Source organism: Actinoplanes sp. GCM10030250 (assembly GCF_042666575.1).
Classification (GTDB): Bacteria; Actinomycetota; Actinomycetes; order Mycobacteriales; family Micromonosporaceae; genus Actinoplanes.
The window spans coordinates 1-114455 of sequence record NZ_JBHTDO010000028.1 but is presented as its reverse complement, the minus strand read 5'-3'; the positions used below and the strand labels follow the sequence as shown (position 1 = coordinate 114455).

Sequence of the window (114455 nt, the reverse complement as noted above, 5' to 3'; positions counted from 1 at the left end):
GCGCAGCTGGACCTCGTAGACGGGCTCGGCCGTCCCGGTCTCCTCGCCGCGTCGCCGGAGGTGCAGGACGAACCGGAGATGGGCGGTCGGATCAACTTCCGGGTCCTCGTCGTACCACCGTCGCGGCGGCGGGGCGGCCTGCTCGGTGACCGTATCCAACGGCTCGGTGAACAGGCTGGAGGCGTAGCGGTCGTAGGGGGTGTACTCGACCCTGGGCGGGGCCCACCCGGCGGCGCCGACCAGGGCCCGCACCCTGGCCAGCTTCGCTGTGACGTGCTCAGCCGGGCGGGCCAGCCGTCCGGCGATGTCCTCGACGGACATTCCGTCCTCCGCCCACTGGTACGTCTCGCGTGCCTCGTGCGCGCACCATTCCTCATAGGCCCACGGATACCTGGCGCGCAGTTGGTGCCAGTCGGCGGGAACCGGCCGGATGTCGACCCGGCCCGAACTGACGCCGGCCAGTGGGACGTCGCCGCCCGCAAAGCCGCCCGGTGGCTGCCCGATCGGGGTGACGCCCGATGTCACCCGGGCCGGCTGGATGAACACCGTGCGGGCGCCGACGATGGCCGCCATGGCCGGCTCGTGGATCTGCCCGCCCGGCATCTCCAGGCGCACCAGGTAGGGGACGAACACCGTCGGGTCCGACTCCGGATCGTTGTCGACGAACCGCCACGGGTCCCGGGCGTCCAGCCACGGCCGCAACACCGGCATCGCGTCCCTCCCGCCACCGGCTCGGCCGAAGCGGAGCGTTCGACCGGGTATTCCGATCGTGCCGCAGCAGCCGGGTCACGTCCATCCGGACCGGCCGCGCGGGCGGGCGAGCGGGGAGTGTGGCGCCGGGGTCGTGGCGGCTTCCCGTGGGCAGCGGGTCTGCCCACCGGCGGAGCGGATCGCCCGGCCGACGATCACATTCGAGGTCCTAGTCCGCCGGCGACGACTCGGTGCGGGTGTCGACGGGAGTGCCTAGCTCGATTGTCCGCGAGACGGTGCAGAGCCGGTCATGTGACATCCGTATCGCCCGTGGCAGGACCGCCCGCGCCGCGTCGCCGGCGGCGCCCTCCGGGAACGTGACGCGCAGCTCCACGGCCAGGTTGACCAAGCGGTTACCGCCGGTCTCGTCCCGGACTTTGTCGGCGGTGACGTGGACGGAAAAGTGGTCCGGCTCCGCGCGCTTACTGGTGATGTGGTCAACGTCCGCGCCCGTGCAGCCACCGAGCGCGGCGAGCAGCAGCTCTACCGGGGTGAAGTCGGTGCCGTCCCCGACTCCGACCGTTATTGTGCCGCCCCGGGTGTTGCGTACCTCGTACTGGCCGAGGCTTGTGCGCTGCAGGGTCACGGAGCGCAGGGTTTCGTCCGCCATACCGGTGAACCTAGCCCACCATGATCGCGGCATCTCTCACGCCCTCTTAGGCCGCCGGCATCTCCCGGCGTCCGGCCGTGGCGATCCTTCACGCGCGAGGCACCTCATCGTTGCGTCATTCCTCTCGGGATGGTGGTCACTTTGGCGTCGACCTTCCGGGGCTCAGCGGGCCGTTCAGGCCCGGCCCCGGTGAGGTTCCATCAGCATGGAGCGGCCACCGAGTGCTTCGCCGTGGTGCTGGCCAGCCGGGTTGAGAGGGAAAACCCGCCTGTCATGGCCGGGGAAATCACCGGCAGCGGCGGTCAATCACCGTCCGCGGACACCCGGTGCTGTTGCGCGAACCGGATGATGGCATCGCCCAGTTGTTCGAGGAACCGGCCGGCCACGGCCAGCCGAGCCCCCGCGGCGGTGCCGCCGCCCAGGATGTCGGCGCCGCGCAGCACCGTCGCGGCCAGCCGCTGGTTGGCGCGGACGCTGACGACAGCGGAACGGACACCCGCGTCCTCGTCGAGGAAGTACCGATGGCGCCGGCTCTCGCCGTCGCGGCCGCGGCGGATCAGCCCGTGCTGTTCCAGCAGTCCGACCGCGAGCGAGATCGTCGCCGGGCTGACGCGCAGCTGCCCCGTCAGCTCAGCCGTGGTGGCGCTGCCGGTCTCCGCGGTGAACAGACAGGCCAGCACTCCGGCGGCGGTGCGTGGCATGCCGGTGTCGGTCAGGGCCGCGGTGAGGTCGGCGATCAACGGGATCCGCGCGTCCGGATCGGGGTCGGCGGGTACACCGGGGGCCGGCGGCCGGCGGCGGCCACGGTGGACGGTGGCCAGCTGCGCCAGGTCCGCGCGGTAGCGGCCCGGCCCGCCGTTGCGAGCCACCTCGCGGCTGACCGTGGAGGCCGGGCGGCCGAGATCACCGGCGATCGCGGTGAAATCGCGGCCCTGCGCCAGCCCCGCGGCGATGCGCTGCCGGTCGGCGCTGGTCAGCCTGCGTCCGGGCATTCCGTCCGCCCTTCCCTGCGGTCCACTGGCCCGCAGTATGGGCACCGGTCGCCGTCCGTTGCAATCCGCGTGCTTTCGCCGACACCGTCATTGCAATCGAGAACGTGGCGATGAACTGGGGAGATGCAGATTTTCGACGCGGGCTTGGTGGATCGATTTTCAACCGATGTCTAACGTCGGTTACCTGTTCAGCAACCCTGGAAGGAGCATTCGTGCGTGCCAAGGGCATCACCTACGACACCGGATTCACCCCCGGCGGACGGAGCACCCGGCCCGGCTTCAACCCCGGCGCGGTCAAGCGGGAGATGCAAATCATCGCCGACGAACTGCACTGCGACGCCGTACGGATCTCCGGTGGTGATCCCGAACGTCTGTCGGTCGCGGCCGGGCACGCCGCCGACGCCGGGCTCGAGGTCTGGTTCTCCCCCTTCCCCTGCGAGCGGACCGCCCAGGAACTGCTGCCGTACTTCGCCGACTGCGCCGACCGGGCCGAGGCCGCCGGCGCCGCGGTCTTCGTCGCCGGATGCGAACTGAGCCTTTTCAACGCGGGCTTCCTGCCCGGGGCCGACACCTTCGCCCGCATCACGTCCCTGGCCGGCGGCGACCCCGAGGCGGCGGGCCGGCTCGCGGACGCCTCCACCGCCATGAACACGCTGCTCGCCGACACCGCGGCGACCGTACGCCGAAGGTTCCGCGGCAAGATCACCTACGCCTCCGGAACCTGGGAGGACATCGACTGGGCGCCCTTCGACATCGTGGGCGTCGACGCCTACGTCGATCCCGGCGACCCCGGCTTCCGGCCGGCCGTGCAGCAGTACCTCCGGCACGGCAAACCGCTCGCGGTGACCGAGTTCGGCTGCTGCACGTACCGGGGTGCGGCTGCGCGGGGCGGCATGGGCTGGGACATCGCCGATCACGACGCCGATCCGCCCCGCATTCTCGGCGACCACGTCCGCGACGAGGAGGAACCGGCCCGTTACCTGCGCCGCCTGATCGGCGCCTTCGACCAGGAGGGCGTGGACACCGCGTTCTGGTTCACCTTCGCGAGCTACAACAGCCCGTACCACCCCGATCCGCACCTGGACCTCGACATGGCCGGGTTCGGGGTGTGCAAGGTGATGCCCGACGGCCGTCTCGAACCGAAGCGGGCCTTCCACACCATGGCCGAGCTCTACGGGAGTTGACATCCTCTCCGGCCTAAAGTTATCCACGGTGCTGAGCCACCGGCCGTTACCCTGTCGCAGGTTCGTGGTCAGCGAGCCCTGCCGGCCCGTTCGATCGTCCGGGTGACGGTCCGGGGATCCGAGATCAGACCGAGGTGCCCGGCCGTTGAGGCGTCAGTTCTTACGGCCGACGCCGCCGAAGGCGTCGATGTCCAGTGGGGTGTCGACCCGGTCGTCCGGACGCCACCGCGGGCACGGCACAACGCCGGGCTCGACCACCTCGAGGCCCTCGAAGAACGACCTGATCTCGTCCGGGCTTCGCAGCTTGTACGGCATCGCGCCGGTCTCGTTGTAACCGTCCTGCGCCTGCTGGATCTCGGCGCTGACGACGCTTGTGCCGTCGTTCAGCGACAGGTAGCTGCCGGACGGCAGCGGCTCGAGCAGCGTTCGGACGATCGCCCGAGCCTGGTCGGTGTCATCGATGTGGCCGAGCACGCCGCTGAGGATCAACGCGACCGGCCGATCGAAGTCGAGAATCGTGCGGGCGGCCGCGAAGATGGCCGCCGGATCACGCAGGTTGGCGTCGAGGTAGCGCGTGACGCCTTCAGGCGTGCCGGTGAGCAGCGCACGAGCGTGTGCCAGCACCATCGGATCGTTGTCGACGTAGACCACGCGCGCTTGCGGAGCAACACGCTGGGCGACCTGGTGCGTGTTGTCGGCGGTGGGCAGACCGGTGCCGACGTCGAGGAACTGGCGGACACCCGCCTCACCGGCGAGGAACTCGATGCTGCGGGTGAGGAACTGCCGTGACGCCCGGGCGACATCGACGACGCCGGGGAAGACCTGACGGTACTGCTCCCCCGCTGCCCGGTCGACGGCGAAGTTGTCCTTGCCGCCCAGCCAGTAGTTCCAGATCCGGGCCGAATGCGGCACCGACGTGTCGATCGCGGGATCGAAGTTCGTCTCTTCCACGACGAGGAGTCTGTCGCTATCGCCCGTCCACCGCAACGTCGAGCAGTCGCGTGGCGTCCGGCCAGGCCATGCGGTATTTGCCGGGAGTCCCGTCGAGGAAGGCGGGGTTGCCGCGGGGAGCGGCGGCGACGCCCGTCTCCACCCGCAGGCCGCCACGCGCCAGATAGAACGACTGTGCGCGAGTGTTCTGCTGCAGCACCCACAGGTGGAGCGCCGGAGACCCGGCACCGGCGAGGACCACCCGGCCGGCGTAGGCCAACAGCTCACTACCGATACCGGTGCGGTGTTGCGCGCGGTCGACGTGCAGATTGTCGACGAGGCTTCCCCAGCGCGGATCCGCGTCGAGCACCACGTGGACGAAGCCCACCAGACGGCCGTCACGCTCGGCGACGATCGTGGCGGTGCCGGCCGGGGAGGCGAGTCGCGCCGACCACACCGCGCTGCGTTCGCCGATCAGGTCACCGTCGAGATAGGTGTCGGCGTAGGCGCCCCGATAGTGCCGCCGCCAGCTGTCGGCGTGCAGCTCGGCAATGCGACAGGCATCGGCGGGTCCGGCCGGGCTGAAGACGACGGAGGAAGAAGACACGGTGACAAGCTCCTCGGCTGGCGGCTTGCCGGGCAGACTTTGCACCGGCCAGGTCGTCACCCGGAGCACCCCGCCCGCGAGCGGAGGGTTGCCGGCCAGCAAGCCGGGGCTGCGCGCTGGCACTCATGACCTTCGGCGTGCAATGTAGCACCGGCGGAAGCGCTGACCGGACCTGCCCGGCCACGGCGGATCAGCGCCGCTACCCGCGTACACCTTCGACGCCTTGGCCGAGGCGGTACGCCCGCTGGCCGAGCCGGGCACCATCGTCCTCGGGCACTCCCTCGGTGGCGTGGTCGCCCTCGCCCTGGCCGCCCGATCCGAGGTGGCGGCCGTCGTCGGCCTCGGGATCAAGGTGGTCTGGACCGAGGACGACCTGGAGCGGGCGCGGGGACTGTCCCAGCGCCCGGTGAGCTGGTTCGCCTCCCGGGAGGAGGCGGTCGCCCGGCATCTGCGGGTGTCCGGCCTGGCCGGCCTCGTCGACCCGGACTCCCCCGGTGCCCACCAGGGCGTCCGGGAAGAAGGCGGCAAGTGGCGCCTCGCCCTGGATCCGCGGGCCTTCGGCGTGGGCGCGCCGGACATGACCACCCTGGTCGCACGGCCGACAGCGCCGGTCACGCTGGCGCGGGGCGAGCACGATCCGATGAACACCAGCGAGCAGCTGCACCAGCTGGGCACACCGGTGATCACCCTGGCCGGTCTCGGGCACAACGCCCACGTCGAGAGCCCACGCGACTGCATGGCCCTGCTTCCCCGGTCCGGCCGCTGAGCAGGACCTGTCCGCTTCCCGTCACTGCCACCGCGCTGGCCGCCGGGCAACGGATCGATCGGCGCTGACCAGGGATTTCCCTGCCGCACACGAGGTGAGAAGCTTTCGGGGTGACCCGTACGGCCATCGAAAGCACCCGATGGGCCGATCCCCGGTGGACTCGGCACCTCCACACTGGTCCGGCGCGGCGGGGGCAGGCATCCGCCCCTTGACGGTGGAGTACCGAGCATGAACGGCTGGGAACTGTCCGGCTACACGCCTGTGCGCCCGCTGGGTGCCGGCGCCTCCGGTCATGTCGTGCTCGCCGTTCACAACGAGACGGGTACGCAGGTCGCGATCAAGTATCTGGTGCACAGCCTCGGCGACGACGCCTCGTTCCGGGCGGCCTTCCGCAATGAGGCGCGGCTGCTCGGGGAGGTCGACGACCCGCACGTCTCCCGGCTGTACGAGTACGTCGAGTCCGCCGACGGCGCGGCGATCGTGATGGAGCTGGTCAACGGGGTGTCGCTGCGGCAGATGCTGCGCGAACACGGCCCGACCACCCCCGAGGCGGCGCTGTGTGTGCTGAAGGGGTCGCTCGCCGGGTTGGGCGCGGCGCACCTCCACGGCATCGTGCATCGCGACTACAAGCCGGAGAACGTGCTGGTCACCGGATCCGGATTGAGCAAGCTGGCGGACTTCGGCATCGCGACCCCGGTCGGAGCGGGCGTCGGCACCGTCGTCACCGGCACTCCGCGGTACATGGCACCCGAGCAGTGGACGGGTGTCCCGGTGACACCGGCCTGCGACATCTACGCTGCCACGGCCACGTTCTTCGAATGCCTCACCGGGAATCCGCCGTACGACGGGCAGAACCTGTTCGCCCTGCACGAGCAGCACGCCAACGCGCCCATCCCGACGGATCCGGCCCCGCCCGCGGTGCACGACCTGCTGCGCCGGGGCATGGCCAAACTGCCCGCCGACCGGCCGCAGCACGCGCTCGTCTTTCTCGATGTCCTGGAGCGGGTGGCCGGCTCGGCGTACGGCCCGGAATGGGAGCGGCGCGGCCTGCGCGACCTGGCGCGCCGGGCCGCCCTGCTCGCCGCGCTGTGGCCGTTCCCGGACGGCGCTGACGGCGCGATGAGCCTGGCCTCGACCCAGGTCGGCGACTCCGAACCCGGCCACCGCGACCGTTTCCGCCTGGGCCGTAAGCAGACCGCCCTGGTCGGCAGCGCCCTGCTGGCAGCGCTGTTGATCGGCGGGGCGGGGTATCGCTACGCGTCCGCCGAATCCCCGGCCACCACGGGTGGAGCGGCGGCTCCGGTTGCCGATCCGGTGGTGGCCACCCCGACCGGCGCGGTCTCCCCCACTGTCTCCGCCGGACCGTCGGTTCCAGCGGCCCCCTCGACGGCCGTATCAACGGCTCCGGGCGGTGCGGCCACGACCACCGTTCCCGCGACGCCGGTGGTGCCCGGCAATTCGCCCAGCTCGTCATCGCCGTCACCCGCCGACGAGCCGCCGGCCCCCAGTAGTCCGGCCGCCAGCCCCTCCCCGTCGCCGCCGGGCGACACGGTCGCGCCCGCCGTGGGCGCCGTCAGCGCCAGCCCGCAGACGCTGGAGTCGGAGAACTGCCAGTACGGGATCCGCACCAGCACCGTCACGGCGACCGTCACCGACGACCGCAGTGGGTCAGCCGCGCTCGACGTCAGTTTCACCTACACCGCCGGCGGGGCCACCTCGACCGTCGCGATGGCCCCGGTCCGTAAGGGTGACCTGTTCCAGGGGACGCTCGGCCCGCTGCCGATGCCGAAGACGTCCACCCGCATCGCCGTCTCCGTCGTCGCCGCCGACACTGCCGGGAACTCTGCCCGGTCCAAGCCGGCGTACGTCAGCCTCGTCAACTACTGCACTCCCGGTTAGGAGCACGCCGTGCTTGCTGCAGCATGGGGGCACGCGCAGGCCGTTGGACGGCCGGCGTGACCCGGCCCGAACCCGCCGACGACCGGGCGATGCCGCCGCCCACCGACCCGTGGGCGACCATCAATCGTCCTGTGCCGACCGTGTTCCTCGGCAACACGGACCCCACCGCTGTGGCCGGGCCGCTCGACCGGACCGTGCACCTGTCCGGGGCGAATCCGACCGTACCGGCCGCACACCAGGACGCGTCGGCGCCGACGGTGCGCGCCCCCGGGGAGATACGTTTCGGGCCCGGCGTGCCGGCGCCGGCCACCACCGCCCCGCAGTGGCCGTCCGCTGCTCCGGCCAAGCGTCCCCGGTGGCGCAGGGCGGTGTCAGTTCTGTCCAGCTTGTTGACACTCGCACTGGTTGTGGTCGTCGGGCTCTACGTGTGGCAGCAATTGCGCCCCCTCGTGGTGGAGAGCGCCACCGTGGCCGTGCCCGAGCCGGCCGGGAACCGCTGCGATGTCACCGTCGACGTGGTCGCCACCGTGCAGACCAACGGCCGCGGCGGCACCATCCGCTATCAGTGGTTCCGCTCGGACGCGGCACCCGGCGCCGTGCTGACCGAACAGGTCGGCAGCGGGCAGCGTACCGCCACCCTCACCCTGCGCTGGACCTTCAGCGGCGTCGGCACCACCACCGAGCGAGCCACCGTCAACATCGTCGAACCGTCCCCGGTTCAGGCCACCACCCCGGTCACGTACCGCTGCGAAGGTCGCTGAGCCGCTGTGTGATCCGGGTCGCTGGCGGCGGCCGGCGCGGTGCATAGGGTCACATCCATGGTCACCCTCAACGCCGTGCTTGGCGTCGCCGCGATCGAGCTGGGCATGGTGCTCATCCCCGGGCCGAACATGATCTACCTGGTCTCGCGGTCGGTGACCCAGGGCCGCCGGGCCGGCCTCATCTCGCTCGCCGGAGTGGCCTGCGGCTTCCTCGTCTATCTGCTCACCGCCACGGCCGGCCTGGCGACGGTCTTCGTCCTGGTGCCCGCGCTGTACACGGCACTGAAGCTGGCCGGCGCGGCGTACCTGCTGTGGCTGGCGTTCCAGGCGGTGCGGCCCGGCGGCATCCCGGTGTTCACACCCACGGCACTCCCGAGGGAACGGTCCCGAAAACTGTTCGCGATGGGCCTTCTCACCAACCTTCTCAATCCCAAAATCGCCATCATGTACGTCTCCCTGCTGCCTCAGTTCGTCGACCCGGCCAGGGGCAGCATCGCCGCGCAGATCTTCACGCTCGGCCTGGTTCAGATCACCATCGCGATCACCGTGAACGGACTGATCGCCATGTCCGCCGGGTCGATCTCCCAGTTTCTCGGCGACCGGCCGGGCTGGCTGAAGGCCCAGCGGTACGTGATGGGCACTGCGCTCGGCGTGATGGCCGTGCGAGTCGCCGCGGACCGGTCACGCGCTGTCGTCACGGCAACCCCATGACCTGCCATGGCGCACCTCGACCTGGTGACCATCCACCCCTGGCGAGACGGCAACGGCCGGACCGCGCGCGCCCTGCACACCCTGATCCTGGCCCGCACCGGAGAACTGGCCGCCGAGTTCTCCTCGATCGAGGAGTGGCTGGGCGAGCAGACCAACACCCTGCAGTACTACGACGCGCTCCAGTCGGCCCAGGGCGGCCACTTCCGACCGGAACGCGACGCCCACGCCTGGCTCAAGTTCGTGTTCACCGCACATCACCGCCAGGCACAGCGGGTGCAACGGCGGTACGAGTGGACCGTACGCATGTGGAATGACCTTGCAGGTCTCGCCGAGCAGCACGGCCACGCGACCGGACGGACCTACACGCTGGCCGGCGCCGCCGCCGCGATCGCCGAAACCGCTGCCGCCGCAGTCCGCGGAGCCGGGCGCGATCCCTACGCATAGGCCGGCAGAGGGGTTTGACAGGGGGCCCACCGGCTGGGAGCGTTCCCAAGCATGTCCAGCGTCGCGGTCAATCAGGTGGGTTACCTACCGTCCGGGCCGAAGCGGGCCACCCTGGTCACCGAAGCCACCGAGGCGCTGCCGTGGCAGCTCGCCGACGGCGCGGGCCGGGTCGTCGCGACCGGCACCACCCACCCGTGCGGCACCGACATCTCCTCCCGGCAGAACGTGCACACCATCGACTTCGGCACGTGCCGCCAGACCGGGCCCGGCTTCACGCTGACCGCGGACGGCGCGATCAGCCGACCATTCGCCATCGACGCGGACCTCTATGCCCCGCTGCGCGCCGACGCGCTGAAGTTCTTCTACTGCCAGCGCAGTGGCATCGAGATCCGCGAGGACCTGCGGCCCGGCTACGGCCGCCCGGCCGGGCATCTCAGCGACAGTGACGTCCCCTGCGGCCCGGGCGCCGGTGACTACCGGCTGGACGTGCGTGGCGGCTGGTACGACGCCGGCGACCAGGGCAAGTACGTGGTCAACGGCGGAATCACGGTGTGGCAGCTCCTGCACGCCTTCGAGCACCGGCGCGGCCTCGACGAGCTGGCGCTCGCCCTGCCGGAGAGCGGCAACGGGATTCCCGACCTGCTCAACGAGGTGCGCTGGGAGCTGGACTTCCTGCTCCGCATGCAGGCGCCGAGCGGCCTGGTGCACCACAAGATGCACGACCAGGGGTGGACCGGCCTGCCGACCCTGCCGCACCTCAACCGACAACCGCGCCACCTGCGGCCGGTGTCCACCGCGGCCACGCTGAACCTGGCCGCCGTGGCGGCCCAGGGCGCGCGGATCTACCGCAGGTACGACGCGGACTACGCCGACCGCCTGCTGGCTGCCGCGCGGACCGCCTATGCGGCGGCCGGGGCCAGCCCGATCCGGTACGCGCCGGTCGAGGACGCCGTGGGCGGCGGCCCGTACAACGACGACGACGTGCGCGACGAGTTCTACTGGGCGGCGGCCGAGCTGCTGCTGACCACCGGCGAGCAGATGTACGCCGACGCGGTGCTGGCGTCACCTTTGCACACCGCGGACGTCTTCGGACCGTACGCGTTCGACTGGGCGGCCACCGCAGCCGCCGCCCGCCTGGACCTGGCCCTGGCCCCCGGCGAGTTGCCCGGTCTCGCCGGCGTGCGCGCCTCGGTGGTCGCCGGCGCGGACAGGTACCTCGCCATCCAGCAGGCCCACCCGTACGCCTTGGCGTACGCCCCGCCGGGCAACCAGTGGGACTGGGGCTCCAACAGCATGGTGCTGAACAACCTGGTGGTGCTGGCCGTGGCGTACGACCTGACCGGCGAGACCCGCTATCGGGACGGCGTCCTGGAGGGCCTGGACTACATCCTCGGCCGCAACGCGCTGAACCTGTCCTACGTGACCGGCTACGGCACCGACTACGCCAAGAACCAGCACAGCCGGTGGTACGCCCACCAGCTCGACCCCAGCCTGCCGCACCCGCCGGACGGAACCCTGGCCGGCGGGCCGAACTCGGGCCTGCAGGACGAGGTGGCGCAGGCCCGGCTGACCGGGCGGGCAGGCCAGTTCTGCTACGTCGACGACATCCAGTCCTGGTCGACGAACGAGCTGGCGATCAACTGGAACGCGCCGCTGGCCTGGATCGCCGCCTTCGCCGCCGACCACGGCTAGGGCGTGGTTCACAAGGGGGGTCGGAGGAGGCGAGGTCCAGGTGTCGTCTGGGTGTGCGGCCAGGCGGCGGCTGGGCCTCTCCGCAGCCCGGCCATCCCTTGTGAACCACGCCCTAGGGTTCAGCGGTTCGCCGCGCTGCCGCTGGGAACCGGCTGGACCCGCTCGAACCGCACCCGGCTCAGATAGCCCGGTAGGTCGCTGAGCACATACAGCTCACCGTGCACGTCGGTGCCGATCGCTGTCGGCTGGGTGGGGAAGTTGCCGATGACGGCGGTCTCGTAGCTGCCGTCGCCCTGGGGCCGCACGGCGTACACGCGGGGCGCGCAGTAGTCGCTCGCGATGTAGGTCCCCCACGCCTCGGGTGTCCGGGATCCTCGGTACACCACGCCACCGATCACCGAGCAGCTCTCGGTGAGGAAGTGTTCGTACTCGAAGACCGGGTCGACGTACCGAACGCCCGGTTTGCATTGCTCCGGGTCGAAGACCGGAGTGCCCTCGCGGCAGGACCAGCCGAGGTTCGCCCCGCCCTGCCAGGGGCGGATGTGGTTGATCTCCTCGACCAGGCCCTGGCCGACGTCACCGATCCACAGCGAGTTGTCGATGTCGATGGAGAACCGCCACGGGTTGCGCAGTCCGTAGAGCCAGATCTCCGGCCGCGCGCCCGGCTTGCGGACGAACGGGTTGCCGGAGGGCACGCAGTAGGGTTTCGCCCCGCAGGCGCGGTTGACGTCGATCCGGACGATCTTGCCGAGCAGGGTGCCGAGGTCCTGGCCGGACTTGTACGGATCGTTCGCGTGGCCGCCGTCGCCGGTGGACCAGTAGAGGTAGCCGTCGCGGCCGAACGCCACCTGCCCGCCGTTGTGGTTACCCCACTCGGCGTGCTCCTGGGTGAGCAGCACCTGCAGTCGCTCGGGTGCGCCGATGGGCAGCCGCGCCAGGGTGAGCTCGCCGGCCGGCAGGCTCGTGTAGGCCACGTAGAGCATCCCGGTGCGCGCGAAGTTCGGCGCGGGCGTGATGCCTAGCAGGCCGCGCTCGTTGTCCGAGGTGTCGATCCGCGCGGTCAGGTCGAGTACCGGCTCGGCCGCCAGGCCGGTGTCGGGGTGGTAGGCGCGGACGGTGCCGTCCTTCTCCGCGATCAGCATCCGCCCGTCCGGCAGGCCGGTGATCGCGATCGGTCGCCGCAGGCCGAAGGCCACCTGTTCGGAGACCACTGTCAGGTCGGCGAGTGGCACCGCACGGCTGCGGGATGTGCCGGCCGCGGGGGTGCCGGCCGCCGGCACCGAGGTCGACAGGAGCGCGGACAGGATCAGAACGAGCAGACCGGCCAGCATGGTGGCCGGCCGACAACGCCGTCGCGACATGGTCTTCACCTCGGGCAGAGTGGAGGACACCAGTGGGAGCGCTCCCACCATACATCGATCTCTGACAATATTTAAGTCCTGACTGTCATCCCCGCGGGATGACGCGGCGACAGGCCCCGGGCGCCTAACGTTCAGGGCTCGGCGCCGTCGAAGGAGGACCGATGGGGAACGGCTTGCCGCCTCCACCCTCCGGCGCCGAGGACGATGCGCAAAAGCGAAAGTCCAACGATCCAACTTCATCGCGTACGCAGATCAGCCCGGCCGCCGAGCGAAGCGCGCTGCGCGTCTCGATGGCCGCGACCACCCTGCTCGCTGTTGTCGGCGTCGTCTGGGGTGTGCTGTCCGGGTCCCAGATCGTGCTGTTCGACGGCGTCTACGCGGTGGTCGGCATCGGCCTGACCGGACTGGCGCTGCACGCCTCACGGCTGATCGCCGGCGGTCCGACCGCGCATTACCCGTACGGTAGAGAGGCTCTCAGCCCGCTGGTCATCGCCCTCCAGGGCGTCGCCCTACTGGCCACCTGCGGCTATGGTTCCGTCGACGCCGCCCTGACCATCGCCGGCGGCGGCAGTGACGTCGTCCCCTCCTCAGCCCTCTGGTACGGAATCCTGTCGCTGCTCGCGGCCGGCGCCGGATGGGCGTGGCTGCGACCGCGAGGCAGGCGCTCCGAGCTGCTCGCCGCCGAGGCCCAGACGTGGCTGCTCAGCGCCGGGCTCAGCATCGGCATGGTCGTCGCGTTCGGCCTGGTGCTGCTGATGAACCGGACCGGGTACGCGCAGTGGGGCCGGTTCGCCGACCCGGTGCTCGTCCTCCTCGCCTCGGCCGCACTGGCACCCGCTCCGGTACGAATGATCCGGAACACGCTGACCGAACTCCTCGAAGGCGCCCCGGACGAGCGCATCCACGAGCCGGTGCGCCGCGCGCTGACCGGCGTCTGCGAGAAGTACGGGCTCACCGAGCCGGTATTGCGCCTGGGCAAGGTCGGCCCGAAGCTGTACGTCGAGGTGGACTTCGTGGTCGCCGGCGAACGCTGGCGGGTCGCCGACGCCGACCGGGTCCGCCACGACCTGCTGGAACGACTCTCGGCGGTGCTCCCGTACGACCTGTGGCTCAACGTGGAACTGACCGGCGACCCGGCGTGGGTCCGGTGAACCACAAAAGCGCATCCGCGTCACCGAAGACAGCCAGGTCCTTGGTGGCCCGCCGGGCAGTTCTTGACGACCACAGGTTACAACCCTGGCCGATCAGAGCGTTGCGGCGCTGCGACCGAACTGGACAGAATCGGGACACAGCGCCTCCGGGCGGGCGAGGAGGTGCGGCGTGGAGTTCCGCATCCTCGGCACCTTCGAGTTGTTCCACGACGGTGAGGTGCGGGCGCTGCCCGCGGCCGGCGAGCTGACGGTGCTGGCACTGCTCGTGCTCAACGCCGGCCGGGTGGTGCCGGCCGGCGCGCTCATCGACGCCTCGTGGGGCGAGCGGCCTCCGGCGCATCCCGCCAACGCACTGCAGATCCGGGTGTCGAAACTGCGGCGGGCGCTGGACGCGGCGGGCGTACCGGGGACTGTGGTGGTCACGCGGCGGCCCGGCTACCTCGTCGAGATGGATCCGGACCTGGTGGACGCGCACCGCTTCGTGCGGTTGGCCGTTGACCGGCTCGTCCAGCATCACCACGGCGGGGTCGCCGAGCAGCGCGGCCGCGATGCCCAGCCGCTGGCCCATGCCCTCGAGAAGCCGCGGGTCCGCTTGCCGGCCAACTGGTCGAGGCCGACCATGCCGAGGACCTCCCGGACCCGTTTCTTGCCGAAGCCGCCGGTTGCGGCGAGGGCGAGCAGGTGGTGGTAGGCGCTGCGACCCGGGTGGAACGCCCTGGCCTCCAGCAGTGCGCCCACCTCACGCAGGGGCGCGGTGTGGTCGGCGTAGCGGCGCCCGTTGACGAGCACCTCGCCGCGGGCCGGGTGATCCAGGCCGAGGATCACCCGCATGGTGGTGGACTTGCCGGCCCCGTTCGGGCCGAGGAACCCCGTCACCACACCCGGTCGTACGGTCACGCTCAGATTGTCGACAGCGGTCGTGTCACCGTACGTCTTGGTCAGGTTCTTGATCTCGATCATGGCTTTGTCCTCAGGTCATGACGGCAGGGAGTCGAGCGGTGTGCGGCGCGCCCGGCTCAGCCGCCGCGTCGTGATGGGCGTGTCCGGTCGGGTCGTGCCGGGCAGGCGCAGGGCGAGAGCGGTGGCCACGGCCGCCAGCGCGAAACCGGCGAGTGCCTGAACGGACGGCAGGACGAAGCCCGACAGCGTGAAGACCGCGACGAACGTGGCGTACGCGATCCCGTGCGCTCGCAGCCGCCTGCTGGTCCGGGCGATCGCCGTGCCCAGCACGATCGCGGACACGATGAGGAAGAACGACGCGGTCAGGGCGGTGGCGAAGAACGCCGGTCCGTACGCGGTGTCGGCGTTGATGGCCGGCATACCGCCGGCGCCGTTGAGATGCGCGCGGCCGATGCCGGGTTGTACGAAGGCGGCGCTGCCGAACGTGGCCGCCAGGAACACGTTCGTGACAGTGGTGAGGACCAGGCCCGCCACGGCCGTGCGAGCGGCGCGCCCGCGCACGAGGAAGACGGTCGCCGCGATGGCGCCGAGGATGGCCAGGGCCGCACCGAAGATGCTGGCGGCGAGGTGGCTGATCAGGAAGACGCCGGTCGTGGTGTAGCGGGCGTAGGCGTCGAAGTCGCTGACCGGCGGCTGGTGGGTGACGGTGCTGAGGCCGAGCAGAACGCCGTAGGCGGGCAGCGCCCAGAGGCCGATGCGGGCGGCTCGGGCCGGGAAAATGTCATCGGACATGGCCATCTCCGTGAGCGGGCCGGCGGCGGGATCCGCCGGGTCCACTCACGGTGCGACGATGCGCTGTCGCAGTCCTGTCGATGCGCTGTCGCGTAATCAGCTCCCGGGCCCGGGGTCGGTTTGCGGGTGAGCAGGTGACGGCGGCAGGGACGGCCAAGCGACGGTAGGCACGCACGCAACGCGACCGTGCGCTTCCATACCCCGTCCCCAGCGACAGCCGGCTCGCACACAACCCGACCGTGCGCTTCTACCCACGCCGGAGCAACAACCAGCTCTCACACAACCTCACCGTGTGCGCCTGCCACCCCTTCAGGGTCGGGGTCCTTGGCGGAACGCATGCGGGCCGGCCCGATCCGGCTGGTCGTGAGCCGGGAGCCGGGAGCCGGGAGCCGGGAGCCGGCCACGGTGATCCAGCTGGACGGGCGTGCTGAGATGGAGCGTGGAGTTCGTCTATCAGACCCGGCATCCGCCTGGGCTCGCCCGCTTCGTGGAGTCGATCTGGTACGCCCGCGGCCGGATCGGCTATCGCCGCGAGCGGATCGCCCCCACCGGCTCCACCGTCGCCGTCGTCGTGCTCGGCGACCCGATCCGGCTGGTGGTCGGCGACGGCCCGGCGTTCGTGGCCCACGAGGGTTTTCTGCTCGGCCCGCACGACCGTCCGGTGATCAATGAGCCCCTCGGTGAGACCCACTGCTTCGGGATAGTCACCACCGCGGTCGGGTGCGGGGCCCTTTTCGGCCTGCGACCGGCCACCGTACGCGGAAAGGTCGTCGATCTCCTGAAGGTCTGGCCGGCGGCGGAGACTCTGCGGCGCGCGCTGCTCGATGACGGCACGCTCGACCTGGTCGAGAAGGCGCTGATGCCCGGCGTGGCCGACCCGTCCCTGCTGCGGTGCGAGGCGGCCGTGCACGCGCTCGAAGCTGACCCGGTGCGGCCGATCGGCGGGCTCGCGGCCGAGTTGGGTGTCTCGCACGGGCACCTCGACCGGGAGTTCACCGCGACCGTCGGGCTCAGCCCGCGGCTGGTGTCGCGAATCCTGCGGTTGCGGGCGCTGCTCGCGCAGGTCGACGTCTACTCGCCGGTGGACTGGCCCGCTCTCGCTGCCGCGTACGGCTGGTTCGACCAGAGCCATTTCATCCGGGACTTCCGGCGGCACACCGGCGTGACGCCTTCCGCGTACGTCACTGCTCAGCGGGCCGCGTACACCCCCGAGCAGGCCGCCCCGGGTTTCGTACCGGAGATGGCCGCCGATGTGAAATCCGTCCAAGACACGGATCGACCCGGCCGGCAACGCTGACTGGCGTGACCACTGCCTTCATCGCTACCGCCACCATCGACCGCCCGGCCGCCCAGGTGTGGGCACGGCTGACCGACTGGCCCGCCGCCACCGCCTGGATGCCCGGCGTGCAGAGCATCCGCGTCAACGGCCAGGAACTGATCTTCCACACCCGCGGCCGGGACCGCACGGGCCGGGTCGAGACCGTCGAACCCGGCCGCACGGTTGTCGTGCACTCTGCCCAGGGCGGCGTGTCCGCCGCGTACACCTACACCTGCGCGCCCGACGGCGACCGGACGAAGGTCACCCTGACCGCCGACTGCCGCGTCGCGGGCATCTGGCGCCCGCTCGCCGGCCTGCTGCGCACCGCGATCCGCCGGACCGACGGTGGACAGCTCGCCGCGCTCAAACGGACGATCGAAGCGAGCGGCGCGGATTGACGGAGGCCGTCGATCGATGGCGGTCGTTGTTCAGGATGGGGCGGATCCGCGCAGGATTGAACGCCAGGCGCGTGACGGTCGCGTGATGACCCACGACACCGCTGACCTGATCACCCCACTTGCGAGCCGTTCACCAGGACTGCTTGTCGTTCGGAGCCTCTGCGCGGCGTGGGCAGCCACCGGACGAGTTCCGCGGTGCGCTTGTTGGAGCCGTACACGAGCAGGGTGAGGAAGACGCCGTAGACGGGCAGGTGGCCGAGCAGTTCGGTCTGGCCGAAGAGCAGCAGCGTCGCGTTGAACGGGATACCGGCGACGAGGACCGCGACCTGGGGCAGGGCTCCGGAGATGACCAGCAGCCCGAACAGCAGCTCGGTGGCGCCGGCGACGCCGATGAACGTGTCGGCCGGCAGGTGGATGCCGGCCAGCCGGAACACGTCGAGTTCGGGGAACAGCCGGATCGTCTCGCGGGCCAGCGCGGGGTTGGCGAGTTTCTCGGCGAAGGCCAGGGTGATCAGCGCCCCGCCCGTGCCCAGGCGCAGGGCCAGCAGGCCGCGACGCAGCGCCGTCCCGGTCGGCTGGACCCGGCCGAAGGTGCCGTCGGACGGGGGCACGAAGGCCAGGAACACGGCGACACCGAGCAGGTCCATCGCGGAGAGCAGGCCGGTCGGGCCGGTGACCAGCATGGCCAGGGGGCCGACCAGGGTCAGCAGGATGGCGGCCGCCTGCAGGCGGATGCCGGTGATGAACCAGACGCCGAGGGCGCCCTCGATCAGGAGTACGACCGGACCGACCCCGAGGTGGGAGACGTCGAGGTCATGGGTGAGGAAATGACCGGACACGGATGCCGCCAGAAGCGAGATGCCCAGGTGGATGGCGAGCAACCGCGGTACGTACGGTACGAGGTCGCCCACTCGGGCCAGGAACGGCAGTTCGGGCGTGGGCAGGAACCGTACGGCGACCACGCGCCAGACGACGGTGGCGGCCACGACCGCGAGGATGAGGGCGAGAGTGATCGGGCGCAACGCGAAGGCCCAGTCGGTGGGGTACGCCTCGGGGCCCGGTACGAACCACTTCTCGTGCGCGTACGCCGGTTGCGGCGCGGCGGCCAGGACACCGGCCACCCCCAGGGGCACCGCGCACCACCTGATCTTTTCCATCGGGGATCACTTCCTCGCGTCGAACCGGCGATCCCGAAGCGGCAAGCGGCTGAGATCTCTTGATCACGACCGTAAGCGGGGCACGGATCACGGTCCCAGTGCTGGACGGGCCCAGCCGGCGGGACCTTCGGCCCGTCCGGCGCGGACCAACGTCACCCGGCCCGGCGGTGCGGCGAATGCGGCAGGGTGCGGCGGGGCGGCGGCGGGGCGGGGCGGAAACGCGTCGGGGCGACGGCAATGCCGTCGCCCCGATCAGTGGTTGCTACAGGTCAGCCCTGCCGCCACAGCTGGGCGGCCGTGCCGTTGCAGGTGTAGAGGGACAGGCGGGCGCCGTTGGCGGCGTTCCACTCGTAGTTGTCCAGGCACATGTTGCCGGCGATGTTGCGCAGGGAGAGCCAGCCGTTGCCGCGGTCCTGGACGGTCCACTGCTGGGCGGTGGAGCCGTTGCAGGGGTTGAGGCCGACGTCGGCGTTCAGCGCGGTGCCGCCGAGGTTGTTCAGGCAGGTGCCGGTGTTGCGGTTGCGGATCTCGTAGTGGGTGGGTGCCTTGTAGTTCAGCTCCCATTGCTGGGCGGTGCCGCCGTTGCAGTCGTAGAGGCGGACCAGGGCGCCCGGTGTGGTGTCGCGGTTGTAGTTGTCGATGCAGCGGTTGCTGTGCTGGCCCCGGATGCCGGGGTTGGTGACGGTGCTGGGGATGGGCTGGCCGAAGAACGGGTCGCCGTTCTCGCGCCAGAGCAGCTGCTGCATGCGGGTGTGCCGGTTCGGGTCGGTCAGGGCGTCCGGGGTGGGGGTGGCGTAGTCGCGGGCGTGGTAGACGAGCATGTCGGTGGTGTTGTCCTCGGCGACGGTGAAGCTGCCGTGGCCGGGGCCGTAGACGCCGTTGGCGGTCTGGAAGACCGGGTTGGGGTGCTTGTACCAGGAGGCGGTGTTGAGCAGGTCGACGTTGTCCCAGGAGGACAGCAGGCCCAGCTTGTAGCGGGAGTCGGTGGCGGAGGCCGAGTAGGCGATGTAGACGCGGCCGTTCTTCACCAGCGGTGACGGGCCCTCCACGACGCCGGCGACGCCCTCCTTCTCCCAGTTGACGGTGGGCCGCGCGATCTCCACGGCGGAGCCGGTGATGGCGGTCGGGCCGCTCATCCGGGCGATGTACATGTGGCTGTTGAAGTTCGTCGACGGGCTGTCCTGGGCCCACACGAAGTAGCGGACGCCCCGGTTGACGAACGACGCCGCGTCGAGCTGGAACGACTCCCAGCCGGTGTTGAACCGCTGCGGCGCGCTCCACGAGCAGGTCATCGGGTTCGCGCAGGTGTTGCGGATCCAATAGAGCCGCTGGTCGAACCGGGCGGTGCCGGGCGAGGCGGAGAAGTACATGTACCAGGCGCCGTCGATGTACTGGATGTCGGGCGCCCAGATCCAGCCGCTGAGGGCGCCGCTGGACGGCGCGACGAAGGCGTTGGCCGTCGCGGCGGTGCCCAGGCCCTGAAGGGTGGTCGCGCGGCGCAGCTCGACGCGCTTGTAATCGGGTACCGAGGCGGTCATGTAGTAATAGCCGTCGGTGTGTTTGTAGATCGCGGTGTCGGCGCGCTGGGAGACGACGGGGTTGCGCACCGAGATGTACTGGGCGGATGCCGGTGCGGCGAACCCGGTCAGCAGCATGACCACGAAGGCCAGCGCGACCGCGAGTTGACGGCGCATGCGATCACTTCCTTGGGGTGGGGACGGGGGTGGGGGTGGGTAGCGGTGTGATCGTTAACATGCACGTCGATGCACCGTCACGTCAAGGACATCGATGGACACGGGCACCCCGGCGCTCCCCGTGCGCGCCGCCCGCGTCGGCCCGGCGCAACCGCATCAGCGCATGTCAACAAAGAATTCAGGCTGCCGGTCCTCATTCGGCGATCACAAATGTTTCCGTTACGACGTATCGGAGCGCCGGTAAACCGCGAGCCGAATAGTCCACACAAGATCCGCGTGAACGAACACACCGGCTCCTTGCCACGCACGCCCATTCCGCATACTTTGCTGCTCATTTATCCGACGTACCGGACACTTCACGCGATCAACGCAAAGTGTGAGCGCTCACAAGCGAACCGGTCGAAGATGTTGACTTGCGTCAATCAGACTCGTAGTTTACGTACCGTTGACACGGCCGAAATTCACTCCGCGGTCACGGGGGACCTATGCGGGTATTCATTGCCGCCACCACATTTTTGATCATTGGCGTGGTCGCCGTTTCCCTGATGACGAAGGTGCGCAGCCGCGTTGCCTACGACGGCTTCGCCGGCGCCGTCGCCGAGTTCGGGCGGCTGCCCGCACGATGGGCCCGGCCGGGGGCAGCCCTCTGCATCGCGGCCGAGTTCGCCGTCCTCACCGCCCTGGCATGGCCCGCCGCTGCCGCACCAGGACTGGCCGCGGCGTCCGTGCTCTTCGCGTGCTTCACCATCGCGCTCACCGCCGGCGTCCGTCGCGGTTCGCGCGCCGGATGCCACTGCTTCGGAGCGTCGAGCACACCCGTCGCATGGCGCCACGTCATGCGCGCCGGAAGCCTGTGCGCCGTCGCCGCCGCAGCTGCCGGATGCGCCCTCGTCTCCCCCTCGGCACCGCTCACCGCCCTCGGCGCGCAACAGGCGCTGATCGCCTCGGTGGTTGCGCTCGCCGGGGCGGCGGCACTGGTCTGGCTCGACGATCTCATCTGGCTCTTCCGGGGAACGACCTCCACCTGACGGCGACGCGACGAAACCAAACAATCGGCGAAAGAGGATTCACCATGGCCTTTCTATCCGTTGCGGTCGCCATCCTGACCGCCCTGGTCCTCGTCGACCTGGTCCTGACCGGGGCGGTGATCCGGCGGCTGCGGGACACCGAGAAACAGATCGTCGAGATGAACACTCCCCCGGACACCGGAATGACCCCCGGTGAACGGCTTCCCGCCTTCGCCTCGCCGGACGGCGAGCTCACCGGCGCCGATCTGGCCGGCAAACGGTCCCTGGTCACGTTCTTCTCCGCCGGCTGCCGGCACTGCCCGGCGCAGGCCGAACGCCTGGCCGAGATGGCCGACGACATCGCCGGCCGTGGCTTCACGGTGGTCAGTGTCCTGGGTGTCGCCGAGGGAGAGGACGAGCAACTCTCGCCGTTGCTGCGCAAGGCCGGGCCGCTCATCGTCGAGAACAACTTCGGCGAGGTGGCGGGGGCGTTCCGGGTCACCTCCACACCGACGGTGCTGGTGTTCGGTGAGGACGGCGTGCTGGTGGCCAACGGGCACGACCTCGACGAGGTTCTGGGCGGAAGATGAGTTCGGGGCGGAAGACGAGCCCGCCGAGCCGCCTCCCCGGCCTCCGCCGTTCCGCGACGCTGATCCGGCGAGCGTTCGGGATCTACGTGGGAGCGGCACCGTGGGCGGCCGTGAGCAGCGTGTTCGTGATGATCGAGGGCGGCCTGGCGCCGGTCGCGGCCGCCTGGTTCACCAGGGCCATCATCGGTGGCCTCAGCGACCGCGACAGCACGGAGATCGTCACCGGCGTGATCGGCTTCGGCGTGCTGGGGATCCTGTCGCCGGTGGTGTCGCACCTCTCGCAGTACCTGCAACGGGAGATCGACCGGCGGGTGATCGCGCGGACCCAGGTCGAACTGTTCACCGCGGTGTCCCTGCGCCCGGGGCTCGCCGAACTCGAGGACAGCACGTTCCACGACCGGCTCCGGCTCGCCGGCGAGGCGAGCCGGTACGCGCCGGCCCAGCTCAGCACCATGCTGATCGGCGTCGGCCAGGAACTGATCACCATCAGCACGTTCGCCGTCACGCTGCTGCTGTGGTCGGGCCCGGTCGCCGCGCTGGTGTTCCTGGCCGCCGTGCCCACCCTGGTGGCGCAGATCCGGCTGGCCCGCCTGCGCGGCGAGATGATGATGACGACCGCACCGATGCTGCGCCGCCAGGCGTTCTACGCGGCGCTGCTGCTCGACATGCGCGCCGCCAAGGAGATCCGGCTGTTCGGCCTCGGTGACTTCTTCCGGACCCGGATGATGCGCGAACTCCGCGCGGCCCAGAAAGGGGAACGCCGGCAGGACCGGCTGGCCCTGTGGGTCGATGGTTCGCTCGCAGTGCTGACCGGTGTGGTCTCGCTGATCGCGCTGGCCGTGTTCGTACGCCAGGTCTTCGACGGCCACGGGACAGTCGCCGACCTCATCGTGGTGATCGCGGCGCTGGCAGCCGTACAGATGTCGGTCTCCGGCCTGGTCCAGCAGATCGCCTCGGCCGGCGAGACGCTGCTGATGTTCGCCCACTACGTGGAGGTGACCGCGGTGATCCGGCCCGGGCGGGCGAAGCCGCTGCCGGCGGCGCCGCCGCTGCGCGAAGGCCTGGAACTCGACGACGTCTGGTTCCGCTACGCACCGGAGCACGACTGGGTCCTCAAAGGCGTGACGCTGCGCATCCCGCACGGCACGTCCCTGGCGCTGGTCGGCGACAACGGCGCGGGCAAGTCGACACTGGTCAAGCTGATCTGCGGGTTCTACCCGCCGACCCGGGGCGTGATCCGCTGGGACGGTGCCGACATCACCGGCTACGACCCGGTGTCACTTCGGGCCCGGCTCGCGGCGACGTTCCAGGACTTCATGGCCTACGAGCTCTCGGCACACGACAACATCGCCGTGGGTGACGTCAGCGCCGTGGACGACTCCGGCCGGATCGCGCGTGCGGCCGCGGACGCCGGTATGGACACCGCCCTGCGTGACCTCCCCCGCGGCTACGGCACGCTGCTGACCCGCTCCTTCCACGACGAGACGTCCGGCTCCCCCGGCGTCGTGCTCTCCGGCGGGCAGTGGCAGCGCCTGGCACTGGCCCGCGCGTGCCTGCGGGACAGTACCGACCTGCTGATCCTGGACGAGCCGTCGTCAGGCCTCGACGTGGAGGCCGAACACGAGATCCACCGCCGGCTGTCGTCACTGCGGCAGGACCGCACCAGCCTGCTCATCTCGCACCGCCTCAACACGGTCCGCGACGCCGACCTGATAGTGATCCTGCAGAACGGCACCGTCCTGGAGCGGGGCACGCACACCGAGCTGATGGCGGCGGACGGCCGGTATGCCCAGCTGTTCCGGTTACAGGCCTCCGGGTACGACGACGCACTGGTCACCGGGACGACGTCATGACCGCCGTGCCGCCCCAGGTCAGGGTGTCCCTGCTCGGACCGCTCGAGGTCACCGTGGCGGGCAGCCCGATGGCGGTCGGCGGGCCCGGGCGGCGGGCCCTGCTCGCCGCGCTCGGCCTCAGCGCCGGCACCACGCTCAGTGTCCCGGAGTTGCTCGAGGCGATCTGGGACGACCGCCCGCCGATGACGGCGACCACCAAACTGCAGGGTCACGTCTGCGCGCTGCGGCAGAGCATGATCCGGCTCGGCGGCCCGGAGGCCGGGCACACCATTCAGACCAAACCTCCGGGGTACGTGCTGTGCCGGCACCGGGCCGACACCGACCTCGCCCGATTCGGCGACCTCGTCCGGCAGGCCCACGAGACCCGGCTGCCCGGACAGGCCGCCCATCGGGCCGCGCTGCTGACCGCCGCGCTCGGCGTGTGGCGGGGACCGTCCGCCTGCTCCGACATCCGTTCGTCGTGGATGACCCGGATGGCCGACGCGCTCGACGAGCGTCGCTGGCGCGCCATGGAGGACCTGGCCGAGGCGGAACTGCTGCTCGGCGAGCATCACTCCGTCATCGACGCCATGGAGGCCATGGTGCGCCGGGCGCCGTACCGGGAACGCGCCTGGGAACACCTGATGGTGGCGCACCGCAACCGCGGTGATGTCGCCGCGGCCGTGGCCGTGCACCACCGCCTGTCCCGGACCCTGATCCGCGGCCTCGGCGTCACGCCCGGCCCGCGGATCGCCCGGCTGCTCGACGAGATCCTCGGCGGGCGACCGGTAGCACGTCGTTAGCGGTTCGTAAGCCGTCCCCGGCACGCTGCGGATATCGAGTCCGATGAGTTCGAAGAGAGGACCGTCATGACGAAGACGATCGCCCGCATGGGCGACCGGATGCTGACCGCCATCCTGCCGAAGGCCAAGGCGTCCGCCTGCTCGAACTGCCAGTACGCCTACAAGGGGTGCGGCGGCCCGTTCTGTTACTACTACTACTCCCGGTACGTCAGCGGCCAGTGGCGCTGCTACGCCATGGAGACGCAGAACTGCACCCAGCACCCCCTCAGCTACCGCTCGGGTTGCTGCTGATCCCGATCACCCATGGCCGGCCCTGACGGGCCGGCCATGACGTCTGCCCGGCCATGACGTCTGCCCGGCCATGACGTCTGCCCGGCCGAGAACGAGGAAACCGAACGACGATGCTGCGAATGGTCACCGCACAGTGGCGGGTACGCGGGCGCCGGTCACTGGCCCTGCTGGCGATGATCGCGACCGCGGTCACCGCCTTCACCCTGCTGACCGGTGCTGCGGTGACCACCCGCCTGGACGCGGTGGGCACGGTGACGGCCAACTTCCGGCCCGCCTACGACCTTCTGGTACGCCCCAGGGGCTCGGTGCTGCCGCTGGAGCAACAGCGCAACCTGGTGCAGTCGGGTCAGCTGGCCGGCATGCGCGGTGGCATCACCACCGGCCAGTGGCGGCAGATCCAGGACCAGGCCGGCGTGGCGGTGGCCGCACCGGTGTCGATGATCGGCTACCTGATGCGCACCGTGCCGATCACCGTCGACCTCTCCGGCCTGGTCGATCCCGCGGCGGAGCGCCAGATGCTGCGGGTGTCACCGACCTGGCGGACCGACAGCGGACTCAGCAGCATCCCGGACGGCGCCCGATATCTGTACGCCACCCGCAACCGGATCGACAGCCCGCGCACGGATGTCGACGGCAGCGCCGGCCGCGAGCTGATCCCGGTGGAGATCGACGGTGACGGCGGCCGTACCAGGGTCTGCCCGGGGGTGCCGGTCATCCGCGACGGCGAGCAGATCGATCCCACCGACCTGCGCGGGCGCACGTCCGTGACCTGCACCGGAGGCCCCGGGTCGACAGACGGTTCGGGCCGGCCCACCAAACCCGAGGTCACCCTGGTGTGGTCCATCCCGTTCCTGTTCGCGGCCGTCGACCCGGAGTCCGAGGCGGCCCTCGCCGGGCTCGACACGGCGGTCAGTGCCGGGCGCTACTTCCGGGCCGGGGAACAACCGGTGTCCGCCCGCCTGGACCAGATGGCCTATCCGTACGCGAAGCTGCCGGTCCTGCTGGCCGACCGGGCGCAGACCGACGCCACGCTCGAACTCGACATCCAGCGGATGGACCCGGCGGCCGTGGACGCCCTGCGCGGGCTGCGGCCCGGCAACGACGACCGGCCGCTGCGTACCGAGCTGAACAGCAGGACCGGGCAGTCGATCGACCGGCGCACGGTACGGATCGACGTGCCCTACCGTGATCTGGTCAGCCGGATGCGCAACCCGGCGACCGCCGGCCGCGGCTTCGACGGCTCCGACGGCTGGGCGAACACGCTGTGGCTCGACCAGTTCTGGACCGTCGGACCGGTGCACTCGGTTCCCGACGGCGAGGGCCGCAGAGCCGAGCCGGTCACCTACGACCGCAAGATCTGGGGCGCCGGCGACGAGGGCGGCACCGCGATCGCCGTGCCGCGGGAGTTCGCCGACACCTCGGTCCGCGACAACATCGGCGCCCACGGCAACGACACCCGGGAACACGACCTGGGAGACGGCGTCAACCTGCCGGACGTCGCCCTCGACGCGATCGGCACGTTCGACCCGGCGAAGGTGCGGCTGGGCAGCACCCTGTCGGCGGTGCCGATGGACACCTACTACCAGCCGGGTGCGGCCGGTGCCGACGAGGCGTCCCGCGCGGCGCTGCGCGGCGGCAAGCTCGAGCCGAACGCCAACGTGATGGGCCTGCTCTCCCAGCCACCGCTGATGCTGACCACGATGGAGGCCGCGCGGCAGATCTTCGGCCCGGCCGGTTACCGCACCGATCCCCCGTACCCCGAACTGGACCTCAACCGGGACGCGCCGATCAGCATGGTGCGCGTACGGCTGGACGGCACGGTCGGCATCGACGGCACCTCCCGGGAACGGGTGCGGGTGATCGCCGAGCAGATCGCCGAGCGCACCGGACTGCAGGTCGACGTCACGCTCGGTTCCTCACCCACGGCGGTGCCGATGCGGTACCCGGCGGGCAGGTTCGGCCGGCCCGAGCTCGTCCTCGGCGAACCGTGGGTCAAGAAGGGCGTCGCCGCGGTCCTGGTACAGGCCGCCGACCGCAAGAGCGTGGTGCTGTCCGGGCTGGTGCTGGCGGTGTGCGCACTGGCCGTGCTGAACGCCAACCGGGCCGCGGTACGGTCGCGCCGCACCGAACTCGGTGTGCTCGCGTGTCTGGGGTGGAGGCGACGACATCTTGTCGCTCTGCTGGCCGGGGAGATGGCCACCATCGGACTTGCCGCCGGCGTGATCGGGACGCTTTCAGCCGTACCCCTTGCTTGGCTCTTTGATCTGACCCTGAGCACGGCGCACCTGGTGCTGACGATCCCAGCCGCCGTCCTGCTCGCCCTGATCGCCGGTGGGTGGCCGGCGTGGCGCGCGGCCCGCCCGGATCCCGCCGCAGCGGTCCGCCCGGCGGTGTCGGCACGTGCCGCCCGGATGCGAGCCCCGCGTGGGGTGACCGGCCTGGCGCTGGCCAATCTGGTGCGCACACCCGGCCGGACGCTGCTGGGCGCGGCGAGCCTGCTGATCGGCGTCGCCGCGCTGACGATGCTGCTGGCGATCACCTTCGCGTTCCGGGGCGCGGCCACCGGCACCCTCCTCGGCGAGGCGATCACCCTGCAGGCGCGCACCGTCGACTACATGGCAGTAACGGTCACGATCGTGCTCGGCATCGCCTCGGTGGCCGACGTGCTCTACCTCAACATCGCCGAACGGGCGCCGCAGCTGGCGCTGTTCACGGCCGTGGGATGGACCGACCGGATCCTCAACCGCCTCGTCACGGCCGAGGCGCTGGGGATGGGGATCCTCGGCGGGACACTCGGCGCGGGAACCGGCCTGGCCGGCGTGTCACTGTTCGCCGGGCGGATCACCGCGCCGCTGCTGTGGTGCGCGGCCGCCGCCCTGACCGCCGGGATCGCCATCGCTGTACTCGCCGTGCTGGTACCGATCGCGATGCTGCGCCAACTGCCCACCGCCCAGTTGCTCGCCCAGGAATGACAGGACTGATGGTGACTGATCCGATCGTGCGCGTTGCCGAGGCGTGCAAGACCTTTCCACTGCCCGACGGCGGCCGGCTCGCCGCTGTCGACGGGGTCAGCCTCGACATCGCGGCGGGGACGGCGGTGTCGCTGACCGGGCCGAGCGGATCCGGCAAGTCGACGCTGCTGCACCTGATCGGCGCCATCGAACGACTCGACTCCGGATCCATCCTGGCCCTCGGCCAGGAACTGGGGAAACTGTCGCGCAACGGGCTCGCCGACTACCGGCGCACGGTCGGGTTCGTGTTCCAGCGGTTCCACCTGCTGCCGGCGCTGACCGCGCTGGACAATGTGATCGCGCCGGTCCTGCCGTTCCGGACCGGCTTCGACAAACGGCAACGGGCGCTGGACCTGCTGAAGGTGGTCGGGCTGGAGGACCGCGCCGGCGCCCTCCCCTCGCAGTTGTCCGGCGGCCAGCAGCAGCGCGTCGCGATCGCCCGCGCCCTGATCAACCGGCCGCGGCTGCTGCTGGCCGACGAACCGACCGGCAACCTCGACTCCCGCAACGGCGCCGCCATCGTGGACCTGCTGCTGACCCTGCGCGACGAGCACGACGCCACCGTCGTCATCGCCACCCACGACCCCGGCATCGCCGAACGCTGCGACACCGCCCTGCACATGCGCGACGGCCGGCTGGCGTGAACGCGTACGCCATGATCGGCGCCGCCGGCCTCGCCGCCGGTGCGGTGCTCGCCGTACGCCGCCGGCTGCTGGTGATCGAGGTCGTCGGCGACAGCATGAACCCGGCCTACCACCACGGCGACCGGCTCCTGGTGCGGCGGACCCGGCGTGTCGAACGCGGGCAGGTCGTCATCGCCCACCATCAGGAGGGCGGGCGCCGGGAGGGACCGGTGGCGCCGTACATGACGACCTGGCTTGTCAAACGCCTGGTGGCGCTGCCCGGCGATGCTGTTCCCGATGCGGTCCGGGACGCCGTCGGCGACGACGACGTGGTGGTGCCGGCCGGCATGACCGTGCTGCTCGGCGACCATCCGGGCAGTGCCGACTCCCGCAGCTGGGGATTCATCCCCCTGGCCGACATCACGGGTGTCGTCGTGTCCCGGCTCGCGGGCCACGGATGGTGACTGGAGAGAAGCGCGGTGAGCGAGAGGTCATCGTTGGTCACGCCGCGGCCGATCAGCGCCCAGACCACCGTCCCCATCTGCTGCGACTGCCCCACCCCGGAGCCCGCCCGCACCGGCGAATCCGCCCACTCGCGGCTACCGGGCCCGTCAGGGGCGGGGTAGCACGCCCAGCAGGGTGGCGGTCAGGGCCAGCTTCAGGGAGTAATTCAGCTCCAGGTGGAAGCGGGCCAGATCGGGCTCGGCCTGGTAGGCCGCCTGCAGGCTGGGCGGAGGTGTGCTGTACGCCGACAGCGCACCCGCCATGACCATGGTCTGCAGGCTGAACAGCGTCGCGTTCTCTCCCAGCTCCGGCAGGTACTTCTGGATCAGGGCGGTCATGGTGCTCAGGCGTTCCAGGGAGGCGCGCTTGTAACGTGCGACCACCTCGACGGAGACGTTGTGTTCCAGGACGCTGCCCTGCGCGCCGAAGAGGTCGCAGAGCACCACCCGGCCGGACAGCGAGCGGCTGAGGATCTCGGCCACCGCTTCCGCCCGCCCGGCCATGGGCAGATTCTGGTCGACGCCGGCGGCCAGCTCGCCTTCCAGTTCCGCCAGCCACTCCCGCAGGAAGTGGTCCAGCAGCTCCAGCAGCACCGCCTCGCGGGACTCGAAGTAGCGCAGCACGTTCGGTTTCGCCAGGCCGACCCGGCGGCTGAGCTCGTTCAGGGTGACCGCGGCGACGGGCATCTCGTCGAGCATCGCCGACGCCATGTCGAGGATCGCCCGCCTGCGGATCTCCCGCTGCTCTTCGGTTCGCGCCCGCTGGAATGTCACGATCACCACCCTAGCTTAGGTACCGGAGGTACGTTGACAACGTACCGAAAGTACTTTAACGTCGTCGGCACAAGATACCTTCGGTACGTTAGTGGGGAGCCTGACATGAGCGAGAAGTGGACGACGGCGAACATCCCGGGCCAGCACGGGCGGGTTGCCGTGGTGACCGGGGCCAACACCGGACTCGGGTACGAGACCGCCAAGGCGCTCGCCGAGCGCGGGGCGTCCGTGGTGCTCGCCGTGCGCAACACCGAGAAGGGTGAGCAGGCCGCGGCCCGCATGACCGGTGACGTGACCGTGCAGGCGCTGGACCTGACCTCGCTCGACTCGGTCCTGACCGCGGCGGCGTCGCTGCGGTCCCGGCTCGGCCGGATCGACCTGCTGATCAACAATGCCGGCGTGATGTACACCCCGAAGCAGAGCACCCGGGACGGCTTCGAGATGCAGTTCGGCACCAACCACCTGGGCCACTTCGCGCTCACCGGGCTGCTGCTGGACCTGATGCTGCCGGTGCCCGGCTCCCGCGTGGTGACGGTCAGCAGCACCGGCCACCGCATCCGGGCCGCGATCCACTTCGACGACCTGCAGTGGGAGCGGTCGTACAGCCGCATTGGCGCCTACGGTCAGTCCAAGCTGGCCAACCTGATGTTCACCTACGAGCTGCAGCGCCGGCTCGCCGCACACGGCACCACCGTGGCGGTCGCCGCGCACCCCGGCGTGTCCAGCACCGAACTCGCCCGCAACACCCCCGCGGCCCTCCGGCTTCCGCTCACCTGGCTCGCGCCGCTGATCACCCAGAAACCGGCGATGGGCGCGCTGCCGACCCTGCGCGCCGCCACCGACCCCGCCACGCTCGGCGGCCAGTACTACGGTCCCGGCGGCCGCAACGAGGTCATCGGCCACCCCCGGCTGGTCACCTCCAGCCCGCAGTCGTACGAGGTGGCCGTCCAGCAGCGACTGTGGGCCGTCTCCGAGGACCTCACCGGGGTGAGGTTCCCGCTCTCCTCCGCATCGGCCGTCACCATGTAGCCCGCCCCGGCCAGCTCCCGGGCGAAAAGCGCGACCAGGGCGTGCGGCCGGTACCGCAGCTGACCGGCAGGGTCGAGACCGGCCGGCTCCAGCAACCCGGCTGCCATCAGCTGCTCGACGGCGCGCTCGCCGTCGCCGCCGTCGATGACGGCGCCGAGCGCCCGGGCGGCGAAGGAGTCGCCGGACAGCAGACCCATCCGGCGCAGCGCCAGCTGCACGGGGGCGGCCAGCCCCCGGTAGCCGGCCGCCAGCTCCGAGCGGACCGCCAGGTCGCCAACGGCCAGCTCGTCGAGGCGCCGGGACTCGTCCCGCAGCCGTTCCACCAGCACGCGCAGTCGCAGGGTCGGCCGGGGCTGGAGCCGTGCGCCGATGATGCGCACAGCAAGAGGCAGGCGGCCGCACAGATTCACCAGCTCCTCCGCGGCCGGGCGCTCGGCGGCGACACGGCCCGGATCCAGGATCTGGCCGAGCAGCGACACCCCCTCCGCGACCGAGAACGGCTGCAGGCGGTGGCGATCGGCGGCGGGAACCTCGTCCAGCGACCGTCTGCTGGTGATGAGGACGGCGGCACCGGCCGTACCGGGCAGCAGCGGTGCCACCTGCCCGGCGCCGGCGGCGTCGTCGAGCACGATCAGGATCCGGCGGTCCGCCACCCGCGCGCGGAACGCCGCCGCTCGCGCCTGCTCGGAGTGCGGCTGAGCGTCCGGGAGCAGCCCCAGCGCGTACAGCAGTTCGCCGAGAACCTCGGAGACGTCCCGAGGGGCCGGGCCGCCACCGGCCAGGTCGACGTAGAGCTGGCCGTCCGGGAAGCGGTCCCGCACCCGGTGGGCGACCTGCACGGCGAGCGCTGACTTTCCCACGCCGGCCACCCCACTCACCACCACGATGGGTACGGTGGCCGGCTCACCCCCGCAGGTCAGCGAACCGGCGATCCCGGCCACCTGGTCCGCCCGCCCGACGAAGTCGCCGATCGCCGGCGGCAACTGGCACAGCGCCGCCGACCTCGGTGGCGCACCGTCGCGGGCGCCGTCGTCCACCGCTTCACCCAGCAGGATCGCCTGGTGCACGGCACGCAGCTCGGGCCCCGGATCAAGGCCCAGCTCCGCTCGCAGCAGCCCCGCGACATCCCGGTAGACAGTCAGCGCCTCCGCCTGCCGTCCCGACCGGTAGAGCGCGCGCATCAGGTGTGCCCGCAGCCCCTCCTGGAACGGGTACGCCGCGGCGAGCGCCCGCAGCTCCTCGACCACCGCCTGGTGATGCCCGAGCGCCAGTTCCAGGGCGAACCGGCGCACGGCCGCGCCGAGGTACCGCTCCTGCACCTGCGGCACCTCCTCGCGATGCAGTGCCGCCGAATCCACGTCGAACAGCATCGGACCGCGCCACAACGCGGTCGCCGCCCGCAACGCCTCGAGCGCGGCCGCCCGGTCGCCGCGACCCGGGCCGTTTCGCGCGCTCTCCAGAAGCTCGTCGAACTCCTGCAGGTCGCAGGAGCGGGCCGGCAGCTCGATGACGTACCCGCCGCTGCGTGTGTGGATGGCTGCGCCGGCACCGAGCAGCCGGCGCAGCCGCGCGACGTACGTCTGGAGGGCCGCCCGCGCGTCAGCCGGTGGCTCGTGGTCCCACAGCCGGTCGACCAGGGCGCTCACCGGCACGACACGGCCGGCCCGCAGCAACAGCGACGCCAGGATGATCCGGAGCTTCGCCGCGGAGATGACGACGGGCGCGCCGTTGCGCTGAGCTTCCAGGTTTCCCAGAACACGGAAACGGATCGCGGCCGCCACCGGCTCCTCGCCTCAGCGGGTCGGTGTGGGATCGACCGGGACCTCGTCGTCGTAGTCCGGCTCCCTGCCGTCCGGCGACGCCCAGATCACCACGACGTCGCCGGCGAGCGGTGCCACGTCGAACACGATCCACGCGCCCGGCACCTCGGACGCGGGAGCCTCCAGGGACTTCGGGCCGACCCGGTAGGTGGCGGTCTGCCCGTTCGCGCTCAGTTGCCGGCGTACCTCGGACACCCGCTTGCCGACCAGCGCGTCCAGTGACGCCTCCTCCGTGGGAGTCAGGACGGGCGCGTCGCCTTCGACGGTTTCGCCCGGCAGCGGGGTGCGGCCGAAGACGATCCTGGCGTGCCCGCTGAAGGAGAGCGGGACCCGGACGCCGACACCGCAGTCGCCGTCGGCGGCACAGTTCCCGGGGTCTTCCAGCAGTTCGATCCCGCGGATGTCGTCCTCCTGGAAGACGACCCGGCCGACGTTGCCGGGTTCGGCGGCGGCCAGCGACAGCTCGATGTCCAGGCCGCGCGCCGCGAGTTCCTCCCGGTAACGCCGCGGGTCGGCGGCCGGGTCCTGGATACGGATCTCGAGGTGGCCGGCGCCGGAGGTGATCTGGAGTGCGGCGGCCCGCGCCGGGGCGGGACCGACCGGACTCGACTCCGGCAGCCACAGGGTGGCGGCCACCACGGCGGCGGCCAGGCCGGTGACGAGGGAGCCGCCGACAGCCAGGCGAAGACCCCACCGGCGGCGGTGCGCCGCCGGTGGCGTGGACATGACGCGGCGCAGCAGGTCGTCGGCGGCGGGGCCGGCCGGGTCGGCCGCGGTGTGCGGGATGTCGAGCTCGGGTGACAGGAGCTGGATCATGCGGTCGGGATCGGTCATGGCTGGTCCTCTATTTCGTGATCGACGGAGACCGCAGCGCCGCGGCGAACCGGTTGCGGGCGCGGTGCAGGCGGATGCGGGCGGCGTTCGCGGAGCAGTCGAGCGCCACGGCGAGTTCCTCCGCGGACAGCCCCTCCCACGCGACCAGGCGCAGCAGCTCCTGATCGGCGTCGTTGAGGGTGGCGAAGGCCGCGGAGATCTCCGCGGGCGGCTCGGGGGCGGTGACGACGGCGCCGCCGAGTTCGTGGCGCAGCCGGGCGGCGAGGTCGGCACTGCGGCGTGCCGACCGGTGCTGGGTGGCGAGCACGTTGCGGGCCACCCCGAACAGCCAGGCGCGGCCGTTGCCGGGCGGGAGGTCGTCGAACCGCCGCCACGCGACCAGGAAGGTGTCCGCCACCACGTCGGCGGCCGTCTCCGGCTGGCTGGTGCGGCGCAGGGCGTACCGCAGCAGGTCCTGATAGCAGTCCCGGTAGAGGCGTTCGAAGTCGGCGGTGCGGGATGCGGGTGCCAAGGCGGCTCCTTCACGAGGGGTGATGCCACCTACATGTCTGCCGGGCCGGTCCCATTTCATCGAAGAACGTCGAAGTAGGCGGTCACCGGCGCAGCGTGAGCCGGAACGCACAGCCGTCGCCCGCCGGACCGGGCGACGCGAGCGTGAGGTCGCCGCCGTGCGCCAGCGCCACCTGGCTGGCGATCGGCAGGCCGAGGCCGGTGCCCGCGACATCCGTCCGGCTGCGCCAGAAGCGCTGGAAGGCGCCCTCCTGCTCGGCGGGCGGGATGCCGGCGCCGTGGTCGGTCACCACCACGGCGACCTCGTCCGCCGCCGCCTCCACGCTGATCTCGACAGTGGTGCCGGCCGGGGCGTACCGGACGGCGTTGTCGACCAGATTCGTCACCGCCCGCCGCACGGTGGGTTCGTCGAAGGCGCACTCCGCCGCCTGCGGGCCGGTCACGGCCAGGTCGATCGTTCTCGTCGCGGCGAGCACGCCGACATCGTCGGCGACCGCACGGACCACGGCCATCAGGTCGGCCGGGCGCCGCGCGATCAGGCGCGCCCGGCCACGGGCGTCCACCAGCAGCTCGTCGATGGTCGCCTGGAAGCGGGCGGCCGCCGCCGCGGTCCTGCGCAGCCCGTTCCGGTACAGCTCGATCGACGGGTTCGGATGCGCGAGCAGCACCTCGGCGCCGGCCATCAGCACCGACAACGGCGTACGCAGCTCGTGGCTGGCCTCCTCGATCAGCCGGCGCTGGGTCTCCGCCGCCTGCTCCAGGCGATCGAGCATGGCGTCGATGCTCGACGCGAGCCGGACCACCTCACTCGGGCCACGGTCGAGCCCGACGCGCCGGGTCAGGTCGACGGCCTCGACGTTCTCGGCGACCGCACGGACCCGGTCGATGTCGCGCACCGCCCGTCCGGCCAGGCCCCAGGCGAGCGCGGCGGCCACCGGCGCGAGGGCGAGCACTGTCCAGGTCACCCAGCCGGACCGGGACCCGTAGGTGCTCGTGACCAGTTCGCCGCGGCCGGCCGGCTCCGTCTCGACCTCGCTCACCACGACCACGACGAAAAGCAGGAGCGCGGGCACGTAGATGGCCAGGAACCCCAGCACCGCGAACCGGGTGCGCAGCGACCGCCAGATCGGCGCGCTCACGGCAGCCGCAGGCGGTAGCCGGTGCTGGTGACCGTGACGATCAGCGCCGGGTCGCCGAGCTTGCGCCGGAGCCGGCTGAGGATCACCCGTACCGATGAGGTGAAGGGGTTGGCGTTGGCGTCCCAGACATGTTCGAGCAGCGTCTCGGCCGACAGGACCTCGCCCGGATGGTGCATGAAGTACCGCAGCAGCGAGTACTCCCGCGCGGTGAGGTCGAGCAGCGTCGCACCCCGCCAGGCCCGGTGGGTAACCGGATCGAGCGTCAGCTCACCCACCCGCAAGGTCGACCCGGCGCTGTCCTCGCGACGGCTCAGCGCCCGCAGCCGCGCCAGCAGCTCGGCGAAGTGGAACGGCTTGACCAGGTAGTCGTCGGCGCCCGCGTCGAGCCCGGCGACACGATCGGCCACCGCGTCGCGGGCGGTCAGCACGAGGTGACGCCGCGGCCGGCGCGGCGACGGGTCGTCCGGGGCGCACCGCAGGAGAGCGAGCCCGTCACCGTCCGGCAGTCCCAGGTCGAGGCAGACCACGTCGTACGCCGTGATGCCGAGCAGCTCCTCGGCCGCCGCGTAGGTCCCGGCCACATCCACCGCGTACGCCTCGTTACGCAGCCCCAGCGCGACCACCTCGGCCAGGTCCGGGTCATCCTCGACGAGCAGGACACGCATGGCACTCCCCTTTCACGCGGGCCGCCGGGCGGTCGCCGTTCCGCCCGGCCCGGAGACGGTCACCCCGTCGCCGGCGAAGTCGAGAGTCACATCCGGACCGGGTCCGGCCGGGCGGTACCGGTTCTCCGCCACCGGTACCAGCGTCAGGCCCGGCGGCTCGGCCGGCAGTTCCGCCCCCTCGATGTTGCTGTGCTCGTCGACCGCGTACCAGCCGAGGCGCGGACCGTCGCGCGTGGTCAGGGTGACGTACGTGCGCATCTCGCCGTCGGCGACGACGGTGCCGCCGGCGGCCACCGCGGTGATCGGCCCGTGCTCGGCCTCCGCGGCCTCGCGTTCCTCGCGGCCCTGTTCGGTCTGGCCGGCGAGCATGCCCAGGACACGCTTCTCGTGCGCCCGCAGGTCGTCGGCGGAGAAGCGGCCGGACGGCGGGAAAAGCGCACCCACCGCGTCGGCACCGGCGGCCGCGATCCTCGGCCGGTCACCGGCAAGGGCAACCTCGAACGACCCTCCGGTGTCCAGCCGGTACCTCCCGGCGATCGCGGCCGGGTCGCCACCGCCGGCCGGCGTGGCCGGTGTCGGCAGCGGGTCGCCGGCCACCAGCGACGGTACGGTCGCGGCCAGCAGCTCCTCGGCGGTGAGCACCGATCGGTTGGACGACAGAACGATCACCTGCTCCCGCGCGGGAATCCACACGACCGCCGTATTGTGGCCGACGTCGCCGCCACCGCCGGCGATGGCCACGATCGGCTTGCCGTAGACCGGGGCGTCGAAGGCCACCCAGCCGCCCAGCGTGTGTGACCGGCCCTCGCCCACCGGATGTCCCGGATCGGCGGCGAGCGCGGCCGACTCCGGCGTGACCAGCCCGCCGCGGAACAGCGCGTGGGCCCAGGTGGCCAGGTCCCTGGTGGTCATCGCCAGCGAGCCGTTGCCCTCGGTCGCCCAGTACGGCCCGGCGAAGTCGTTCGACCGGCCGGGCTTGCCGTCGTCGAGGTACCCGGCGGCGACGGGTCCGGCGGGCGGCGGGCGGCCGTGCCAGAAGCCGCCGGTGACGGCACCCCCGGGGAGCGTGAGGACGCGCGTGAGGGTGTAGTCGCGGTACGACATGCCGGACACGGTGTCGATGATGACGGCCAGCAGCGTGTACCCGGCGTTGGAGTAGGCGTTGCCGGTGCCGGGCGGGAACACCGGTTCCATCCGGTTGATCGCGGCGATCGCGGCGGCCCGGCCGAGCGGCTGGTCATCGGCGCCGATCGAGCCGCCGATCCCGCTGGTGTGCAGCAGCACCTGGCGTACCGTCGCCCTGGCCACCGGCCCGGTGATCGCCGGCACCAGTTTGCCGACCGGGTCGTCGAGGGACAGCTTGCCGCTATCGGCGAGCTGGAGGATCGCGGTGGCGGTGAAGGCCTTGCTGACCGAGCCGATGCTGTACACCGTGTCGGCGGTGTTCCGGGCGCCGGTGGCGTCGTCGGCCGTACCGTAGCCCGCGAGGCACTCGAACCGGCCACCGGTCGCCACGGCGACCGCGCCGCTGAACCCGGCCCGCGCCCACGCGCCGAACGCCGCCTCCCACTTCTCGTCACACTGCGGTTTCACCGATCCGGCGGTACAGGCCGCCGTCCCGGTCAGCATCGCGCCGATCATCAGCATTCGCCATAGCCGATTCCTCATGCCGCGAGGCTAGGAGCGGGGCTGCGAACGCGATGTGAACGAGACGGCGTGAGTGAGACGTCAGCGCGGTGAAAGCGGGCGCGCATACGGTCGGCGCCGTGCCTGATCACACCATCACCCCGTTCCGCATCGCCATACCCCAAGCGGCCGTCGACGACCTGGCCGGCCGGCTGGCCCGCACCCGCTGGGCCGACGAACTGCCCGAGAAGGAGGTCATCGCCGGCGGCTCCGGCGCACCCGCACCACCCGGATGGGAGTACGGAGTTCCGGGCTCCTACGTCCGGGATCTGGTCGAGCGCTGGCGCACCTCGTTCGACTGGCGGGCACGCGAGGCCGAGCTGAACACGTTTCCCCAGTTCACGACCGAGATCGACGGGCAGCGCATCCACTTCGTGCACGTGCGCTCCGCCCAGCCGGACGCCGTCCCGCTCATCCTGACGCACGGGTGGCCCAACAGCTTCGTGGAGTACCTCGGGCTGGTGGGGCCGCTGACCGATCCGGCCGCACACGGCCGCCCGGGCGCCCCCGCCTTCCACGTGGTCATCCCGTCCCTGCCCGGCTTCACCTTCTCCGGGCCCACCACCGAGCACGGCTGGAGCGCGTGGCGGACCGCCGCCGCCTGGGCCGAGCTGATGCGCCGGCTGGGCTACGGCCACTACGGCGCGCACGGCAACGACGCCGGAGCGATCGTCTCGCCGCTGCTGGGTGAGCGGGACCGCGAGCACGTCATCGGGGTGCACGTCACGCAGATCTTCTCCTTCCCGCGCGGCGACGCGGGCGAGTTCGACGGGCTCACCGAGGAGGAGTTCGGTGCTCTCCAGTTCGGTCAGGCGTTCGCCGAGCACGCCATCCACGACCGGTCGCAGCAGGCCCAGCCGCAGACCCTGGCGCACGCGCTGGCGGACTCGCCGGCCGGGCAGCTGGCCTGGACCGGCCAGCTGTTCGGCACCGCGCTCAGCCCCGACGACATCCTGACCAACGTGGCGCTGTACTGGTTCACCAACACCGCCGCCTCGGCCGCCCGCTTCTACTACGAGAACCACCGCGCCGCCCGGGCCATCGAGCCCACCTCCGTACCGCTCGGCCTCGCCGCCTTCGCCGCCGACTTCCACGCCGTGCGCAGATTCGCCGAACGAGACCACCACAACATCGTCGCCTGGAACACCTACGACCGCGGCGGGCACTGGGCCACACACGACGCACCCGATCTGCTCGCCGACGACATCCGCCGGTTCTTCGCTGAAAGGGACCTTCCATGACCTTCGCCGTACTCGACACCGCTCTCGACGCCCTGCGTCACGTCACCACCGCGGCCGTGGCCACCGACCGCCTCGACGACCCGACCCCGTGCTCGCCATGGACAGTGGCGCAGGTGCTGTTCCACGCCGCCGGCGACCAGCACGCCTGGGCGTCCACCGCCGGAGCCGGCTCGCCGCCGTCCTACAACCCGTTCGACCCGCCGCACCGGCTCGACGTCGGCGTCCAGGAGACGATCGCCAAGGCGATCGAGGCAGCTGTCGGCGCCTGGTCCGCCGTCGATCCAGCAGCCTCAACGGTACGCACACCGCTGCCCCCCGTACCGGAGATGGCGCCCGCCCTCGCGGCTGCCGCATGCGCTCTCGACGCCGCCGTCCACGCCTGGGACGTCGCGGTGGCGACCGGCCAGCCCAGCCCGCTCACCGCCGCCCTGGCCGAGCAACTCCTGCCGGCCGCCCACGCGACAGCCGAACCGCTGCGCGGCTTCGCCTACGCTCCCGCCCTGCCCGCCCAGCCCGGCGACGACCCGGCCGCCACGCTGCTGCGCCACCTCGGGCGCGACCCGCTCTGGACCCCTGCCGGCAACTGACGTCCCGGCTGTCCTCAAGGAGCGATATATGCCAAGGCTTTTCCAACGACGGGCGCTCGCCGTGCTGGCGATGGTGAGTTTGGGGGTGATGCTCGGCCCATCGCCGGCGATCGCTGACGACTGGTACCGGGACCCCTGCTTCAACGCCCAGCAGAAACACACAGTTCTGTCATGGGCCGAGAACGAGCTGGAGCCGGCGCCCAGCGCGGTAACGAAGCGGTACGGCAGCAACACTTCGAGTGTTACAGCGTCGTACTCGACGACCTGGACGGAGACGAAGACCGCCTCCATCACGGTTGAAGGTTCGCTCAGCCTCGGAAAGATCATCGAGCTGAGCATCGGAGCCGGCTATCAGACGCAGGTGAGCACGCAGGTAGGGGGAGTAACGGGCATTGCGGTGAACACCGTTCCCGGCGAATTCTTGACAATGACTCCGTACACCATGTGGCAATTCCGGAAGGTGATCACTTCCTGGGAGAAAGGTGATGGCAGTGGTCCCTGTGCCTTGTCAGCGACGGTAGCCCGGGTTCCCGCGACCACCGGCGTGTGTCCGTTGCACGATGGGAGCACATTGGCCGGTGAATGTGGGAACCTCCTCACGCGTCCGGGCGGAGGGCCGGGAACCGGCGGAATCACACCGCCGACGCCGCCGGGGCCGCAGCCGGTGACCGACGTCCGCAGCGTGGCCGACGGCACGGTGCTGGCGACGACCGACACCAAACGGATCTACAAGATGGTGGGTGGCGCACCCGTCTGGCAGGCGACCTGCGACAACGGGATCTGTGAGCCCCAGTCGCGCCCGACCACCCAGGCAGTGGTCAATGCCGGCCCGGCCACCCCGCGCAACGGCTCGTCGGCCGTCGACCAGCGCGGCCGGGTGTACCTGTTCGTCGGTGGCTCCCCGCTCTGGCAGGACTCGTGCGCCGCACCGGTCACCTGCGGCACGCCGGTCAAGGTGTCCGACTGGTCGATCGACGCCCGCGACCACATGAACCGGCTGCCCGCCGACGGCAACCTCGTGCAGGCTGTCTCGAACGGCACGGACCTGCCAGTCGCCGCAACCCTCGGCGGGGCGCTCGTCACCTTCGCCAACCCGCAGGAGGTCATCGAGACCGGCCACGGCATCAACTGGCCGCAGAAGGTGACAGCGATCAGCGGCAACAGCTACCACTCGCTGGGCTTCGACCCGGCCGAGGGCACCCTGATCCAGGGTGTGGCCGGCGGTGTCTCCACAGCGGTCGCCGCGATCGCCGGCAGGGCGATCATCCCGTTCGCGAGCCCGCAGGAGGTCATCGACTCCGGGCACGGCGCCAACTGGGCCGGCAAGGTGCGAGCCGTCCCCGCACGATTCTTCAACGCCCGGGCCAGGATCCCCACCGACAACACGCTCATCCAGGGCGCAGGCGGGGGCACGTCCACCCCGGTGGCCACCATGGCCGGCGGGGCGCGCATCAACTTCGGCAGCCCGCAGGAGGTCATCGACGCTGGATACGGTACGGACTGGGCGAGCAAGGTCCAGATCATTCCGATCCGGGTGTTCAACGAGTTCCGCGCCGACGTGCCGGCCGACGGGACGCTCATTCAGGGCATCAACGGAAGCACGCCGGTCGCCAAGATCGTCGGCGGCGCCGTGATCCCGTTCGCGAACCCGCAAGAGGTCATCGACGTCGGCTACGGCGCGGAATGGGCGCTGCACGTGCGGGCGGTGCCACCGCGGGCCTACCACGCGCTGCCCACCGTCCCCGCCACCAGGACACTGGTGGAAGGAAGCTCGGGCAGCACCCGGACCGCGGTCGCCCAGGTCGTCGGCGGCGCCCGCATCCCGTTCGGCAGCGGCGCGGACGCCACAAGCGTGTTCGGCCCCGAATGGGGAGCGCTCGTCAGGCGTATCCCCAGCCGGGCCTACACCGCGATGCCAATCACTGCGGTGGACGGCACCCTCCTGGTCAACGAGAACGGTGTGGTCTACCGGGCATTGCAGGGCGATGTCGAGCGGGCGGCGACCTGTCCCGAGTGGCCGGGGTGCTCCGGTCTGCCGAAGGTGCTGGACAAGCAGCTGGCGGGGATGCGCGATTACGGCCCGGCGGGACTGGCCTGGACCGACGTGAACGGCGACGGCAAGGCCGACTACTGCCGCCGGGCCGGCACGGTCAACCAGCAGAACAGCAAGGTCTCCTGCACACTGTCGACCGGTTCCGGCTACGGCACCACAGTCACCTCGGGCGTCACTGACTGGGGATACCTCGTCGGCCGGGAGTGGACAGACATGAACGGTGACAAGAAGGCGGACTACTGCCGGATCGGCGGCGCCGACAACCGCACCGACGCGTACGCGGTCTGCACACCGTCGACCGGCACCGGATTCGGCGCCGACATCGTCTCGGCGAGGCTCGACCCCGGGCAGTCCGCCGGCCGGGCCTGGGCCGACGTCAACGGTGACAGCCGGGCGGATTACTGCCGGGTGCGGGGAAGTACCAACCACACCGATTCGCTCGTCAGCTGTACGCCCTCGACCGGCACCGGCTTCGGCAACGACATCAACTCGTTCGCCCTGGACTGGGGCGCTGCCGCCGGGCGGGCGTTCACCGACTTCAACGGCGACGGCAAGGCCGACTACTGCCGGGTCGTCGGCACCGCCAACCACACCGCGGCCTACGTCTCCTGCACTGTTTCCAACGGGGGTGCCTTCGGGGCGACTTTCGTGTCCTCGGCGCTCGACTGGGGATTCGGCGCCGACCGGGTGTGGACGGATGTCAACAGTGACATGAAGTCCGATTACTGCCGCCGGGTCGGTTCGACGGCCGAGCCGAGGATCGCGTGCACCCTGTCCACCGGCACCGGGTTCGGCGCGACGGTGATCTCCCCTCTGGCGCAGTGGGGTCAGCCGGGCAGCCGCACCTGGACCGATGTGAGCGGTGACGGCAGGGCGGACTTCTGCCGGGTCCTCGGCACGGCCAACCACACCGACTCGTTCCTGTCCTGCCTGCTGTCGACCGGCACCGGCTTCGGCGCCGAGGTCAGGTCGGCAACGACCATCGACTGGGGATTCCATGTCGGCCGCGGCTGGGCGGACGTCAACGGTGACGGCCGGACCGACTACTGCCGCCGGGTCGGCGGCAGCGTCACCGATACCCGGGTGTCCTGCTCCGCCTCCACCGGCGGCGGGTTCGCCGCCAGTGTCGTGTCCGGCGTCCTGGACTGGGGCCAGGCGGACTAGCCGGCCGACGCTGAGCTGACCGACGGACCTGGACCGCGTCTGCGCGGTTCAGGTCCGTCCCGCCGCGCCGGGATCACGGCCGGTATCGGTAGCCCATTCCGGGTTCGGTGAGCAGGTGCCGTGGGCGGGCCGGGTCGGTTTCGAGTTTGCGGCGCAGCCGGGCCATGTATTGGCGCAGGTAGTTGGTCTGGTTGTGGTACTCCGGGCCCCAGACGTCACGAAGCAGTGACTGCTGGGTGATGAGTTTGCCGGGGTGGCGCAGCAGGTGGTCGAGCAGTTGCCATTCGGTCGGGGTGAGCCGCACCTCGGTGCCGTCGCCGGTGACCGAGCGGGCCGCGAGGTCGACGGTGAACTCGCCGATCCGCACCTGCGGTTCCGAGTCGCCGGCGGGTTGCACCCGGCGGGTGACGGCTCGGATGCGGGCGAGCAGTTCGTCGATGCTGAACGGTTTGGTGACGTAGTCGTCGGCGCCGGCGTCCAGGGCGGCGACCTTGTCGAGGCTGCCGGCCCGGCCGGACAGCACGATGATCGGGACGGTGGTCCAGCCGCGCAGCCCGCGGACGACCTCGGTGCCGTCCATGTCGGGCAGGCCGAGGTCGAGGATGACGAGGTCGGGCTGGTGGCGTGCGGCGGCGTGCAGCGCGGAGGTGGCATCCGGTGCGGCGTCGACGGTGTAGCCGCGGGCTTTGAGGTTGATCCGCAGCGCCCGCACGATCTGCGGCTCGTCGTCGACGACGAGGACCCGGGTCATGCCGCGCCGCCGGTGGGCAGCACGACGACCCGGCTCATGCCGCGCCGCCCGGTGGGCAGGGCGATGACTCGGCTCATGCCGCGCCGCCCGGTGGGCAGGGCGATGACTCGGCTCATGCCACGCCGCCGGCGGGCAGGGCGACGATCATGGTGAGTCCGCCTCCGGGGGTCTCGTCGGGGGTGAGGGTGCCGCCCATGGCCTCGGTCAGACCGCGGGACAGCGCCAGACCGAGCCCGACACCAGTGTGATTGTCGCGGTCGCCGAGGCGCTGGAAGGGCAGGAAGACGTCGTCCCACCGGTTGTGGGGTATGCCGGGACCGTGGTCGATGACGCGGAGTTCGATGGTGTCGCCGTAACTGCTGCCGGTGATCACCGGCGGGCGGCCGGGTGGGCTGTGCCGCAGCGCATTGGTGATCAGGTTGACCAGGACGCGTTCGAGCAGGCCGGGGTCGGCGCGCAGCGGTGGCAGGTCGTCGGGCACCCGCACGGTGATCTGCCGGCCGTCGGGGCCGATGTCGTCGAGGGCGCGGGGGACGACCTCTTCGGCGCCGACGTCGATGGCGGCGACGCCGAGGGCTCCGGCTTGCAGGCGGCTCATGTCGAGCAGGTTGGCCACCAGCCGGTCGAGCCGGCCGAGGGATTCGTCGGTGGTGGCCAGCAGTTCCTCGCGGTCCTCGTCGTCGAGCTGGATGTCGTGGCTGCGCAGACCGGCGACGGCGGCCGTGGCCGCGGCGAGCGGGGTGCGCAGGTCATGGCTGACCGCGGCGAGCAGGGCGGTGCGCAGCTTGTTGGCCTCGGCGAGCGGTTTGGCAGTGGCGGCCTCGGTGGCGAGGCGTTCCTGTTTGAGCGCGACGGCGGCCTGGGCGGCGAAGGCTTCCACGATGCGGCGGTCGGAGGCTTCCAGGATGCGGCCCCGCAGCAGAACCGTCAGTTCGTCGCCGGCTTTGACCTCGACGTCGGCGTCGGACGGTTTCGTGCAGGCGGGCCGGCCGGCGACGGCGACCACAGTGCCGTTGTCGATCAGGGTCACCGAGTCGAGCGCGAAGGTCTCGCGGAGCCGGTCGAGCAGGGCGATCAGTGGGCGCTCGCCACGCAGGACGCTGCCGGCGACGGTGGCCAGGGTCTGCGCGTCGGCCGCCGCCTGTGCGGCTTGCCGGGTTTTGCGGGCGGCGGTGTCGACGACCCAGCTGACGGCGACGGCGACGGTCACGAAGATGGCCAGGGCGAGCAGGCTCTGACCTTCGGCGATGGTGAACCGGCCGACCGGCACGGTGAAGAACCAGTTGAGGAGCAGCGAGCCGCCGACTGCCGCGAGCAGGGCCGGCCAGAGGCCGCCGATCAACGCGACGCCGACGACAGCGGCCAGGAACAGCAGGATGTCGTTGGTGAGCGACAGCTCCGGACCGATCTTGAGCAGGGCGACCAGCGCGGGCAGCCCGAGCAGGGTGGTGAGGAACCCGGCGACGCGGCGGCGCCGGGACAGGGCCGCCGGGACCGGCCCGCTGCGGCGTCCCTGACCGGCGCGTTCGTGGGTGACCAGGTGCACGTCGATCGACCCGGAGCGGGCGATCGTGGTGACACCGACGCCGGCGGCGAAGTGCTGCGCGAACCGTCCGCGGCTGGAGGCGCCGAGGACGATCTGGGTGGCGTTGGCGCCGCGGGCGAAGTCGAGCAGGGCCTGCGGGATGTCGGCGCCGATGACCTGGTGGTAGCTGCCGCCGAGACTCTCCACCAGGACGCGTTGCCGCGCCAGCGCGGCCGGGTCCGCCCCGGCGAGGCCGTCGCTGCGGGCCACGTGCACGGCGAGCAGGTCCGCGCCTCTGGTGCGGGCCGCGATGCGGGAGGCCCGGCGGATGAGGGTGTCGCCCTCGGGGCCGCCGGTCAGCGCGACGACGACGCGTTCCCGGGTCTCCCAGGTGGAGTCGATGGCGTGGTCGGCACGGTACCTGTCGAGCTGGTCCTCGACCTTGTCGGCGAGCCACAGCAGGGCGAGTTCGCGCAGCGCGGTGAGGTTGCCGGTGCGGAAGTAGTTGCCGAGCGCGGCGTCGATCTTCTCGGGCTGGTAGACGTTGCCGTGTGCCATCCGGCGGCGCAGCGCCTCCGGGGTCATGTCGACGAGTTCGACCTGTTCGGCGGCGCGGGCGACGGCGTCGGGCACGGTCTCCCGCTGCTCGGCGCCGGTGATCCGGGCGACGACGTCGTTGAGCGACTCGAGGTGCTGGACGTTGACGGTGGTGAGCACGCTGATGCCGGCGTCGAGCAGGTCCTGGACGTCCTGCCAGCGTTTGGCGTTGCGGGCGCCCGGGACGTTGGTGTGTGCGAGTTCGTCGACGACGGCGATCTCGGGCCGGCGGGCCAGGACGGCGTCGAGGTCCATCTCGGTGAAGACGGCCCCGCGGTAGGTCGTCTCGCGGCGCGGCACGATCTCCAGATCGCCCAGCATGGCCGTGGTGTGCCGCCGGCCGTGGGTCTCGACCAGGGCGATCACGACGTCGGTGCCGCGTTCGGCGCGACGGTGCGCCTCTTCGAGCATGGTGTACGTCTTACCGACGCCCGGCGCCGCGCCGAGGTAGATCCGCAGTTCACCGCGTGGCATGAATGTCCTCCAGGAGGCGGGCCGGCCACGTCCCGGTCAATCATCCAGGGCCAGGTTGAGGGTGAGGACGTTGACGCCAGGTTCGCCGAGGAAACCGAGGACACGGCCGTCGGTGTGCTCGGCGATCAGATCCCGGACCCGGTCCTCCGCGAGGCCGCGCTCGCGGGCCACCCGGGGTACCTGCAGCAAGGCGTAGGCGGGGCTGATGTGGGGGTCGAGGCCGCTGCCGCTGGCGGTGACCGCATCGGCGGGGACGATCGGATCCGCCGGGGCATCACCGCGGATCGGGGTGATCACACCGCCGAGCGCCCGGTAGTCCTCGCCGTTCTTCGCCGGCTCGACGGCGACACCCCGGTAGCTCGGCAGGAACGGGGTGGCGGTCTGGTTGACGGCGACCACCCGGGTGATCGGGCCGGTGAAGCCGTCGCGGTGGAAGACGGCGAGGACCGCGCCGGCACCGCCGGTGGTGCAGTAGGGGCGCCTGCCGTCGACGCCTTCGAGCCTGCCCACGGCGAGGCTGCGGGTGCAGACCTGGGTGAGCAGGCTCTGCGACGCCACTTCGGGGTCGTCGGAGAGGGTGTCGACGACGCTCTCCGGGCCAAGGTTGCCGGCGGCCGTCGAGGTGGGGTCGTATCCGGCGCCGGCGGCGGAGGGGCGGCTCTGGAAGTACCTCATGACCGGGTTACCGCCGGCGTCGGTGAAGGACTGGCCGATCAGGGTGCTGCCGGCGGGGACCATGGATCCGGCGGCCTGGTGGGACAGTCCGGGAAGCTTGCCGATCCCGACCAGGAGCAGCGGGTAGGCGAGCCCGAGAAGTGCGGTGAGGACGAGCAGCGCGCGCAGCGCCGCGAGGTGCTGGGCGAGCCAGGCAGGAAGTCGCATTCTGATCAGATCCCGGGGATGAGCTGGATGAGCAGGTCGATGAGCTTGATGCCGATGAACGGTGTGACGACGCCGCCGAGGCCGTAGATCAGCAGGTTGCGGCTGAGCAGCCGGCTCGCCGACGACGGCCGGTATCGGACGCCGCGCAGGGCGAGCGGGATCAGCAGGACGATGACCATCGCGTTGAATACGACCGCCGACAGGATCGCCGAGCCCGGCGAGTGCAACCGCATGATGTTGAGGGTGTCCAGGCCCGGATGGACGGCGGCGAACATGGCCGGGACGATCGCGAAGTATTTGGCGATGTCGTTGGCGATGGAGAACGTGGTGAGGGCGCCCCGGGTGATCAGAAGCTGCTTGCCGATCTCGACGATCTCGATCAGTTTGGTCGGGTCGGAGTCGAGGTCGACCATGTTGCCGGCCTCTTTCGCGGCCGAGGTTCCGGTGTTCATGGCGACACCCACGTCGGCCTGCGCGAGGGCGGGCGCGTCGTTCGTACCGTCGCCGGTCATCGCGACCAGTCGCCCGCCCTGCTGCTCCTGGCGGATGTAGGCGAGTTTGTCCTCGGGGGTGGCCTCGGCGAGGAAGTCGTCGACGCCGGCTTCCGCGGCGATGGCGGCGGCGGTCCGCGGGTTGTCGCCGGTGATCATCACGGTGCGGATGCCCATCCGGCGCATCTCGGCGAACCGTTCGCGCATGCCGGATTTGACCACGTCCTTGAGGTGGATCACCCCGAGAATCTGATCATTCTCGGCCACCACGAGCGGGGTTCCGCCGGAGCCGCTGATCGCGCCGACGATCGTGCCGACCTGCTCGGCCGGGTGCCCGCCGTTGCCGCGCACCCACGTGATCACCGCGGTCGCGGCGCCCTTACGGATCCGCCGGCCGCCGAGGTCGACTCCACTCATCCGGGTCTGCGCGGTGAACGGCACGAACGTCGCGTCGCTCAGCAGTCCGGGCTCACGCTCCCGCAGCCCGTGATCGTTTTCCGCCAGGACCACGATCGAGCGCCCTTCGGGCGTCTCGTCAGCGAGGCTGCTCAGTCGCGCGGCGCCGGCGAGAGCTTGAAGATCAACCCCATCGATGGGTACGAAGGACGCAGCCTGCCGGTTCCCGATAGTGATCGTGCCGGTCTTGTCCAGCAGCAGGGTGTTCACATCACCGGCCGCCTCGACCGCGCGCCCGCTCATGGCCAGGACGTTGCGCTGCACGAGGCGGTCCATGCCGGCGATGCCGATCGACGACAGCAGCGCCCCGATCGTCGTCGGGATCAGGCAGACCAGCAGCGACACGAGGACGATGCCGGTGACACCGTTGCCGTCGATCGCCGCGGTGTCCGGAGCCGCCGCTTGATACGCCTTCGAGAAGATCGCCAGCGGCTGCAGGGTGACCACCGCGAGCAGGAAGACGATCGTCAGCGCGGACAGCAGGATGTTGAGGGCGATCTCGTTCGGCGTCTTCTGCCGGTTCGCACCTTCGACCAGGGCGATCATCCGGTCGACGAAGCTCTCCCCAGGCTTCTGGGTGATCCGCACGGCAATCCGGTCGGACAGCACCTTCGTACCGCCGGTGACCGCGGAACGGTCGCCCCCGGACTCGCGGATCACCGGCGCCGACTCGCCGGTGATGGCCGACTCGTCGACGCTGGCGATCCCCTCGACGACATCGCCGTCGCCGGGAATGGTCTGCCCGGCCTCGACCACCACCACGTCACCCGGCTTCAGGCCGGTCGCGGGAACCTCCCGGCCGTCCCTCAGGTGAGCGACGGTGTCCTGCCGGGCCGACCGCAGTGCCGCGGCCTGCGCCTTGCCCCGGCCCTCGGCGACCGCCTCGGCCAGGTTCGCGAACACCACGGTCAGCCACAGCCAGACGGTGATCGCCCAGGCGAACAGGCTAGGGCCGGCGATCGACAGGGCAGTGGTGAAGACCGCGCCGGCCTCGACGATGAACATCACCGGGTTGCGCCACATGACGCGCGGGTCGAGTTTGCGCAGCGCGTCCGGCAGGGAGCGCCACAGCTGCCCGGGGTCGAGCAGGCCCGCCCTGACCGGCGTGGCCGGTGGTTCGGAATCCGGCCCTGCCTCGACCGGATCGTTCAGGGTCACGGTCATCGGGATGCCTTTCTCACGTTCATCGGTGCGCCGGGTTCTTCGGTGCGCGGGGTTCTTCAACGCGCCGGGTCATGACAGGGCCTCGGCGAGGGGGCCGAGCGCCAGTGCCGGGAGGAACGTCAGCGCGACCAGCACGACGGTCACGCCGGCGACCATGCCGACGAACAGCGGCCGGTGGGTGGGCAGGGTGCCGCCGGAGGCCGGGACTGGTTGCTGCTTCGCCAGTGACCCGGCGATCGCGAGTACCAGGATCAGCGGCAGGAAGCGGCCGAGCAGCATGGCCAGGCCCAGCGCGATGTCCCACCACAGGGTGTTGACCGTGATGCCGGCGAACGCGGAGCCGTTGTTGTTGGCGGCACTGGTGAAGGCGTACAGCACCTCGGAGAGGCCGTGCGGGCCCACGTTGAGGGCGGCGGCGTCGGTGCCGGTGGCGAACGCCGCCGCCGTACCGGTCAGGACGATGATCGGGGTGACCAGGAAGTAGAGGGAGGCGAGCTTGATCTCGCGGGCCCGGATCTTCTTGCCCAGGTATTCGGGGGTTCGCCCGACCATCAGCCCGGCCACGAAGACCGTGATGATCGCCAGGATCAGCATGCCGTACAGGCCGGAGCCGGCACCGCCCGGCGCGACCTCGCCGAGCATCATGTTGACCATCGGCATCATGCCGCCGAGCGCGGTGTACGAGTCGTGGAACGAGTTCACCGCACCCGTCGACGTGAGGGTCGTCGCGGCGGCGAAGGTCGCCGAGTTCGGAATACCGAAACGGGTCTCCTTGCCCTCCATGGCCGCTCCGGCCGCCTGTGGGACGGTGCCGCCGCCGTGCGTCTCGAACCCGACGGTCAGCGCGATCGAGCCGAGCGCGAGGATCGCCATGACCGCGGCGATGGCGTAGCCCTGCCGGTTCTGGCCGATCATCCGGCCGAAGACACGCGGCAGGCTGAACGGGATCAGCAGCATCAGGAAGATCTGCAGCCAGTTCGTCCAGGCGCTCGGGTTCTCGAACGGGTGGGCCGAGTTGGCGTTGTAGAAGCCACCGCCGTTGGTGCCCAGCTCCTTGATCACCTCCTGGGAGGCAACCGGGCCGCCGGTGATGTGCTGGGTGCCGCCGGTCAGGGTGGTCACGTCGGTGCCGCCGGACAGGTTCTGCACCACACCACCGGCCATGAGAACGATCGCGAAGAGCACCGACAGCGGCAGCAGGATGCGCAGCGTGATCCGGGTGAGGTCGACCCAGAAGTTGCCGAGCGTCCGCGCCTTGCGGGCGGCGAAACCACGCATCAGTGCCACCGCCACGGCGATGCCGACGCTCGCGGACACGAAGTTCTGCACCGCCAGTCCGGCCATCTGCACGAGGTGACCCATCGTCGACTCACCGGCGTAGGCCTGCCAGTTCGTGTTCGTCACGAAGCTGACAGCGGTGTTCCAGGCAAGGTGGTCGCCGACGGCCGGCAAGCCGAGCGACAGCCAGAGCCGGTCCTGCAGCCGCAGGAAGGCGTACAGGAACAGGATCGAGACCGCCGAGAAGGCGAGCACCCCGCGGGCGTAGACACCCCAGGCCTGTTCGGTGTTCGCATCCACGCCGACGAGACGGTAGGCGCCACGCTCGACGACGTTGTGCCTCCTGCCCGAGACCACCCGGTACATGTAGTCGCCCAGCGGCCGGTGCACCGCCACGAGTGCGGCGACCAGCGTCAGCACGAAGAGCCAGCCGGTCATCAGAATTTCTCCGGGTAGAGCAGGGCGACCACGAGGAAGGCGGCCAGGAGCACGGCCAGGACCAGGCCGATGGCGTTGACGGCGCTCATCCGCGTTCGGCCGCCTTGACCAGCACGGTGAACGCCGCGAACAGCGCCACCGTGAGCACGACGAACAGAAGATCAGCCACGGAGGACTCCCAGGAAGGTGATGACGTCTCGGGTGTTGCTCCGTCAGCCAAGCGCGCCGGAAAGCCCGTGCACACGGTTGTTCACGCGATGCATACGCCGGCGACGCGAATGTTGACGCGCTGTTGACGCGGCAGTGAACGGCGTCACGCAGGCCGTCTTCACCGTCGTCGACACCGCTGAGGAACTCGGGCCCCTGCTACCGCCGGAGCTCTACGCACTCGCGCTACGGACCATCCAGGACGAGCCCGTGGTGGAGGACCTCGACATCTGATCGGCGAGCTACCTGGCGGTGCGGCGCGGCCGTTTCCAGGCGATCTGCTGGACCAGCAGGGTGAGGACACCGGCGATGACGATCGATGCGAGGTTGATCGCCAGTTGCACCGCCGATCCGTACGCCTCGTCGCGCACGCCGTACGCGAGGGCGACCGCCGCGTTGGCAGCGGCGGGCACGGTGGTCACCGAGATCAGCACGCCGACGAGGGTTCCGGCCTTGGCGGAGGTCAGCGACAGGATGCCGGCGATGCCACCGAGGAAGGCGATGACCCAGGACAGCGCGTCCGGGCGCCAGATGAAGTCGGTCAGCGGCCGCTCCGCGAGCAGCATCGACTTGTCCACCAGACCGGCCGCGGTGAGCAACCACACCGCGCCCACCGTGATGATCATGCCGACCGGGAAGCCGACCGCGAGCGCCACCGCGGATCGGCGGATCAACGTCGCCTTGCGCTGCACGAGGCCGACACACAGGGCGGCGAGGGGACCGAACTCCGGGCCGACGACCATCGATCCGACGATGAGGATCGGCTGATCCAGCAGCACCCCGATGGCGGCGATCACCGTGGCCACGCTCATGAACGTCAGGTAGGAGGCCGACAGGGCGGCCTCCTCGCCGGTCTGATGCTCGATCTCGTGCCACACGACCGCATCAACACCCAGACCAGGTGTACGCCTGGCGGCACGGTCGGCCGCCGCGGACAGCGTGGTGTCGACGGTCTCGACCACGATGGCACCGTCGCGCTCGAGCCCCAGCTCGCGCAGGTCGTCGAGTACGTCGCTCGCGCCCTCCCGCACGACGTCGAACTCGATCACGTCGCCTTCCGGTTCCTTCGCCACGCCGGGCAGGACAACCTGATGGGTGACGGCCTCGTTGCCGGCCAGCAGCTTCTCCACGCGGGCGCTCACCGATGCCGGCGTGATGACCCGCACGTGCAGCATGAGCAACCCCCGTGATCTCCCGCGACCGGGAAAGTCTATTGGCGGCGCCGGTAGCACCGCGGAGCTGGGATGCTGACGGCGGATCAGGTCACTGTGGTCAGAAGGAGAGGGGATCTTGATCATGGCTCTGCCGCCCGTTGTCGATCAGAACGCCTGGCGCAAGGAACTGGACGAGCTGCGCGCCCGGGAGAAGGCCGCCACCAAGGAGCTCGACGCGATCGCCGCGCAGCGGCGGCGGCTGCCGATGGTGCGGATGCCCGAATACACGCTGGCCGGGGCCGAGGGGCCGGTTCGGCTCGTCGACATCTTCGCCGGGAAGTCGCAGTTGATCGTTTACAACCACATGTGGCATCCGGACAGCGAGTGGCAGTGCGGCGGCTGCACGAGCCTCACGTCGTCGTTCACCCGGCTGGGTTTCCTCGACAACTACGACGCACGCTTTGTGATCGTGACCCAGGGCCCGATCGAGGCGGCCCTCGCCTACGCCCGGCGCGTCGGCAACACGATGACCTGGTACTCCACCGCCGACAGCCCGTTCGGGGCCGACGTCGACGCACCGCCCGGCGGCGGGTTCGCGATGAACGTCTTCCTGCGCGACGGCGAGACCGTCTACCGCACCTGGCACACGTCCGGCCGCGGGGTCGAACAGCTCACCTACACGTTCCCCCTGGTCGATGTGCTGCCCTACGGCCGGCAGGAGGAGTGGCAGGACTCCCCCGAGGGCTGGCCGCAGTCACCGGCCTACAGCGGATGGCTCGACTCCCCCGACGTCGCCCGGCTCTACGGCCCCGCGACATGAGCGGCATCGAGCGGCGATCTCATCGCAGGTACCGCCGAACCGTGTTGCTCAGGAACAGCGATTCCGGAACGCCGTGGGGATCGAGCTGCGAGGCCAGTTGGAGGGTCAGCGAGGCCAAGCCCTTGGGGTGAAGGGCATCGGCGAGTTCCAGGGACATGGCCCAAGTTGCGGTGACCACGGCTTTCTGCTGGTCCGGCAGCGAACCGGACTCCGACTCCGGCGAAACCGACCACCACGTAGCACGCCGGGCCGTCGTCGCCGGGCCTGCCCGCCGGCGACAGTACGGCGTCGACGGTCCGCTGCTGGCGCCTGTTGGCCAGTGGCGGCACGACACCGACACGCAGCGGCCACTGGGGCACCCTGCCGCGGAAGTGAAAATGCTGCGTGTTGTACCGGCCGAGCTGGAGGCCGTACGTACCGGGGGCGTAGACGTTCCACTGCTGTTCGGGCTCGGGCTCGGGGGCATCGCCAGGCATCCAGCCATTGTGCCGCCGCCGGCTCGGCCGGGACCGTGCCGAAGTCTCCCCTTTCCGCCGCCGTCGCCGTTATGGATCAATGAGGGAAGTCCATCCGTGCGCCGTCGGCAAGAGCCTCGGCGTGACTTTTGATCGATGAAATAAAAGTTACGGTCGTCTATCAAAAAGTCTGGACAGGACAGTCCGAAAGTTCCTACGGTGAGCCTTGCCGCGGGAGAATTCGCGGCAGGGGTCCAGGCTCAAATCCATCGATTGCTAGCGATGGAGGTACCGATGACGACGACGACCGGTGTGTGGCTGATCGGGGCCCGCGGATCCGTGGCGGTGACCAGCGTGGTGGGGGCTCTCGCCCTGCGCGCCGGGCTCGCCGAGCCGCTGGGGTGTGTCACCGAGCTGCCCGAGCTCGCCGGCCCGGGGGTGCCTGGTCTCGGCGCCCTGGTGTTCGGCGGGCATGACATCAGCGATCTCACCCTGGACAAGAAGGTGGAGAGCCTCGTCGCGGCGGGGGTGCTGCCGGCCCGGGCCGCGGGGGCGGTCGGTGGTGAGCTGGCCGCGGTGCAGGGGGAACTGCGGCCGGTGCCGGTCGCTGACACCCAGCTCGAGGTGGCTGGGCTGATCGCCGCGGACATCGAGGACTTCCGGCGGCGGCGGGGGCTGGAGCGGGTCGTGGTCGTCAACGTGTCGTCGACCGAGCCGGCTGTCGAGCCGCACCCCGCGCATCAGAGCCTGGCACTGCTCGACGAGGCGCTGGCGGGACGGGAGAGGGTCCTGCCGCCGAGTTCGCTCTACGCGTACGCCGCCTTCTTGGCTCGTTGTTCCTATGTTGATTTCACGCCGTCGACCGGAGCCCGGCTGCCGGCGCTGGTGGAGCTGGCCGCCCGCCAGGGGCTGCCGTATGCGGGGCACGACGGCAAGACCGGGGAGACGCTGGTCAAATCGGTGCTGGCGCCGATGTTCGCGATGCGGCACCTGCGGGTGCGCACCTGGTCGGGCACGAACCTGCTGGGTGGTGGCGACGGGGCGAACCTGGCTGATCCGGCTGCGAACGCCGCCAAGGCGGGCAGCAAGCAGCGGGTGCTGGCGGAGACGCTCGGTTATCAGCCGCAGGGCAGCAGTCACATCGAGTACGTCGACGACATCGGCGACTTCAAGACGGCCTGGGATCTGATCACCTTCAGCGGTTTTCTGGGCGTCTCGATGCGGATGGAGTTCTCCTGGCACGGCTGCGACTCGGCTCTGGCCGCGCCGCTGATCCTCGACCTGGCCCGGCTGACCGCGGGCGCGCACGCCGCCGGGCGCAGCGGGCCGCTCACCGAGCTCGCGTTCTTCTTCAAGGACCCGCTCGGTGACGTGCCGCATGCGCTGCCCGATCAGTGGGCCGCGCTCGTGGCGTTCGTCAGGGGCCTTCATGCGGCTTCGTGACCTGGCCGAGCTGGTGCGGGCCCCGGCCGCGCTGTCGGTTCCCGGTGATGCGGTGGCCGGTGCCGCCGCTGCCGGTGTGCTGGGCCGCGCGACGCCCGGTCTGGTGGCCGCGTCGGTCTGCCTCTACTGGGGCGGGATGGCCGCCAACGACTGGGCCGACCGCGATCTTGACGCGAGTGAGCGGCCGGAGCGGCCGATTCCCTCGGGGCGGGTCAGCGCCCGGCAGGCGCTGCTGATCGCGGCGGGACTGACCGGCGCCGGGGTCGCGATCGCCGGGCTGGCCGGTGGCCGGCGCGCCGCCCGGGTCGCGGTGCCGCTGGCCGGTGCGGTCTGGGCCTACGACGTGTGGGGTAAGAACACGGCCGCCGGTCCGGCGATGATGGCTGTCTGCCGCGGGCTCGACGTGCTGCTGGGTGCGAGTGGCGGACGGGTGCGGCGAGCGGTGCCGTCCGCGCTGGCCGTCGCGGCTCACACCTACACGGTCACCGCGCTGTCCCGCTTCGAGGTGTCCGGTGCGGCGCCCGCGCTGCCGGCCGCGACCCTCGCCGGCACGCTCGCGCTGGCCGCCACCACGGCGGGACGGCGCCCGGGACCGGCCGGGCTGCTCGCTGCCTGGTATGCGGCCGGTTACGGCGCCGCGCAGGCACGGGCGTTCGCCGACCCCGGTGCTCCGCGGGTGCGCGCGGCGGTCGGGGCGGGCATCACCGGACTGCCGCCGTTGCAGGGTGCGCTGACAGCGAGGTCGGGCCATCCGGCGTACGGGATCGCTGTCGCCCTGGCCGCCCCCCTCGCCCGGCGCCTGGCCCGAAGGGTGTCACCGACATGAGATTCGGCTACGGCACGAACGGCTTCACCAACCACCGGCTGCCCGAGGCGCTGCGGGTCATCGCGGACCTCGGCTACGACGGGGTCGCGCTGACGCTGGACACCAACCACCTCGACCCGTTCGGCGCCGATCTGGCCCGGCGCACCGCCGCCGTGGCCGCCGACCTGGAACGGCTGGGCCTGGCGGTGGTCATCGAGACCGGCGCCCGCTATCTGCTCGACCCGTGGCACAAGCACTCGCCCACGCTGATGGACCACGATCCGGCCCGGCGGCTCGACTACCTTCGCCGCGCCGTGCGGGTCGGCGCGGACCTCGGGGCCGAGGCGGTCTCGTTCTGGGCCGGCATCGGCCCGGCGGACGCCTGGGAGCGCCTGGTCGACGGCTGCGGCCAGATCGTCGGCGCCGCCGCGGAGGCCGGCGTGACCCTCGGCTTCGAACCCGAGCCGGGCATGCTGGTGAACGACATCGCGGACTGGCGCCGCCTGCACGCCGACCTCGGCCGGCCGCCGGGTTTCGGCATCACCCTCGACATCGGGCACTGCCGCTGCCTGGAGCCGCAGCCGGTGCCCGACTGCGTCCTGGCGGTGGCCGGCGACCTGGTCAACGTGCAGATCGACGACATGCGGCGGGGTGTGCACGAGCACCTCGAATTCGGTACCGGCGAGATCGACTTCCCACCGGTGCTCGCCGCGCTGGACGCCGCCGGTTATCGCGGCCTGGTCTCGGTGGAACTCCCCCGCCACTCGCACGCGGCACCGGCCGTGGCCGCGCAGTCCCTGGACTTCCTGCGAAAGGCCGCCGATGACCACGCTTGAGGAGCTCCGGCAACAACTGGGCGACCGGCTCGGCGACGACCTGCGCCGGGTGACCGAGAACCCGGAGGCCGCGGCGACGCTGTTCCCCGCCGCGGGCCGCCGGTACGGGCGCGAGCCGCTGGCCGGGGGCTGGACGACCGACGAGGCGGCCCGTGCGCTGCTGCTGTCCGTCCTGCCACCCGAGCACATCTCCGAGATCTACCGGTACGGCGACGCGGCCGAGAAGCTGGCCGTGCTGAAGGCCCTGCCGTTGCTGCCGATCGGCGACCACGCGGTGCCGCTGCTCGAGGACGCGTTGCGCACCAACGACACCCGGCTGGTGTCGGCGGCGGTCGGCCCGTACGCGGAACATCTCGGGCAGCAGGCATGGCGTCACGCCGTACTCAAATGTGTCTTCATGGGTGTGCCCTTGACCCGCGTGCATCGGCTGACCGAACGAGCCGACCCGGAGCTGGCGGCCATGCTGCGCGCCTTCGCCGACGAACGCCGCGCCGCCGGCCGGGACATGCCGGCCGACGCCCTCGCCCTGCTGGACCAGCTGAAGGAGGCATGATGCGCATCTTCGACCCGCACATCCACATGACCTCGCGCACCACCGACGACTACCAGCGGATGGCCGAGGCCGGTGTGCGCGCGGTGGTCGAGCCCGCGTTCTGGCTCGGCCAGCCGCGCACCAATCCCGGCTCGTTCGCCGACTACTTCGACTCGCTGATCGGATGGGAGCCGTTCCGGGCCGGCCAGTTCGGCATCCGCCACCACGCCACCATCGCGCTGAACCCCAAGGAGGCCAACGACCCGCGCTGCCGGCCGGTGCTCGACCTGCTGCCGCGCTACCTGGCCAAGGACGGCGTCGTCGCGGTCGGCGAGATCGGGTACGACTCGATGACCCCCGCCGAGGACGAGGTGTTCGCGGCACAGCTCGCCCTCGCGCTCGACCACGACCTGCCGGCGCTGGTACACACCCCGCACCGGGACAAGGCTCGCGGCACCTCCCGCAGCCTGGACGTGGTCAAGGAATCCGGCATCGACCCGGGCCGGGTGCTCCTCGACCACCTCAACGAGGTCACCGTCGACGCGGCCCGGGACGCGGGGGTGTGGCTCGGTTTCTCCATCTACCCGGACACCAAGATGTCCCCGGACCGGATGGTGGAGATCCTGCGCAGGTACGGGCCGGAACGCGTGCTGGTGAACTCGGCGGCCGACTGGGGACGGTCGGATCCGCTGCTCACGCTGCGGACCGGGGAGGCGATGCTGGCCGCCGGCTTCGAGGCGGACGCCGTCGACCGGGTGCTGTGGCGTAATCCGGTCGAGTTCTACGGGCAGTCGAAACGCCTCGACCTGTCCGCCCTCCCGGAGGCCGGCGCGACCTACGCCGGTAACTCGATCCTGCGCGGAGGCAGCTGATGCACCTGAGCTACTGCACCAACGTGCACCCGGCGGAGGACCTGGCCGGCATCATCGCCCAGCTGGACACGTACGCCCTGCCGATCCGCCGGCGGCTGGACACCGGCGTGCTGGGGCTCGGGCTGTGGCTGGCCGCACCGGTGGCGGCCGAACTCGCCGCCTCGGCCGGGCTGCGCCGCCGGTTACGGCGTGAACTCGACGTGCGCGGGCTGGAAGTGGTCACGCTCAACGGTTTCCCGTACGAGTCGTTCCAGGCGCCGGTGGTCAAGCACGCCGTCTACTTCCCCGACTGGACCTCGCCGCAACGGCTCGAGTACACCCTCAACCTCGCGCGGGTGCTCACCGATCTCCTGCCGGACTCGGCGTCCTACGGCTCGGTCTCGACGCTGCCACTCGCCTGGCGCACGCCGTGGGACGCCACCCGGGCCGCGGCGGCTTTCCGGCACCTCGACGAGCTCGCCCGCGGGCTGCACCGGCTCGCCGCGTCGACCGGCCGGACCGTCCGGGTCGGCTTCGAACCCGAGCCGGGCTGCCTGATCGAGAACACGACGCAGGCCGCCGAACTGCTGGCCGGAGTCGACACGCGCTGGCTGGGCGTCTGCCTCGACCTCGCCCATCTGGCGTGTGCCTGGGAGGACCCCGCCGCGGCGCTGGCGCGCCTGCGGTCTGCCGGTGTGCCGGTCGTCAAGGTGCAGGTGTCGGCGGCGCTCCAGGCCGATGATCCGGTGGCGGCCGGGGATGTGCTCCGGTCGTACGCGGAACCGCGCTTCCTGCATCAGACCCGGCCCCGCTCGGGACCGGCCGCCGACGACCTGGACGAGGCCCTCGACCGGCAGCTGCCCGGCCCGTGGCGCATCCACTACCACGTGCCGTTGCACGCCGCGCCGTCCGCGCCGCTCACCTCGACGATCCCGGTGCTGCGCGAGGCCGTCCACGAGCTGCTGACCGCGCCCGGGCCACGGTGTGAGCACTTCGACGTGGAGACGTACACCTGGGGTGTTCTGCCGCCGGATCAGCGACCGGCCGACGCGGCGGGGCTGGCCGACGGCATCGCCGCCGAACTCGCCTTCGCCCGCGATCTGCTCGCCTCCGAGGCGGTGGCGCGATGACCTCGCTGGTCGTGCTCGACGTCGTCGGGCTGACCCCGCGGCTGCTCGCACACATGCCGCGGCTGCGGGCGGTCGCCGAGCGCGGCTTCCAGGCGCCGCTGGGCACGGTGCTGCCGGCCGTGACCTGCTCGGTGCAGTCCACCTTCCTCACCGGCCTCACCCCGGCCGAGCACGGCGTCGTCGGCAACGGCTGGTACTTCCGCGAGCTCGGCGAGGTGATGTTCTGGCGCCAGCACAACGCCCTGGTCGGCGGCGAGAAGGTCTGGGACGCGCTGCCCGGCCGCACTGTCGCCAACGTCTGCTGGTGGTACGCCATGGGCGCACGGGTCGACTGGACGATCACGCCCCGGCCGATCTACCGGGCCGACGGGCGCAAGGAACCGGACTGCTACACGTACCCGCCCGAACTGCACGACGAGCTGCCGCCGTTCCCGCTGTTCACCTACTGGGGTCCCGGCGCCGGACTGCCCTCGTCGCAGTGGATCGTGGACGCCGCCCGGCACCTGCTCGACACCCGGCACCCGGACCTGACCCTCGTCTACGTGCCGCATCTCGACTACGACCTGCAGCGTTTCGGCCCGTCCAGCCCGCAGGCCGCTCATGCTGCCGCCGAGCTGGACACTGTTCTGGCGCCGCTGCTCGACCGGCCGGACACCACAGTGGTGGTGCTCTCCGAGTACGGCATCACCGACGTGCACCGGCCGATCGACGTCAACCGGCTGCTGCGCGCCGAGGGCCTGCTCAACGTGCACACCCAGGACGGCATGGAATACCTCGACACGTGGACGTCGCGGGCCTTCGCCGTCGCCGACCACCAGGTGGCGCACGTGTACGTGCGGGATCCCGGCGACATCCCGGCGGTCGCCAAACTCTGTGCCACCCTGCCCGCCGAGGTCCTCGACGACGCCGGCAAGGCCGCGCACGGCCTGAACCACGCCCGCTCCGGGGAACTGGTGCTCGTCGCCGAACCGGACGCCTGGTTCACCTACTACTACTGGCTCGACGACGCCGCCGCCCCCGACTTCGCCCGCTGCGTCGAGATCCACCGCAAGCCCGGCTACGACCCGGCGGAGCTGTTCTTCGACCCCGCCGGCCCGGCCGCCGCCCGGCGGCGCGCGATCACCGCGGTGGCCCGCAAGAAGATGGGCCTGCGCTACCTGATGAACGTGGTCGGCCTCGACGCGGGCGCCCGGGCGGTCCGCGGTTCGCACGGCCGGCTGCCCGCCGATCCGGCCGACGCACCGGTGCTGATCTGCTCGGACCCGTCCGCCGTACGGGATCGGGTCGCCGCCACCGAGGTCAAAGCCCTGCTGCTGGAACTGGCGTCATGACACTTCAGGCGACCCGCCACCCGCTGCGGCAGCGGTTCGACGCCGCGCTCACCGACTTCATCGACCGCCAGGACCGGACCTGGCCGGACGGTGCCCCGCGCGGCGCGCTGGACTCGCTGCGCCGCTTCATCCTGGCCGGCGGCAAACGCATCCGCCCCGCCTTCTGCTACTGGGGCTGGCGCGGCGGCGGCGGCGAGGACTGCCCCGAGGTGATCAACGCGGCGGCGGCGCTGGAACTGTTCCACGCCTTCGCCCTCATCCACGACGACATCATCGACGGCAGCGACCGCCGCCGTGGCCAGCCCTCCATGCACCGCGTCTTCGCCACCCAGCACGACCGGCACGCCTGGCGCGGCGATTCCCTCGCGTTCGGCCGCAACACCGCCCTCCTCTGCGGCGACCTGTGTGCGGCCTGGGCCGAGCAGATGTTCCACGAGTGCGGCCTGCCACCACATCAAATACATCAGGGGTACGCGGCCTTCGCGCTGATGCGCACGGAGGTGATCGCCGGCCAGTACCTGGATCTGGTGTCCAGCGTCGGCGACGACTCGGTGGCCAGTGCCCTGATCGTGATCCGGATGAAGACGGCCCGGTACACGGTCACCCGCCCGCTGCAGATCGGCGCCCGGCTGGCCGGTGCTTCCCCGGCGCTCTGCGCGGCGTTCGCCGAGTTCGGTGACCCGCTGGGCGACGCGTTCCAGCTGCGGGACGACGTGCTGGGCGTCTTCGGCGACCCGGCCGTGACCGGTAAACCCGCCCTGGACGACCTGCGCGAGGGCAAGCCGACAGTGATGATGGGCCTGGCCCGCAACGTCGCCGACCGCGCCCAGGCAGCCCGGCTGGCGTCGCTGTTCGGCGATCCGGAGCTGGACGAGGCGGGTGCGGTGGAGATCCGCGAGATCATCCGGGCGACCGGCGCGTTAGATCAAATAGAACAGATGATTCGGGTACGCACGGACGCGGGCCTTGCTGCTCTCGCCGCGGCCGAGCTGCCACCGCCGGTGCGCACGGCCCTCACCGAGCTGGCGGCCGCCGCGGTCAACCGCACGCACTGATCACGCCGGCGTTCCCGCAGATTGCGGCGGGCCGGGCTCGGATCCCCGGTCCAGCAGGGCGGCGAGGGCGTCCGGGCGCAGGGGGCGGGCCAGCAGGTATCCCTGGCCCTGCTCGCAGCCCAGGGCGATCAGCCGGTCGAGCTGGCCGGTGGTCTCGATGCCCTCGGCGACCACTGTCATGCCGAGGGCGTGTCCCATGGTGGTGACCGCGGCGACGATCTCGCGGCCCCGGCCCTCGGTCTCGAGCTGGTTGACGAAACTTCGGTCGATTTTGAGGACGTTGGCCGGGAACTGCGTCAGGTGCGCCAGCGACGAATATCCGGTGCCGAAGTCGTCCAGGGCGATGTGCACACCGAGCCGCGCCAGGTCGGCCAGGGCGTCACGCGCTTCGGCCATGTCGAGCAGCTGTGCCGTCTCGGTCAGCTCCAGGCACAGCTGGGCAGGCGCGATCCGGTGACGGTCGAGGACGTCCTTGACGACGCCGGCGAAGTCGGGGGCGCACAGTTGCCGGGTGGACACGTTGACCGCCATCGTCAGCGGCGGCAGCGCCGGGTCGCGCCGCACTGACCAGGCGACGAGCCGGCGGCATGCCTCGTGCAGGGCCCAGGTGCCGATCGAGACGATCAGGCCGCGGTCCTCGGCGATGCCGATGAACTCCGCCGGCGGGACGGTGCCGCGTTCCGGGTGGTCCCACCGGATGAGCGCCTCGGCACCGACGATGCGATGGTCCTGGAGGGAGAACACCGGCTGGTACTCCAGGCGTAGCTGGCGGTGCTCCAGTGCGCGGGCCAGATCGGCCTCCACGGCGTACCGCTTGGCGGCCCGGTCCCGCAGCTCGGGGTCGAAGAACTGGTAACAGTTGCGCCCCCGCGCCTTCGCCTGGTACATCGCCGCGTCGGCGTCGCGGATGAGGTCCTCGCCGGTGGCGAACGGATCGGTGGTCACCACCAGTCCGACGCTCGCGGTCACGAACAGTTCGTGGCCGTTGTCGACGAACGGCGCGCTGAGGCTGTCGACCACCCGGCCGGCCGTGACATGGGCGTCGTCCTCCGTGCAGATCTCGTCCAGTACGACGACGAACTCGTCACCGCCGAAACGTGCCACCGTGTCGCTGGGACGCAGGATGGCGGTGAGCCGCCGGCCGGCCTCCACGAGCAGCTTGTCGCCCACTCCGTGGCCGTACGTGTCGTTGATGGCCTTGAATTGGTCGAGGTCGATGAAAAGCAGCACGATGCGCCCGGGCCGGCGTTTCATCCGGGCCAGGGCGCCGTTGAGCCGGTCGGCCAGCAGCACCCGGTTGGCCAGCCCGGTCACCGGGTCGTGGACCGCCTGATGAGCCAGTTCGTCCTGGGTCCGCTTCAGCTCGGTCACCTCACGAGCGGACGTCACCACGCCCACCGGCTGCCCCTGATCGGTGTCCCGGTGCGCGGCCATGTGCGCCTGGAAATCGCGGCGCCCGTCCCCGGTGCCGACGGAGAAGTCCACCGAGCAGCTCCGGCCGGTCTCCAGCACGCTGGCGAGGCCGGACTCCCAGAGCGGCATGACCGCGCTGTCCGAGTTGAGTTCGCGATCGGTGCGGCCCAGCATGTCGCGGCTGCGCATCCTCAGCAGCCGTTCGGTGGCCGTGTTCACGTACTGGTAGCGCAGGTCGGCGTCGTACAGCGCGATGGCGTCGGACGAGGTGTCCAGCACGGTGCGAAGCTGGGCCTCGACGCGGCTGATGTCGGCGTGCGCCGACGTCAGGGCGGCAGCGTTGCGAATCGCCTCCTGCTCGGCCTGCACCAGCCGGGTGATGTCCCGCGAGATGCCGAACGTGCCGATGATCTGACCGTCGTCGTCACGCAGCGGGAATTTCGTGCTGGTGACCCACCGGTCGGGACGATCCGGCCAGGTCTCGTGCTCCTGCTTGTTCACCATCGGCGTGCCGGTGGCGATGATGCGCTGCTCGTCAGCGTACGCGTCAGCCGCGTGCGCATGGCCGTAGACGTCGAAGTCGGTGAGGCCGAGGAGTTCGGCGGGGTCACCGCCGGTGAGCGCACCCCACGCCTTGCTCAGCCACAGGAACCGGCTCCGCAGGTCCTTGAAGTAGATGACCTCGTCGGTCGCGTTGAGCAGGTTGCGGGCACACACCCGTTCCAGGTCCCCCGTGACGCCGTGGGGCGGCGGGTCGGGCGAGGAGGCCTGGTTCATGGCGCATCACTCTCCGGGTGGTGGTCGGTTACGGTTCCTATCGGCAGCAACCGGCGGGCGTGGACGAAATCGCGCCGGAAACTTTGCCACCGGCCCTCGCCCCGCTCGACCGCACGGTGCGATGCGCATCCGGTTGCTCTCGCGTCCGCCTCATCACCATGACGCTCATCCATGTACTGATGCTCTCGCAGCCATCTTGTGAGATGGCGCACGCCCCACTATGGTCTGTCCAGCGGTACAAGTAGTCCACCAAGCGGACCTGACCCCTACGGCGTCCGGCGATCCCACCTGCTCGCCGCCAGCGGCTCCGCCGGCAGGCACGGCGCCGACCGGGGGCAAGTGCGAGACAGCCTGCCCCTGGAATCCACCTCCGGACGGGAGTTCCCAGCGTGAACAACAATTGGCTCAAGACGGTGGTGCCGCTCGCGGCGCTCGCGATCCTCGCGCCGGCCTCGGCCCTCGCGTTCAAGGGTCCACCGCAGGAACACCGAGGCAAGCCGGCCGCCATCGACCCGGTGTACGGCGTGTGCCGCGGTGTGGACCCGGCCTGCTACAGCGACTGGGGAACCGAGCGGGACAACAAGGTGCTGGTGTACTCCCGTACGGCGGGACCGCGCCACGCGAACCTCGGGCGGGTCCTGGACCCGGACAACGCGAGTGTCCAAGGGCTCGCGTTGCCCCGCCCGTACGTGATCACGCACGACCACAGCGACCCGGCGGCCTGGCCACGGCCCCTGGACGCCTCCAATGTGGCGCAGGCCGGGCTGATCAGGATGCTCGAGGCCGACGGCATCGAAGTGCACGTCACCGAGGACGTCCAGGCGATGGAGCGGCTGAACTCCAGCTACCAGGCCGTGATCTTCATGAGCCCCACCCGCGACACCCTGTGGAACCACGCGCGGGGCGCGGCCGGCGGCACCCGCCTCGACTGGGCCCGGGAGTCGCTGCGCAAGTACATCCAGGGCGGTGGCGGATTCGTCGGCGTCCACAACGCCTTCGGCACCGAGTACGGCTGGCAGTGGTACGAAGGACTGCTCGGCAACGCGAACTACTACAACCACGGCCGCAGCCAGCCCGGTGACGTCGTCGTCGTCAACGACCGGGATGTGTCGACAAAGGGCCTTCCGCGACGCTGGGGCTTCTCCGACGAGTGGTACAACCTCGTCCCGTTCCCGACCAACGTGAACTTCCTCGCCACCGTCGACGAACGGACGCTGGCGGACGGCGCGGGCGGGGAGGGATCACACCCCGGGCACGGCGACTTCCATCCGGTCACCTGGTGCCAGTACTACGACGGCGGCCGTTCCTGGGTCACCACCCTCGGGCACGACGGTGCCGCTTTCCAGGAGAACTCGGCCTCCCCCGGAGCAGCCCAGTTCCAGGCGCACCTGCGGCACGGCATCAAGTCCGCCATGGGCCTCGAACCGTTCTGCACACCGGCCAAGCGCAAATAGCCACCGCGGAGGCGATCGATGAAACCACGAATTCTCGCACCGATCCTGTTCGCCGTCGCTGTCGCCGTCGGCCCGTCGGCAGCCGTCGCCCAGGCCCCGGCCGGGGGCGCCGAGCGGACGGAACCGCCGGGTCTGGAGCCGACCGGGGCGGACATGCCGGCCGTCGGCGGCAACCTCGCGAACCAGCACTACTCGGGGCTGAAGCAGATCTCCCGGCGCAACCTCGACAAGCTCGGCCCGGTCTGGCGCACGCATGTCTCGGCGGTCGCGCCGGCCAGCGACGACGTGGGCCAGCAGACGACGCCCATCGTCGCCGACGGGGTCATCTACCTCGACACCCCCGGCGGCGAGGTGATCGCCGTCGACGGCGCGACCGGTGAGCCGAAGTGGAAGTGGGCACCCGAGGGCTTCGCGACGGCGGGCACCCGGCGCGGCGTCTCGATCGGCGACGGCAAGATCTACACGCTGGCCGACGGCGATCGCATCGTCGCCCTCGACAAGGACACCGGCGAACAGGCCTGGGTCGTGCAGCCGGCGGTCCAGGCCGGCGTCGAGCTGGGCAACTTCGACCGGGTCGCGACCGTGTACAACGACGGCGTGGTCTACGCCCACGCCGCCAACGGCGACCGCGCCGCGGTCGTCGCGGTCCGCGCCAGCGACGGCGCCTACCTGTGGCACTTCTTCGGCGGGCCGAGCCGCGGAACCGTCTACACCGACGTCAACGGCAACTCCGTCGACGCCGGCGCCACCTGGGGCCCGCCGCTGCCCGACGGCACGGAGTGCAGCCTCGAGGGCGGTGCCACGCCGTGGATGCACGGCGCGGTCGACCCCGGCCTCGGCCTCTACTACATGACCTTCGGCAACCCGCGCAGCTGCCGGAGCTCGCAGGACGGCTCCCTGCGCCCGGGCGACAACCTGTTCTCCACCACGATGGTGGCGGTCGACATGAAGACCGGTGCGTACAAGTGGCACTACCAGTCGATCCGGCACGACGTGTGGGACATGGACAACGTCCATCCGCCGACCCTGGCCGACATCAGGATCAAGGGCCAGAAGCGCAAGGTGGTGTTCTACGGCAGCAAGTCGGGACATCAGTTCGTGCTCGACCGGACCAACGGCAAGCCCGTGCTCCCGGTCGCCGACAAGCCGATGATCCAGGATTCCCGGCAGAACAACGCCGCGACCCAGCCCTTCCCGGCGGAGCGCCTGCTGCCCGAGTGCGTCGTCTGGCAGAAGCTGGACCCGCGCAACGTTCCGGGCGACCCGTGGCGGGCCGTGCCGAACTACAACGGCTACCAACCTGACGCGAACGGCAATCTGGTCTTCAACCCGGACAGCTACGTCGCGGCGGACGAGCCGTTCCTGACGTACCCGCAGGGCAGCCCCTCGGACCACCGCCGCGGCTGCATGTACGACCCGCAGTGGGATCTGCCGATCCTGTCGACCACCAGCCAGAACGGCGGCGCCGACTGGTCGAACAACTCCTACAGCCACAGCACGAACCTGGTCTATTACCCCTACGGCACCAACCCGGTGGCGCACTGGAACGGCGCCGCGGCCAACGGGCAGCGGGCGATCGGCCAGTACCAGACCGGTGGCATCCTCGCCTACGACGCCTCGACCGGGAAGGTGAAGTGGCGCAACCACCTCGGCACGGACATGTCGCACGGCCAGGGGCCCCTGACGACGGCGACGGACCTGCTGTTCGCCGGCCAGATCGACGGCCGCCTGCTGGCGATGGACGCCCGCGACGGCGACGTGCTGTGGGAGTTCCAGACCGGGTCGGGCATCGCCGGCGCTCCGATCACCTACACGGTCGACGGCGAACAGTACGTCGCCGTTCTCGCCGCCGGGTCCACGAACCCGTACGGCGGCTCGGTGACGCAGGGCGACTCGCTGTGGGCGTTCAAACTCGGCGGCACCTACACGACCGAGTCGGGTAGCCAGGAGGGGCCGGACACAGCTCCGCTGGCGATCCGCCGTCCCGTCCAGGGCAGCCCGGTCGAGGGGGCGACGGTGGACAACACCGTCTACCTCGGCCGCCAGAACCGCACGACCGACACCGCCGCGGCGCGGGACAGCACCTCACAGGGCGGCATGGCACCGACTCACCTGCGGGTGCCGGTCGGTACCACAGTGACCTTCCTGAACCCGGGAGCGGAAACCTTCCCGAACTTCCCGAACCAGCGGCCGCACTGCGCCACCCAGTACTTCGAAGGGCTCTTCAACCCCCGGCTGGACCCGGGAGAGCGCTTCGCGTTCACGTTCGACCGCGCCGGTGACTACTACTTCAACGACTGCACCGACCCGCGGCCGACCGGCAAGATCGAGGTGTACGCGGCACCACAGGACCTGCCGGGCGCACTGCGGTTCGTCCCCGCGACCATCGACCTCGGCTCGCGGACCGGGATCTTCACCTCGGTGAACGGCGTGGTGACGGCGACGCTGCGCCTTCCGGCCGGCTACCGGCTCGACGGTGATGTCGAACTGCGAACGCCGCTGTCGCAGACACCCGTCGCGGCCAAGCAGGCCAAGGCGATCGGCCGCACGCTGTTCGTGGTGTTCGACAAGGCCGACCTCGACAACAACGTGCCGGAGGGGGACGCCGTGCCGTTGACGCTGGTGGCGAACTTCCTGCACGAGGGAAACCAGAAGCAGCTCACATCGACAGCGACGGTGCGGGTCCGCAAGTAGGACACGCCCACCGGGCCCGGCGAGGCGGCAACACCCGCCTCGCCGGGCTCGATTCCCCGCCCGGTCGACGCGGGCACCAGAGCCGTCACCGACGGAAGGGCCACAGTAATGAGCACGATCGATCGACGCCGCCTGCTCCAGGGAACCGCCGCCCTCGCGGTGAGTGCGACCTTGGCGAACCAGGCCCTGTCCACCTCGGCTGCCGTTGCGAAGGGCGCGGCGCCGCTCGGCGAGCCTCAGTCCCTCGACGGCCGCCCTTTCCCCGCCTACGACTACTCCCGGGCCAGCAAGCTGCCGCGGGAGATGACCGGGTATTGGACGAAGTCGTTCGGGGACCGGACCGTGAAGGTCTACATCTCGCCCGAGACGCCGATCCGGTCCTACTTCACGGTGATCGCGGTGCCCGACGGCGTCGCGACGGGCGAGTTCCTGCAGCGAGCGGGCTGGGCCGGCATCGCCGACCGGCGGGAGGAGGGCCTGTTCGTCCTGGAGCCCGGTCCGGGCGGCTGGGGCGGTCCCGCAGAGGAGGCGGCGTACGTCGAGGCCGCGATGGCCTTCTTCCAGAACAACCGCTACTTCTCGATCTTCGGTCTCCACTATCTCGCCGGCTACGGCGCCGGCGCCGCGGCCTTGGAGGCCTGGGCGGTCGCGCACCCGTTGCGTGTCATCAGCCAGGCGTACGTCGACTCGCCCGGCCTCAGTGCGCAATTCCTGAACTCCTACGCCGGCCGCGAATTCGGCGGCGAGACCGACGGCTACACCCCGGTCGAGTTCCCTGAGGGCTTCGACCTGATCAGGTACGACGAGACGGTCCTGCCCACCCTCTACATCCAGCCCGACCGGAACTCGATCGACGCGAGCCTGTCCTACTGGAAGCGGGCCAACGACACCGAACGCCGCGCCCGAGATGGCGGCGTGTACCCGCAACGCCGCGACTCCCGCCGCTGGATGACGTCGTACGCCGGCCCGATCTCCCAGGTGGTCGTCCAGCAGCGCCCGGCCGGCACCCACCGCATCGTCGACTTCCTGACCCGCTACACCAGGTACGAGAACTTCTTCGCCTACGGCAACCAGCTCTTCGAACGCGCCGACTACGCGAGACTCGGCGTCCAGGTGCGCACGATGATGGTCGCAGGCTTCCCTCGTGAGTACCTCGTCCATGTCCCCCGCTCCGCCCGCCGGTTGTGGGGCGACCGGGCTCCGGTCGTCTTCGTCTGGCCCGGCAACAGCCAGACCGCGAAGGTCTTCTTCGACGCCACCCAGTGGTGGAAGGTCGCCGAACGCGAGGGCTTCGTCCTGGTCGTCATCGGCGAGCAGTACAGCGCCACCTCCGTCTCGGTCAGCCACCGCGACTCGAACACCTTCTACCGGCAGCTGCGCGAGCTGATCACCGACGAGCTCGCGGTCGATCCGGCCAGGTTCTACTCCACCGGGCAGTCCGCCGGCAGCGCGGTGACGCAGAACTTCGCGATCGCCTACCCGGAGTACTTCGCCGCGGTCGCCTCGACGTCGTTCACCACCGCCCCCGACGCCGCGGGCACGGTCGGCATCGACGGTGTTCAGGTCCCGGCCAGCGGCCGCAGGATCCCCAACTACCAGATCTACGGGTACGGCGACCTCGCTTTCCTCGCCGGTGATCTCTGGGACGAGACGCAGAACGCGCTCGATGGCTGGGCGCAGTACCACCTGCGCACCAACGGGCTCACGCTCGCCGACGTGGACACCGTCGCCGGGGTACGCCACGGCTGGCGTGACCGTTTCCAGACCTGGACCTGGCGCGACGACGACACCGCGATCCCCGTCCTGAAGCTGTCCAAGAACCTGTACCGCTCACACAACACGATGGCCGAGGAGTCGCCGCTGCTGTGGGACTTCCTCAAGCACTACAGCCTCGAGCCCGACGGCGTCCGCTACTACAGCAAGTCCGCCTTCCGGCGGCCCAGGGACAAGAAACGGCTCTGATCCGACCGCCTCATCGAGGCGGTTCGACGATGGGAGGACCACATGCCCGACAACCGATCGCTTCAGGTGCCGAGAACGGTTGCCGGGTTGGCGGCTGCCGTTCTGCTGGTCAGCCTTACGCCGGCGGCGAGCATCGCACAGCCGGCCCGCGTCATGGCTGGTGCGGACGTGACGGTGTCCGCGCCGGCCCACGCCCGATCGCTGACTGGTCCGGCCGACGTGGCGATCCCGGCGGTGACCGGTCCGGTGGCGCACGGGCTCGTCGGAAACGAGTCCCACGACTATCCGTTCGCATCCACGGATCCGGTATGGCTGTCCAGCCACGGCTACGTCCAGGACGAGTTCTTCGTCTCGGGAACGGCCGGCTGCTACGAGACACCCCGGCTACGGACCGGCACGGTCATCGAAAGCGGCAACCCGTACCACACGCGGATGATCGTGCGCCGCCCGCTGGATCGCACCAAGTCCAACGGCGTCGTGGTCGTCGAGTGGCTCAACGCCTCCAGCGGCTACGAGATCGACTCGACCTGGGCGGCGACCAGCTACGAGGCCTACATACGCGCGGGCGCCACCTGGGTGGGCCTGTCGTTGCAGAACAACGTCATCCAGCAACTGCGCACCTGGAGTCCCCACCGGTACGGCGCGCTCAACGTCGAACCACGCCCGGGCAGCAGCTGCCCCGCCTCGGCCGACACGCCGCTCACCCCCGACAACGCCAAGGTCAACAACCTGGCGTTCGACATCCTGTCGCAGGTCGGCCGGGCCCTCCGGCAGCCGGCCGGGGTGGATCCGCTGCACGGGCTCGCACGAACCACGCTTATCGCAACGGGTGCCTCGCAATCAGCGGCCCGGCTGGTCCCCTACATCAACTCGGTGCACCCCGTGGCGCGTGTCTACGACGGATTCCTCCTGGCCATCCCGATCTTCGACCACGTGATCCGCCGGGACCCGGCGTTCGACCGCCTGAAGACTCCAGTGTTCAAGGTCATGTCCGAATGGGATCTGACCGTCGGCACCGTGGAAAGCAACAACCAGCCGGACAGCCGTGCCCTGCGCACCTGGCAGATTGCGGGAGCGCCGCACACCACCTACCAGAACGTGCAGTACCGAATCCCTAACAACGCGCGCGACGACCTCCCAGCCATCACCTTCTGTACGGGCCTGCCGCCCGGCGCCGAGCCCATCTCGCTCATCCCCAGCCGCTACGTGTTCGCGGCAGCCGCCCAGCACCTGGTCCGGTGGATTCGCAAAGGCACACCGCCTCCCACCGCACCGCGGATCGGCACCGTCCCGGGGACCACCGAGATCACCCGCGATCAGTACGGCAACGCGCTGGGCGGCATCCGGCTCTCGCAGCACGACGTGGCCACCGCGACCAACAACGCGACCGGCTGCAGCACCTACGGCTGGCACCGGCCCTTCGACCAGGCCACTCTCGCCACGCTGTACCCGTCGCACCGAGCCTACGTCGCTCAGGTCGCCCGGGTGACGCAGCGCAACGTTCGAGCCGGTTACCTCCTGCAGCCGGACGCCCGCACCACGATCCTCGAAGCCGGGCAGTCCGGCATCGGCCGCTGACCGTGGCCCGGATCCGGAGGAGGATCGCCATCGCCGGAACCGTGAACAGGCCGGTTCTGCTGGGCTCGCCGCTGCGGGTCGGCCGGTTGCTGCTGCGCAACCGGATCGTCGCCGCACCGATGGAGCGCAACTACGGCACGCGCGACGGCCGGGTCACCGACCGCTACATCGCCTACCTGCGAGCCCGAGCGGCCGGCGGTGCCGCTCTGCTGTTCACCGAGGCGACCTATGTCCGGCCCGACGGGCGCGGCAGGGTGCTCCAGCTCGGCGCCCACGCCGAACACGTGGTGCCGGGGCTGCGTGCCCTGTGCGACGCGGTCCACGCCGAGGGGGCGCTGCTCGGCGTGGAGCTCAACCACGCCGGTCGGGTCGCTGAACCGCACGTGTCGGGCTACCAGCCGGTGGCGCCCTCGCCTGTCGCGTACGCCGGGCGCGTTCCCCGCGAGCTGTCCACCGGCGAAACGGCCCAGATCGTGCACGCGTTCGCCGATGCGGCGCGCCGCTGCGTGGATGCGGGCGCCGACGTCGTCGGACTGCATGCCGCTCACGGCTACCTGATACACCAGTTCCTCTCACCACGGACCAATCACCGCACCGACCGGTACGCCGACCCGGTGCGGTTCGTGAACGAGGTGATCGTCGCGGTCCGTGACGCCGTCCCGGACGCACCGCTCGTCCTGCGGGTATCCGCGATGGAGGGGGTACCCGACGGGCTCGACGCCGGGGCGACGCTCGACGCGGCCGCGCGGATGCGGTTGGACCTGGTCGACGTCATCGACGTCTCGGCCGGCAGCTACGAGGCCGGCGAGTGGATCGTCCAGCCGGGTGAGTTCCCGCGCGGTGTGCTGGCGCCGTACGCCGCGCCCTACCGGCGGTTCGGCCGGCTGGTCGCGGTCGCGGGCCGAATCTCCACCGGTGACGCCGCCGAGGCCGTGCTCGCCGGGGGCGCTGCCGACCTCGTCTCGATCGGCCGCGCGCTGCACGCCGACCCGGACTGGGCCCGCACCGTCCTGGACGGCGGCGCCCCCCGGCCGTGCATCGCCTGCAACCAGGGATGCATCGACGTCGTACACACACAGCGGCCGATCTGGTGCGTGGTCAACCCGGCAACCTCGCGGGAGTCCGAGCCCACCCCGCCGCCGGTCACGCGCCGGCGCGTGCTGGTGATCGGGGCGGGACCGGCCGGGTTGGAGGCGAGCCTGGGCGCGGCGGCGCGAGGGCACCGGGTGACCCTGCTCGAGGCGGCTCCCGTCGCCGGTGGCCAGTTCCGCCTGGCGGCCGGCCTTCCCAGCCGCCCGGAGTTCGGCCGGCTGACGGCCTGGTACCTGAGCGAACTGGCACGCGCCGGGGTGGACGTACGGCTGTCGGCACGAGCCGATCCGGCCGTGGTCGCCGACGTCGCGCCGGACGCGGTGATCGTGGCCACCGGCGGCATCGACGCGCTGCCCGCGGTGCCCGGCATCGACCTGCCGCGGGTCGCCGGCGTGCGCGCCTGGCTCGCTCGGAACGGCTCCGGACACGACGGTGCGACGGTGACCGTCTGGGGCGCCGACCGGGCGGGACTCGCGGTCGCCGACGCCCTTGCCGGCACCGGAGTCCGCGTCCTTCTGATCGGTGCCCAGCGGGAACTCGCCCCGGAAGCCGGCCGCCGCGAGAAGATCCTCGCCGTGCCGCGGCTGACCGCGAACCCCGCGGTCCGGATTCTGCTGGGTACCACTCTGGAGGGGATCGAGCCGAACCGCCTCCTCATCGGACGCGACGGATCCCGCGAATGGATCGACGAGTCCGGTCCGTTGCTGGTCTCACAGGGCACGGTGCCGGCACCGGTCGTGCTCGGATCCGGAAACTGGCAACGGTTCACGGTGGGCGAGGCCGGCTTCGGTGCCTCCGCCGACGCCGCCATCGCTCAGGGCGCCGCAGCAGCCCAGGCGATCCGCTGACCCGCCCCGGCCCGGCGACAGGGGGGATCAGCGGCCGGACCGCAGCAATTCCTCGGAGTCCGCGAGCATCGTTGCGGCATCCGCGGGAACCCCGGTGAAGTGCTCGAACGCGGCAACCGCCTGGTAGACGCTCATCCCGGCGCCGGGCAAGGTCGGTGCGCCGGCCGCGCGCGCCGCTTGGAGCAGGGCGGTGTCGGCCGGCCGGTAGACGATGTCGGCCACCCACATGTCCTTGCGCAGGTCGCCGGGCGCGACAGGTGAGCCCGGATGGTGTGCCATCCCGATCGGGGTGGTGTTGATGACGCCGTCGGCGCCCGCCAGTAGCCCGGTCAGGTCCGCGTGCGCGCCGACCGCGATCCGGTCGTCGCTGAACTCGCCGGCGAGCAGCGCAGCGAGCCGGTGCGCCTTGGCGGTGTCGACGTCGACGAGGGTGAGGTGGCCCGCGCCCAGGGTCAGCATGGCGTGCGCGACCGCGGATCCGGCCCCGCCGGCGCCCAGTTGCACCACCTGATCTCTGGGCGCGGCGGGAAAGTTCCGATCGAAGTTGCGTGCGAAACCGACGGCGTCGGTGTTGTAGCCGCAGGTGGCGCCGTCGGCGAAGACCACGGTGTTGACCGCCCCGAGGGTTCTCGCCTCCGCCGAGAGCTGGTCGAGGTGCCGGACGATCTGCTGTTTGAACGGGTAGGTGACGTTGAGTCCTCGATAGCCCAGTTTGCCGGCCCAGCGGAGCAGACCAGGAAGGTCGTCGGCGGTGAGGCCGTACGCGTCCGAGTCGATGATCGTGTAGAGGAGCCGGATTCCCTGCCGGTCCGCCTCACGCTGGTGCAGCAGCGGTGAGTGCGACGACCCGATGCCCGACCCGATCAGCCCGGCCAGGACATGCGCTTGTTGAGGGCTGGTCACCCGTACCTCTTCCAGGGCTTTGGTTTGGGGCCGGCGGATCGCCGGCCCCCTTGCCTCGGTCAGGCCGACGCCCGGATGCTCTTGTAGAGCTCCAGGTTCTCGCCGGTGTAGTGGGTGTTGAAGAAGGCTTCAGCCTTGCTGATGAACGCCGCCCGGTCGACCTGGTCGATCTCCACGACGGTGCGGCTGGAGTCACCGCGCCAGCCGTCGAGGACCTTCTCGGTCTCGTCGTCGACGCATTTGCGGTTCTCGGCGCGGATCTCGTGGATCGCCTTGAACAGCGCGTCCTTCTGCGGCTGGCTCATCTTGTCGAGGGTCTTGTCGGACACCACGACGTAGTGGGCGCCGACCTGGTGGTTGGTGAGGCTGGCGACCTTCAGGATCTCGTCGAACTTCTGCGCGTGGGTGGCCACCACCGGGTTCTCCTGGCCCTGCGCGATGCCCTGCTGCAGCGCGAGATAGAGCTCCTCGACGGCGATCGCCACCGCGTTGGCGCCGAGCGCCTCGGCGTTGGCGAGGAACTGCGGCGTGTTCGGGAAGCGGACCTTCAGGCCGGCGAGGTCCGCCGGCTTGCGGATCGGCTTGGTGGCGGTGAACGTCCGCATGCCGAAGTACCAGGCGTCGACGATGGTGGTGTCGGTCGCCGTGTTGAAGTCGGTGAAGAAGTCCTTGCCGTTCTGGTCGACCCACTTGAAGAAGTGGTCGATGTCGTCGAACGCGTATGCCGCGTCGAGCACGCCGATCTGCGGGAAGGCGGTGGACATCGCCGAGCCGCCCTGCAGGTCGATGTCGATGTCGCCGCTCTGCACGCCGGCATAGCGTTCGGCGTCCGGGCCGAGCTGGCTGTTGGGGAACATGTCGATGGTCAGGCCGAGGTTCTGTGCCTCGATCCGCTCCTTGAGCAGCTTCATGCCGCAGTAGTAGTTCGGCTGGCTCTCCGGCTGAGAGCTGCCGATCTTGATCGTCAGGGTGGGGTTCTCACCTTCGGCGGCAGGGGTGTTGCTCGAGGTGGAGCACCCTGCGGCGAGAACGAGCGCTATCGGAAGGGTGAGCGCCGCGGTGATGCGGCGCCACCCTGCTGAACGTTGGTGCATGGCGTTTCTCCTCCCGGTGTGGGATGGCGGGCCGGTGGGTCAGAATCCGAGGAGGCCAGGTAGCCAGAGCACGAGGCCGGGCAGCGCGGTGACCAGGATCAGCACGGTGACCAGGGGAATGAGGAACGGGGCGACGCCACGGAAGATGACGTCGACCGGTTTGCCGGTGACGGAGCTGGTGATGTAGAGGACGCTGCCCACCGGCGGGGTCAGCAGGCCGATCATCAGGTTGATGATCATGACTACGCCGAAGTAGATGGGGTCGATGCCGAGGTCCATCGCGATCGGCAGCAGGACCGGCACCGTCACGAGGATGATGGCCGTGGCGTCGATCAGGCAGCCGAGGATCAGCAGGATGATGTTGACCAGGAGCATGAAGACCCAGGGGTTGTCGGAGACCGACGTGAGGAACTCGGCGACGTCACGCGACACATGGGCCCTGGTGAGGATCAGGCCGAGCAGCGCCGCGGCACCGAGGATCAGGGTGATGCCGGCGGTGATGACCGCGGTCTCGCGCAGCGCCTGAAGCAGCAGCCGCGGCTTCGCGGTGCGGTAGATCAGGCCGAGGATGAGCATGTAGAGGACGGCGACGGAGGCCGCCTCGGTGGGGGTGAACGTGCCGGAGAGAATGCCGCCGAGCAGGATCACCGGCGTCAGCAGGGGACCCACGGCGTTCACCGAGGCGCGAGTGAACCGGTTGCGATCGAACGGCACCGAGCCGAACTGGGGCCGGCGCATGGTCCAGATCAGGATGTAGACGCAGAGTCCGATCGCCATGGCGAACGCGGGCAGGACGGACGCGGCGAAGAGGGCGCCGGTGGAGACGGTCGCGGTCGCCGCGTAGATGACGGCCGGGATGCTGGGTGGCATCACCGGGCTGATGAGCGACGACGACGCGGTGAGCCCGGCGGCGAATCCGGCGGGATAGCCGGCCTTGATCATCGCCGGGATCTGCATCTTGCCGAGTCCGGCCACGTCAGCGAGCGCGGATCCGCTCATCCAGGAGAAGCCGACCGCGGAGCCGACGTTGACGTAGGCGAGGTTGCCGCGCAGCCGGCCCAGCGCGGCCAGGCAGAACTCGTAGAGCCGGTCGGCGATGCCGAGCCGGTTGGCCAGCACACCGACGAGGATGAACAGCGGAACGGCGAGCAGCGGGAAACTGTTGAGGCCGTCGAAGGTGGTCTTCAGGGCGAAACCCTCGGAGCGGCCGTCGGCGAGGGCGTACCAGAGGCTGGGGCCGATGAAGGCGAGCCCGACCGGGACCCGGATGAGCAGCAGGAAGGCGATGGCGACGCCGACCATCCACAGTTCGAGGATCATCTCGCCTCCGCCGCGTCGAAGGGCACGTCCTCGCGGGCTGCGGTGAAGACCCTGATGAAGGCCCGCACAGTGCCGGAGGCGAAGCCGAGCATCGGGATGGCGTAGAGCGTCCAGATCGGGATGCCCAGGGCGGCGGTCGTCCGGGTCGGGTAGGCCTGGATCAGCGCCCACGCCTCCCAGACGAGCGCCGCGCAGATCAGGCCCGTGAAGGCGGCCGACACTGCTTTGACCACGACGAAGGCCCGGCCTTTGACCACGTAGTCGATGATCTGGATGGTGATGTGGCCGTTGTTGCCGATCAGGTAGCCGACCATGATGAAGGTCAGGACGATCAGTGAGTAGTTGGCGAGTTCGCCCACGCCCGGCCAGTTGAGCGCCGGCACGTAACGGCTGATCACCTGCCACAGGACGCTGAGGAAGATCGTCGTCAGCGCCAGGCAGGCGATCCACAGCTCGATCGCCGCCCAGGTGCGCAGGACTCTCGGTTCGCGCCACTGCTGCTCCGGCCCGGATTCCGGGGGAGGCTGCGGGCCGTCGGGGGAAACGACGGTGTCAGCGGCCATCGGCCATCGCTCCCAGCACATGCTCCGGCCGCCGGCAGCGCGGGCCGGCGATGCGGGACGGGGTGGTCAACAATGCGCCCTCGCTCTCAGATGTATGTCTGTCGCGACACGAGGTGCCGCGGGGTGGCCGCCACGACGGCGACCGGAACTGAACTTCGCGATCCGCCCGGGTGTTCTCGGATGTGCCGTCTCGGAGCGCCGTCCCAGGGACAGCTGACCGCTAGTCGGACCAAATGGACCACTGTGTGGACTAGGTGTAAAGTACGGGCGGCTAACGTTCCTGGCAAGGGCTTGAGTCCTGACCGTTACGGATATGTGAACGGCGGGCCCCGGAAGCGAGATCGTGGCGATGCAGGAAGGATGGTCAGCGGACCATTCCCGGGATACGAGGAGAGTGCAGCATCGTGGACGCGCCCCCCACCCCCCCTTCCGCGGCCAAGCCTTCCCCGGCGGAGGCCGCCGATCAGCAGGGCGTGCGAAGCGTCCAGCGCGCGCTGGGCATCCTCGGCCTGCTGACCGACGACCGGCCCCGGCTGTCGGTCCGGGAGATCGTGGAGGAGACCGGTCTCGCCAAGACCACGGTGCTCCGGCTCGTGTCGACTCTGGAACAGAGCGGCCTGCTCTGGGCCACCGGCAGCGGATACATGGCGGGACCGGGACTCTGGCGATGGGCGCATCTCGCCCGCCGGAGCTGGGAGCTGCCGCCGGAGACGCAGCGCGGGATGCGTGAGCTCGCCGCGCGCCGGCGGGAGACCGTGAACCTGTATGTGGTCCGCGACATCTACCGGGTGTGCGTCGCTCAGCAGGAGAGTCCTCAGCCGCTGCGGCACGTCGTCCAGGTCGGTGACGAGCTGCCGATGTGGGCGGGCGCCTCGTCCAAGGTCCTGCTGCGCGACGCCACCGACAGCCTTCTGCAGCGGATCGCCAAGCAGTCGCCGCACGGACCGCAGCATGCGGCGGCGATGCGCCGGTGGATCGACGAGACGGCCACCAAGGGGTACGGCGAGAGCCACGGGGAGCGCGAGGACGGCCTGTCGGCCGTGGCCGTCCCGATTCTCGGGCAATCGGGCAGTGTCGTCGCCGCTCTGGCTCTGAGCGGGCCCACAGTCCGCTTCACCCCCGATCTGGTCACCGAGTTCGCGGCCGACCTGCGGCAGATGGCTCAGCAGATGACCGAGCGTGGCTTCGGCAGGCCCTTCGACAGCCGGGGCTGACCACTCCCTCCCTGTCACGACGGCAACTCCACGGCCGAGCCGGTACGCGACGACTCGTAGACCGCCTCGACGATCGCCAGCGACCGGAGCGCGTCACGACCGGTCACGGCCGGCTCCCGGCCTTCGCGGAGTGCGGCGACGAAGTCAGCGATCTGCGAGGCGTGGTACGGCGCGAGGTGATCGTGGATCTCGGCCAGCGGGATGTCGAACGGCCGGCCGGCGGCGTACCCGCTGGCGAACGCCTCCTCGCCGGGCAGAGTCCGCACATCGGTGAAGCCGACGCCCTCGGGAAACTCCATCACGCTCGCCGTACGGCCGTGCGCGTCACTCACCCACACCTGCACGCCGAGCCCGGGCTGGAAGGTCGTGCCGGCCTGGATCGTGGCGACGCCTCCGGAGGCGAACTCGACGAGGGCGGCAGCGGTGTCCTCCACCTCGATGATCCCCTGGTGGACGAGGGTCGCGCATCGGCCCGTCACCCGCCGCGCGGGACCCATGAACCACTGGAGCAGGTCGATGTGGTGGATCACCTGGGTCATCAGGACCCCGCCGCCCTCCGTCGCCAGGCGGCCCCGCCACGGCTCGGCCCGGTAGTAGTCCGGGCCCCGGTTGAGGCGGGCCACGACAGCACCGCAGATCGGCAGGCCCATCCGCCCGTCGTCGATCGCCGCACGGATGCGTGCCGCGGGCGGCCAGAACCGGCGCTGGAAGAGGACACCGAAGCGCACCCCGGCGGCAGCGGTCGCGGCGATCATCCGCTCGGCCTGCTCGACCCGGAGAGCGACGGGCTTCTCGCAGAGCACGTGGGTGCCGTGACGGGCGGCCGCGAGCACCCCGGCCTCGTGCTCAGCGTGCGGGGTGCAGATGGTGACCGCGTCGAGGCCCCCGCCGAGCATCTCGTCCACGTCGCCGAACGACTGGCCGACGCCGTGTTCCGCGGCGAACGCGCGAGCGCGCGCCGCGTCGATGTCGGCGACCGCGGCCACCTCGACGCCCTCGACACCACGCAGCGCACCGACGTGGTTGCGCGCGATCCGGCCGCAGCCGATGATCCCTATCCGCACGGCCGGTCACCCCCGGACAGGTGAGTGGCCAGGCCGCGCATCCCCATCTCGTAGACCTCCGCGCCGAAACCGGCCAGGAATCCCCACGCCGCGGCCGCGGTCAGCAGATCCCGGTAGAGCGGTTCCCGGCCCAGCACGTTGGTCAGATGCACCTCGACGATCGGCTTGTCCACCATCCGCAGCGCGTCGTAGAGGGCGACGGAGCGCGTGGACAATCCGGCCGGGTTGACGAGGATCGCCGCCGACTCGTCGTATGCCTGGTGCACCCAGTCGATGAGCTGCCCTTCGGCGTTGGACTGGGCGAAGAACAGATCGAAGCCGAGTTCCTCGGCGACCACCCGGCATCGGCTCTCGATGGCGGCCAGCGTCACCCGGCCGTAGAGGTGCGGTTCCCGCCGGCCGAGCATGTCGAGGTTGGGACCGTTGAGGATGAACAACCGCTCCGCCACGGGCTGCATCGCCTTCTACATCCGGAGCCGGCGGACCGGACCGGGCACCCGGGTAATCACTCGAAGACGCCCTGGTAGATGTCCTTGATGTTCCAGTGCCCCGGAGTCGGCACCGGTTCGTTGACCATCGGCACGTCGATGACCGCCGGCCGGCGCGCGGCGAGGGCGGCACGCAGCGCGTCGCCGAAGTCGCCGGCGCTGGTCAGGGCATAGCCGTCGGCGCCGCAGGCGCGGCCGAGTGCGGCGAAGTCCGGGCTGTACGAGGTGCCGTCCGGCCCGGTGAAGTCGCAGCCGAAGCTCTGCCCGAAGTTGGCGGCCTGCAGGTCGCTGATGGTGCCGTGGGACCGGTTGTTCATGACCACGAAGATGACCGGGGCACCCTGTTCGACGGCCATCGGCAGGGCCGGCAGCTGGGCGCTCATACCGCCGTCACCGATCAGGGCGACCACGGTACGGCCGGGTTGCGCGATCTGGACGCCGACCGCCGCGGCCGGGCCGAAGCCCATCGTCGAGGCGCCGCCGGGCGTGATGAACCGCCCCTGCTCGGGCAGTTCGTAGCACTGGGCGACACCGTTCTTGTTCCAGCCCACGTCGGTCACCAGGACCGCGTCGGCGGGCAGGATCGCCCGCAGGTCGGTGAGGATGCGTTCCGGGCGCAGCGGGAAGTTGTCGCTGGTACCGCGTTCGCGGCTGTCGGTGAACAGGGTGCGGCGGGTGGCGGTGACGGTCTCCCGGAGTCCTTCCCGGCGCCGGGGCTGCGGCCGGCGGGCGCGGACGGCGGTGTCGATCGCCTGCACGGCGTGGGTGACGTCGGCGACCGCGCCGATGTCGACCGGGTAGTTGCGGCCGATCTCGGCCGGGTCGATGTCGATCTGGATCAGCCGGCCCGGCGGGAACTGCCAGGTGTAGCGGGAGTCCCAGGAGCTGGCGTCGGTCTCGGCGAACCGGGTGGCCAGGGCGAGGACGACGTCGGCCTCGCGGGTGTATTCGTTGGTCATCTCCAGACCCCAGAAACCCGGCATGCCGAGCAGCAGCGGATGGCTGTCGGGCAGCGTCCCCTTGGCCATCAGCGAGTGCACCACCGGGATGTCGAGATGCTCGATCAGCGAGCGCAGCGCTTCCAGCCCCGGCCCGCGGCGCAGGCCGCCACCGATGTAGACGAGGGGCTTTTCGGCGGCGAGCAGCATGTCGGCGATGCGATCCGCGACGTCGGCGGCCAGCGCCGGGCGGTGCGGTACGGCGAGCGGGAAGGCGCTGCCGGTCCCGCCCGGAACCTGCCGGGAGAAGTGGTCCATCGGCACGCTGAGCAGCACCGCGCCGGGCCGGCCGGCCGCCGCGGTCCAGAAGGCTCGTTCGGTGAACCGGGCCAGGTCCGCGGCCCGGTGCACCTGCCAGGCCCGCTTGACGAACGGCCGGTAGATGGCCGTCTGATCGGCATCGGCGTGCAGGTTCACCTCCTGATGCGGGTGCCGGCCGTGGTAGTAGGACGGGATATCGCCGGCGATCGCCACCAGCGGCACCGAGTCGAGAGCGGCCGTGAGCACGCCGGTGACCCCGTTGGTGAGGCCGGGACCGACGTGCATGAGCACCACGCCCGTGCGGCCACTGGCCCGGGCGTATCCGTCGGCGGCGTGCGCGGCGGCCTGCTCGTGGCGGGCGATGACGAACTCGATGCTGCTGCGCCCGATCGCGTCCAGCAGGGCGATGTTGGTGTGCCCGCAGGTGCCGAAGACGTACTCGACGCCATAGGACTCGAGCTGGGTGACCATCGCCTCGGCGGCGGTCACGGTCTTCTCATCCGATTCGATGGTCATCGAGCGTCCTCCTGGTCGCCGAAGAGGGAGATCCCGCGCAGCACGAGGGTCTTGACGACGGTGTAGTCGTCGATCATCCAGCGCGGTGCCTCACGGCCGAAGCCGGAGTCCTTGACCCCGCCGAACGGCACGTGGTCGAGCCGGTAGTTCGAGGAGCCGTTCACGATCAGCCCGCCCACCTCGAGCTCACGCCACGCGGTGACGATGCGCCGCACGTCGTGGGTGAACAGGCCGGCCTGCAGGCCGTAGCGGCTGTCGTTGCAGGTGGCCAGCACCTCGTCGAAGCTGTCGAACGGCTGGACCGCGACGGCGGCACCGAACACCTCCTCGCGGATCAGGCGGGCATCCGGCGGCGGGGACGCGACGACGGTGGGTATCACTGTCGCTCCGTCGCGGCGGCCTCCGGTGGTGATGGTCGCGCCGCCGGCCACCGCCTCGTGCGCCCACGAGACGACGCGTTCAGCCGCGCCGTCGTCGACCATCGAGCCGACGTCGGTGGCCGCGTCGAGGGGGTCCCCGACCGTGAGCTTCTCGACCTCGAGGGTGAACGAGCCGAGGAACTCCTCGTACCGGCTGCGGTGGACGTAGACGCGCTGCACCGAGATGCAGCTCTGCCCGGAGTTGCTGTAGCCGGTGGCGGCGCAGACGCGGGCCGCGGCGCCGATGTCCGCGTCCTCGCAGACGATCGTCGCGGCGTTGCCGCCGAGCTCCATGACCAGGCGTTTGGCTCCGGCCGACCGGGCCACCGCGGCACCCGTCTCCGGGCTGCCGGTGAAGCTGATGACACCGACCTCGGGTGCGGAGCTCAGGGCCGCACCGACCGGGCCGCCGCCGTGCAGCACCTGAACCGCCTCGGGCGGCATCCCGGACTCGAGCAACAGCCGCACCACCGCCGCGGACGAAGCCGGTGCTTGCGGCGGCGGTTTCACGATCGTCGTGTTACCGGCCGCGAACGACGCGGCCAGCTTGTGGGCGAGCAGGTTGGCGGGCGCGTTGAACGGAGTGATCGCCAGCGCGACACCGACCGGGGCCCGGTGGGTCAGCGCCGTGTTGCCCACTCCACGGGCCCAGCCCGCCACCGGCAGGACCTCGCCGCCGATGCGGCGCGCCTCGGCGGCGGACACGGCGAAGGTGTCGGCCACCCGGTCGATCTCGTTACGGCCGTCCTTGACGGGTTTGCCGAGCTCCAGAGCGAGCAGGCGGGCCAGCTCGTCCCGCTGGGCGAGGGCTTCGGCGGCGGCGCGTTCCAGCACATCGGCGCGCGCCGCGGGCGACATCCGGGCGACCGCGCGGGCGCCACGGCGCGCGTACCGCAGAGCGACCTCGACGTCGTGATCGGTGGCCTGCCGGGTGGTGCTGACGACGGCCCGGGTCCAGGGACCGACGCGGTCCGCCCGCTGCCCGTCGCTGACCCACTCACCGGCGATCAGGCATCCGACCGTGGCCGGGGCGTCATCCGGGACGGCACGGCCAGGGTTGTCAGTCATCGCCACTCCTTAACGTGGACCGCGTGGCAGTACATATGGACCGCTCTGTGGACTAGGTGTAACGTACGGGCCGCGAGGTCCCCGTGGCAATGCCTGGTTGCGCAGTTGTTTCGTGGATGTGAGAGTCGCGATGATCCGCCGCCTGACCGCCATGCCGGGCTCTCGCCCGATGACGACCGAGGGGCACGCCTCATGGATGACGACCGACCATTGCACGGCGTCCGGATCCTGGACCTGACCAACGTCCTGGCCGGCCCGTACTGCAGCTACCACCTGATGCTTCTCGGCGCCGAGGTTGTCAAGATCGAGAGACCCGGCGAGGGCGATCTGGCCCGCAAGCTGGGCCCCGAGCCGGAGTTGAACCGGGCGGCGATCGGCGCTTCCTTCCTCGCCCAGAACGCCGGGAAGAAGTCCGTCGAGCTCGACCTCAAGGACACCGCCGACCGCGCGACCTTCGAGTCGCTGCTCGGCACCGCCGACGTCCTGCTGGAGAACTTCCGGGCCGGCGTCCTGAGCCGGATCGGATACAGCTGGGAGGTGCTGCACCGGATCAACCCGCGCCTGGTGTACTGCGCCATCTCCGGGTTCGGGCAGACCGGGCCGATGCGCCAGGCACCCGCGTACGACCAGATCATCCAGGGCTTGTCCGGCATGATGAGCGTGACCGGCACGCCGGAGACCGCCCCGCTACGGGTCGGTTTCCCGGTCTCCGACACCATCGGGGGCCTGGTCGCCGCCATGACGATCGCCGCCGCGCTGGCCGGGCGGGCGAGAACCGGGAAAGGCGCGTGCCTGGACGTCTCCATGCTGGAGACCTCCCTGTCCGCGATGGGATGGGCCGCGTCGAACTTCCTGGTCAGCGGCGTCCCACCCGAGCCGATGGGTGACCAGAACGCCACCGCCGCGCCGTCCGGCACCTTCCACACCGCGGACGGGCCACTCAACATCGCCGCGAACCGGCAGGAGCAGTTCGCGACCCTCTGCCGGATCATCGAGCGCACCGACCTGCTCAGCGACGAACGGTTCGCCGACCGCGAGGCACGCAAACAGCACCGGGCCGCACTCAACGACGAGATCAACACAGCGTTGCGCCGCCGCCCGGCCATCGAGTGGGAACGCGCCCTGTCGGCGGCCGGCGTGCCGGCGGCCCGGATCCTCACCGTCCCGCAGGCGATGGAGCTCGACCAGCTGAAGGCCCGCGGTTTCCTCACCGACCTGGAGTTCCCCGGAGATCCGGACCGGACGTTGCAGGTCACCGGCAACGGGGTGCTCGTCAACGGCGAGGCTCTGCGCCCGCAGTCGCCGCCGCCACTGCTGGGTGAGCACAACGACGAATTCAGGACCACCGCGAACGAGGTGACGGCACCATGAGCCAGGATCTGCCCGAGCCGACTGTCCGGGACGTGTCCGACTGGTGGTCGACCAGCGTCTCCCGGATCGAGCCCAACCGCATCGAGCTGCGCGGGCGCCCGGTGCAGGACCTGATCGGCTCGATCAGCTTCGCCGGGATCATCTGGCTCATGCTCCGCGGCGAGACACCCACCCCGGGCCAGGAGCGACTGCTCGAGGCGGCCCTCGTCTCCTCGGTCGACCACGGGCCGCACGCACCGTCCATCGCCGTGGCACGCATGGCGGCGACCTGCGGCATCGGCCTCAACAACGCCGTGGCGACCGGCGTCAACCTGCTCGGCGACGTGCACGGCGGCGCCGGCGAACAGTGCATGACGCTGCTGGCCGACGTGCGGCGCCTGCACCAGGAGGGCGCCGACCTCGCCACTGCCGCCGAGACGACCGTCGGCGCCTGGCAGGCCCGCTCGAAATACCTGCCGGGCTTCGGGCACCGGTTCCACTCCGTCGACCCCCGCCGGGATCCGCTGGTCGGTCAGGTCGAGCAGGCCGTTTCCGGCGGCGTCGTGGACGGCTCGCACCTGCGTGCCGCCCAGGCGATCGAGCAGGTCCTCGCCGTCGGCCGCAGCCGGCCCGTGCCGATCAACATCGACGGCTGCACCGCTGTCGTCTACGCCGAACTGGGCTTCCCGCCGCCACTGGCCCGCGGGCTGTTCGTCCTGAGCCGCAGTGTCGGCATCCTCGCCCACGCCTGGGAGGAGACCGGGCAGGGCCGCCGGAACAAGGGCCCGATGCCGCCGTCCATCCTGCCCACCTTCACGGACGGCGCCTGACCACGCGGCTCTGCTGCCATGCGCCACGGCACCGGCCGGCACGGCTAGGCCGCGTCGGCCGGTAGCCGGTGCGCCGGTGCGCCGTCGAGGCGGCGGCGAGCCGCCGCGACCGCCAGGCGGGCGTGTTCCTTGGCCCCGATCTGCGCCACCAGCTGGGCCCGGGGGATCTCCAGGGCGTACGGGAGACCGGGCGGCAGAGCTGCCAGGATCCCGTCGACGTCGATGCCGCCCTCCCCCGGGTAGAGCCGTTCGAACCGCGCGGTGTGTATGAGTTCCTCCCTAGTGGGCGGCACTCCAGGCGGCGCGTCACAGACGTGGGCGAAGTGGAACCACTCGGCCGGCAGCTCCCGCAGATCGGCCACGCTGGAGCCGGATCGGGCGAAGTGCAGCAGGTCGATCAGGATGCCGGCGTTCGGCTGATCGGCCGCCCGGAGAACCCGGACCGCCTCGGTGAGATCCGGTGTCTCGGTCCACGACGGGAACTCCAGATCCACGGTGAGACCGAGCGGGTGGGCCATCTGGCACAGCTGCGCATAGCGGTCGATCTTGCGGTTGCGGTCCGGATCCGGCAGTTGGGCGATGACGTGGCGCGCGCCGAGTTCCGCACCGGCCTCCAGGACACGCTGCAGATCACCCGGGTCCTCGTCGGGGCCGATCCTGGCCAGTTCGATGTCGAGCACCTCGACCCCGGTGGCGGCCAGGCGTACCTTCGTCGTGCGCATCAGCGCCGGATCGGTGGCCAGCGGATAGTGCGGCTCGATCGGCGTGACCCGGGTCAGGCGCAGGCCCACGTACCGGTATCCGGCGTCCGCGGCGGCCTCGACCAGTTCGGGTGGGGACAGGCTCAGCGCCGTCAGGTGAGCCAGTGAATAGTCGTGCTCTCGACCGTACGTCTGCTGTGGGGTTTCCCTGAGCCGCCGCAGGCGACGTTGCCGGTGTGCGGCCATCCGCACCGGTGCGCTGGTCACGGCGCCGTAGCCGGCGTAGTCACCGATGCGCTGCACCACCTCGAAGAACAGGCGGGAACCCAGCATCTCGGTGTAGAAGTGCAGGTACTCCCCGCCGGCGTCGCAGTCGTAGAGGATCGAGTGCTCGCGCAGCGTCGCGAGCAACTCCGGATCCGGGGCGAGCCGGGCGTCGAGGTCGTCGTAGTAGTTCTGCGGAATGCGCAGCACCGGCGCGCCGAGCTCGCGCATGGCCTTGGCGGCGGCGATCACGTCACCGCTGGCGAAGGCGATGTGCTGCGGGCTCGGCACCGCGGGCGCCCAGGAGCCGCGGCGCAGCGGCGCCGTGTTGAGGGTGATCCGAACCGTGTGCTCGGTGTCGGTCGCCGACCGGCTGCGGAGCAGGCCGAATGGTGCGGCCAGTTCCGTCGTCTGGCCGGACCGCAGACCCAGCACCGTGCGGTAGAAGAGCGCGACCTGGTCGAAGTCGTCGACCGGCTCGGTGAGGGCGATGTGGTCGGTCCTGGTCACCAGGCCGTCGGTGCGGGCCTGGCTGCCGGTGGGCTCGAAGTCGGCCAGCCAGCTGTTGCCGTCCGCGCCCGCGCGGCAGAAGAAGACGGCCGTTCCGTCGGGAGCGGCCACCGAGCTCAGGTCGGCCTCCCCCGGTTGACGCACCCGGGGGAGCACCGGAGCGAGCAGCCGGTCGGCACGCTGGGCCGAGCTCGCCGGATCGCTGCTCTCCACGCCGAGGGCGCAGATCGCCGCGGTACCGGGCGGAACCGTCCGCTGCGGCGCGAAGTTGAGCAGGATCCGGGCGTCGCTCTGCTGCCACAGCTGCACCGGCTTGGAGCGGTGCTGCCCGGTCCGGGTGAAGCCGAGGGCGGTCAGGGTACGGGCGACGACCGGGCCGGACACCTCGTCGACCGCCAGCTCGGTGAACATGTGACCGCCCAGACGCGGAGCCGGGGGCAGGCCGGGTGACCGCAGCCGCCGCTGTGCGACCGGCGGCGCGCCGGCACTGACCGACTCCTGCAAGGCGAGCAGCGAGCGCATCCCGTCGATGGCGGCGTGCCGGGGATCGGCCTGGCGGTAGACGTCGTTGAACACCTCGAGCGAGAGCGGGCCGTCATAACCGGTGGCCAGGACCTGGCTCACCAGGCCGGTCAGGTCGAACGAGCCGAGGCCGGGAAAGAGCCGGTGGTGCCGGCTCCACTCCACCACGTCCATCTTCAGCCGGGGAGCGTCGGCCAGCTGCAGGTGGAACACCTTCGATCCCGGCACCACCCTGATCCCGGTGGTGTCGTCGCCCCGGGACAGCACGTGGAAGCTGTCCAGGCACAGGCCGAGGGCGGGGTGGTCGGCACGCCGCACGATGCGCCACGCGTGGGCGTACGTGTTCACGAACCGGCCCCAGGCCAGTGCCTCGTACGCGATCCGGAGCCCGCGCCCCGCGGCGCGCTCGGCCAGCTCCCGCAGCTGCTCGGCGGCCAGTTCGTCGTCGTCGACAGCGTCGGCCGACTCGGACGACGAGACCAGCATGGTGCCGGCGCCGAGCTGCTCCAGGATGCCGAGCTTGTGTTCCGCACGGCGCAGGTTGGCCCGGAACGTGTCCGGCGGGACGGCCTCGAAGTCGCGGAACGGCTGGTAGAGGTCGATGGTCAGGCCGCGGCGCGCGCACTCCTGCCGGACCCTCGCCGGCGACCATGCCGACGCGATGAGGTCGCTCTCGAAGATCTCGATCCCGTGGAAGCCGGCCGCCGCCGCGGCCGCGAGTTTGTCCTCCAGGGTCCCGGACAGGCAGGCGGTCGCGATCGTCAGGTGGGGTCCGGTGGACGGTCCGGCGGCCGGGCTCCGAGCAGCATCATGATCAGCGATGAGCATGGTGCACTGCCTTCCTCGATGGCTCCGCCCGGCGACGAGACCGGGCTCAGCGATGCGCCGATGGGACAACGGAAGGTGATTGCCGGCGGGGCTTTCGCACCAGGTGCTTGCCCCGGCCCGCAATGTATGTACTAGTTAGTTAGTTAGTTATACTCGCCGAGCCTCGGATGAGGAAGGGCCGCAAACCTCGGACTAAGGTGAATCTTCGATCCGAAGGAGGGTCATTGGCCACGCAGACGCCGGACTCGCCAGCAGCAGCGGCACCCGCCGCGCGCGACCCTGAGCGGACCCGATCCGAGATCCTCGCAGTCGCCACGCACGAGTTCGCCGACAAGGGTTTCGCCGGTGCTCGCGTCGACGAGATCGCGGCGAAGACCCGCACCACCAAACGGATGATCTACTACTACTTCGGCGGCAAAGAGGGCCTGTACATCTCGGTGCTCGAGCAGGCGTACACCGGAATCCGCGCCCTGGAACAGCAGGTGGACGTGGAGCACCTCGACCCGGCCGAGGCCATCCGGCAGCTCACCGCCCTCACGTTCGACCATCACGAGTCGCACCCGGACTTCATCCGGCTGGTCAGCATCGAGAACATCCACTACGCCCGGCACATCGCCCGGTCCGAGATCCTGGCGGGCCTGGCCAACCCGGCGCTGGACGCGCTGACCCGGATCCTCGACCGCGGTCGCGCCGCCGGCCGGTTCCGCGGCGACGTCGACCCGATCGACGTACACATGATGATCAGCGCGTTCTGCGTCTTCCGGACCGCCAACCGGTACACCTTCAACGCGATCTTCAAGCGGGACATGCTCGACCCCGCCCGCCGCGACCACTACCGGGCGATGATCGGTGACCTCGTGCTGGAGTACCTGACCGCGTCCCGCTGAGCGCTGTTCTCTCAGGGCGGCGCGAAGAACAGGAACGTCGTGGCCGCCAGCACCGGCAGCATGATGACCATGGCGATCAGGGCATAGGCGAAGAAGTGCGGCATCCGCACGCCCCGGTGTTCCGCGAGTTCCTTGACCATCAGGTTCGGGCCGTTGCCGATGTAGGTCAGGGACCCCATCATCACCGCACCGCAGGCGATCGCGAACAGCAGATCGTTGCCCGCCGGGACCGCCACCAGCGAGGCGAGATAGCTCGGGTCGTCGACGCCGATTCCCAGCTGACCGGCGGCGACCGACGTGAACGCGAGATACGTCGGCGCGTTGTCCAGCATCGACGACAGGGCGCCGGACGCCCAGAAGTACTGCCACGGGGCCTCCAGCCCGATCTGGGCGGCTCGGGCGTTGAGGATGAGCAGCGGCTGCGTCATGGTGACGAAGACACCGGCGAAGATCACCGCGACCGACGCGATCGGGCCGAATCCGAATTGATTGGCCTCGTGGATCGCGCCGGGTGTGACCCGGTAGGACACGTAGGCGATGGCCAGCAGGGTCGCCTCCGGCACACCGAACGGCAGCGGGAACGCCCCCTTCGCGAGCAGGACGAGGACGACAGCGGTCAGCAGCACCACGTTGCGGCGGCCCCCGATGCGCAGGGGCTGGTGTGCGATGAGTTCGTCCATCAGGCCGGTGCTGCGGTCGCGCCGTTCCTCGCGGTTGACGAGGAACTGGTCGACCAGGTTGAAGAGGAGGATGAGGGTGCCGTTGACGAACAGCCACGGCGCCCAGAGGCGGAAGGTCCACTCGAACGGCACACCCTTGAGGAAGCCGAGATAGAGCGGCGGGTCGCCGATCGGGGTGAGCAGGCCGCCGGCATTGGCGACGACGAGGATGAAGAAGATGACCAGGTGAGCCCGGGAGTCGCGACGGGCGTTGGCGCGCAGGAACGGGCGGATCAGCAGCATCGCGGCGCCGGTGGTGCCGATGACGTTGGCCAGCACCGCACCGACGGCGAGCATGCCGGCGTTCGCGAGCGGTGTGCCGGCCAGCGAACCGCGCACCTCGATGCCACCGGAGATGACGAACAGGGCTGCGAGCAGCGCCACGAACGACACGTACTCGGCGACGGAGTGGACGAGCGCGCCGCCACCCCCGGAGGCGAGCAGGTGGACCGCGGCGGGAACGGCGAGGGCGGTGGCGACCAGTGCCTTGTTGGTGAGGCGGCTCCACCAGCCGGCGGCGAAGACTTCCAGCACAGCGACCGCGGCCAGCATCAGGACGAAGGGTGCGACGCTCCACAACGGCAGCCGGCCACCAAGTGCCTCCATGCCGGGATCAGCCGCCGATTCGCGGCAGCGCGGCGGAATCGGCGAGCGGCGGCGCGGGTGGAGGTGAGCAGTGCGGTGCCGTCGTTGTCACCGTGCCCCTTTCGCATCGTGAACCACTAGCCGGACTAATCGGACCACCTTGTGGACTGCATTAACGTACGGGCGTCCGCCACTTCTGGCAAGGACATCGGGGCCGGGCGCTTTCGAAGCGGGATTCGGCGTCGTTTGCGCGGAGACGGCATTTGCCCGCTCAGTGAGCGAGGCGAGCACGTCGGCGTGGGCGGCCGGGACCTCGACGTCGAGGTGGGCGCACGTACCGAATGCAACTCCTTTTCCGTGAAAATGCTCGCACCGGGCTGGATCGGCAGGTCAGCGGCCCGCCGGGTCGATCCATTAGGGTCGGCGGCATGACATCAGCCCTCGACACCAGCGCCTTCGCATCGCTGCGCCTCGATGCCGTGGCCGACGAAGAGACGCTGCGCCAGGCCTACGAGATGCCCACCGACGCGGCCGTGCGCAAGCAGATGACCGAGCTCACCGAGCAGACCCGGCGGTTGATCGAATGCGCGTCGCTGGTCCTGGTCGCCAGCGCGGACGCCGAGGGCAACTACGACGTCTCCCCCCGCGGCGGCCCCGCCGGGTTCGTCACCGTCCTGGACTCCCGGACGGTGGCGATACCGGACGCGACAGGCAACAAGCGGCTGGACACCCTGCAGAACGTGATCGCCACCGGACGGGCCGGGCTGCTGTTCGTCATCCCGGGCCGCGCCACGACGCTCAGGGTGAACGGCCGGGCCTGCGTCTCCACCCGCCCGGAGTTGCTGTCGCAGCTGACCGCCGTGGGCAAGCCACCGGCCAGTGCCCTGGTGGTGGGCATCGACCAGGTCTACCCGCACTGCCCCAAGGCGTTTCTGCGCAGCGGGGCCTGGAAGCCGGAGCAGTGGCTGCCGGCGGACGCCCAGCCGACCTCGGCCGAGGTGACACTGGCCCAGCTGCGGATGCCGGACCTGACCATCGCCGAGATCGAGCAGAGAGAGGCGGACGCGCTGAAATACCGGTACGAGTGACGGGCCGCTCAGCGAGGGAGAAGTTCAGATGTCACGCTCCGCCGCCATCCGCTGCAGCTCCGCGCGTGAGGTGATGCCGAGCTTGGGGAACATCCGGTACAGGTGACTGCCGACGGTCCGGTGCGAGAGGAACAGGCCCTTGGCGATGTCCCGGTTGGTCAGGCCCTGCGCGACCAGCGAAGCGATCTGGGTCTCCTGAGGAGACAACAAATCCCAGACATCGGCGGTACGCGCTTCGCTGCGCTCGCCGGCTGCCCGCAGTTCCTCCCTGGCGCGCTCGGCGAGCGGTTGGGCGCCCAGGTTGTCGAAGCCGTCCCGCGCCATGCGGAGGAAATCGCGGGACTCGCGGACACGCCTCCGGCGGCGCAGGGACTTGCCGTAGGTGAAGAGCAGGCGGCAGCGCTCGTACGGCCAGACCGTCATGTCGATGGCCAGGGCCTCGGCGAACCGTCGCTCGGACTCGTCGTCGCCGGCCAGCACCGCCCTCGCGATGCTGAGGTTCATCCGGCCGGTGGGTGAGGTGGTCGCGCGTACCTCCGCGGGCAGCCCCGCGACGAGCGAACGGCCGGCGGTGACCTCGCCGCAGGCCACGGCGGCCTCGGCCATGCTCGCCAGCGACCACAGGGCGTGTGCCGGGTGGTAGGCGCTGTTGGCCGGATCGTGCAGTTGGGCGAGGAACGCGAAGGCCTGATCGTGATTGCCCCGCCCGGACGCGACGGCGGCCCGCGCGACAAGTGTCACGGCGTCGATGGTGGCGAACCGGCGGGGGTTCACGTGCTCGGCACCGGCGATCAGATCCGCGGCACCCGCGAAGTCGCCCTTGAACGCCGCGACCGCCGCGTGGGCCACGAGCGCAGCCGCCTCCCAGAAGGGCTGGCGGGTCTCGGCGCACAACCGCGCACTCTCCTCGGCGGCGGCCACCGAGCTCGGCCAGTGCCCGCGGCGCAGGGCGCTCCACGCGAGCAGCGACAGCGTCCTGCCGAGGGTGTACAGGTGACCTTCGGCGCGAAGGCGTTCCGCGGCGTCGACGAGCAGGCCCTCGGAGACGTCGAACGCCCCGGCACACGCCGCCGCGTGTGCGAGCCGGTAGGTGGTGGTCGCGTCCCGTCCGGCCGCCGGCACCCGGGATATCAGCGCGCGTACCGTGTCGTCGCTGTCGAACGGCGAGCCGTAGGCAAGCAGCTGCGCGCGGCTCGGGACGTCAGCGATCCCCAGCCGGCCGGCCGCGGCGATCACCTGCTTTCCCACCGGGCGGCCGGGACTCAGGTTCCAGCAGCGCATGGCCGCGGCGCGCAGGAAGTCGGTCGCCAGGTCCTCGTCGCCGACCACGGTTGCCCGTTCGGCCGCGTTGATGAGCAGGTGGATGCGCTGTTCGCCGGCCTGGTCCTCGTCGGCCAGCTCGTTGAGCCACTCGTACCGGAGACTGTCGTTGTCGCCGTCGGCCAGATCCCGGTAGCGGCTCCGCAGTCGTTCTCCGGCGGCGGGCTGCCCGACCGCGTACGCGAGTGCGGCCGCCCGATAGGTACGGTCGGCCCTGTCACGACTGTCGGCGGAGAGCTGGGCCGCTCGCTCCAGGACCCGTACCGCGTCCGTCGAAGCACCGCGCTTGATCGCCTGCTCGGCGTGCTCCTCGAGATCGGCCGCCAGTCCCGCGTCCGGTCGCAGCGCCGCAGCCGCCCGGTGCCACAACGATCGCTCCGGGCGGCCCGTCGTCACCTGTGCCAGCGCGGCGTGGCAGACCCGGCGCCGGTCGGGGCCGAGACGCTGGAGGATCGCTGATCGGATGAGCGGATGCCGGAACCGGACGGTGGCGCCGTCCACCACGATCAGACCGGCCGACACCGCCGGATCGAGGGACGGCGCGGAGTCCCCACTCGACAGCCACTCCGCGGCTGCCACGATCTCGGCGAGATCGTCGGAGTCGCTGAGCGCCGCCATCTCCAGAACGGTCGTGGTCGGCGGGTCGAACTCGCCGGCGCGGGCCAGGAACGAGCGTTCCAGCCGCGCGGTCAGGGGCAGCTGGACGGTGCTCACGTCGGAGTGCGCGTTCACCGCGCGCGGCAACTCCAGCAGGGCGAGCGGGTTGCCGCCCGCGACACCGAGCAACAGCGACCTGGTCACCGGGTCGAGTGCGCCGGCGACACCGTCGAGGAGCACGGCCGCGGACTCGGTGTCGAGGGGAGCCAGGCCCAGCGCGGGGACGGCCGCGTCGAGCAGATATCCCGGCTCGTTCTCGCGGTGTGTCGCGAGCAGCACGATACGGTCCGCGGCCACCCGGCGTGCCACGAACGCCAGCACCTGCTGACTGGCCGCGTCCATCCACTGCGCGTCGTCGGCCAGCAGCAGGACCGGCCGCTCGGCTGCCGCCTCCGCCAGCAGTTCGAGAGCCGCTGTCGCCACGGTGTACAGCTCCGGCGACGCGCCCGACGCACGGCCGAAGGCGACATCCAGGGCGATCCGGTGATGTGTGGTAAGCCGGTCGCTGTGTTCCAGGACCGAGCGCATCATCTGGTGCAGCGCGGCGTACGGCAGACCGAACTCGGTGACCGACCCGATCGCGCGCAGCACCCGGAACCTGTCACCGGTCGTTGCGGCTGCCCACTCCAGCAGCGCCGACTTGCCAACACCGGGTGTGCCACAGACGACCAGGGCCCCGCCGACGCCCGCGGCGCTGTCCAGCAGCCGGCCGATGGCCGCCTGTTCCGGCGCCCGCCCGACCAGTGAGGGATGTGCGTTCAGGGCCGGCGCCGTGATCGCGTCGGTCATGTCAGGAAGCATCTCGTGGACGCGTCACGGCCGGCATCACCCGAGTTGAGTAATCCTTATTCCCGCGGGCCGGTGGCGCCGTCGCGGAGCCGTTCCGAGGCCAGGCGGGCGAGTTCGTACCGGGAAGTGACGTCGAGTTTCGCGAAGGCCCGGCGCAGATGGGTGCTGATCGTGTGGGGTGACAGGAAGAGCTGCGCGGCGGCGTCCCGGTTGGACAGACCCCGGGCGACGAGGTTGACCACCTGCAGTTCGGAAGGGCTCAGCGACTCCCACCCGCTGGCCGGGCGATCGTCCGGCAGGACGCGGCGGCGCACACCGAGACGGCGCAGCCGGGCGCGTACCCGCTGCGCGTCCCACGTGGCACCGGCCGGCAGGTACAGCTCGAGCGCGGTGTTGAGGTGGGCCACCGCCTCCTCGGCCGCGCCGGCGGTCAGCAGGTGCTTGGCCAGGTCCTCCTCGAGAGAGGCGCGGGCCATCGGCCGGGCGGTCTCCCGGTAGTGCTCCTGTGCCGTCCGCAGCGCCTCGATGTCGCCGCGCCAGAGCCCCTCCGCGTGTGCCGCGGCCGCCACGACATCACCGACGGCCGGATTGCGCTCCGCCCGCTGCCGCGCCTGGCGCACGGCCACGGCGCCCAGTTCCTCGTCCCGTGCCGCCAGCGCGAGCCGCACCAGGTGCGTCTCCGCCCCGACCTCCCTCGTGAGCACCGGCAGCACCTCGGGCGAATCCGGATCACGGTTCGCCGCTCGCAGCTCCCGGCGCGCGCCGGCCGCATCGCCGCGGGCCAGGGCCTGCCCGGCGAGCACCGACACGAGCTGACGCCGGGCCTCGTTGTAGTACTCCTGCGCCAGCGACTCCCTGGCGAAGTCGGCACACCAGCCGGCCAGCGTCAGGTTGCCGGTGTGTATCGCCACCCGGCTGAGCGCGGCCAGGCCCGCGGCGTCGGGAATGGCCAGAGCCGACGCGACCACACCGGACGCGAACGCACCCTCCAGTACGGCGCCCGCGTCGGTCACCTGCCCCTGCTGCAACAGGATCCAGCCGCGCCAGAAATCCCACCTCGGCACGATCCACCCCTGCTTGTCCCTGGTCGCAACGCGCAGACCGTCACTCGCGACGGCAAGCGCCTCGTCCAGGCGCCCGGTGTGGGCGTAGATCGTGCTGCGGTACCACTCGGCGGCCTGCGCCGGCACGAAGTCACCGGTGTCGGCGGCGAGGGCGTGGATCCGGGCGAGCCGCTTGGCCAGGCGGTCGTAATGGTGGGCGGCCTCGTCGACGGCCAGCAGCCCGAACTCGACGTAGAGACGGGCGACCGCGTCATCCGCCTTCGCGGCCGCGGCCTGCGCGTCACGGGCCACCGCGATGGCGCGTTCGACCTGTGAGGAGGCCACCAGACTGACGATCATGACGGCCAGGTGCCGGGCCCGCTGTACCGCGTCGAGACCGGGCAGTTCAAGCGCGGCCTCACCCATCTGCAGGCGCATGTCGCCGGGCAGCGAGTACATCCGCGCCACGCTGAGCCGCACCTCAGCCTCGGCCTGCGGGGACAACAGCCGCCGCATCTCCTCGTTGGCGAAGTCCCGGGCGGCGGCGTCCCGGCCACCGACGTGCAGCAACACGGCTGTCTCGGCGACGAGCGCGATCCGGTCCGGGTTCGCGGCGGTGGACAGGGTCAGGGCACGCCGGGCCAGGTTGGCCGCCGTCACGGGGTCGGTGGCGGCCAGCGCCCGCGCGGCGGCGTGCAGCACTGCCGCGGCGGCATCGTCCCCCGGCTCAGCCGACTCGAGCAGCCGGCCGGCCACCTCGACCGGCATGGCACCGTTGCGGAGCAGGACGGTGGCGGCGTGACGGATGAGGGCACGGCGGGCGGCGTACGGAACGCTGTCCAGGACCGCCTCCCGGATCAGGTCGTGCCGGAACATCACGGTGGCCGCGGCGCTGTCGAAGATGTGCGCGCGGGTCAGGATGTCCACGCTCGCCGACAGCTCGACAGGACCGGTGTCCAGCATCGCCGCCAAGTCCACCGTGCGGGACGATCGCCCGAGCGCCGCGGCAGCACGGGCGGTGCCGACCGCGGCGGCACCCAGCGCCTCCAGACGACGGCGCATGCTCTCGCCCAGCCGGGCCGGCAGCCGGCGCTCCCGCAGCACCGCCGCACCGTCGCGCACCGCGACGAGCTCCTCCTCCCGCAGCCCCTGCAGCAGCTCGGTCAGCAGGAACGGCACGCCGTGGGTCTCGGCTGCCAGTGCCAGCAACGGCGGATCCGGGCGCCCACCGAGCGTGTCGGCCACGATGTCCTGCACGTCCGGCAGGGGCAGCTCCCGCAGAACGACACGGGTCGCACCCGCACGCGCGAGCTGATCGACCGCGTCGGTCCACCGCGAGGTCGCCTCCCGCGGGCGATAGGCGAGCACCCAGACCACCGGGACACCGGTGACCACCGGTAGCAGCGCCCGCAACGCCTCCACCGTGGACGGATCCGCCCACTGGAGATCGTCGAGACACACCATGGCCGGAGCGCCGAGCTGCTCCAGCCTGCTCTGCAGGTCGAGCACCACCCAGTAGCTACTGGTGCGAACCTCCTCGGGCGACGGCAGGTCGTTGCCCGCGAGCGGCGCCCCGGTCCCGCCGAACAGGGCCGCCAGCAGGCACGCCAGCGGCGACAGCGCCACATCGACGTCACCCCGGCTCGCGCCGACCCGCAACCCCCGGGCCCGGGCCAGCTCGGCGGCCTCCTCGAGGAGCCGGGTCTTGCCCATGCCGCCCGGACCTTCGACCAGCAGCACGCCGCCACGCCCCTCGAGCGCGTCATCAACCGCCGCACGCACCGCGGCCAGCTCGGCGTCCCTGCCGCGAACCGGTGGCCTCACCATGACGGCTCCCCCCAGCGGATCAGCGCTCGACCACATCCGGCGATGCTGATCTCCGGACAGAGAGTAATCGCCGTGAGCGCTCAGCGTTCCGGCAGACCGGCGCGGCGCCCACTTTGCCCACCTGGCATCGAGCACCGCCGGGAGCGGGCGGCCCCGCCACGGTGAAAAAGGTCAGTGGTGAGGGTTGCCCGCGGTGAGCCGGATGGTGAAACCGTCGGCGTCGCGGTAGAGGGCCACGTGGTTGCAGGACTGGTGGGCGATCCAGAGGCCGAGCCCGCCGTCGAAGCCGTCACCCGCCGGAAGCAGACCGGCGAAGGGATCCTTCGGGCCGGGCCCGGCGTCGGTGACCGAGACCACGATGCGGTCCGAGCCGCTCCACAGGCGCATCCTGACCGGGGTCCGGCCGTGCCGGTACGCGTTCGCGACCACCTCGCTGACGGACACGACAAGGTCGTCGACGTCGTCGGCGGGCACCTGGCCCACATCGGCGTCGCGCACGGCCCGGCGCGCCTCGGCAAGGCTGGGCGAGGCGAAATCGGCGAGCGGTGCGGCGTACTGAATCGGATCCGGCAGCGGGACGCGGCGCTCGCTGAGATAGATCATCGGCTCGATGTAGTCGTCGTTGCGGACGTGACTGCCGTCAGGCATCGCGCTGCGCGGATGCGTGCGCAGCACGTCGGCGAGCACCGGTGCCGGTGTGGTCCCGGTGTTGTAGGCGCACATGCTCCACAGCGGGAACTCGTCGTAGGCGTGGTTGATGGCGGCCTCGTACCGCGACCAGGAGTCCCAGGTCGCGCCGAACGTCTCCGGCGACAGTTCACCGATGATGCGGATCTGCGCGGCGCCGCCGGCGACATGATCGGCCAGCAGCTCCCGGTACGACCGGATGGCGGCGGCCGGGCGCGCATACATCGAGCCGCCGGACAGGAACTCGACCGGCACTCCGGAGGGCAGTGCGCCACGCACCAGTTCGGCGTTGCGCCCGCCGAGCGCGACGACGGTGGGCTCGCCCGCCGTCACGCCGCCGAGCAGAAACGGCACGACCACCGCGAGGAGGTCGTCGTCGGAGGAATAGCAGACCGCCTCGTGGAAATATCCGCGATGCCCGGCTGCGGCGCCGGTCCTGGTCATCGGGTCACCTCCACTCGCACGTTCGGCAGATCCAGCAACTGGGCCAGGCGGGCTGCCGCACTGGTACGGGTGCGGAGCACAGCGGTCAGCCCCTGCGACTCGGCGTACCTCTCGACGGCGAGCAGTGAGCGATGGTCGATGAACGACAAACCGGCGGCGTCCACCACGATCTCGCCACCGGATGCCGCCAGATCAGTACGGCGAAGGGCCGTGGTGAACAGCTCCCCGGCCGACCCGTCGACCTCGCCGTCCAGCACCGCCTCGGCGCTCGTGGCGCCCGGGTGCAGCTGAAACGCCACATCCGCCCCGCTGCTCGACTCGTGCAGGCAGGCCAGCTCGGACACGGCGAGATTGCCGAGCTCCCGCCGGTCGTAGGCGCACACGGCCCGCATGGGCGCGGTGCGCATGTAGCGGCCGACCAGGTATTCGTAGCGGGCGAAGGCGTCGCGCTGCTCGTCGGTCCGCACCAGCTCGGTGGCATCGGCGACGACCCGCAAACCGGTGAACCCGGCGTCCAGGGCGTCCTCGGTCGCGGCCGCGTAGGTGGCCACCTGGGTGGCCGGATCGATGGCCTCGTGGCCGGAGTAGGCGGTCTGAAAGGAGAGAACCCGGATGGCTTCACCGCCCGGCAGGGCGCCGGCGTCGAGGCGGGAGAAGCGGCCGGGGATGTACCAGACCCGCTCGCCGGCGGCGAGCCCGGCGAGGAGAACCTCCCGCGCATACGTGTCGAAGAGATGCTGGTCGTCGTAGGACCAGCACTCGTGCCCGGCCGATGTCACGCCGCAACAATAGCCAGCGCCGGAACCTTCAGCCATCCGGCTGAACCGGCGCTGAGCTGCGTCGATCGACCCAGCGCCCGGCCGGCCGCTCAGCGGGCGGGCCGCGCTCAGCGCGGCTACCGGCCCGACATCCGTTCCTGCGCCTCGAAGAGCTCGTCGCCGTACCGGGTGACCCACTCACCGAGCGCGCGCATCGGCCCGTCGACGAAGGTCCGGCCGAGCGACGTCAACGCGTAGTCGACCCGGGGTGGTGCCTCGGCGAACGACCTGCGCTCGATCAGGCAGCCGGCGACGAGCCGGTGCAGCGCTTCGGTGAGAGCTTTGTCGCTGATGCCGCCGATACTCACCCGAAGTGCGCGGCGACGTTGCGGGCCCGTGGTCAGCGCAGCCAGGACCACCGGATCCCACACGTGGGCGAAAAGGTCGGTTCCCATCCGCACCCGGCAATCCGCCACCAGATCCAGGCAAGCACCAGCGGTATCGCGAGACATCCGGTCATCGTGACACGGCCGATACACACCCGGTGGTGCGTATCGGACCTCCTAGGGTCCGGCGTCATGCGTATCGGCATTCTCGGCACCGGAACCCTCGCCACAGCGCTCGCTGCCGCCTGGACCCGTGCCGGACATCAGGTCACCATCGGCGGTCGCTCACCCGAACGCGCGGAACTTGCGGCCGCAGCATCCGGCGCCCGGGCCCGGCCCCTCCCCCAGGTCGGTACGGACGCCGACGCCATCCTGCTCAGCGTCCACTGGGCGGGTGTCGCTGACATCCTCGAGGCAGCCGGCGCACCTGCCGGGTCGCTCGCCGGCAAACCGCTCATCGACCCGACGAACGCGGTCGAGCACGGCATCGGGGTACTGCGGACGCAACCCGGGCGTGCGATCGCGCACCACGTCGCCGACCACGCCCCCGGCGCTCACGTGGTCAAGGCGCTCCACCTGTTCCCGTCGTCGCTGTGGGCGGCGCCGGACTCTTCACCGCCGACGGTTGCGATGTGCGGGGACGACCCACAGGCACTCGAACTCGTGGGTTCGCTGGTCCGCGATCTCGGCGGCGTTCCCGCCGTCCTTGGCGGGCTTGATCGCGCCCGGCAGTTGGAGGAGGTGGCCGGATTCGTCATCGGGCTCGCGTTCGCCGGCCACGATCCGCAGTCGGCGATCCCCGCCGTTCCGGCCGCGGCGGCGGGAAGCACCCGCCCGTGAACACATGGGCGCCAGACGCCCGCAACCCGACCGTGCGCTTCTACCCACGCCGGGGCAACAACCAGCTCTCACACAACCTCACCGTGCGCGCCTACTGGTCCAGGCACCCGTCAGGGTGGAGGTTCGCCTGCGGGCCGGCCCAGGTCCGGCTGGGCGTGAGTGCCCCGCTGCGAAAAGGATCTAGCCGGCCAGAGCCTTGACGACCAGGGTGCGGTCCTTGTTACGGCCGAGGCCGAACGCGGTCAGCGTGTAGGTGTGTGATTGGTAGGTGCCGGGAGCGGCCTCGCACGGGAAGGGCAGGGAGTCCGATCCCGCGGGGCCGTACTCGGCGTAGAGGCCCGGGCCGTCGACGCTGAGTTGGATCTTGTCGGCGCCGGTGACCTTCCATTCGAGGATCGCCGGTGCGCCCTCGGTGACGGCGCCGTCCTTGACCGACCGGCACTCGGGCTTCCGCTTGACCCGGAAGTACTCGATTCGCGGCACGATGGGCTGGGCGGTCACCACTGCTCCGGGCGGCAGGGTGCGTTTCTTCGTCGTGGATGGCGTCGGCTGGAGGCTCAGCGCCGGCGAACTCGTGGGTGCGGTGTCACCCGCGGGGTCGTCGCCGGCGCTCTCCTGCGAGCCGGCCTCGGCGGCGTCCTGGCCAACGTCAGCCGGCCCGGCTTCGGCGGCGTCCTGGCCGGCGTCGGTTTGACCGGCATCGGCCTGACCGGCGGCGTCCTGGCTGGCATCGGCCTGGCCGGCGTCGGCGGCTACCGGCTGGGTTTTGTCGTTTCGGGCGCCGGCCGGGCCGCAGCCGCTCACGGCCGCCAGGGCAAGTCCGGCCGCCAGGGCAAGTCCGGCCGGGACGAGCCGAGGCCGCCGCCTTCTCGCCGATGATGATGATGAGGTGTGAACAGCGGACACGAACCCTCCTGAAGCTGCTGGCGCGCGGATGGGCCCGCGGCGCCGTCCGGGCTAGAAAGAGCTGAAGCTGTCCACGTCGATCAAGGTGAGCACCTCGGTACGGACAGCGGGGCATTCCGCCTTCGTAGCCGCGTCCAGTACCGCGCCGTTCTCCGGCTTGCCGTGGGACTCGAAGAAGGTGGCCAGGTTGCCGGCCAGGTTGGCGTGCCGCCCCACCGGGCTGCCGATCTCCTTCAGCGCGGGGATCTCGCCCTCCAGGTAGGCGCAGACGTCCTTCGCCTCGTAGGAGCCGCCCGCCTCCGCGGGTGGATTGCCGTTCGCCGGTGCTGCTCCGTCGCCGGCCGAGGTGGCCGCATCGGTGCCGCCGCATCCGGCCACGGCCAGCAGCACAGCGATCGACAGAGTGAACAAAAACGGTCTGGTCATCATGCCTCGTTCTTGTTGGTCGTCGTATCGATGCGGGCACCGGCGTCCGGCGCGGTCGTCATCGAACGACTGAGGATTGACAGAGCGTCACGGCAGGCAGGCTGCACCTGGAATGCCGCAGAGCAACCTGCCGGCGGCGGTGTCGTCGCCGGCCAGGCCGGTGTCGATCGTGAGCAACGCCGCGAGGTGCCGGCGAGCGGTCATGGTGTGCTGGTCCCGCCGGAGTGAGCGGTGATCAGCCAAAGTCCGGCCGGCAGCCGGTAGCCGGTGCCGGCTGTGCGGAAACGTTCGAGCAAGCGTGCCGCCCCGGCTCGGGCGTACCCCTGGGTGGTGAGCTCGGCGTCCCGGTACGCAGCACCGGCGGGGCCGATCTCAATCAGCCATTCGGTGACCGCTTCCGGGTCGTCCGGTGCGTCGAGCACTACGTCGTACGCCTGAATGTTGATGGTGGTGAAACCCGCGGCGGTGAAAAGATCGGTCACCCGGGTCGCGTCGGCGAACGCGAAGGGTCCTGGCTCGTCGCCGATCGGAAGCGGCGGCAACGGTCCGAGGTGTGCCGCCGCGCCCAGCATCGCCGCCGGCAACCACGGATTGACCCGGCCGTCGCGGAACGTCGTGGCGGCCAGCCGGGCGCCGGCGCGCATCGAACGCCGGACCGCGGTGAGGCCGGCGACCGGATCGGCGAGCAGCATCAAGGTCATCCGGGAGTAGACGGCGTCGAACGGCGCCCCGGGAACGGTATCGAGCGTCTCGATGTCACCGGCGACGAACCGCGGTCCCCCTCCCCCCGGCCCGGTGAAACGGTCGCGCGCCTTCGCCACCATCGCCTCGGCGAGGTCGAGACCGATCGCGCTGCCCTCCGGTGCGACGGCCCGCGCGATCTCGGCGGTCGTGCCGCCACACCCGCAGCCGACGTCCAGCACCCGTTCGCCGGGCTGGGGTCGCAGCCAATCGAGTGCCGCGGCGCCGAGCGGACGGCCAATCTCGTCGTGCCGGTCGGCCTGATGGATCCACCCGGGAGCCGTCCGGGCCCAGAAGTCGGCGTTGCGGGCACGCAGGGTGGCGGTGTCGGCCATCAGAACGGCATCTCGGCGCCGTCGACGGTGGCTGACCGGAACGAGGCGGCCTTCGCCGGGTCGAAGCCGTCCTCCTGGGCGGCCAGGCCCGCGGCCCGGACCAGGCGCTCCGACTGGAACCTGCGGAACGCGGCCTCGTCGGCCCAGACGTTGATGATCCGCCAGCCCTCGCCGGACGGTCCGGCCACGTGGGCCAGCAGTCCCGGGGGCCGGTCCGGGCCGAGGTGCTTCTCCACCTGCCGGTATTCCTGCTCGCTGACTCCTGGCATGTCTTGAACGACGCCGTACGGCATAGCTGTCCCCTGATGTTCAGTCGATAGAGTGAAGCTCTATTGAATAGTGGACTACGCTAAGGGCGCCGCTGTCAACCGGCGCCACGTCACAGCTGAAACCCGGTCCGGCGGGCGCAGGCGTGCTCTGGCAGCGTTTCGACTCGTCCGCCGCACGCAGGCTGCTGCCGTTGCACACACATCAAGCGACGAGCCGGCATCTGTACGAGGAACGGCTCGCTCGCCTACGGGCAGCTATCCGGGAGACGTCGACGTGCCAGGAGGGGTGGTCAGCCAAGTTGCCGAAGCGCTGCCGGGGAAACCGCTGCGCGAGCGGCTCAGAAGTTGTCGATCTTGGTCAGCGTGGTGACCTCGCCGTTGGCGGTGGCGACCGCGACCAGGCCACCCGGCTTCCCCGCCAGCCACTTGGTGAACTTGGCCGCGGAGATGGAGCGACCGGCGCCGGCGCGCACCGAGACGATGCCGTCTCCGCCACCGGCGTTCACCCATGACGTCAGCTTCGGCGCGGACCGGACCGGGATCGTCACCTTCGTGTGGCTCTCGACGATCTGGAACGGGTCGCTGCACTTGATGTCGTCCGGGTCGATCTTGAACTGCTTGCAGTAGTCCGCACTGGCCATCACGAGCACCGGCTGGACCACCGCGGAGTGCGCGACCGGATCGTACGAGTGGAGCTCCACCATCGACTGGCTGGAGCCGGTCGCCGGATCGGTGAAGTCCGCCGGCGGATCCACCACCGGCGACCGGAGATCGACGTTCGCGAAGGCCACCGTGGCGTCCCCCTCGGACGCTTCGTTGAGCGCCCCGAGTACGACCCGGCCCGCGACGAGCTGCGGGTCGGTGACCGGCATGCTCAGAGCGGGCGCGCCGTCGACCGTCACCTGGGCCGTGCTGTCGTGCACGGTGATGCCGATCCGGTGGGTCTGCCCGGCCTGGAACGCGCTCACGGTGACCCGCTGCTCCGAGTTGAACCCGTTCCCCGAGCTCTCGTCGATTCCCAGCCGGATCTCGTTCTCGCAGAACGAGGCTACGTAACCGTGCTTGTCGACCAGCCGGAACCAGATCACCGCGCAGGCACCCTTGGTGACGATGCCGACGTCGGCCGCGATCGTCTGGTCGCCGGCGAACGAGTCCTTCGGCCCCTTGCACTGGTAGAGGGTGGACATGTGGGTCGTCGCCAGCATCCGCTGGTCGAAGGTGCACCATCCGGCGGCACTGCCGGAAGTCCGGTCGGCCTTCCACAGGCCGCGCCGGTCGAGATGGTCGGACACCCCCGGCCCTTGGATCCGGGGGTTGCCCGAACCGGTCACCGCCGACTGGGGTGCGGCCGGTGCCACGGGCAGTGACGCCGACGGCGATCCGCTGGGATCGAACGACGCCAGCGCCTCATCCAGTTGGTGGCGCGACAACGCGAACCCGATGCCGGCGCACACGACGGTCGCCGCCGCGGCCACGGCCACCAGGCTTTTCACCCGCCGGTGAACGGGCGCGGCCGGCTCGCGTACGCCGGAGGGCCGCACCCGGCCCGTGTGCTGTGCCGCCTCGGCGGCCATGAGCAGCTCCGGCCGCTGGGCGAGCGCCCCACCGGTCTCCGCCTCCAGCAGCAGGTCGAGAAGCTGATGAGCGGTCGGCCGCTCGGCCGGATCCTTGGCCAGCGTGCGGCACACCAGGTCACGTAACGGCCCGCCGAGCCCGGTCAGGTCGGGCGGCTGGGTCAGAATGCGAGCCGCCGTGGCGGCCGGCGAATCCGCCCGGAACGGGGTGCGCCCGGTCGCCGCGTAAGCCACCACCACACCCCACGCGAACACGTCCGCCGCCGGCCCTACCGTGCGATCCGAGTCGCTATCGAACCGCTCCGGCGCCATGTACGACACCGTGCCGACCATCTGGTCGGTCCGGGTATGCCGGCTGGTCACCTCGAGCGCCCGCGCGATCCCGAAGTCGATCACCTTGGGCGTACCCAGCGAGAACAGCACGTTCTGCGGCTTCAGGTCCCGGTGGATGACCCCGACGCCGTGGATCGCCGCCAGCGCCGTTGCCACCCCCACCGCCACGCTGTGCAGCGTGCCGCCGTCCAGCGGCCCCCGATCCCGGATCACCTCGGAGAGACTCGGCCCGTCGACATACTCGACCACCAGATACGGCGTCTCGTGATCCGGGTCGGCATCGAGCACCGCCGCCGTGCAGAAGCCGGGCACCTCGCGGGCCCGGTTGACCTCGCTGCGGAAGCGCCCCCGGAACTCGGTGTCCCAGGCGTGCTCGGCCCGCAACATCTTGACCGCCACCAGCCGGCCATCCGGCGAACGTCCAAGAAAGACGGTGCCCATGCCGCCCTCGCCAAGACGACCGAGCAGCTCATAGTCACCGAGCCACCGCGGATCGTTCGGCATCATCGGATTGGTCACACGCGGCAGGATAGCGGCTTCCCGCTCAGCCCCGACGACGTCATCGAGGGCCACCCCGTCCGGTTCGGCGATTGCCGGATTTGATGTTCATGGCTGCGGGTCCCGTGACGTGGGCGAGCTATACCGGCGGGCGGTGCTCGTTCATTCACCATCAGCGCGCCCCGGATGCCATGACAAGCGGACCATGGCGGCGGATGTCAGCGCCAACCGGACTCGCGCGATTCGATTATTCCAAATCCCCCGTAAACGGGGCGCGTCGCGCCGAGCGACGCATGTCCCGGCCGGAATTCGCAAAAGAGGTGAGCTTTGCGCTGCGCTGCTGTCACCCGTACGACTTTCGGAGGCCTGCGGCCGTGCCAGGATGCCAATGACAGAACAGGAGAGGTGTCCCGCTGTCTTGTGTGCACGGAAGACAGCGAACAATGAGACAGGATTTATGAGATGGCTTACAACAATGAAGGTCACTTCTGGCTGGCGAATGGCTCGTCGACGTGGATCCTGCGAGCGGTCGGCGGCGTCGATCGGGGCGCGCAGTTTGCGATGGCCATACCGAAGCCTTTCGATACTTTCCCCACGCCCTCTGGTATCACGCAACTCGAGACGGGCCACCACCAGGTGCGGGTCACCTACACGAATGGTGGCACTCTTTGGCAATATATTTGCCTTGTCGAGAACACTGCGAGCCCTGGCTGGCTTTCCACATGGTTCAGCATGTCGGGCGGCGGCCTAGGCTGAGACAGGAATCTATCAAGATAGGAAGAGAGTCATGGCAAAGAGGGCTAGAAATTTGCTCGTTATTACCAATGAATCGAGGGAAATAGTCGCTGCTCAAGTGGAAGACCGTTCCGCAGGGGCGGACACGACCACGGTTATTCTACCCGCTGATCCTGGGCACACACTCTACATCGTCAGGGACGTGCCGGCCGAAATCTATAACATCGCGGACCCGGCCGAGTTCAAGGACGTGGCGACTGTTCATTTCAATTCGGAATACGCGAAACTCACACGGACGAGTGCGGCGGAGCTCGGCTTCACACTTCCAGCTCGCGACAGCTGATATCGAGCCAGAAGAATGAAGCGAACCCGGGTGGAGCCATCGCGGGCCGATAGTGGGTACGTGGGAAGCGAACTTGCTTGGTCCAGTCGCGGATGCCGGCATCAGCCGCACCTGGGCCGGCCCGCAGGCGAACCGCCACCGACCTCCACCCCGACGGGTGCTGGAGCAGCAGGCGCGCACGGTGAGGTTGCGTGAGAGCTGGTTGTTGCCCTGACGAGTGTGGAGCGCACCGTCGCGTTGCGTGCGCGCTCACCATCGCTTGCGCCGCCCTGCCGCCCGCGCCACCCGCTCATCCCCGCGAGAGCCCGCGAGAGCCCGCGCGCAGTGAGCCGCTCAACAGTTCTCCGTCGCGCCGCAGCAGCCGGCAACCCGGCGACGTATGCGGTCACCGCACTAGGCGCGGCGGCAGCGGCGGAAGAGGTCGCCCGGCTGGCCGGGCAGGCCCCGCACTGCCATCATCGACTGATGCATGTCGGACCGGTCATCGCTGTCACTGAACTCGCCCCCGCCCGCGACTTCTACGAAGGGGCGCTCGGGCTTCAGGGCCGGGAGACCCCGGGCGGCTGGGTGGTCGAGGCGGACGGCGGGACACTGCTCTATCTGCTTCCCGGCGTTCCGGACGCCGGTCGCGCCAGTTGGCCGGTCGCCAGCTTCCGGGTGGACGACGTGCACGCAACGGTCCGCCGGTTGCGCGCGGCGGGCGTACCGTTCCTCGGGCCTGACGATCTGCCGTTCACTCTGGATGCGGATGGCATTTCCGCCGACACCACGGGCCTTCAGGTGGCGTGGCTGAAAGATCCTGACGGCAACATTCTGACCGTCTTCCAGCCGGGTCAGCCGTCATGACGCGGAAGGTGGCGTCCGGAGGATGACATCGGCGAATCCCGTGCGCAGGGCCTGCGGCAGATCCGCTCGGGTCAGATTGTGCCGATGACGATCTCCGCTGACGACTCCGGGCCGGTCCGGATCGTGACGGCCGTTCTTCGCGACGGCGATCGGGTGTTGCTGTGTCATCGAAGTCCGGGACGCCGTATCTATCCCGACGTGTGGGACCTGCCGGGCGGTCATGTCGAGCAGGGCGAGGATCCGAAAGCGAGCCTTGTCCGCGAGCTTCGGGAGGAGTTGGGAATCACGGCAGCGGAGCCGTCCGGGCCGCCGATGCATGAGATCCGGACCGCGACGTTCGACATGCAGATCTGGTTGGTCGACAGGTGGATCGGAACACCCGTCAACGCCGCGCCGGAGGAGCACGACGCTGTGGCGTGGTTCGAGACGTCCGGCCTGGACAGCTTGCGGCTGGCCCATGAGTCGTATCTCTCGATGCTCACCGCCGTGCTCGTCACGTGACGTCGCTGGCGAAAGCCAGGGTTTCACGGCTGCGATTCCGGTGAACCAGGCGAGTGTTCAGCCCGCCTGGTTCGAGGCGTCGAGCGGCGCATCCGGGAGATGAGACCTCCGTGTGAGCCGGTCAGAGGCGGGAGTGGAAGCGGGTGGTCAGGGTGGCTGCGCCCAGCAGGAGCGCCGGCGCGGCGGCGGCGACCCCGATCTGCAGGGCCGCGACTGCCAGGGTCGATCGGGCGGAGGCGCCGAAACCGCCCTCCATCTCGAAGGACATCTGGATCAGCAGCACGTTGACGGCGAACAGTCCGACGGCCATGGTCACCCGCTCGTCGACGGCCAGCCAGAGCAGCCCGGCGCCGCCGATGCCGAACACGACCACGGGCGCGAGGACATCCAGGAGGCCGGAGAGCGGTGTGCTCATCCCCGTGTCGATGCCGACCAGCAGCAACGGCACCAGCGGGAGATGGCGGAGCAGGCCGGAACTCGGCTCGCCACGATGCCGCACCAGCGGCAGGAGCACCGCGGCCGCGAGCGGGAGCAGCCAGAACGTGCCGTCGCTGGGCCTGACGAGCGGCCACATGCTGACCAGCAGCAGGAACGCCGCAGTGGACGCGGCGACCGCTGCCGGGTAGCGATGGCGCAGCACCGCGACGAGGGCGCCGGCGCTGAGCACCACGACCCCCGCCATCGCGTACGGGAATGAGGCACGGAACACGACATGGTGGCCGATCTGAGCAACCGCGTCGGCCATCGCGTAGACGATCAACATCAGCGCGGCAGTTCGGAAGGCGGTCAGCCAACTCTGACGAGCGCTTCGGCGGGCGCCGTAGCCCGCGTGGGCACGCAGTGCACCCAGGATCAAGGCACTGGTCTCGCGCGCCGACGGACGGCTCCGGCCCTGATCGGCAGCCACTTCCAGCAGCGTCTCCAGCAGCTCGGAACCGCGTCTGCGGCGATAGGCCGCCGGGTAAAGGCGAAGCAGGCGCACATACCGGCGCTCGGCCGGGGGAACCTGGGGGCTCACGCGAGGCCCGCCGCGGGCCGTACGGCGGTGGACATCCGGTCGGTGACCACCCGCGCGGCGGCGGCCAGATGGGCGGCCTCGGCGTGCAGGGCGGCCCGGCCGTCCGGCGTGAGGTCGTAGTAGCGCCGCGCTCGACCGTTCACCACCTCTTCGTTCACGACCTGCACCAGCCCTTCGCCGGTCAGCCGGTCGAGGGCGGTGTAGAGGGTGCCGGTTGCCAGCCGCACGCGCCCCTGGGAGAGCTCGTCAGCCTGTTTGATGATCGCGTAGCCATGCCGGGGACCGCTGTGGAGCGCAGCCAGGATGAAGTACGTCGCCTGTCGCATTCATCAACTATATATGTAACTCAACTACCTATGGAAGCCCCGCCGCAAGCAGGTGCCGGGACAGAGCAAGCCGCCGCGCGAGGGAGCAGCGGATCTGCACTGCGCTCAGCCCTCTGAACCCGCGTCCGGGTGCAGCAGCCGGCTGAACCGCGCCGCGTCGGCGGCGCGGGGCAGGTTGTTGAACATCACATACGCCGGGCCGGCACCGGCGATGGCGGCGAGCTGGGTCAGCTGGGCATCCGTGTACACGTGGCGGGCGCCGGTGATGCCGTGCAGACGGTAATAGGCCGTCGGTGTCAGGCTGGGGCGCAGGAACGGGTCGGCGGCGTGGGTCAGGTCCAGTTCCTCGCACAGGCCCTTGACCAGCTCGTCCGGCCACGGGCCGCGTGGCTCCCACAGCAGCCGGACACCGGCCGGCCGGGGCGCTCGGGTGAGGAACTCGCGCAGCCGGGCGATGGCGGGCTCGGCCGGCCGGAAGCTCGCGGGGCACTGGAGCAGGATCGCTGTCGCTTCCAGGATCGCGGCGCAGTTCAGCGTGGTCTCCCAGGCGCGCGCCACGACGGGCGTCCACCGGAAACCGCCGACCTCGGTGCGTTCCTCGGCGCTCAGGGGGGTGCGCAGCCGCCGGTACGTGGAGCTTCTCGCCTCGTGCGTGATCAGCTGCCACGCCTTGATGGTGAATTCGAACGCCGGTGGGACGGCGGCCCGCCACCGCCGCAGCGTCGCCGCGCGGGGTGGCTCGTAGAACGTCTGCTGCACCTCCAGCACCCCGAAGCGCTGCGCATAGGACGGCAGCGCCATGCCGGCTCCGCACAGGCCCACCCTCACCGGCGTCATGCGGGGGTCCATACCCCCGATCCCGGGCGAATCACCTCGCAGGAGAACGCCGGGCTCAGGCCGCCCGGTGCCGCTCGCGCAGGCGGGTGTGCAGTTCCGTGGTCTCCGGTGCCGGGCGGGTGCCGAGGTGCACGTCGAGCAGGCGGACCAGTTCGTCGTACTGGCGCAGGGCGCGGCCCTGTTCGCCGAGGGCGGCGTAGCAGCGGATGAGGGCGCGGTGCCCGGCCTCCAGCAGCGGGTCGTGGGCGACCAGGCGGGCGAAGACGTCGGCTGCCTCGGTGAAGCGCTGTTGTTTGGCGAGCCGGCCGCCGAGGCGGCGTAATACGTACTCGTACTCGCGGCGCAGCTCGGCGCGGTGCGACTCGGCCCAGCCGCCCACCGGCATGTCGGCGAGGAAGTCGCCCGGGTAGCGCTCCGCGGCGGCGGTCAGTGCCTCGATGCCGGCTGACTCGTCGCCGGCCGCCGCCTGGAACTCGGCCACGTCGTAGTGAAGGGCACCGATCGGTTCCAGCCGATACGTGCCGCCGGTGAAGCGTACGGTCGCGGCCTCACCGACGGCCTTGCGCAGCGCCTTGAGGCAGGTGTGGAAGCTGTTGCGCAGTTCGCTGTTCGACGCCTCCGGCCACAGCGCCAGCCCGATCTCCGCCTTGGTGCTGCTCGGCTTGGTCAGCAGGTAGTACAGCAGCTCGCGCGGTTTGGCGTAGGTCCAGTCCTGCAGGCTCAGCGTGCGCCCGTTCACGTCGACCGCACTGCGGCCGAAGGCCCGAACGGACAATTCCGAGCGCGGGGGCCGCGCGGCCGGGGCGACCGGCTCGGCCGTGGCGAGGGCGACCGCCTGTTCCAGCGTGAGCGCCCGGCCCTCCGTGGTGGCGCGTTCCCAGTCCGCCCGGCTCAGCGCCGCACGCACCGCCCGGACCCGCTCCTCGTGGGCGGCCCGGTCGGCCGGTGACAGCGGGGTGCCGATCTCCTTGCGGAGGCGCTCGGCCGCGGCCAGCAGCCGGGCACCCGTACCGGCGTCGGCGCAGATCCCGGCGAACTCGTCGAGGACGACGGCCGTACGCCAGCGGTCGCCGAGTTCCACCTGCACGGCGAGACTGCGGCGCAGCAACGTCGCCGCCTCGGTGCGCTCGCCCCGCGCCACGGCGATCAGCGCGAGCTGCTCGTTCACCCAGGCGCTGGACTCCAGGAGTCCGCCGCCGTCGGCGATGGCCAGGCATTCCCACAGCAGCGGCAGTGCGGCGTCCGGGTCGCCGCCCCGGCAGATCGCCACGGCCAGGTGGATCTGAGCGCCTGCCGCCCCTTCGGTGTCGCCCAGCTCGCGGAACCGGCGCACGGCGTCGGCGCAGAGCTCGGCCGACCTGGCGTAGTCGCCCTCCAGCCAGGCGGTGAAGCCCATCCCCTGCAGCTCGCGCGCCATGCCCACCGGTTCGCCGAGCCGGTGCCACACCGCGAGGACCTCCTCGTGGCAGGCCCACGCCTCGGGGTACCGGCCCTGTTCCCGGGCGATACCGCCGAGCCTCTGCAGCGCCGCGGCCACTCCCCGATCGTCACCAGCGGCTTCGTACAGGTCCCGGGCCCGGCGCAGCCGGTCGGCGGCCGCCCGGTATTCGCACTGCAGGAACTCCAGCGTGCCCAGGGCGGTCAGCGCCTTGGCCAGCTCCCCCGGCGCGGCGTGGTCGCCGGGCACGGACGCCGTTGCCGCCTGGAGCCACTGCCGGCCCTCGGCGTACTGACCGCTCAACCGCCAGTACCGGCCCAGGGCGCCGGCGAGCCGTACGCCGAGCCCGCTGTCGTGGGTGCGGGCCCAGCTCAGCGCGGCGCGCAGGTTGCCGTGGTCGTCGTGCAGACGGTCCAGCCAGGGCCGCTGCTGAGCCGTGCCGAGTTCGCGCTCCGCCTGCTCGGCCAGCTCCACCATGTACCGGGCGTGCGCCGCCGACAGGGCGGGGCGCTGGTCGCCGAGGCGTTCGGCGGCGTACTGCCGGATCACCTCGAGCAGGGAGTAGCGCTCCTCGTCGGCGTTGGTGTGCGCCTGGACCAGCGACTTGTCGACGAGCCGGGTGAGCAGGTCCAGAGTCTCCAGAGCGGGCGCGCCGGCACCGGCGACCGCCGTGGCGTCGGCGACGGTGAAGCCGCCGCGGAACACCGACAGCCGGGCGAACAGCTCCCGCTCCGGCGCGGGCAGCAGGTCGTGGCTCCAGTCCAGGGTGGCCCGCAGCGTCGCCTGCCGCGGCGGAACGTCGCGGTTGGTCGTCACCAGCAACGACATGGCGTCGTCGAGCCACTCGATGATCCGCGGCAGCGGCAGCACCCGCAGGCGCGCCGCCGCCAGTTCCAGCACCAGCGGCATGCCGTCGAGCCGGCGGCAGAGCCGGGCGACGTCCGCCGCGTTGGCGTCGGTGACGGCGAAGGCCGGCTGGACGAGCCGGGCCCGGTCGGTGAAGAGCTGAACCGCCTGGCTGCCGGCCAGGTCGGCCGCGGCCGGCGCCGCCAGGTCCGCCGACAGCGACAGCCCCCGCACCGGCCACGTCGTCTCACCGGCCACGGCCAGCGGCTCCCGGCTGGTCGTGACCACCCGCAGGCCGGGGGCGGCCCGCAGCAGGTCGCCGGCGAGCGCCGCGCACGAGGCGACGAGATGCTCGCAGTTGTCCAGGACGAGTAGGCCGGTGCTGTGCCGCAGCCGGGCGGCCACCAGGTCGGGCAGCGACCGGCCCGGCACCTCGGCGACGCCGAGCACGTCGGCCACCGCCGCGGTGAGCTGCGCCGGCCGGTTCAGGTGGGCCAGCGGCACCCACCAGGTATCGGCCGATTCGGCGGCCCACCGGTCGTGAATCACCCCGGCGAGCCGGGTCTTGCCGCTGCCGCCCGGCCCGACGAGGCTGACCAGCCGGGTCCGGCTCAGCAGGCTGAGCAGTGCGGACACCTCCGTCTCACGCCCGACGAACCGGGTCAGCGGTACGGGCGAGGCGAAGGTTCGTGGTGGCGTCGCGACCGGCGCAGCAAGCATGGCGTCTCTCTGTTACCGGGACAGGATGGCCGGCTCCACCAGGGATCGACCGCAGTCCCAGCTTCGAAGCAGCTGCCGGGCAGGTCAAGGCGAGTGTCGGCTTACCGCCCCCCGCACATCCCCCCGCGGCACCCCGCGCTGCCCCCCGCACCCGCGGCGCAGGCTTCGGTCATTCGTCCGGAGCCCGAGAGACGGGACCGGGACACAGCCAGAGGGAGAACCACTGATGCACAGCAACACACTGCTCCGCCGTCGCCTTCTCAAGCTTGCCGTCACCGCCGCCGTCGTACCGGCAGCCCTGCTGCCGCTCGCGTCGGCGCCGGCCTCCGCCGCCGCCGTGGCCCCGTCCTTCACCAAGATCGAGGGAGCCGCCGCGAACGCCGCGGGCCTGCAGCCCACAGTGGACGCCTACCGGGCGCTGCTCGGCCAGCCCAACAACGGCAGCACGCCGGGCAGCCAGCCCGCCGGGCGCCGGGAGATCAACTGGGACGGTACGCCGGACGCCCAGTCCGCACCGAACGCCCTGCCCCGCGACTTCTTCAACACCACCGCGCCGCGCGGCGTGGTCTTCTCGTCCTCGACGAACAGGTTCCAGGTCAGCGCCGACAGCGACAACCCTACCTGGACCCCGGTTCGATTCGGCAACGTCAACAGCCAATACCCGAGCATTTTCGGTACGTTCAGCGCCGAGCGACTGTTCACGCCGGTGGGCACCAACCGCATGATCATCAAGTTCTTCGAGCCGGGCACGACCAAGCCGGCGACGGTGAACGGCTTCGGCGCGGTCTTCAGCGACGTGGACAAGAGCAACGTCAGCAAGATCGAGCTGTACGACCGATGGGGCGCTCTGCTCTGGCAGAACGCCGTGCCGAAGGGCACCACCGCCTCCAACAGCCTCTCGTTCCTCGGCGTCACGACGACCGCCCAGGTCGCCGAGGTGCGCCTGACCGCCGGTGACGCGCCGCTGAGCAGCACCAACTCGGACACGTCCAGCCGCGACGTGGTCGTCATGGACGACTTCCTGTACGGAGAGCCGAAACCTCTCTCCTGAGCACCATCGCAAAACGGCGTGGCCGGGTCTGCTGTCAGCCCGGCCACGCCGCGATGCTGTTCTCACGGCCCCACCCGAACGAAGGAGAGCTCCCGTGAACTATCCCGTCGTCGAGAACCCCGTCACCGGCGAGCGTGGCATCATCCGGCGTGCCCCCGGCGACGACCAGGCCGCCCTCGTTGCCGACCTGTACGCCAAGCCGGGCGCCGCGGTCACCGGAGAACATGTCCACCCGCACTCGACCGAAGCCTTCACCGTCGTCCGCGGCCGGCTCGGCATGCGCATCGACGGCACCGAGAGCGAAGCCGGGCCCGGCACCCGCGTCGTGATCCCGCCGAACACCCGCCACGACTGGTGGAACGTAGGCGAGCAGACCGCCTGGGTCATCGTCGAGGTCACGCCGGGCGCACGGTTCGAAGCGATGATCCGCAACCTGTTCGGCCTGGCCACCGACGGGCGCACCGACGCGAAGGGGCGCCCCGGCCTGCTCCAGGCGGCGCTGCTCGCCCGGGAGTTCGACGACACCATCCGGTTCAGCAGCCCGCCGCGTGCCGTACAGAAGCCGCTTTTTGCTGCCCTTGCCCCGCTTGCTCGTCTGCGTGGCCTGCGCGGTTCCTATCCGCACTATGAGCGGCACACCGGAGAGACCGTCGAACGGCTGGAACCGTTGCCCGACGAGATCGCCACCCTGATTTCGTCGCTGCAAGGTCTGTGAGGTCTGTGGGGCGGTCCGGAGCGGTCGTGGCCGTCCAATGTCATCGGTGGGTGGAGAGCGACGCCGGAGCGGAACCACCCCTACGGCTCAAGTTTCTGGCTGACAAGAGCGCGCCCTTCACTGTCATGTTCGAGCCGCTCGGGATGACGTATGACGCCCAGCTGGGTTAAGCCGGGTCGCCCGGCTGGCGCTCAGGGGTGCCTCGCGCAAGGCCGCGAAGTTAAGGGGTTTTGGTGGGTGGCAACACTCGTCCGGTGGATATGAGTGCATAAGGAACGGGAC

At 70.8% G+C, this 114455-nt stretch carries 98 protein-coding genes, 3 pseudogenes and 1 riboswitch (1 of these 102 running past the window's edge); of the genes and pseudogenes, 50 read left to right on the top strand and 51 right to left on the bottom strand.

All coding sequences use genetic code 11. From position 1 onward, the window contains the following. The 3 genes from ACFQV6_RS30560 to ACFQV6_RS30550 form a co-directional block, all read right to left on the bottom strand. Window positions 1-711, bottom strand: the 5' portion of a protein-coding gene (locus ACFQV6_RS30560) for a hypothetical protein (protein ID WP_378031086.1). The gene continues 540 nt to the left of window position 1, outside the view; the window shows 711 of its 1251 coding nt (coding positions 1-711); its start codon is at window positions 709-711; the stop codon falls past the left edge of the window. A 208-nt stretch (window positions 712-919) separates the two neighbouring features. Beyond that, on the bottom strand, window positions 920-1360 hold the full coding sequence (locus ACFQV6_RS30555) for an OsmC family protein (RefSeq protein WP_378031085.1): 441 nt from the start codon (window positions 1358-1360) through the stop codon (window positions 920-922). 302 nt (window positions 1361-1662) lie between these two features. Beyond that, window positions 1663-2352: a helix-turn-helix domain-containing protein gene (locus ACFQV6_RS30550; RefSeq protein ID WP_378031084.1), complete on the bottom strand. Its 690-nt coding sequence runs from the start codon at window positions 2350-2352 to the stop codon at window positions 1663-1665. 212 nt (window positions 2353-2564) lie between these two features. On the opposite strand from ACFQV6_RS30550, the gene ACFQV6_RS30545 reads away from it, so the two are divergent. Next, a complete protein-coding gene (locus tag ACFQV6_RS30545) occupies window positions 2565-3536 on the top strand; it encodes a hypothetical protein (RefSeq protein WP_378031083.1) in 972 nt (323 codons plus the stop codon). A 153-nt stretch (window positions 3537-3689) separates the two neighbouring features. Here the strand turns inward: ACFQV6_RS30545 and ACFQV6_RS30540 are convergent, their stop codons facing one another. Together ACFQV6_RS30540 and ACFQV6_RS30535 are read right to left on the bottom strand one after the other, a co-directional pair. After that, window positions 3690-4487 carry an SAM-dependent methyltransferase gene (locus ACFQV6_RS30540; protein ID WP_378031082.1) on the bottom strand — a complete coding sequence of 266 codons (798 nt, stop codon included), beginning with the start codon at window positions 4485-4487 and terminating at the stop codon, window positions 3690-3692. Window positions 4488-4503: 16 nt separating this feature from the next. Further along, window positions 4504-5133, bottom strand: a complete 630-nt coding sequence (locus tag ACFQV6_RS30535; protein ID WP_378031081.1) for a GNAT family N-acetyltransferase — start codon at window positions 5131-5133, stop codon at window positions 4504-4506. After that, window positions 5090-5204, bottom strand: a riboswitch (SAM riboswitch). It overlaps the preceding gene by 44 nt. Before the next feature lie 41 nt (window positions 5205-5245). Between ACFQV6_RS30535 and ACFQV6_RS30530 the strand changes: the two genes are divergently transcribed. The 6 genes from ACFQV6_RS30530 (at window position 5246) to ACFQV6_RS30505 (ending at window position 11346) form a co-directional block, all read left to right on the top strand. After that, window positions 5246-5839, top strand: a complete 594-nt coding sequence (locus ACFQV6_RS30530; RefSeq protein ID WP_378031099.1) for an alpha/beta fold hydrolase — start codon at window positions 5246-5248, stop codon at window positions 5837-5839. 228 nt (window positions 5840-6067) lie between these two features. After that, window positions 6068-7738 carry a protein kinase gene (locus ACFQV6_RS30525; protein WP_378031080.1) on the top strand — a complete coding sequence of 557 codons (1671 nt, stop codon included), beginning with the start codon at window positions 6068-6070 and terminating at the stop codon, window positions 7736-7738. Window positions 7739-7794: 56 nt separating this feature from the next. Further along, entirely contained in the window at window positions 7795-8499 is a 705-nt protein-coding gene (locus ACFQV6_RS30520) for a hypothetical protein (protein ID WP_378031079.1), read from the top strand. A gap of 57 nt (window positions 8500-8556) precedes the next feature. Next, a complete protein-coding gene (locus tag ACFQV6_RS30515) occupies window positions 8557-9210 on the top strand; it encodes a LysE family translocator (RefSeq protein WP_378031078.1) in 654 nt (217 codons plus the stop codon). Window positions 9211-9216: 6 nt separating this feature from the next. Then, window positions 9217-9654 carry a Fic family protein gene (locus ACFQV6_RS30510; RefSeq protein WP_378031077.1) on the top strand — a complete coding sequence of 146 codons (438 nt, stop codon included), beginning with the start codon at window positions 9217-9219 and terminating at the stop codon, window positions 9652-9654. Between the two features lie 51 nt (window positions 9655-9705). After that, window positions 9706-11346, top strand: a complete 1641-nt coding sequence (locus tag ACFQV6_RS30505) for a glycoside hydrolase family 9 protein (RefSeq protein WP_378031076.1) — start codon at window positions 9706-9708, stop codon at window positions 11344-11346. A gap of 119 nt (window positions 11347-11465) precedes the next feature. On the opposite strand, the gene ACFQV6_RS30500 is transcribed toward ACFQV6_RS30505, so the two are convergent. Then, window positions 11466-12707, bottom strand: coding sequence for a PQQ-dependent sugar dehydrogenase (locus tag ACFQV6_RS30500; protein WP_378031075.1), 1242 nt, complete (start codon window positions 12705-12707; stop codon window positions 11466-11468). A gap of 161 nt (window positions 12708-12868) precedes the next feature. Between ACFQV6_RS30500 and ACFQV6_RS30495 the strand changes: the two genes are divergently transcribed. Next, the gene (locus ACFQV6_RS30495; protein WP_378031074.1) at window positions 12869-13858 is read left to right on the top strand and encodes a cation diffusion facilitator family transporter; all 990 of its coding nucleotides are present in this window, start codon (window positions 12869-12871) and stop codon (window positions 13856-13858) included. Window positions 13859-14027: 169 nt separating this feature from the next. Beyond that, window positions 14028-14240 (top strand): annotated as a pseudogene (locus tag ACFQV6_RS30490) (winged helix-turn-helix domain-containing protein); the annotation flags it as partial. A 90-nt stretch (window positions 14241-14330) separates the two neighbouring features. Here the strand turns inward: ACFQV6_RS30490 and ACFQV6_RS30485 are convergent. After that, a pseudogene (locus ACFQV6_RS30485) lies at window positions 14331-14818 on the bottom strand (ATP-binding cassette domain-containing protein); the annotation flags it as partial. A 15-nt stretch (window positions 14819-14833) separates the two neighbouring features. After that, the gene (locus tag ACFQV6_RS30480) at window positions 14834-15550 is read right to left on the bottom strand and encodes a hypothetical protein (protein WP_378031073.1); all 717 of its coding nucleotides are present in this window, start codon (window positions 15548-15550) and stop codon (window positions 14834-14836) included. Window positions 15551-15974: 424 nt separating this feature from the next. On the opposite strand from ACFQV6_RS30480, the gene ACFQV6_RS30475 reads away from it, so the two are divergent. Together ACFQV6_RS30475 and ACFQV6_RS30470 are read left to right on the top strand one after the other, a co-directional pair. Next, complete coding sequence (locus ACFQV6_RS30475; protein ID WP_378031072.1) at window positions 15975-16847, top strand: helix-turn-helix domain-containing protein; 873 nt, start codon at window positions 15975-15977, stop codon at window positions 16845-16847. Between the two features lie 5 nt (window positions 16848-16852). Next, complete coding sequence (locus ACFQV6_RS30470; RefSeq protein ID WP_378031071.1) at window positions 16853-17266, top strand: SRPBCC family protein; 414 nt, start codon at window positions 16853-16855, stop codon at window positions 17264-17266. A gap of 110 nt (window positions 17267-17376) precedes the next feature. Here ACFQV6_RS30470 and ACFQV6_RS30465 read toward each other — a convergent pair whose 3' ends face one another. Both ACFQV6_RS30465 and ACFQV6_RS30460 read right to left on the bottom strand, forming a co-directional pair. After that, on the bottom strand, window positions 17377-18423 hold the full coding sequence (locus ACFQV6_RS30465) for a hypothetical protein (protein WP_378031070.1): 1047 nt from the start codon (window positions 18421-18423) through the stop codon (window positions 17377-17379). A 269-nt stretch (window positions 18424-18692) separates the two neighbouring features. Next, a complete protein-coding gene (locus ACFQV6_RS30460) occupies window positions 18693-20117 on the bottom strand; it encodes a family 43 glycosylhydrolase (RefSeq protein WP_378031069.1) in 1425 nt (474 codons plus the stop codon). Window positions 20118-20602: 485 nt separating this feature from the next. Here ACFQV6_RS30460 and ACFQV6_RS30455 point away from each other — a divergent pair, with 485 nt between their 5' ends. The 8 genes from ACFQV6_RS30455 (at window position 20603) to ACFQV6_RS30420 (ending at window position 28738) form a co-directional block, all read left to right on the top strand. After that, the gene (locus ACFQV6_RS30455) at window positions 20603-21145 is read left to right on the top strand and encodes a MauE/DoxX family redox-associated membrane protein (protein ID WP_378031068.1); all 543 of its coding nucleotides are present in this window, start codon (window positions 20603-20605) and stop codon (window positions 21143-21145) included. 44 nt (window positions 21146-21189) lie between these two features. Further along, the gene (locus ACFQV6_RS30450; RefSeq protein WP_378031067.1) at window positions 21190-21714 is read left to right on the top strand and encodes a peroxiredoxin family protein; all 525 of its coding nucleotides are present in this window, start codon (window positions 21190-21192) and stop codon (window positions 21712-21714) included. 110 nt (window positions 21715-21824) lie between these two features. Then, on the top strand, window positions 21825-23567 hold the full coding sequence (locus ACFQV6_RS30445) for an ABC transporter ATP-binding protein (protein ID WP_378031066.1): 1743 nt from the start codon (window positions 21825-21827) through the stop codon (window positions 23565-23567). Beyond that, window positions 23564-24349 (top strand): BTAD domain-containing putative transcriptional regulator, encoded by a 786-nt coding sequence (locus ACFQV6_RS30440; protein WP_378031065.1) that lies wholly within the window; start codon window positions 23564-23566, stop codon window positions 24347-24349. The genes ACFQV6_RS30445 and ACFQV6_RS30440 overlap by 4 nt, the downstream gene beginning before the upstream one ends. Before the next feature lie 66 nt (window positions 24350-24415). Further along, window positions 24416-24640 (top strand): hypothetical protein, encoded by a 225-nt coding sequence (locus ACFQV6_RS30435; RefSeq protein WP_378031064.1) that lies wholly within the window; start codon window positions 24416-24418, stop codon window positions 24638-24640. Window positions 24641-24750: 110 nt separating this feature from the next. After that, complete coding sequence (locus ACFQV6_RS30430) at window positions 24751-27612, top strand: ABC transporter permease (protein ID WP_378031063.1); 2862 nt, start codon at window positions 24751-24753, stop codon at window positions 27610-27612. 11 nt (window positions 27613-27623) lie between these two features. Then, window positions 27624-28295 (top strand): ABC transporter ATP-binding protein, encoded by a 672-nt coding sequence (locus ACFQV6_RS30425; protein ID WP_378031062.1) that lies wholly within the window; start codon window positions 27624-27626, stop codon window positions 28293-28295. Continuing rightward, entirely contained in the window at window positions 28292-28738 is a 447-nt protein-coding gene (locus tag ACFQV6_RS30420) for a S26 family signal peptidase (RefSeq protein ID WP_378031061.1), read from the top strand. Before ACFQV6_RS30425 ends, ACFQV6_RS30420 begins: the two co-directional genes overlap by 4 nt. A 147-nt stretch (window positions 28739-28885) precedes the next feature. Here ACFQV6_RS30420 and ACFQV6_RS30415 read toward each other — a convergent pair whose 3' ends face one another. Beyond that, window positions 28886-29557, bottom strand: coding sequence for a TetR/AcrR family transcriptional regulator (locus tag ACFQV6_RS30415; protein ID WP_378031060.1), 672 nt, complete (start codon window positions 29555-29557; stop codon window positions 28886-28888). A gap of 99 nt (window positions 29558-29656) precedes the next feature. On the opposite strand from ACFQV6_RS30415, the gene ACFQV6_RS30410 reads away from it, so the two are divergent. After that, window positions 29657-30580 (top strand): SDR family NAD(P)-dependent oxidoreductase, encoded by a 924-nt coding sequence (locus ACFQV6_RS30410; RefSeq protein ID WP_378031059.1) that lies wholly within the window; start codon window positions 29657-29659, stop codon window positions 30578-30580. Window positions 30581-30930: 350 nt separating this feature from the next. Here ACFQV6_RS30410 and ACFQV6_RS30405 read toward each other — a convergent pair. The 6 genes and pseudogenes from ACFQV6_RS30405 to ACFQV6_RS30380 all read right to left on the bottom strand — a co-directional run. Next, window positions 30931-32361: pseudogene (locus ACFQV6_RS30405) on the bottom strand (BTAD domain-containing putative transcriptional regulator); the annotation flags it as partial. A 12-nt stretch (window positions 32362-32373) separates the two neighbouring features. Next, window positions 32374-33234 carry a hypothetical protein gene (locus ACFQV6_RS30400; protein ID WP_378031058.1) on the bottom strand — a complete coding sequence of 287 codons (861 nt, stop codon included), beginning with the start codon at window positions 33232-33234 and terminating at the stop codon, window positions 32374-32376. A 10-nt stretch (window positions 33235-33244) separates the two neighbouring features. Then, window positions 33245-33745, bottom strand: coding sequence for an RNA polymerase sigma factor (locus tag ACFQV6_RS30395; protein WP_378031057.1), 501 nt, complete (start codon window positions 33743-33745; stop codon window positions 33245-33247). A gap of 82 nt (window positions 33746-33827) precedes the next feature. Continuing rightward, window positions 33828-34883, bottom strand: coding sequence for an ATP-binding protein (locus tag ACFQV6_RS30390; RefSeq protein WP_378031056.1), 1056 nt, complete (start codon window positions 34881-34883; stop codon window positions 33828-33830). After that, a complete protein-coding gene (locus ACFQV6_RS30385; RefSeq protein WP_378031055.1) occupies window positions 34880-35548 on the bottom strand; it encodes a response regulator transcription factor in 669 nt (222 codons plus the stop codon). The genes ACFQV6_RS30390 and ACFQV6_RS30385 overlap by 4 nt, the downstream gene beginning before the upstream one ends. 12 nt (window positions 35549-35560) lie before the next feature. After that, a complete protein-coding gene (locus ACFQV6_RS30380) occupies window positions 35561-37216 on the bottom strand; it encodes a serine hydrolase domain-containing protein (RefSeq protein ID WP_378031054.1) in 1656 nt (551 codons plus the stop codon). A gap of 98 nt (window positions 37217-37314) precedes the next feature. Between ACFQV6_RS30380 and ACFQV6_RS30375 the strand changes: the two genes are divergently transcribed. The 3 genes from ACFQV6_RS30375 (at window position 37315) to ACFQV6_RS30365 (ending at window position 42279) form a co-directional block, all read left to right on the top strand. Beyond that, entirely contained in the window at window positions 37315-38475 is a 1161-nt protein-coding gene (locus tag ACFQV6_RS30375; RefSeq protein ID WP_378031053.1) for an epoxide hydrolase family protein, read from the top strand. Continuing rightward, window positions 38472-39062, top strand: coding sequence for a TIGR03086 family metal-binding protein (locus ACFQV6_RS30370; protein ID WP_378031052.1), 591 nt, complete (start codon window positions 38472-38474; stop codon window positions 39060-39062). The genes ACFQV6_RS30375 and ACFQV6_RS30370 overlap by 4 nt, the downstream gene beginning before the upstream one ends. Before the next feature lie 664 nt (window positions 39063-39726). Beyond that, window positions 39727-42279, top strand: a complete 2553-nt coding sequence (locus tag ACFQV6_RS30365; RefSeq protein WP_378031051.1) for a hypothetical protein — start codon at window positions 39727-39729, stop codon at window positions 42277-42279. 73 nt (window positions 42280-42352) lie between these two features. On the opposite strand, the gene ACFQV6_RS30360 is transcribed toward ACFQV6_RS30365, so the two are convergent. The 7 genes from ACFQV6_RS30360 to ACFQV6_RS30330 form a co-directional block, all read right to left on the bottom strand. After that, the gene (locus ACFQV6_RS30360; RefSeq protein ID WP_378031050.1) at window positions 42353-43030 is read right to left on the bottom strand and encodes a response regulator; all 678 of its coding nucleotides are present in this window, start codon (window positions 43028-43030) and stop codon (window positions 42353-42355) included. A 112-nt stretch (window positions 43031-43142) separates the two neighbouring features. Then, on the bottom strand, window positions 43143-45626 hold the full coding sequence (locus ACFQV6_RS30355) for a DUF4118 domain-containing protein (RefSeq protein ID WP_378031049.1): 2484 nt from the start codon (window positions 45624-45626) through the stop codon (window positions 43143-43145). Window positions 45627-45662: 36 nt separating this feature from the next. Beyond that, entirely contained in the window at window positions 45663-46508 is an 846-nt protein-coding gene (locus tag ACFQV6_RS30350) for a potassium-transporting ATPase subunit C (protein ID WP_378031048.1), read from the bottom strand. Between the two features lie 5 nt (window positions 46509-46513). Then, complete coding sequence (kdpB, locus tag ACFQV6_RS30345; protein ID WP_378031047.1) at window positions 46514-48619, bottom strand: potassium-transporting ATPase subunit KdpB; 2106 nt, start codon at window positions 48617-48619, stop codon at window positions 46514-46516. A 69-nt stretch (window positions 48620-48688) separates the two neighbouring features. After that, complete coding sequence (gene kdpA, locus ACFQV6_RS30340) at window positions 48689-50335, bottom strand: potassium-transporting ATPase subunit KdpA (protein WP_378031046.1); 1647 nt, start codon at window positions 50333-50335, stop codon at window positions 48689-48691. Beyond that, complete coding sequence (gene kdpF, locus ACFQV6_RS30335; RefSeq protein WP_378031045.1) at window positions 50335-50424, bottom strand: K(+)-transporting ATPase subunit F; 90 nt, start codon at window positions 50422-50424, stop codon at window positions 50335-50337. Before kdpF ends, kdpA begins: the two co-directional genes overlap by 1 nt. After that, window positions 50421-50555: a hypothetical protein gene (locus ACFQV6_RS30330; protein WP_378031044.1), complete on the bottom strand. Its 135-nt coding sequence runs from the start codon at window positions 50553-50555 to the stop codon at window positions 50421-50423. The genes kdpF and ACFQV6_RS30330 overlap by 4 nt, the downstream gene beginning before the upstream one ends. A gap of 83 nt (window positions 50556-50638) precedes the next feature. On the opposite strand from ACFQV6_RS30330, the gene ACFQV6_RS30325 reads away from it, so the two are divergent. Beyond that, window positions 50639-50776 carry a hypothetical protein gene (locus tag ACFQV6_RS30325; RefSeq protein WP_378031043.1) on the top strand — a complete coding sequence of 46 codons (138 nt, stop codon included), beginning with the start codon at window positions 50639-50641 and terminating at the stop codon, window positions 50774-50776. Window positions 50777-50784: 8 nt separating this feature from the next. On the opposite strand, the gene ACFQV6_RS30320 is transcribed toward ACFQV6_RS30325, so the two are convergent. Beyond that, window positions 50785-51717: a DUF389 domain-containing protein gene (locus ACFQV6_RS30320; protein ID WP_378031042.1), complete on the bottom strand. Its 933-nt coding sequence runs from the start codon at window positions 51715-51717 to the stop codon at window positions 50785-50787. Between the two features lie 121 nt (window positions 51718-51838). Here ACFQV6_RS30320 and ACFQV6_RS30315 point away from each other — a divergent pair, with 121 nt between their 5' ends. Beyond that, window positions 51839-52516 carry a DUF899 domain-containing protein gene (locus tag ACFQV6_RS30315; RefSeq protein WP_378031041.1) on the top strand — a complete coding sequence of 226 codons (678 nt, stop codon included), beginning with the start codon at window positions 51839-51841 and terminating at the stop codon, window positions 52514-52516. A gap of 19 nt (window positions 52517-52535) precedes the next feature. On the opposite strand, the gene ACFQV6_RS30310 is transcribed toward ACFQV6_RS30315, so the two are convergent. Continuing rightward, complete coding sequence (locus ACFQV6_RS30310) at window positions 52536-52694, bottom strand: hypothetical protein (RefSeq protein WP_378031040.1); 159 nt, start codon at window positions 52692-52694, stop codon at window positions 52536-52538. A 571-nt stretch (window positions 52695-53265) separates the two neighbouring features. On the opposite strand from ACFQV6_RS30310, the gene ACFQV6_RS30305 reads away from it, so the two are divergent. Genes ACFQV6_RS30305 through ACFQV6_RS30270 form a run of 8 tightly spaced genes read left to right on the top strand, consistent with a single transcriptional unit; the run spans window position 53266 to window position 60954 of the window. Next, window positions 53266-54414, top strand: coding sequence for an inositol-3-phosphate synthase (locus tag ACFQV6_RS30305; protein ID WP_378031039.1), 1149 nt, complete (start codon window positions 53266-53268; stop codon window positions 54412-54414). Beyond that, window positions 54401-55240 carry an SCO3242 family prenyltransferase gene (locus ACFQV6_RS30300; RefSeq protein ID WP_378031038.1) on the top strand — a complete coding sequence of 280 codons (840 nt, stop codon included), beginning with the start codon at window positions 54401-54403 and terminating at the stop codon, window positions 55238-55240. Before ACFQV6_RS30305 ends, ACFQV6_RS30300 begins: the two co-directional genes overlap by 14 nt. Then, entirely contained in the window at window positions 55237-56055 is an 819-nt protein-coding gene (locus ACFQV6_RS30295) for a sugar phosphate isomerase/epimerase family protein (RefSeq protein WP_378031037.1), read from the top strand. The genes ACFQV6_RS30300 and ACFQV6_RS30295 overlap by 4 nt, the downstream gene beginning before the upstream one ends. Then, entirely contained in the window at window positions 56042-56608 is a 567-nt protein-coding gene (locus ACFQV6_RS30290; RefSeq protein ID WP_378031036.1) for an EboA domain-containing protein, read from the top strand. The genes ACFQV6_RS30295 and ACFQV6_RS30290 overlap by 14 nt, the downstream gene beginning before the upstream one ends. Beyond that, window positions 56608-57459 (top strand): TatD family hydrolase, encoded by an 852-nt coding sequence (locus ACFQV6_RS30285; RefSeq protein WP_378031035.1) that lies wholly within the window; start codon window positions 56608-56610, stop codon window positions 57457-57459. The genes ACFQV6_RS30290 and ACFQV6_RS30285 overlap by 1 nt, the downstream gene beginning before the upstream one ends. Next, entirely contained in the window at window positions 57459-58568 is a 1110-nt protein-coding gene (eboE, locus tag ACFQV6_RS30280) for a metabolite traffic protein EboE (protein ID WP_378031034.1), read from the top strand. Before ACFQV6_RS30285 ends, eboE begins: the two co-directional genes overlap by 1 nt. Then, window positions 58565-59899, top strand: coding sequence for an alkaline phosphatase family protein (locus ACFQV6_RS30275; RefSeq protein WP_378031033.1), 1335 nt, complete (start codon window positions 58565-58567; stop codon window positions 59897-59899). Before eboE ends, ACFQV6_RS30275 begins: the two co-directional genes overlap by 4 nt. Next, on the top strand, window positions 59896-60954 hold the full coding sequence (locus ACFQV6_RS30270) for a polyprenyl synthetase family protein (protein ID WP_378031032.1): 1059 nt from the start codon (window positions 59896-59898) through the stop codon (window positions 60952-60954). Before ACFQV6_RS30275 ends, ACFQV6_RS30270 begins: the two co-directional genes overlap by 4 nt. On the opposite strand, the gene ACFQV6_RS30265 is transcribed toward ACFQV6_RS30270, so the two are convergent. Further along, window positions 60955-63144 carry a putative bifunctional diguanylate cyclase/phosphodiesterase gene (locus tag ACFQV6_RS30265; RefSeq protein ID WP_378031031.1) on the bottom strand — a complete coding sequence of 730 codons (2190 nt, stop codon included), beginning with the start codon at window positions 63142-63144 and terminating at the stop codon, window positions 60955-60957. A gap of 389 nt (window positions 63145-63533) precedes the next feature. Here ACFQV6_RS30265 and ACFQV6_RS30260 point away from each other — a divergent pair, with 389 nt between their 5' ends. The 5 genes from ACFQV6_RS30260 (at window position 63534) to ACFQV6_RS30240 (ending at window position 72772) form a co-directional block, all read left to right on the top strand. Further along, window positions 63534-64598, top strand: coding sequence for a ThuA domain-containing protein (locus ACFQV6_RS30260; protein ID WP_378031030.1), 1065 nt, complete (start codon window positions 63534-63536; stop codon window positions 64596-64598). Window positions 64599-64616: 18 nt separating this feature from the next. Then, a complete protein-coding gene (locus ACFQV6_RS30255; RefSeq protein WP_378031029.1) occupies window positions 64617-67292 on the top strand; it encodes a PQQ-binding-like beta-propeller repeat protein in 2676 nt (891 codons plus the stop codon). 108 nt (window positions 67293-67400) lie between these two features. Then, complete coding sequence (locus tag ACFQV6_RS30250; RefSeq protein WP_378031028.1) at window positions 67401-69254, top strand: hypothetical protein; 1854 nt, start codon at window positions 67401-67403, stop codon at window positions 69252-69254. A gap of 42 nt (window positions 69255-69296) precedes the next feature. Beyond that, a complete protein-coding gene (locus ACFQV6_RS30245; RefSeq protein WP_378031027.1) occupies window positions 69297-70832 on the top strand; it encodes an alpha/beta hydrolase domain-containing protein in 1536 nt (511 codons plus the stop codon). Between the two features lie 41 nt (window positions 70833-70873). Then, window positions 70874-72772: an FAD-dependent oxidoreductase gene (locus tag ACFQV6_RS30240; protein WP_378031026.1), complete on the top strand. Its 1899-nt coding sequence runs from the start codon at window positions 70874-70876 to the stop codon at window positions 72770-72772. A gap of 27 nt (window positions 72773-72799) precedes the next feature. Here the strand turns inward: ACFQV6_RS30240 and ACFQV6_RS30235 are convergent, their stop codons facing one another. The 4 genes from ACFQV6_RS30235 to ACFQV6_RS30220 are packed head-to-tail and all read right to left on the bottom strand — an operon-like array spanning window position 72800 to window position 76652. After that, window positions 72800-73675 (bottom strand): shikimate dehydrogenase, encoded by an 876-nt coding sequence (locus ACFQV6_RS30235; RefSeq protein WP_378031025.1) that lies wholly within the window; start codon window positions 73673-73675, stop codon window positions 72800-72802. Window positions 73676-73734: 59 nt separating this feature from the next. Continuing rightward, window positions 73735-74769, bottom strand: coding sequence for a TRAP transporter substrate-binding protein DctP (dctP, locus tag ACFQV6_RS30230; RefSeq protein WP_378031024.1), 1035 nt, complete (start codon window positions 74767-74769; stop codon window positions 73735-73737). A 39-nt stretch (window positions 74770-74808) separates the two neighbouring features. Beyond that, window positions 74809-76089, bottom strand: coding sequence for a TRAP transporter large permease (locus tag ACFQV6_RS30225; protein WP_378031023.1), 1281 nt, complete (start codon window positions 76087-76089; stop codon window positions 74809-74811). After that, window positions 76086-76652, bottom strand: a complete 567-nt coding sequence (locus ACFQV6_RS30220; protein ID WP_378031022.1) for a TRAP transporter small permease — start codon at window positions 76650-76652, stop codon at window positions 76086-76088. The genes ACFQV6_RS30225 and ACFQV6_RS30220 overlap by 4 nt, the downstream gene beginning before the upstream one ends. 404 nt (window positions 76653-77056) lie before the next feature. Between ACFQV6_RS30220 and ACFQV6_RS30215 the strand changes: the two genes are divergently transcribed. Beyond that, window positions 77057-77866, top strand: coding sequence for an IclR family transcriptional regulator (locus tag ACFQV6_RS30215; RefSeq protein ID WP_378031021.1), 810 nt, complete (start codon window positions 77057-77059; stop codon window positions 77864-77866). A 14-nt stretch (window positions 77867-77880) separates the two neighbouring features. On the opposite strand, the gene ACFQV6_RS30210 is transcribed toward ACFQV6_RS30215, so the two are convergent. The 4 genes from ACFQV6_RS30210 to ACFQV6_RS30195 are packed head-to-tail and all read right to left on the bottom strand — an operon-like array spanning window position 77881 to window position 82680. After that, the gene (locus ACFQV6_RS30210; RefSeq protein WP_378031020.1) at window positions 77881-78930 is read right to left on the bottom strand and encodes a Gfo/Idh/MocA family protein; all 1050 of its coding nucleotides are present in this window, start codon (window positions 78928-78930) and stop codon (window positions 77881-77883) included. Then, entirely contained in the window at window positions 78921-79379 is a 459-nt protein-coding gene (locus ACFQV6_RS30205; RefSeq protein WP_378031019.1) for a type II 3-dehydroquinate dehydratase, read from the bottom strand. Before ACFQV6_RS30205 ends, ACFQV6_RS30210 begins: the two co-directional genes overlap by 10 nt. 56 nt (window positions 79380-79435) lie before the next feature. Further along, entirely contained in the window at window positions 79436-81193 is a 1758-nt protein-coding gene (locus tag ACFQV6_RS30200) for a thiamine pyrophosphate-binding protein (protein WP_378031018.1), read from the bottom strand. Further along, window positions 81190-82680 (bottom strand): aldehyde dehydrogenase family protein, encoded by a 1491-nt coding sequence (locus ACFQV6_RS30195; protein ID WP_378031017.1) that lies wholly within the window; start codon window positions 82678-82680, stop codon window positions 81190-81192. The genes ACFQV6_RS30200 and ACFQV6_RS30195 overlap by 4 nt, the downstream gene beginning before the upstream one ends. A gap of 192 nt (window positions 82681-82872) precedes the next feature. Between ACFQV6_RS30195 and ACFQV6_RS30190 the strand changes: the two genes are divergently transcribed. Together ACFQV6_RS30190 and ACFQV6_RS30185 are read left to right on the top strand one after the other, a co-directional pair. Next, on the top strand, window positions 82873-84051 hold the full coding sequence (locus ACFQV6_RS30190) for a CaiB/BaiF CoA transferase family protein (protein ID WP_378031016.1): 1179 nt from the start codon (window positions 82873-82875) through the stop codon (window positions 84049-84051). Then, window positions 84048-84860 (top strand): citryl-CoA lyase, encoded by an 813-nt coding sequence (locus tag ACFQV6_RS30185; protein WP_378031015.1) that lies wholly within the window; start codon window positions 84048-84050, stop codon window positions 84858-84860. The genes ACFQV6_RS30190 and ACFQV6_RS30185 overlap by 4 nt, the downstream gene beginning before the upstream one ends. A 44-nt stretch (window positions 84861-84904) precedes the next feature. Here ACFQV6_RS30185 and ACFQV6_RS30180 read toward each other — a convergent pair whose 3' ends face one another. Next, window positions 84905-87685 (bottom strand): TIM barrel protein, encoded by a 2781-nt coding sequence (locus tag ACFQV6_RS30180; RefSeq protein WP_378031014.1) that lies wholly within the window; start codon window positions 87683-87685, stop codon window positions 84905-84907. A 224-nt stretch (window positions 87686-87909) separates the two neighbouring features. On the opposite strand from ACFQV6_RS30180, the gene ACFQV6_RS30175 reads away from it, so the two are divergent. After that, on the top strand, window positions 87910-88572 hold the full coding sequence (locus ACFQV6_RS30175) for a TetR/AcrR family transcriptional regulator (RefSeq protein WP_378031013.1): 663 nt from the start codon (window positions 87910-87912) through the stop codon (window positions 88570-88572). An 11-nt stretch (window positions 88573-88583) separates the two neighbouring features. Here ACFQV6_RS30175 and ACFQV6_RS30170 read toward each other — a convergent pair whose 3' ends face one another. Continuing rightward, complete coding sequence (locus tag ACFQV6_RS30170) at window positions 88584-89897, bottom strand: sodium:proton antiporter (RefSeq protein ID WP_378031012.1); 1314 nt, start codon at window positions 89895-89897, stop codon at window positions 88584-88586. Window positions 89898-90304: 407 nt separating this feature from the next. Between ACFQV6_RS30170 and ACFQV6_RS30165 the strand changes: the two genes are divergently transcribed. After that, entirely contained in the window at window positions 90305-90964 is a 660-nt protein-coding gene (locus tag ACFQV6_RS30165) for an MSMEG_1061 family FMN-dependent PPOX-type flavoprotein (protein WP_378031011.1), read from the top strand. Window positions 90965-90988: 24 nt separating this feature from the next. Here the strand turns inward: ACFQV6_RS30165 and ACFQV6_RS30160 are convergent, their stop codons facing one another. The 5 genes from ACFQV6_RS30160 to ACFQV6_RS30140 form a co-directional block, all read right to left on the bottom strand. Further along, on the bottom strand, window positions 90989-93730 hold the full coding sequence (locus ACFQV6_RS30160; protein WP_378031010.1) for an AAA family ATPase: 2742 nt from the start codon (window positions 93728-93730) through the stop codon (window positions 90989-90991). A 56-nt stretch (window positions 93731-93786) separates the two neighbouring features. Further along, window positions 93787-96600: an ATP-binding protein gene (locus ACFQV6_RS30155; protein ID WP_378031009.1), complete on the bottom strand. Its 2814-nt coding sequence runs from the start codon at window positions 96598-96600 to the stop codon at window positions 93787-93789. Between the two features lie 171 nt (window positions 96601-96771). After that, window positions 96772-97731, bottom strand: coding sequence for an anti-sigma factor RsbA family regulatory protein (locus tag ACFQV6_RS30150; protein ID WP_378031008.1), 960 nt, complete (start codon window positions 97729-97731; stop codon window positions 96772-96774). Continuing rightward, entirely contained in the window at window positions 97728-98510 is a 783-nt protein-coding gene (locus ACFQV6_RS30145) for an MEDS domain-containing protein (protein ID WP_378031007.1), read from the bottom strand. Before ACFQV6_RS30145 ends, ACFQV6_RS30150 begins: the two co-directional genes overlap by 4 nt. Before the next feature lie 116 nt (window positions 98511-98626). After that, on the bottom strand, window positions 98627-98944 hold the full coding sequence (locus ACFQV6_RS30140) for a winged helix-turn-helix transcriptional regulator (protein ID WP_378031006.1): 318 nt from the start codon (window positions 98942-98944) through the stop codon (window positions 98627-98629). Between the two features lie 123 nt (window positions 98945-99067). On the opposite strand from ACFQV6_RS30140, the gene ACFQV6_RS30135 reads away from it, so the two are divergent. Further along, entirely contained in the window at window positions 99068-99715 is a 648-nt protein-coding gene (locus ACFQV6_RS30135; RefSeq protein ID WP_378031005.1) for an NADPH-dependent F420 reductase, read from the top strand. Window positions 99716-99895: 180 nt separating this feature from the next. Here ACFQV6_RS30135 and ACFQV6_RS30130 read toward each other — a convergent pair whose 3' ends face one another. The 5 genes from ACFQV6_RS30130 to ACFQV6_RS30110 all read right to left on the bottom strand — a co-directional run bounded on the left by ACFQV6_RS30130 (window position 99896) and on the right by ACFQV6_RS30110 (window position 104818). Beyond that, the gene (locus tag ACFQV6_RS30130) at window positions 99896-100519 is read right to left on the bottom strand and encodes a hypothetical protein (protein ID WP_378031004.1); all 624 of its coding nucleotides are present in this window, start codon (window positions 100517-100519) and stop codon (window positions 99896-99898) included. A gap of 153 nt (window positions 100520-100672) precedes the next feature. After that, on the bottom strand, window positions 100673-101047 hold the full coding sequence (locus ACFQV6_RS30125; RefSeq protein ID WP_378031003.1) for a hypothetical protein: 375 nt from the start codon (window positions 101045-101047) through the stop codon (window positions 100673-100675). Window positions 101048-101247: 200 nt separating this feature from the next. Continuing rightward, a complete protein-coding gene (locus ACFQV6_RS30120) occupies window positions 101248-102123 on the bottom strand; it encodes a class I SAM-dependent methyltransferase (RefSeq protein WP_378031002.1) in 876 nt (291 codons plus the stop codon). Beyond that, entirely contained in the window at window positions 102123-102392 is a 270-nt protein-coding gene (locus ACFQV6_RS30115) for a hypothetical protein (RefSeq protein WP_378031001.1), read from the bottom strand. The genes ACFQV6_RS30120 and ACFQV6_RS30115 overlap by 1 nt, the downstream gene beginning before the upstream one ends. A 338-nt stretch (window positions 102393-102730) precedes the next feature. Next, entirely contained in the window at window positions 102731-104818 is a 2088-nt protein-coding gene (locus tag ACFQV6_RS30110) for a serine/threonine protein kinase (protein ID WP_378031000.1), read from the bottom strand. Window positions 104819-105259: 441 nt separating this feature from the next. Between ACFQV6_RS30110 and ACFQV6_RS30105 the strand changes: the two genes are divergently transcribed. The 4 genes from ACFQV6_RS30105 (at window position 105260) to ACFQV6_RS30090 (ending at window position 107222) form a co-directional block, all read left to right on the top strand. Beyond that, complete coding sequence (locus tag ACFQV6_RS30105) at window positions 105260-105553, top strand: hypothetical protein (RefSeq protein WP_378030999.1); 294 nt, start codon at window positions 105260-105262, stop codon at window positions 105551-105553. A gap of 31 nt (window positions 105554-105584) precedes the next feature. After that, entirely contained in the window at window positions 105585-105875 is a 291-nt protein-coding gene (locus tag ACFQV6_RS30100; RefSeq protein ID WP_378030998.1) for a hypothetical protein, read from the top strand. Window positions 105876-106340: 465 nt separating this feature from the next. After that, window positions 106341-106721, top strand: coding sequence for a VOC family protein (locus tag ACFQV6_RS30095; RefSeq protein WP_378030997.1), 381 nt, complete (start codon window positions 106341-106343; stop codon window positions 106719-106721). Window positions 106722-106805: 84 nt separating this feature from the next. Beyond that, the gene (locus ACFQV6_RS30090) at window positions 106806-107222 is read left to right on the top strand and encodes an NUDIX domain-containing protein (RefSeq protein WP_378030996.1); all 417 of its coding nucleotides are present in this window, start codon (window positions 106806-106808) and stop codon (window positions 107220-107222) included. A gap of 121 nt (window positions 107223-107343) precedes the next feature. Here the strand turns inward: ACFQV6_RS30090 and ACFQV6_RS30085 are convergent, their stop codons facing one another. The 4 genes from ACFQV6_RS30085 to ACFQV6_RS30070 form a co-directional block, all read right to left on the bottom strand. After that, entirely contained in the window at window positions 107344-108240 is an 897-nt protein-coding gene (locus tag ACFQV6_RS30085) for a hypothetical protein (RefSeq protein ID WP_378030995.1), read from the bottom strand. Further along, complete coding sequence (locus ACFQV6_RS30080; RefSeq protein WP_378030994.1) at window positions 108237-108566, bottom strand: PadR family transcriptional regulator; 330 nt, start codon at window positions 108564-108566, stop codon at window positions 108237-108239. The genes ACFQV6_RS30085 and ACFQV6_RS30080 overlap by 4 nt, the downstream gene beginning before the upstream one ends. Before the next feature lie 105 nt (window positions 108567-108671). After that, window positions 108672-109403 carry a DUF72 domain-containing protein gene (locus tag ACFQV6_RS30075; protein WP_378030993.1) on the bottom strand — a complete coding sequence of 244 codons (732 nt, stop codon included), beginning with the start codon at window positions 109401-109403 and terminating at the stop codon, window positions 108672-108674. Window positions 109404-109458: 55 nt separating this feature from the next. Next, window positions 109459-112407 carry a BTAD domain-containing putative transcriptional regulator gene (locus tag ACFQV6_RS30070; protein WP_378030992.1) on the bottom strand — a complete coding sequence of 983 codons (2949 nt, stop codon included), beginning with the start codon at window positions 112405-112407 and terminating at the stop codon, window positions 109459-109461. Between the two features lie 226 nt (window positions 112408-112633). Between ACFQV6_RS30070 and ACFQV6_RS30065 the strand changes: the two genes are divergently transcribed. Then, complete coding sequence (locus ACFQV6_RS30065) at window positions 112634-113458, top strand: hypothetical protein (protein WP_378030991.1); 825 nt, start codon at window positions 112634-112636, stop codon at window positions 113456-113458. A gap of 94 nt (window positions 113459-113552) precedes the next feature. Further along, entirely contained in the window at window positions 113553-114173 is a 621-nt protein-coding gene (locus ACFQV6_RS30060; protein WP_378030990.1) for a cupin domain-containing protein, read from the top strand. Window positions 114174-114455 lie beyond the last annotated feature (282 nt).

Bases quoted from the DNA above. Each gene is read 5' to 3' on its own strand.
- ACFQV6_RS30555 (WP_378031085.1), bottom strand. From the start codon at position 1,360: ATGGCGGACGAAACCCTGCGCTCCGTGACCCTGCAGCGCACAAGCCTC.
- ACFQV6_RS30550 (WP_378031084.1), bottom strand. From the start codon at position 2,352: ATGCCCGGACGCAGGCTGACCAGCGCCGACCGGCAGCGCATCGCCGCG.
- ACFQV6_RS30525 (WP_378031080.1), top strand. From the start codon at position 6,068: ATGAACGGCTGGGAACTGTCCGGCTACACGCCTGTGCGCCCGCTGGGT.
- ACFQV6_RS30515 (WP_378031078.1), top strand. From the start codon at position 8,557: ATGGTCACCCTCAACGCCGTGCTTGGCGTCGCCGCGATCGAGCTGGGC.
- ACFQV6_RS30510 (WP_378031077.1), top strand. From the start codon at position 9,217: ATGGCGCACCTCGACCTGGTGACCATCCACCCCTGGCGAGACGGCAAC.
- ACFQV6_RS30505 (WP_378031076.1), top strand. From the start codon at position 9,706: ATGTCCAGCGTCGCGGTCAATCAGGTGGGTTACCTACCGTCCGGGCCG.
- ACFQV6_RS30500 (WP_378031075.1), bottom strand. From the start codon at position 12,707: ATGTCGCGACGGCGTTGTCGGCCGGCCACCATGCTGGCCGGTCTGCTC.
- ACFQV6_RS30495 (WP_378031074.1), top strand. From the start codon at position 12,869: ATGGGGAACGGCTTGCCGCCTCCACCCTCCGGCGCCGAGGACGATGCG.
- ACFQV6_RS30480 (WP_378031073.1), bottom strand. From the start codon at position 15,550: ATGTCCGATGACATTTTCCCGGCCCGAGCCGCCCGCATCGGCCTCTGG.
- ACFQV6_RS30465 (WP_378031070.1), bottom strand. From the start codon at position 18,423: ATGGAAAAGATCAGGTGGTGCGCGGTGCCCCTGGGGGTGGCCGGTGTC.
- ACFQV6_RS30460 (WP_378031069.1), bottom strand. From the start codon at position 20,117: ATGCGCCGTCAACTCGCGGTCGCGCTGGCCTTCGTGGTCATGCTGCTG.
- ACFQV6_RS30455 (WP_378031068.1), top strand. From the start codon at position 20,603: ATGCGGGTATTCATTGCCGCCACCACATTTTTGATCATTGGCGTGGTC.
- ACFQV6_RS30450 (WP_378031067.1), top strand. From the start codon at position 21,190: ATGGCCTTTCTATCCGTTGCGGTCGCCATCCTGACCGCCCTGGTCCTC.
- ACFQV6_RS30440 (WP_378031065.1), top strand. From the start codon at position 23,564: ATGACCGCCGTGCCGCCCCAGGTCAGGGTGTCCCTGCTCGGACCGCTC.
- ACFQV6_RS30435 (WP_378031064.1), top strand. From the start codon at position 24,416: ATGACGAAGACGATCGCCCGCATGGGCGACCGGATGCTGACCGCCATC.
- ACFQV6_RS30430 (WP_378031063.1), top strand. From the start codon at position 24,751: ATGCTGCGAATGGTCACCGCACAGTGGCGGGTACGCGGGCGCCGGTCA.
- ACFQV6_RS30410 (WP_378031059.1), top strand. From the start codon at position 29,657: ATGAGCGAGAAGTGGACGACGGCGAACATCCCGGGCCAGCACGGGCGG.
- ACFQV6_RS30400 (WP_378031058.1), bottom strand. From the start codon at position 33,234: ATGACCGATCCCGACCGCATGATCCAGCTCCTGTCACCCGAGCTCGAC.
- ACFQV6_RS30385 (WP_378031055.1), bottom strand. From the start codon at position 35,548: ATGCGTGTCCTGCTCGTCGAGGATGACCCGGACCTGGCCGAGGTGGTC.
- ACFQV6_RS30380 (WP_378031054.1), bottom strand. From the start codon at position 37,216: ATGAGGAATCGGCTATGGCGAATGCTGATGATCGGCGCGATGCTGACC.
- ACFQV6_RS30370 (WP_378031052.1), top strand. From the start codon at position 38,472: ATGACCTTCGCCGTACTCGACACCGCTCTCGACGCCCTGCGTCACGTC.
- ACFQV6_RS30360 (WP_378031050.1), bottom strand. From the start codon at position 43,030: ATGACCCGGGTCCTCGTCGTCGACGACGAGCCGCAGATCGTGCGGGCG.
- ACFQV6_RS30355 (WP_378031049.1), bottom strand. From the start codon at position 45,626: ATGCCACGCGGTGAACTGCGGATCTACCTCGGCGCGGCGCCGGGCGTC.
- ACFQV6_RS30350 (WP_378031048.1), bottom strand. From the start codon at position 46,508: ATGCGACTTCCTGCCTGGCTCGCCCAGCACCTCGCGGCGCTGCGCGCG.
- kdpB (WP_378031047.1), bottom strand. From the start codon at position 48,619: ATGACCGTGACCCTGAACGATCCGGTCGAGGCAGGGCCGGATTCCGAA.
- kdpA (WP_378031046.1), bottom strand. From the start codon at position 50,335: ATGACCGGCTGGCTCTTCGTGCTGACGCTGGTCGCCGCACTCGTGGCG.
- kdpF (WP_378031045.1), bottom strand. From the start codon at position 50,424: ATGAGCGCCGTCAACGCCATCGGCCTGGTCCTGGCCGTGCTCCTGGCC.
- ACFQV6_RS30320 (WP_378031042.1), bottom strand. From the start codon at position 51,717: ATGCTGCACGTGCGGGTCATCACGCCGGCATCGGTGAGCGCCCGCGTG.
- ACFQV6_RS30315 (WP_378031041.1), top strand. From the start codon at position 51,839: ATGGCTCTGCCGCCCGTTGTCGATCAGAACGCCTGGCGCAAGGAACTG.
- ACFQV6_RS30305 (WP_378031039.1), top strand. From the start codon at position 53,266: ATGACGACGACGACCGGTGTGTGGCTGATCGGGGCCCGCGGATCCGTG.
- ACFQV6_RS30300 (WP_378031038.1), top strand. From the start codon at position 54,401: ATGCGGCTTCGTGACCTGGCCGAGCTGGTGCGGGCCCCGGCCGCGCTG.
- ACFQV6_RS30295 (WP_378031037.1), top strand. From the start codon at position 55,237: ATGAGATTCGGCTACGGCACGAACGGCTTCACCAACCACCGGCTGCCC.
- ACFQV6_RS30290 (WP_378031036.1), top strand. From the start codon at position 56,042: ATGACCACGCTTGAGGAGCTCCGGCAACAACTGGGCGACCGGCTCGGC.
- ACFQV6_RS30285 (WP_378031035.1), top strand. From the start codon at position 56,608: ATGCGCATCTTCGACCCGCACATCCACATGACCTCGCGCACCACCGAC.
- eboE (WP_378031034.1), top strand. From the start codon at position 57,459: ATGCACCTGAGCTACTGCACCAACGTGCACCCGGCGGAGGACCTGGCC.
- ACFQV6_RS30275 (WP_378031033.1), top strand. From the start codon at position 58,565: ATGACCTCGCTGGTCGTGCTCGACGTCGTCGGGCTGACCCCGCGGCTG.
- ACFQV6_RS30270 (WP_378031032.1), top strand. From the start codon at position 59,896: ATGACACTTCAGGCGACCCGCCACCCGCTGCGGCAGCGGTTCGACGCC.
- ACFQV6_RS30265 (WP_378031031.1), bottom strand. From the start codon at position 63,144: ATGAACCAGGCCTCCTCGCCCGACCCGCCGCCCCACGGCGTCACGGGG.
- ACFQV6_RS30255 (WP_378031029.1), top strand. From the start codon at position 64,617: ATGAAACCACGAATTCTCGCACCGATCCTGTTCGCCGTCGCTGTCGCC.
- ACFQV6_RS30250 (WP_378031028.1), top strand. From the start codon at position 67,401: ATGAGCACGATCGATCGACGCCGCCTGCTCCAGGGAACCGCCGCCCTC.
- ACFQV6_RS30245 (WP_378031027.1), top strand. From the start codon at position 69,297: ATGCCCGACAACCGATCGCTTCAGGTGCCGAGAACGGTTGCCGGGTTG.
- dctP (WP_378031024.1), bottom strand. From the start codon at position 74,769: ATGCACCAACGTTCAGCAGGGTGGCGCCGCATCACCGCGGCGCTCACC.
- ACFQV6_RS30225 (WP_378031023.1), bottom strand. From the start codon at position 76,089: ATGATCCTCGAACTGTGGATGGTCGGCGTCGCCATCGCCTTCCTGCTG.
- ACFQV6_RS30220 (WP_378031022.1), bottom strand. From the start codon at position 76,652: ATGGCCGCTGACACCGTCGTTTCCCCCGACGGCCCGCAGCCTCCCCCG.
- ACFQV6_RS30200 (WP_378031018.1), bottom strand. From the start codon at position 81,193: ATGACCATCGAATCGGATGAGAAGACCGTGACCGCCGCCGAGGCGATG.
- ACFQV6_RS30195 (WP_378031017.1), bottom strand. From the start codon at position 82,680: ATGACTGACAACCCTGGCCGTGCCGTCCCGGATGACGCCCCGGCCACG.
- ACFQV6_RS30190 (WP_378031016.1), top strand. From the start codon at position 82,873: ATGGATGACGACCGACCATTGCACGGCGTCCGGATCCTGGACCTGACC.
- ACFQV6_RS30185 (WP_378031015.1), top strand. From the start codon at position 84,048: ATGAGCCAGGATCTGCCCGAGCCGACTGTCCGGGACGTGTCCGACTGG.
- ACFQV6_RS30180 (WP_378031014.1), bottom strand. From the start codon at position 87,685: ATGCTCATCGCTGATCATGATGCTGCTCGGAGCCCGGCCGCCGGACCG.
- ACFQV6_RS30170 (WP_378031012.1), bottom strand. From the start codon at position 89,897: ATGGAGGCACTTGGTGGCCGGCTGCCGTTGTGGAGCGTCGCACCCTTC.
- ACFQV6_RS30165 (WP_378031011.1), top strand. From the start codon at position 90,305: ATGACATCAGCCCTCGACACCAGCGCCTTCGCATCGCTGCGCCTCGAT.
- ACFQV6_RS30160 (WP_378031010.1), bottom strand. From the start codon at position 93,730: ATGACCGACGCGATCACGGCGCCGGCCCTGAACGCACATCCCTCACTG.
- ACFQV6_RS30155 (WP_378031009.1), bottom strand. From the start codon at position 96,600: ATGGTGAGGCCACCGGTTCGCGGCAGGGACGCCGAGCTGGCCGCGGTG.
- ACFQV6_RS30150 (WP_378031008.1), bottom strand. From the start codon at position 97,731: ATGACCAGGACCGGCGCCGCAGCCGGGCATCGCGGATATTTCCACGAG.
- ACFQV6_RS30140 (WP_378031006.1), bottom strand. From the start codon at position 98,944: ATGGGAACCGACCTTTTCGCCCACGTGTGGGATCCGGTGGTCCTGGCT.
- ACFQV6_RS30135 (WP_378031005.1), top strand. From the start codon at position 99,068: ATGCGTATCGGCATTCTCGGCACCGGAACCCTCGCCACAGCGCTCGCT.
- ACFQV6_RS30125 (WP_378031003.1), bottom strand. From the start codon at position 101,047: ATGACCAGACCGTTTTTGTTCACTCTGTCGATCGCTGTGCTGCTGGCC.
- ACFQV6_RS30120 (WP_378031002.1), bottom strand. From the start codon at position 102,123: ATGGCCGACACCGCCACCCTGCGTGCCCGCAACGCCGACTTCTGGGCC.
- ACFQV6_RS30115 (WP_378031001.1), bottom strand. From the start codon at position 102,392: ATGCCAGGAGTCAGCGAGCAGGAATACCGGCAGGTGGAGAAGCACCTC.
- ACFQV6_RS30105 (WP_378030999.1), top strand. From the start codon at position 105,260: ATGGCTTACAACAATGAAGGTCACTTCTGGCTGGCGAATGGCTCGTCG.
- ACFQV6_RS30100 (WP_378030998.1), top strand. From the start codon at position 105,585: ATGGCAAAGAGGGCTAGAAATTTGCTCGTTATTACCAATGAATCGAGG.
- ACFQV6_RS30095 (WP_378030997.1), top strand. From the start codon at position 106,341: ATGCATGTCGGACCGGTCATCGCTGTCACTGAACTCGCCCCCGCCCGC.
- ACFQV6_RS30090 (WP_378030996.1), top strand. From the start codon at position 106,806: ATGACGATCTCCGCTGACGACTCCGGGCCGGTCCGGATCGTGACGGCC.
- ACFQV6_RS30080 (WP_378030994.1), bottom strand. From the start codon at position 108,566: ATGCGACAGGCGACGTACTTCATCCTGGCTGCGCTCCACAGCGGTCCC.
- ACFQV6_RS30075 (WP_378030993.1), bottom strand. From the start codon at position 109,403: ATGACGCCGGTGAGGGTGGGCCTGTGCGGAGCCGGCATGGCGCTGCCG.
- ACFQV6_RS30070 (WP_378030992.1), bottom strand. From the start codon at position 112,407: ATGCTTGCTGCGCCGGTCGCGACGCCACCACGAACCTTCGCCTCGCCC.
- ACFQV6_RS30065 (WP_378030991.1), top strand. From the start codon at position 112,634: ATGCACAGCAACACACTGCTCCGCCGTCGCCTTCTCAAGCTTGCCGTC.